Origin of the sequence: Pseudarthrobacter sp. fls2-241-R2A-127, from assembly GCF_030209355.1 — a bacterium.
In the GTDB taxonomy this organism is placed as follows: Bacteria; Actinomycetota; Actinomycetes; order Actinomycetales; family Micrococcaceae; genus Arthrobacter.
The window spans coordinates 57,672-170,107 of record NZ_JARVSF010000019.1 but is presented as its reverse complement, the minus strand read 5'-3'; the positions used below and the strand labels follow the sequence as shown (position 1 = coordinate 170,107).

General features: G+C 66.2%; 101 protein-coding genes, 1 tRNA gene and 2 riboswitches (1 of these 104 only partly in view). Of the genes, 34 read left to right on the top strand and 68 right to left on the bottom strand.

Going from position 1 to position 112,436, the window contains the following annotated elements:
- Positions 1 to 317 precede the first annotated feature (317 nt).
- Together QRN53_RS14415 and QRN53_RS14410 are read left to right on the top strand one after the other, a co-directional pair.
- Positions 318 to 1,043, top strand: a complete 726-nt coding sequence (locus QRN53_RS14415) for a GntR family transcriptional regulator (protein ID WP_285244516.1) — start codon at positions 318 to 320, stop codon at positions 1,041 to 1,043.
- A gap of 176 nt (positions 1,044 to 1,219) precedes the next feature.
- A complete protein-coding gene (locus QRN53_RS14410; RefSeq protein ID WP_285244515.1) occupies positions 1,220 to 4,840 on the top strand; it encodes a TM0106 family RecB-like putative nuclease in 3,621 nt (1,206 codons plus the stop codon).
- Positions 4,841 to 4,879: 39 nt separating this feature from the next.
- On the opposite strand, the gene QRN53_RS14405 is transcribed toward QRN53_RS14410, so the two are convergent.
- The 3 genes from QRN53_RS14405 to QRN53_RS14395 all read right to left on the bottom strand — a co-directional run bounded on the left by QRN53_RS14405 (position 4,880) and on the right by QRN53_RS14395 (position 7,546).
- Positions 4,880 to 5,194, bottom strand: a complete 315-nt coding sequence (locus QRN53_RS14405; RefSeq protein WP_285244514.1) for an acylphosphatase — start codon at positions 5,192 to 5,194, stop codon at positions 4,880 to 4,882.
- Between the two features lie 104 nt (positions 5,195 to 5,298).
- The gene (locus QRN53_RS14400) at positions 5,299 to 6,231 is read right to left on the bottom strand and encodes a pullulanase X25 domain-containing protein (RefSeq protein ID WP_285244513.1); all 933 of its coding nucleotides are present in this window, start codon (positions 6,229 to 6,231) and stop codon (positions 5,299 to 5,301) included.
- Between the two features lie 262 nt (positions 6,232 to 6,493).
- Positions 6,494 to 7,546 (bottom strand): adenosine deaminase, encoded by a 1,053-nt coding sequence (locus QRN53_RS14395; RefSeq protein ID WP_285244512.1) that lies wholly within the window; start codon positions 7,544 to 7,546, stop codon positions 6,494 to 6,496.
- 48 nt (positions 7,547 to 7,594) lie between these two features.
- Here QRN53_RS14395 and uvrA point away from each other — a divergent pair, with 48 nt between their 5' ends.
- A complete protein-coding gene (uvrA, locus tag QRN53_RS14390; RefSeq protein ID WP_285244511.1) occupies positions 7,595 to 10,171 on the top strand; it encodes an excinuclease ABC subunit UvrA in 2,577 nt (858 codons plus the stop codon).
- Positions 10,172 to 10,339: 168 nt separating this feature from the next.
- Entirely contained in the window at positions 10,340 to 10,963 is a 624-nt protein-coding gene (locus QRN53_RS14385) for a LysM peptidoglycan-binding domain-containing protein (protein WP_285244510.1), read from the top strand.
- A 163-nt stretch (positions 10,964 to 11,126) separates the two neighbouring features.
- On the opposite strand, the gene QRN53_RS14380 is transcribed toward QRN53_RS14385, so the two are convergent.
- A complete protein-coding gene (locus QRN53_RS14380) occupies positions 11,127 to 11,714 on the bottom strand; it encodes a hypothetical protein (RefSeq protein WP_285244509.1) in 588 nt (195 codons plus the stop codon).
- Positions 11,715 to 11,895: 181 nt separating this feature from the next.
- On the opposite strand from QRN53_RS14380, the gene QRN53_RS14375 reads away from it, so the two are divergent.
- The 5 genes from QRN53_RS14375 to QRN53_RS14355 all read left to right on the top strand — a co-directional run bounded on the left by QRN53_RS14375 (position 11,896) and on the right by QRN53_RS14355 (position 15,808).
- Complete coding sequence (locus QRN53_RS14375) at positions 11,896 to 12,810, top strand: MSMEG_6728 family protein (RefSeq protein ID WP_285244508.1); 915 nt, start codon at positions 11,896 to 11,898, stop codon at positions 12,808 to 12,810.
- A 2-nt stretch (positions 12,811 to 12,812) separates the two neighbouring features.
- Positions 12,813 to 13,670 carry an SDR family oxidoreductase gene (locus QRN53_RS14370; RefSeq protein WP_285244507.1) on the top strand — a complete coding sequence of 286 codons (858 nt, stop codon included), beginning with the start codon at positions 12,813 to 12,815 and terminating at the stop codon, positions 13,668 to 13,670.
- Positions 13,671 to 13,738: 68 nt separating this feature from the next.
- On the top strand, positions 13,739 to 14,134 hold the full coding sequence (locus QRN53_RS14365; RefSeq protein WP_285244506.1) for a DUF1622 domain-containing protein: 396 nt from the start codon (positions 13,739 to 13,741) through the stop codon (positions 14,132 to 14,134).
- Between the two features lie 31 nt (positions 14,135 to 14,165).
- Complete coding sequence (locus QRN53_RS14360) at positions 14,166 to 14,945, top strand: isocitrate lyase/PEP mutase family protein (RefSeq protein WP_285244505.1); 780 nt, start codon at positions 14,166 to 14,168, stop codon at positions 14,943 to 14,945.
- Between the two features lie 47 nt (positions 14,946 to 14,992).
- Positions 14,993 to 15,808, top strand: coding sequence for a YqjF family protein (locus QRN53_RS14355; RefSeq protein ID WP_285244504.1), 816 nt, complete (start codon positions 14,993 to 14,995; stop codon positions 15,806 to 15,808).
- A 24-nt stretch (positions 15,809 to 15,832) separates the two neighbouring features.
- Here the strand turns inward: QRN53_RS14355 and QRN53_RS14350 are convergent, their stop codons facing one another.
- A complete protein-coding gene (locus QRN53_RS14350) occupies positions 15,833 to 18,295 on the bottom strand; it encodes a Tex family protein (RefSeq protein ID WP_285244503.1) in 2,463 nt (820 codons plus the stop codon).
- Positions 18,296 to 18,423: 128 nt separating this feature from the next.
- Between QRN53_RS14350 and QRN53_RS14345 the strand changes: the two genes are divergently transcribed.
- Positions 18,424 to 18,741, top strand: coding sequence for a hypothetical protein (locus QRN53_RS14345; protein WP_285244522.1), 318 nt, complete (start codon positions 18,424 to 18,426; stop codon positions 18,739 to 18,741).
- Between the two features lie 230 nt (positions 18,742 to 18,971).
- Here QRN53_RS14345 and QRN53_RS14340 read toward each other — a convergent pair whose 3' ends face one another.
- The 4 genes from QRN53_RS14340 to QRN53_RS14325 all read right to left on the bottom strand — a co-directional run bounded on the left by QRN53_RS14340 (position 18,972) and on the right by QRN53_RS14325 (position 23,684).
- Entirely contained in the window at positions 18,972 to 20,042 is a 1,071-nt protein-coding gene (locus QRN53_RS14340) for an alkene reductase (RefSeq protein ID WP_285244502.1), read from the bottom strand.
- Between the two features lie 117 nt (positions 20,043 to 20,159).
- The gene (locus QRN53_RS14335) at positions 20,160 to 20,897 is read right to left on the bottom strand and encodes a hypothetical protein (RefSeq protein WP_285244501.1); all 738 of its coding nucleotides are present in this window, start codon (positions 20,895 to 20,897) and stop codon (positions 20,160 to 20,162) included.
- Positions 20,898 to 21,082: 185 nt separating this feature from the next.
- Positions 21,083 to 21,751, bottom strand: a complete 669-nt coding sequence (locus QRN53_RS14330) for a DUF6318 family protein (RefSeq protein ID WP_285244500.1) — start codon at positions 21,749 to 21,751, stop codon at positions 21,083 to 21,085.
- Between the two features lie 205 nt (positions 21,752 to 21,956).
- Entirely contained in the window at positions 21,957 to 23,684 is a 1,728-nt protein-coding gene (locus tag QRN53_RS14325) for a purine-cytosine permease family protein (RefSeq protein WP_285244499.1), read from the bottom strand.
- 212 nt (positions 23,685 to 23,896) lie between these two features.
- Between QRN53_RS14325 and bioB the strand changes: the two genes are divergently transcribed.
- From bioB to QRN53_RS14305, 4 genes are read left to right on the top strand one after another with little or no spacing between them, the layout of a single operon-like run.
- A complete protein-coding gene (gene bioB, locus QRN53_RS14320) occupies positions 23,897 to 24,916 on the top strand; it encodes a biotin synthase BioB (RefSeq protein ID WP_285244498.1) in 1,020 nt (339 codons plus the stop codon).
- Positions 24,913 to 25,188, top strand: a complete 276-nt coding sequence (gene bsaP / locus QRN53_RS14315; RefSeq protein ID WP_285244497.1) for a biotin synthase auxiliary protein BsaP — start codon at positions 24,913 to 24,915, stop codon at positions 25,186 to 25,188. The genes bioB and bsaP overlap by 4 nt, the downstream gene beginning before the upstream one ends.
- Before the next feature lie 51 nt (positions 25,189 to 25,239).
- Complete coding sequence (locus QRN53_RS14310) at positions 25,240 to 25,674, top strand: pyridoxamine 5'-phosphate oxidase family protein (RefSeq protein ID WP_285244496.1); 435 nt, start codon at positions 25,240 to 25,242, stop codon at positions 25,672 to 25,674.
- Positions 25,675 to 25,693: 19 nt separating this feature from the next.
- Positions 25,694 to 26,152 (top strand): very short patch repair endonuclease, encoded by a 459-nt coding sequence (locus QRN53_RS14305; RefSeq protein ID WP_285244495.1) that lies wholly within the window; start codon positions 25,694 to 25,696, stop codon positions 26,150 to 26,152.
- 126 nt (positions 26,153 to 26,278) lie between these two features.
- On the opposite strand, the gene QRN53_RS14300 is transcribed toward QRN53_RS14305, so the two are convergent.
- A complete protein-coding gene (locus QRN53_RS14300) occupies positions 26,279 to 27,499 on the bottom strand; it encodes a glycosyl hydrolase (RefSeq protein WP_285244494.1) in 1,221 nt (406 codons plus the stop codon).
- 222 nt (positions 27,500 to 27,721) lie between these two features.
- Between QRN53_RS14300 and QRN53_RS14295 the strand changes: the two genes are divergently transcribed.
- On the top strand, positions 27,722 to 28,132 hold the full coding sequence (locus tag QRN53_RS14295) for an Hpt domain-containing protein (protein ID WP_285244493.1): 411 nt from the start codon (positions 27,722 to 27,724) through the stop codon (positions 28,130 to 28,132).
- On the opposite strand, the gene QRN53_RS14290 is transcribed toward QRN53_RS14295, so the two are convergent.
- Entirely contained in the window at positions 28,105 to 28,869 is a 765-nt protein-coding gene (locus QRN53_RS14290; protein WP_285244492.1) for a response regulator transcription factor, read from the bottom strand. The two genes, QRN53_RS14295 and QRN53_RS14290, sit on opposite strands and share 28 nt — an antisense overlap.
- Positions 28,870 to 28,963: 94 nt before the next feature.
- Between QRN53_RS14290 and QRN53_RS14285 the strand changes: the two genes are divergently transcribed.
- Entirely contained in the window at positions 28,964 to 30,619 is a 1,656-nt protein-coding gene (locus QRN53_RS14285) for a sensor histidine kinase (protein WP_285244491.1), read from the top strand.
- 27 nt (positions 30,620 to 30,646) lie between these two features.
- Here QRN53_RS14285 and QRN53_RS14280 read toward each other — a convergent pair whose 3' ends face one another.
- The 11 genes from QRN53_RS14280 to QRN53_RS14230 all read right to left on the bottom strand — a co-directional run bounded on the left by QRN53_RS14280 (position 30,647) and on the right by QRN53_RS14230 (position 45,394).
- On the bottom strand, positions 30,647 to 31,897 hold the full coding sequence (locus QRN53_RS14280) for a 5-methylcytosine restriction system specificity protein McrC (RefSeq protein ID WP_285244490.1): 1,251 nt from the start codon (positions 31,895 to 31,897) through the stop codon (positions 30,647 to 30,649).
- Positions 31,884 to 34,115, bottom strand: coding sequence for an McrB family protein (locus QRN53_RS14275; RefSeq protein ID WP_285244489.1), 2,232 nt, complete (start codon positions 34,113 to 34,115; stop codon positions 31,884 to 31,886). The genes QRN53_RS14280 and QRN53_RS14275 overlap by 14 nt, the downstream gene beginning before the upstream one ends.
- A 69-nt stretch (positions 34,116 to 34,184) precedes the next feature.
- Positions 34,185 to 34,442: a PLD nuclease N-terminal domain-containing protein gene (locus QRN53_RS14270; RefSeq protein ID WP_285244488.1), complete on the bottom strand. Its 258-nt coding sequence runs from the start codon at positions 34,440 to 34,442 to the stop codon at positions 34,185 to 34,187.
- A gap of 65 nt (positions 34,443 to 34,507) precedes the next feature.
- Positions 34,508 to 34,924 carry an acyl-CoA thioesterase gene (locus QRN53_RS14265; protein WP_285244487.1) on the bottom strand — a complete coding sequence of 139 codons (417 nt, stop codon included), beginning with the start codon at positions 34,922 to 34,924 and terminating at the stop codon, positions 34,508 to 34,510.
- A gap of 38 nt (positions 34,925 to 34,962) precedes the next feature.
- Complete coding sequence (locus QRN53_RS14260; protein ID WP_285244521.1) at positions 34,963 to 36,894, bottom strand: ABC transporter ATP-binding protein; 1,932 nt, start codon at positions 36,892 to 36,894, stop codon at positions 34,963 to 34,965.
- Positions 36,895 to 37,040: 146 nt separating this feature from the next.
- On the bottom strand, positions 37,041 to 38,774 hold the full coding sequence (locus QRN53_RS14255) for an ABC transporter ATP-binding protein (protein ID WP_285244486.1): 1,734 nt from the start codon (positions 38,772 to 38,774) through the stop codon (positions 37,041 to 37,043).
- Positions 38,775 to 38,953: 179 nt separating this feature from the next.
- Entirely contained in the window at positions 38,954 to 41,164 is a 2,211-nt protein-coding gene (locus tag QRN53_RS14250) for an MDR family MFS transporter (protein WP_285244485.1), read from the bottom strand.
- A complete protein-coding gene (locus tag QRN53_RS14245) occupies positions 41,165 to 41,647 on the bottom strand; it encodes a MarR family winged helix-turn-helix transcriptional regulator (RefSeq protein WP_285244484.1) in 483 nt (160 codons plus the stop codon).
- A gap of 156 nt (positions 41,648 to 41,803) precedes the next feature.
- Positions 41,804 to 43,504 carry a thiamine pyrophosphate-binding protein gene (locus QRN53_RS14240; protein WP_285244483.1) on the bottom strand — a complete coding sequence of 567 codons (1,701 nt, stop codon included), beginning with the start codon at positions 43,502 to 43,504 and terminating at the stop codon, positions 41,804 to 41,806.
- 4 nt (positions 43,505 to 43,508) lie between these two features.
- Positions 43,509 to 44,573, bottom strand: a complete 1,065-nt coding sequence (gene speB / locus QRN53_RS14235) for an agmatinase (protein WP_285244520.1) — start codon at positions 44,571 to 44,573, stop codon at positions 43,509 to 43,511.
- A 245-nt stretch (positions 44,574 to 44,818) separates the two neighbouring features.
- Positions 44,819 to 45,394, bottom strand: coding sequence for a helix-turn-helix domain-containing protein (locus QRN53_RS14230; RefSeq protein ID WP_285244482.1), 576 nt, complete (start codon positions 45,392 to 45,394; stop codon positions 44,819 to 44,821).
- 262 nt (positions 45,395 to 45,656) lie between these two features.
- On the opposite strand from QRN53_RS14230, the gene QRN53_RS14225 reads away from it, so the two are divergent.
- On the top strand, positions 45,657 to 47,183 hold the full coding sequence (locus QRN53_RS14225; protein ID WP_285244481.1) for a sodium:solute symporter family protein: 1,527 nt from the start codon (positions 45,657 to 45,659) through the stop codon (positions 47,181 to 47,183).
- A 92-nt stretch (positions 47,184 to 47,275) separates the two neighbouring features.
- On the opposite strand, the gene QRN53_RS14220 is transcribed toward QRN53_RS14225, so the two are convergent.
- Positions 47,276 to 47,503 (bottom strand): hypothetical protein, encoded by a 228-nt coding sequence (locus QRN53_RS14220; RefSeq protein ID WP_285244480.1) that lies wholly within the window; start codon positions 47,501 to 47,503, stop codon positions 47,276 to 47,278.
- 266 nt (positions 47,504 to 47,769) lie between these two features.
- Here QRN53_RS14220 and QRN53_RS14215 point away from each other — a divergent pair, with 266 nt between their 5' ends.
- On the top strand, positions 47,770 to 48,912 hold the full coding sequence (locus QRN53_RS14215; protein ID WP_285244479.1) for a VIT1/CCC1 transporter family protein: 1,143 nt from the start codon (positions 47,770 to 47,772) through the stop codon (positions 48,910 to 48,912).
- Here the strand turns inward: QRN53_RS14215 and QRN53_RS14210 are convergent.
- Both QRN53_RS14210 and QRN53_RS14205 read right to left on the bottom strand, forming a co-directional pair.
- A complete protein-coding gene (locus tag QRN53_RS14210) occupies positions 48,909 to 50,075 on the bottom strand; it encodes an LOG family protein (RefSeq protein WP_285244478.1) in 1,167 nt (388 codons plus the stop codon). The genes QRN53_RS14215 and QRN53_RS14210 overlap by 4 nt on opposite strands.
- Positions 50,076 to 50,195: 120 nt before the next feature.
- Entirely contained in the window at positions 50,196 to 51,614 is a 1,419-nt protein-coding gene (locus QRN53_RS14205) for a sugar porter family MFS transporter (RefSeq protein WP_285244477.1), read from the bottom strand.
- Positions 51,615 to 51,911: 297 nt separating this feature from the next.
- On the opposite strand from QRN53_RS14205, the gene QRN53_RS14200 reads away from it, so the two are divergent.
- The 3 genes from QRN53_RS14200 to QRN53_RS14190 all read left to right on the top strand — a co-directional run bounded on the left by QRN53_RS14200 (position 51,912) and on the right by QRN53_RS14190 (position 54,634).
- On the top strand, positions 51,912 to 52,652 hold the full coding sequence (locus QRN53_RS14200) for a GntR family transcriptional regulator (RefSeq protein WP_285244476.1): 741 nt from the start codon (positions 51,912 to 51,914) through the stop codon (positions 52,650 to 52,652).
- A 16-nt stretch (positions 52,653 to 52,668) separates the two neighbouring features.
- Entirely contained in the window at positions 52,669 to 53,562 is an 894-nt protein-coding gene (gene iolB, locus QRN53_RS14195) for a 5-deoxy-glucuronate isomerase (protein WP_285244475.1), read from the top strand.
- Between the two features lie 91 nt (positions 53,563 to 53,653).
- The gene (locus QRN53_RS14190) at positions 53,654 to 54,634 is read left to right on the top strand and encodes a LacI family DNA-binding transcriptional regulator (protein ID WP_285244519.1); all 981 of its coding nucleotides are present in this window, start codon (positions 53,654 to 53,656) and stop codon (positions 54,632 to 54,634) included.
- Here QRN53_RS14190 and QRN53_RS14185 read toward each other — a convergent pair.
- Positions 54,631 to 55,845, bottom strand: coding sequence for an MFS transporter (locus QRN53_RS14185; RefSeq protein ID WP_285244474.1), 1,215 nt, complete (start codon positions 55,843 to 55,845; stop codon positions 54,631 to 54,633). The genes QRN53_RS14190 and QRN53_RS14185 overlap by 4 nt on opposite strands.
- A 171-nt stretch (positions 55,846 to 56,016) precedes the next feature.
- On the opposite strand from QRN53_RS14185, the gene QRN53_RS14180 reads away from it, so the two are divergent.
- A complete protein-coding gene (locus QRN53_RS14180) occupies positions 56,017 to 56,466 on the top strand; it encodes a MarR family winged helix-turn-helix transcriptional regulator (RefSeq protein WP_285244473.1) in 450 nt (149 codons plus the stop codon).
- Positions 56,467 to 56,530: 64 nt separating this feature from the next.
- Here the strand turns inward: QRN53_RS14180 and QRN53_RS14175 are convergent, their stop codons facing one another.
- From QRN53_RS14175 to QRN53_RS14135, 9 genes are all read right to left on the bottom strand, one after another.
- A complete protein-coding gene (locus QRN53_RS14175) occupies positions 56,531 to 57,961 on the bottom strand; it encodes a sugar porter family MFS transporter (RefSeq protein ID WP_285244472.1) in 1,431 nt (476 codons plus the stop codon).
- Entirely contained in the window at positions 57,958 to 58,833 is an 876-nt protein-coding gene (locus tag QRN53_RS14170) for a sugar phosphate isomerase/epimerase family protein (protein WP_285244471.1), read from the bottom strand. Before QRN53_RS14170 ends, QRN53_RS14175 begins: the two co-directional genes overlap by 4 nt.
- 75 nt (positions 58,834 to 58,908) lie before the next feature.
- The gene (locus QRN53_RS14165; RefSeq protein ID WP_285244470.1) at positions 58,909 to 59,922 is read right to left on the bottom strand and encodes a Gfo/Idh/MocA family protein; all 1,014 of its coding nucleotides are present in this window, start codon (positions 59,920 to 59,922) and stop codon (positions 58,909 to 58,911) included.
- Between the two features lie 32 nt (positions 59,923 to 59,954).
- A complete protein-coding gene (locus tag QRN53_RS14160; RefSeq protein WP_285244469.1) occupies positions 59,955 to 60,866 on the bottom strand; it encodes a sugar phosphate isomerase/epimerase family protein in 912 nt (303 codons plus the stop codon).
- A 195-nt stretch (positions 60,867 to 61,061) separates the two neighbouring features.
- Complete coding sequence (locus QRN53_RS14155) at positions 61,062 to 62,576, bottom strand: CoA-acylating methylmalonate-semialdehyde dehydrogenase (RefSeq protein WP_285244468.1); 1,515 nt, start codon at positions 62,574 to 62,576, stop codon at positions 61,062 to 61,064.
- 32 nt (positions 62,577 to 62,608) lie between these two features.
- The gene (gene iolD, locus QRN53_RS14150) at positions 62,609 to 64,558 is read right to left on the bottom strand and encodes a 3D-(3,5/4)-trihydroxycyclohexane-1,2-dione acylhydrolase (decyclizing) (protein WP_502934850.1); all 1,950 of its coding nucleotides are present in this window, start codon (positions 64,556 to 64,558) and stop codon (positions 62,609 to 62,611) included.
- Between the two features lie 26 nt (positions 64,559 to 64,584).
- Positions 64,585 to 65,523 carry a Cgl0159 family (beta/alpha)8-fold protein gene (locus QRN53_RS14145; protein WP_285244466.1) on the bottom strand — a complete coding sequence of 313 codons (939 nt, stop codon included), beginning with the start codon at positions 65,521 to 65,523 and terminating at the stop codon, positions 64,585 to 64,587.
- The gene (gene iolC, locus QRN53_RS14140) at positions 65,520 to 66,530 is read right to left on the bottom strand and encodes a 5-dehydro-2-deoxygluconokinase (RefSeq protein ID WP_285244465.1); all 1,011 of its coding nucleotides are present in this window, start codon (positions 66,528 to 66,530) and stop codon (positions 65,520 to 65,522) included. The genes QRN53_RS14145 and iolC overlap by 4 nt, the downstream gene beginning before the upstream one ends.
- A gap of 188 nt (positions 66,531 to 66,718) precedes the next feature.
- Complete coding sequence (locus QRN53_RS14135) at positions 66,719 to 67,123, bottom strand: tautomerase family protein (RefSeq protein WP_285244464.1); 405 nt, start codon at positions 67,121 to 67,123, stop codon at positions 66,719 to 66,721.
- 145 nt (positions 67,124 to 67,268) lie between these two features.
- Between QRN53_RS14135 and QRN53_RS14130 the strand changes: the two genes are divergently transcribed.
- Both QRN53_RS14130 and QRN53_RS14125 read left to right on the top strand, forming a co-directional pair.
- The gene (locus QRN53_RS14130; RefSeq protein WP_285244463.1) at positions 67,269 to 67,628 is read left to right on the top strand and encodes an ArsR/SmtB family transcription factor; all 360 of its coding nucleotides are present in this window, start codon (positions 67,269 to 67,271) and stop codon (positions 67,626 to 67,628) included.
- Positions 67,625 to 68,113, top strand: coding sequence for an SRPBCC family protein (locus QRN53_RS14125; protein WP_285244462.1), 489 nt, complete (start codon positions 67,625 to 67,627; stop codon positions 68,111 to 68,113). The genes QRN53_RS14130 and QRN53_RS14125 overlap by 4 nt, the downstream gene beginning before the upstream one ends.
- On the opposite strand, the gene QRN53_RS14120 is transcribed toward QRN53_RS14125, so the two are convergent.
- From QRN53_RS14120 to QRN53_RS14040, 17 genes are all read right to left on the bottom strand, one after another.
- Positions 68,065 to 68,880 carry a triose-phosphate isomerase family protein gene (locus QRN53_RS14120; protein WP_285244461.1) on the bottom strand — a complete coding sequence of 272 codons (816 nt, stop codon included), beginning with the start codon at positions 68,878 to 68,880 and terminating at the stop codon, positions 68,065 to 68,067. The two genes, QRN53_RS14125 and QRN53_RS14120, sit on opposite strands and share 49 nt — an antisense overlap.
- A gap of 29 nt (positions 68,881 to 68,909) precedes the next feature.
- The gene (locus QRN53_RS14115) at positions 68,910 to 70,256 is read right to left on the bottom strand and encodes an MFS transporter (RefSeq protein WP_285244460.1); all 1,347 of its coding nucleotides are present in this window, start codon (positions 70,254 to 70,256) and stop codon (positions 68,910 to 68,912) included.
- 97 nt (positions 70,257 to 70,353) lie between these two features.
- Positions 70,354 to 71,121, bottom strand: a complete 768-nt coding sequence (locus QRN53_RS14110) for an SDR family NAD(P)-dependent oxidoreductase (protein WP_285244459.1) — start codon at positions 71,119 to 71,121, stop codon at positions 70,354 to 70,356.
- Positions 71,122 to 71,156: 35 nt separating this feature from the next.
- Positions 71,157 to 72,110, bottom strand: coding sequence for a 3-hydroxyacyl-CoA dehydrogenase family protein (locus QRN53_RS14105; RefSeq protein WP_285244458.1), 954 nt, complete (start codon positions 72,108 to 72,110; stop codon positions 71,157 to 71,159).
- Complete coding sequence (locus QRN53_RS14100; RefSeq protein ID WP_285244457.1) at positions 72,107 to 72,601, bottom strand: ribose-5-phosphate isomerase; 495 nt, start codon at positions 72,599 to 72,601, stop codon at positions 72,107 to 72,109. Before QRN53_RS14100 ends, QRN53_RS14105 begins: the two co-directional genes overlap by 4 nt.
- 12 nt (positions 72,602 to 72,613) lie before the next feature.
- Positions 72,614 to 74,335: a dihydroxyacetone kinase family protein gene (locus QRN53_RS14095; protein WP_285244456.1), complete on the bottom strand. Its 1,722-nt coding sequence runs from the start codon at positions 74,333 to 74,335 to the stop codon at positions 72,614 to 72,616.
- Between the two features lie 42 nt (positions 74,336 to 74,377).
- Complete coding sequence (locus tag QRN53_RS14090; RefSeq protein WP_285244455.1) at positions 74,378 to 75,376, bottom strand: sugar phosphate isomerase/epimerase family protein; 999 nt, start codon at positions 75,374 to 75,376, stop codon at positions 74,378 to 74,380.
- A 141-nt stretch (positions 75,377 to 75,517) separates the two neighbouring features.
- Positions 75,518 to 76,207: a GntR family transcriptional regulator gene (locus QRN53_RS14085; protein WP_285244454.1), complete on the bottom strand. Its 690-nt coding sequence runs from the start codon at positions 76,205 to 76,207 to the stop codon at positions 75,518 to 75,520.
- A gap of 121 nt (positions 76,208 to 76,328) precedes the next feature.
- The gene (locus QRN53_RS14080) at positions 76,329 to 77,105 is read right to left on the bottom strand and encodes an SDR family NAD(P)-dependent oxidoreductase (RefSeq protein ID WP_285244453.1); all 777 of its coding nucleotides are present in this window, start codon (positions 77,103 to 77,105) and stop codon (positions 76,329 to 76,331) included.
- On the bottom strand, positions 77,102 to 78,469 hold the full coding sequence (locus QRN53_RS14075) for an MFS transporter (RefSeq protein WP_285244452.1): 1,368 nt from the start codon (positions 78,467 to 78,469) through the stop codon (positions 77,102 to 77,104). Before QRN53_RS14075 ends, QRN53_RS14080 begins: the two co-directional genes overlap by 4 nt.
- A 221-nt stretch (positions 78,470 to 78,690) precedes the next feature.
- The gene (locus QRN53_RS14070; protein ID WP_285244451.1) at positions 78,691 to 79,422 is read right to left on the bottom strand and encodes a FadR/GntR family transcriptional regulator; all 732 of its coding nucleotides are present in this window, start codon (positions 79,420 to 79,422) and stop codon (positions 78,691 to 78,693) included.
- A 184-nt stretch (positions 79,423 to 79,606) separates the two neighbouring features.
- Positions 79,607 to 80,509, bottom strand: a complete 903-nt coding sequence (gene sucD / locus QRN53_RS14065) for a succinate--CoA ligase subunit alpha (RefSeq protein WP_285244450.1) — start codon at positions 80,507 to 80,509, stop codon at positions 79,607 to 79,609.
- A gap of 11 nt (positions 80,510 to 80,520) precedes the next feature.
- The gene (gene sucC / locus QRN53_RS14060; protein WP_285244449.1) at positions 80,521 to 81,690 is read right to left on the bottom strand and encodes an ADP-forming succinate--CoA ligase subunit beta; all 1,170 of its coding nucleotides are present in this window, start codon (positions 81,688 to 81,690) and stop codon (positions 80,521 to 80,523) included.
- Positions 81,691 to 81,913: 223 nt separating this feature from the next.
- On the bottom strand, positions 81,914 to 82,612 hold the full coding sequence (locus QRN53_RS14055; RefSeq protein WP_285244448.1) for a hypothetical protein: 699 nt from the start codon (positions 82,610 to 82,612) through the stop codon (positions 81,914 to 81,916).
- 38 nt (positions 82,613 to 82,650) lie between these two features.
- The gene (locus tag QRN53_RS14050; protein WP_285244447.1) at positions 82,651 to 83,199 is read right to left on the bottom strand and encodes an NAD(P)H-dependent oxidoreductase; all 549 of its coding nucleotides are present in this window, start codon (positions 83,197 to 83,199) and stop codon (positions 82,651 to 82,653) included.
- A gap of 44 nt (positions 83,200 to 83,243) precedes the next feature.
- Complete coding sequence (locus tag QRN53_RS14045; RefSeq protein ID WP_285244446.1) at positions 83,244 to 84,245, bottom strand: alcohol dehydrogenase catalytic domain-containing protein; 1,002 nt, start codon at positions 84,243 to 84,245, stop codon at positions 83,244 to 83,246.
- 14 nt (positions 84,246 to 84,259) lie between these two features.
- Positions 84,260 to 84,937 carry an NADPH-dependent F420 reductase gene (locus QRN53_RS14040; RefSeq protein ID WP_285244445.1) on the bottom strand — a complete coding sequence of 226 codons (678 nt, stop codon included), beginning with the start codon at positions 84,935 to 84,937 and terminating at the stop codon, positions 84,260 to 84,262.
- Positions 84,938 to 85,057: 120 nt separating this feature from the next.
- On the opposite strand from QRN53_RS14040, the gene QRN53_RS14035 reads away from it, so the two are divergent.
- Entirely contained in the window at positions 85,058 to 85,639 is a 582-nt protein-coding gene (locus QRN53_RS14035) for a TetR/AcrR family transcriptional regulator (RefSeq protein WP_285244444.1), read from the top strand.
- 45 nt (positions 85,640 to 85,684) lie between these two features.
- Here QRN53_RS14035 and pcrA read toward each other — a convergent pair whose 3' ends face one another.
- Positions 85,685 to 88,228 (bottom strand): DNA helicase PcrA, encoded by a 2,544-nt coding sequence (gene pcrA, locus QRN53_RS14030; RefSeq protein ID WP_502934849.1) that lies wholly within the window; start codon positions 88,226 to 88,228, stop codon positions 85,685 to 85,687.
- An 83-nt stretch (positions 88,229 to 88,311) separates the two neighbouring features.
- Positions 88,312 to 89,142, bottom strand: coding sequence for an inositol monophosphatase family protein (locus tag QRN53_RS14025; protein ID WP_285244442.1), 831 nt, complete (start codon positions 89,140 to 89,142; stop codon positions 88,312 to 88,314).
- 32 nt (positions 89,143 to 89,174) lie between these two features.
- Between QRN53_RS14025 and QRN53_RS14020 the strand changes: the two genes are divergently transcribed.
- Positions 89,175 to 89,801, top strand: a complete 627-nt coding sequence (locus QRN53_RS14020) for a hypothetical protein (RefSeq protein WP_285244441.1) — start codon at positions 89,175 to 89,177, stop codon at positions 89,799 to 89,801.
- On the opposite strand, the gene QRN53_RS14015 is transcribed toward QRN53_RS14020, so the two are convergent.
- Complete coding sequence (locus tag QRN53_RS14015; RefSeq protein WP_285244440.1) at positions 89,798 to 90,571, bottom strand: DUF998 domain-containing protein; 774 nt, start codon at positions 90,569 to 90,571, stop codon at positions 89,798 to 89,800. The genes QRN53_RS14020 and QRN53_RS14015 overlap by 4 nt on opposite strands.
- 85 nt (positions 90,572 to 90,656) lie before the next feature.
- Between QRN53_RS14015 and QRN53_RS14010 the strand changes: the two genes are divergently transcribed.
- The 3 genes from QRN53_RS14010 to QRN53_RS14000 all read left to right on the top strand — a co-directional run bounded on the left by QRN53_RS14010 (position 90,657) and on the right by QRN53_RS14000 (position 91,620).
- Positions 90,657 to 90,729 (top strand) — tRNA-Arg (locus QRN53_RS14010).
- Position 90,730: 1 nt separating this feature from the next.
- Positions 90,731 to 91,210, top strand: a complete 480-nt coding sequence (locus QRN53_RS14005; RefSeq protein ID WP_285244439.1) for a DUF6314 family protein — start codon at positions 90,731 to 90,733, stop codon at positions 91,208 to 91,210.
- Entirely contained in the window at positions 91,207 to 91,620 is a 414-nt protein-coding gene (locus QRN53_RS14000) for an NUDIX hydrolase (RefSeq protein ID WP_285244438.1), read from the top strand. Before QRN53_RS14005 ends, QRN53_RS14000 begins: the two co-directional genes overlap by 4 nt.
- Positions 91,621 to 91,642: 22 nt before the next feature.
- Here QRN53_RS14000 and QRN53_RS13995 read toward each other — a convergent pair whose 3' ends face one another.
- Positions 91,643 to 93,556: an ABC transporter ATP-binding protein gene (locus QRN53_RS13995; RefSeq protein ID WP_285244437.1), complete on the bottom strand. Its 1,914-nt coding sequence runs from the start codon at positions 93,554 to 93,556 to the stop codon at positions 91,643 to 91,645.
- Positions 93,553 to 95,220 carry an ABC-F family ATP-binding cassette domain-containing protein gene (locus QRN53_RS13990; protein ID WP_285244436.1) on the bottom strand — a complete coding sequence of 556 codons (1,668 nt, stop codon included), beginning with the start codon at positions 95,218 to 95,220 and terminating at the stop codon, positions 93,553 to 93,555. The genes QRN53_RS13995 and QRN53_RS13990 overlap by 4 nt, the downstream gene beginning before the upstream one ends.
- Positions 95,221 to 95,473: 253 nt before the next feature.
- On the opposite strand from QRN53_RS13990, the gene QRN53_RS13985 reads away from it, so the two are divergent.
- Both QRN53_RS13985 and QRN53_RS13980 read left to right on the top strand, forming a co-directional pair.
- A complete protein-coding gene (locus QRN53_RS13985) occupies positions 95,474 to 96,205 on the top strand; it encodes a hypothetical protein (RefSeq protein WP_285244435.1) in 732 nt (243 codons plus the stop codon).
- Entirely contained in the window at positions 96,202 to 96,936 is a 735-nt protein-coding gene (locus QRN53_RS13980; protein ID WP_285244434.1) for a hypothetical protein, read from the top strand. The genes QRN53_RS13985 and QRN53_RS13980 overlap by 4 nt, the downstream gene beginning before the upstream one ends.
- 210 nt (positions 96,937 to 97,146) lie before the next feature.
- Here QRN53_RS13980 and QRN53_RS13975 read toward each other — a convergent pair whose 3' ends face one another.
- The 9 genes from QRN53_RS13975 to QRN53_RS13935 form a co-directional block, all read right to left on the bottom strand.
- A complete protein-coding gene (locus QRN53_RS13975) occupies positions 97,147 to 100,179 on the bottom strand; it encodes an alpha-mannosidase (RefSeq protein WP_285244433.1) in 3,033 nt (1,010 codons plus the stop codon).
- 105 nt (positions 100,180 to 100,284) lie between these two features.
- Positions 100,285 to 101,163 (bottom strand): formate dehydrogenase accessory sulfurtransferase FdhD, encoded by an 879-nt coding sequence (gene fdhD, locus QRN53_RS13970; protein WP_285244432.1) that lies wholly within the window; start codon positions 101,161 to 101,163, stop codon positions 100,285 to 100,287.
- A gap of 50 nt (positions 101,164 to 101,213) precedes the next feature.
- On the bottom strand, positions 101,214 to 102,674 hold the full coding sequence (locus QRN53_RS13965; RefSeq protein WP_285244431.1) for a molybdopterin molybdotransferase MoeA: 1,461 nt from the start codon (positions 102,672 to 102,674) through the stop codon (positions 101,214 to 101,216).
- On the bottom strand, positions 102,671 to 103,669 hold the full coding sequence (locus QRN53_RS13960; RefSeq protein WP_285244430.1) for an NTP transferase domain-containing protein: 999 nt from the start codon (positions 103,667 to 103,669) through the stop codon (positions 102,671 to 102,673). The genes QRN53_RS13965 and QRN53_RS13960 overlap by 4 nt, the downstream gene beginning before the upstream one ends.
- Before the next feature lie 42 nt (positions 103,670 to 103,711).
- Positions 103,712 to 104,212, bottom strand: coding sequence for an HNH endonuclease (locus tag QRN53_RS13955; RefSeq protein WP_056331149.1), 501 nt, complete (start codon positions 104,210 to 104,212; stop codon positions 103,712 to 103,714).
- 265 nt (positions 104,213 to 104,477) lie between these two features.
- Complete coding sequence (locus QRN53_RS13950) at positions 104,478 to 105,245, bottom strand: NlpC/P60 family protein (protein WP_285244429.1); 768 nt, start codon at positions 105,243 to 105,245, stop codon at positions 104,478 to 104,480.
- Between the two features lie 161 nt (positions 105,246 to 105,406).
- A complete protein-coding gene (locus QRN53_RS13945; RefSeq protein ID WP_285244518.1) occupies positions 105,407 to 106,084 on the bottom strand; it encodes a C40 family peptidase in 678 nt (225 codons plus the stop codon).
- A 70-nt stretch (positions 106,085 to 106,154) separates the two neighbouring features.
- Positions 106,155 to 106,336, bottom strand: a riboswitch (cyclic di-AMP (ydaO/yuaA leader).
- A gap of 128 nt (positions 106,337 to 106,464) precedes the next feature.
- Positions 106,465 to 107,286, bottom strand: a complete 822-nt coding sequence (locus QRN53_RS13940) for a M23 family metallopeptidase (protein ID WP_285244517.1) — start codon at positions 107,284 to 107,286, stop codon at positions 106,465 to 106,467.
- A gap of 12 nt (positions 107,287 to 107,298) precedes the next feature.
- Positions 107,299 to 107,529, bottom strand: a riboswitch (cyclic di-AMP (ydaO/yuaA leader).
- Between the two features lie 118 nt (positions 107,530 to 107,647).
- The gene (locus tag QRN53_RS13935) at positions 107,648 to 108,349 is read right to left on the bottom strand and encodes an iron-dependent transcriptional repressor DtxR (protein WP_285244428.1); all 702 of its coding nucleotides are present in this window, start codon (positions 108,347 to 108,349) and stop codon (positions 107,648 to 107,650) included.
- A 272-nt stretch (positions 108,350 to 108,621) separates the two neighbouring features.
- Here QRN53_RS13935 and serC point away from each other — a divergent pair, with 272 nt between their 5' ends.
- Positions 108,622 to 109,752, top strand: coding sequence for a phosphoserine transaminase (gene serC / locus QRN53_RS13930; RefSeq protein WP_285244427.1), 1,131 nt, complete (start codon positions 108,622 to 108,624; stop codon positions 109,750 to 109,752).
- Positions 109,753 to 109,826: 74 nt separating this feature from the next.
- On the opposite strand, the gene QRN53_RS13925 is transcribed toward serC, so the two are convergent.
- Both QRN53_RS13925 and QRN53_RS13920 read right to left on the bottom strand, forming a co-directional pair.
- Positions 109,827 to 110,330: a DUF3027 domain-containing protein gene (locus QRN53_RS13925; RefSeq protein ID WP_285244426.1), complete on the bottom strand. Its 504-nt coding sequence runs from the start codon at positions 110,328 to 110,330 to the stop codon at positions 109,827 to 109,829.
- A 6-nt stretch (positions 110,331 to 110,336) separates the two neighbouring features.
- The gene (locus QRN53_RS13920; protein ID WP_018762148.1) at positions 110,337 to 110,720 is read right to left on the bottom strand and encodes a cold-shock protein; all 384 of its coding nucleotides are present in this window, start codon (positions 110,718 to 110,720) and stop codon (positions 110,337 to 110,339) included.
- A 223-nt stretch (positions 110,721 to 110,943) separates the two neighbouring features.
- Between QRN53_RS13920 and QRN53_RS13915 the strand changes: the two genes are divergently transcribed.
- Entirely contained in the window at positions 110,944 to 111,177 is a 234-nt protein-coding gene (locus QRN53_RS13915; RefSeq protein ID WP_285244425.1) for a hypothetical protein, read from the top strand.
- Positions 111,178 to 111,187: 10 nt separating this feature from the next.
- A protein-coding gene (locus tag QRN53_RS13910) for a helicase-associated domain-containing protein (protein ID WP_285244424.1) crosses the window boundary here: on the top strand, positions 111,188 to 112,436 show its 5' portion. Its footprint extends 1,229 nt past the window's final position; the window shows 1,249 of its 2,478 coding nt (coding positions 1–1,249); the start codon lies at positions 111,188 to 111,190; the stop codon falls past the right edge of the window.

The window sequence follows — 112,436 nt, the reverse complement described above, 5'->3', positions numbered from 1 at the left end:
GCACTCAAAGGCGCCTCACCCGCCAGCCGTGTCACCAACCAACCGGGTTAGTACACCTAGCCAGCCCGAGACCGCAACTTTGGCGAGGTCTCGGGTGTTGCGGCGCTCGGCAGTGCTGGTTGTGGGAGGCGCAATGCTCTCGGTCATCAGTTGCTCCTTTGCAGGTGATGCTGTGGATGGGGATGAAGCGTTACCGGGGTCTAAAGGGTGCCGTATCGGGCTCCGCTGAGTGCGGACATCAATGACCGGCAGCGGGACGATTTCTACTACCATACAAGCACTACCATTCTAGTGTGTCAACAGATTAGACTGGTGGCATGCCAACGGACAAAAGAGGGATTCCGCCCCGCCTCTCGGTGCGGGACCAAACCCTCGAAACGCTTCGCCGCCGGATCATTTCGCTGCAGCTCCCGCCCGGCGAACCGCTGTCCGAGAACGAGTTGGCGCAGGAACTGGGCGTCAGCCGGACCCCTGTGCGCGAAAGCCTGATCCTGCTGCGCGAAGAAGGGCTGGTCCAGGTCTATCCGCAAATCGGCTCGTTCGTATCGCTGGTGGATCTGGGACGCGTGTCTGAAGCGCAGTTCGTCCGTGAAGCCATCGAATGCGCCTCCCTTCGCGACCTCGCCGTAGACAGCGCCGGCATCGGGGGGCTTCGCCGGATCCTGCGGGAACAGTCCGAGGCCAACGGGCGCGGCGACGTGGAGGAATTCTTCCGCCTGGACGAGGACTTCCACCGCGAACTCCTGCGGCTTGCCGGGCACGAGTCCGCCTGGGCCGCGGTCAACTCGGCGAAAGCCCACCTGGACCGGGCCCGCCGGATGAGCCTGCTGGACACCCGCCCGGTGTCCACCCTGATCGAACAACATACAGCCGTGGTGGACGCCCTTGAAGCCAACGACCTGTCGGACGCGGACGCCAGCCTGCGCCTGCACCTGAGGGCGGTCTTCGAGGACGTCCAGCGCATCCAGGAGGCCACCCCGGAGCTGTTCTCCGACGGAACCGCGCTGCGTCCGTCCCGCCGGAGCGTTGCCCGGCTCACGTAGAAACAATCGGCGCCCGGACAACAACGTGCGCCCCATTTCCGTGGAACGCCAGCCATGCGTCTTGCCGGACATGGCCTTGCAGCGGGGGCGCCCCCTTTTTTGTCGGTCCCCCTTGCTAGGTTTGATTCCAGGCCAAGGGAACCGTCCCGGGGCCTGCGAACAGTTGGGGAGGCCCCGTGTTTCTGCTCGACGCCGCCGGCATGGAGGCCGGAGCTCCACCGGATCTCGTCTTTTCAGCCAGCGACCTGGTGGCTGCCAGCGAATGCGAGTACCGCACGCTCCGTGTGCTGGACGAAAAACTCGGCCGAGCAGCCAAAGCCGAATTCCCTGCTGACGACATGCAGCAGCGTGCAGGCCTGTTGGGCGACCAGCATGAGCAGACCGTCCTCGCAAGCCTGGTAGCCAGGTATGGCCTGTGGGATGCCAGCCGTGGTGCGGGTGTCTACTCCCTGGAGCGGGGACCGAACCTGCGCGGAGAGCTGCAGGCAAAGCACGCGGAAACAGAGCTTGCCCTCCGCTCGGGCGCAGACGTGGTGTTCCAGGCAACTTTCTTCGACGGCGAGTTCCTGGGCTATGCCGACTTCCTGGTCAACGAGGCCGCAGGCACGGGAAACCCGGGCCGCTACGAAGTCTGGGACACCAAACTGGCCCGGCACGCAAAAGTCGGGGCGTTGCTGCAGCTTGCCGCATACGGGGACCAACTGCTGGGGATGGGGTTGGAACCTTCACCCGTGGTCACCCTGGTGCTCGGCACCAGGGTGGGCGCGGACTGGCTCCGAAGCAGCCACTCCCTGCCGGACCTGCTTCCGGTCTTCCGCGAACGGCGCCGGCGTTTCCGGTACCTGACGGCCGGCCACCGCGCCGCAGACGCCCCCGTGCAGTGGCAACAGCCCGGCGTCGTGCACTGCGGCCGCTGCGACTACTGCGCCGAGCAGGTGACCCGCCACCGGGACCTCCTGATGGTCGCCGGGATGTCCACCGTCCAACGGCGCAAACTCCAGGCCGCCAATGTGACCACCATTGACCAGCTCGCGGCCATGCCCGCCCCGGACGCCCAAGGCTCAGTGGCCCGCCTCCGCGCACAAGCCAGGATGCAGCTGGGCCTGGACCAAACCGCAGGGTCACGGACGTTCACGAAGGACGGGCAGCCCCACACGGTCTCCTATACCGTCCTGGCGGACAACGCGATCGGTTCGCTACCCGCCCCGAGCGCCGGAGACATCTTCTTCGACTTCGAAGGCGATCCGCTCTGGCAGGATCCAGCCACCGGCGCCTGGGGCATCGAATACCTCTTCGGCGTCATCGAGGCCCCGGTACCGGGTACTGCCGGGGATCCCGTGTTCCGGCCCTTCTGGGCACACTCCCGGTCCGGGGAACGCCGCGCGTTCCTCGATTTCCTGGATTACGTCGAGCAACGCCGGGCCGTGTACCCGGACATGCACGTGTATCACTACGCCGCGTACGAAAAAACTGCCCTGCGGAACCTGTCCCTGGTGCACCAGGCCGGTGAGGACACGGTGGATCACTGGCTCCGGCAGGGGCTGCTTGTGGACCTGTACGCCACTGTCAAGCATTCGCTCCGGATCTCCGAGGCCTCGTATTCCATCAAGAAGCTGGAACCGTTGTACATGGGAGACAACCTGCGCTCCGGGGACGTCAAGGACGCCGGCGCCTCAGTGGTGGCGTATGCCGCCTACTGTGCCGCCAGGGATACCGGCCGCACAGGTGAAGCCGATGCCATCCTGGCTTCCATTTCGGACTACAACCGGTACGACTGCCTTTCCACCCTCCGGCTCCGGGACTGGCTGCTGGAGATCGCGCCGCAGGCAACCAAGGACACAGGATCCGCCGGAAGGCCGGCGCAGGCCGGCAGGACCGCGCCGGAGGACCCCGTGGAAGTACCGGACGAAACTCCCGAGGAAGTGAGGCTGCGCCAGTATTTGGCGGGCCTTCCCGATGACCGGCCCTGGAGCAATGATGAGCGCGCCGTCGCCATGGTTGCAGCGGCCACCGGGTACCACCGGCGCGAGCGCAAACAGTTCTGGTGGCAGCACTTCGACCGCGTCGAAGCGCCCGTGGAGACCTGGGCGGACCAGCGGAACGTGTTCGTGGTGTCATCGGCGGAGGTCGTGTCGGACTGGGCCCTGGCCAAACCACGGGAACGGATGCGCACCCGGGTCGTGCAGCTCCGCGGAACCATGACGGAGGGCTCCGATTTCCGTGTCGATTCCAGCTGGTGCCGGCTGTATGACGCGCCGGGACCGGAGGGCATGGCTGCCCCGAATGCAGCACCACAGGCCCGGGCCTACGCCTTCAAGACCCGCATCCACCACCTCGCGGCGGCTCCGGACAACCCCGAGCACACCATCATCACCATCTCGGAGCGGGAATCCGGGAAAGTCTCCGCCTACCCGCACCTCCCGATCGCGTTGACCGAGGATACGCCCATACCGACAGACAACATCGAGGCCGCCATCGCGGAACTTGCCAGGACCGTCGGTTCCACAGTGCCGCGACTGCCCGCACAGCCGGGCCTGGACATCCTGCGCAAGGTACCGCCGCGATTCCGCAGCATCAGCGCCCCCGCCGGGGTCCGGCACCTGCAGGACGGCACAGCCGACTACGCAGCAGCCATTGCCGCATCCCTGCGGGACCTTGACGCCTCGTACCTGGCCGTCCAGGGGCCCCCGGGGACAGGCAAGACCCACATCGGCGCGCACGTGATCGGCGAGTTGGTGCGGGAGGGGTGGAAAGTTGGGGTGGTTGCGCAGTCGCACAACGTGGTGGAAAACCTGCTCTGCCGGGCTATCGAGGCCGGCGGCGTGGACCCTTCCGTTGTGGCCAAGAAGCTCGCCGCGCCCCACACTGTCCCCTGGGCTGCAACGGACGATCGTGATGTGGGACGCCTGCTGGCCGCACCGGGCGGCTGCCTGGTGGGCGGCACCGCCTGGACCATGACCGGCAAGGAAGTCCCGGCCGGATCCCTGGACCTGCTGGTGATCGACGAGGCCGGGCAGTTCTCGCTGGCCAACACGCTTGCGGTGTCCCGCGCCGCGGACCGGCTGCTCTTGTTGGGCGATCCGCAGCAGCTCCCCCAGGTCACCCAAGGGGCGCATCCGGAACCGGTGGACGAGTCAGCCCTGGGCTGGCTCGCCGCGGGGCACGCAACCCTTCCCAAGAGCCTGGGCTATTTCCTGGCCGATACCTGGCGGATGCACCCGGAGCTGTGCAGGGCGGTCTCGAACCTCAGCTACGACGGCAAGCTGCAGTCCGCACCGGCCGCGGGCCTGCGCGGACTGGACGGGCTCCCGCCCGGGGTGGAGACGGTGTTCGTCAACCACAGCGGGAACGCCACAGCGTCCAAGGCGGAAGCTGAGGAGGTGGTGCGCCAGGCACGCCGCCACCTCGGCCTGAAGTGGACGTGCGCGCCGGATGCGGGATCCCGTCCGCTGGAGCAGCAGGACCTGATGGTGGTGGCCGCCTATAACGCGCAGGTTCACCTGGTCCGGAAGGCGTTGGCGGAAGCCGGGCTGCCGGAGGTGAGGGTGGGCACCGTAGACAAGTTCCAGGGCCAGGAAGCGCCGGTGGTGTTCGTCTCCATGGCCTGTTCGGCGGTGGCGGAAGCTCCTCGCGGGGCGGAATTCCTGCTGAACCGCAACCGCATCAACGTGGCAGTGTCGCGCGGGCAGTGGCGGGCCGTCATCATCCGCTCCCCCGAACTCACTAGCTACATGCCGCACAAACCGGCGGCGTTGGAGGAACTCGGCGCATTCATCGGCCTCAGCCCGCGGGAATAGGCGCGGTGGGTTTGCGGGCGCAAAGCTGGGACGGTGCGGTCAGTACGCGCGGAAGCCGCGGAAGTGCCCCCCGGCGGGGGATGTTGCCGCGTCCACCCTTTCCACCCGTCCGGGGGTGCTGCCGGAGTTGAGCCATTCCAGGAGCTGGCGGACCTTGGGCTCGGGGCCTTCGGCGAGGACTGACACCGAACCGTCGTCGAGATTGGTCACCTCGCCGGACAAGCCCAGTTCCTCCGCTTTGGCCATGGTCCAATACCGGAAGCCCACACCCTGGACCACGCCGAACACCCGGGCGTCCAGCCGCACGGCGTCCTGCGCCGAACCGTCCTTCGGTGCACCTGCGTGCCTGCCCATGGTGTTCCTCCTCGCGGCCGGCCAGCTCCTCCCGGCCGGGGCACGCAACGCACCGCAAAACACGGTGTGGTGCCGCAGCGTGCCGGGGCGGGAGGAGATACCGGCTAGTTGATGGTGATGTCGCGGGTGGCGTGGTTGTAGCGGATGGTCACGGTGCCGCCGGCGTGGTGCAGTTCGTGGTTGGGGCCGTCGAACGCGCCGAAGGCACCGTAATTTTCCGCCCAGGAGCGGTTCAGTGCGATCTTGAAGGTGTAGTAACCGGCAGGAAGCTCGGCACTCTTCTTCCAAAGCTGGTCCAGGAAGTCGAACTCCATCTGCGCTTCGTCGTACTGCGGTGCCCAGTTCTCCGGTGCGCCCAGGATGGTGTTGAAGTCGCCGGCCAGGGCCACGGCCTCCGGCTGCGGGTGGGTTTCGACGTCCGGACCCTCGAACGGCTCGGTTGCGGGCACGGCGGTCTCAGCCTTGGCCTTCGCCGGGGCCTTCTTCCGGACAGCCTTCACCACAGGTTCCACCACGTCTTCAATGGCCTTGGCGGCCTTCCCCACGGCGGCGGCAGCCTTCTTGGCCGGCGCCTTCCGGGCAGGAGCCTTCTTCGCTGCCGGGGCGTCGTCCTTGGCCGGAACTTCCAGGACGGAAGCAGCTGCGGAGACAGGGCGGACAAAGCCTTCGGGAGCGGTGGGGACCGGGGTGCCGGCAGGAACGGGCGTGCCGGCGTCGAGCGCTGACGCGAAGGTGACCGCGTCCGGGAAGGCAACCGTGGCGCGCATCCCGTCCTCGGTAATGGTCCAGCCGGTGCGGCCCTTGACCAGCCAGCCGGCCTTGACCAGTTTGGCGGTGGCCGAGGTAAGCGTCTTGTGGCCGCGGGGAATTCCGCCGCTGAGGAGTTCAGCCTCGTGATCGTTGAACGGCACGCGGGCGGTTGCTTCAGCCAAAACCTGGCCAGCATTCAGTGCATCGCCGGACCACACGCCTTCGGTCAGGACATCCAGGACGGTCTTGAGACGAAGATAGGTGTTTTCTGCGGTGGACTTGGCCATGATTCCCCTTATATAAAAGCGATCGGTCTTAGGCATCTTGCCAACTGCCTATTAAATCGCGCGACTTTAATTGGTTAACTCTGCGTGTCGTGACCGACTATGAAGCGGATTGGGCCGCAACTGAGGCGGAGGTCTCGGGTAAGGGCCGGCTGCATAACCCCCAAGCGCTGACATGGGTGCTGCCTTGCACTCCCCAGACACGCCTGCGGCTCCCAGTTTACCGGCCCGGGAGCCGCGCTGTTGCCCCTGGCACAGTGGCTGCTCAGGCGGTGGCTTCCCGGCCGTTCAATTCCTCCAGCAGCTCAGCTTTCCGCTCCTCCGAGGCGAAGGAGGAGTGGATGGAGTTGGCGGCCAGGCGGGCCCTGTCGAAGTCGGACAGCTCGAACACCGCGGTCAACTGCGCGAAGTTGTCATCCACGTAGCCGCCAAAGTAGGCAGGATCGTCCGAATTGACCGAGACGTTCAGGCCCGCGGCCAGCATGGCGGGCAGGGGGTGGTCCGCCAGGGTATCCACTGCACGCAACCGGACGTTGGACAGTGGGCAGACGGTCAGCGGAACCCGGGCGTCGACCAGGCGCTCTACCAGGTCGGGGTCATCCATGCACCGGATGCCGTGGTCGATGCGCTCCACCCCCAGGAGGTCCAGGGCCTCGAGGATGTACGACGCCGGGCCCTCCTCCCCCGCGTGCGCCGTCAGCCGGAGGCCGGCCTCGCGGGCCTTCGCATAGAGCCGCTCGAACTTCGAAGGCGGGTTTCCCACCTCGGCCGAGTCCAGGCCGATGGCTCCGATGGGAGCGTCCATGGCCAGCAGCCGGTCCAGCACTTCCAGGGCCGAGTCTTCCGGAAGGTCGCGCAGGAAGGCGGCGATGAGGATGGTGGAGATGCCGTACTCCTCGCGCGAGGTGGCCAGGACCGAGGCCACGCCGTTGACGCATGCTTCCAGCGGGATCCCGCGGGACAGGTGGGCCTGCGGGTCCATCATGATTTCCGCGTGCCGGACGCCGGCGGCGGCGGCGCGCTCAAGGTAGGCACGGGTCATGTCCGCGAAGTCCTGCTCGGTTTGCAGCACGGCCATGTTGGCGTAGTAGAGGTCCAGGAAGGACTGCAGGTCGGTGAACTCGTACTTTTCCCGGAGTTCTTCCAGCCCGGAGTAGGGAAGGGCGATGCCGTTGCGCTCGGCCAAGGCAAAGATGAGCTCGGGCTGAAGCGTACCTTCGATGTGCAGGTGCAGTTCGGCCACCGGGAGGGGGTTGGCGGGGACCGCGGGTTCCGTTTCGGATTCGGGCATGGTGCTGCCGCCGGCGTAGGTTTCCATCCGGACAGGATAATGCCCGGCGGCGGAATCACCACTAGAGTCAAACCAATGCAGAACGCCAAGCACACTGATGACCTGCAGGACCCGGCTTCCACCCCCGCCGCCGACGGTTTTGTCCGGGTCAGGGGAGCCCGCGAAAACAACCTCCGGAATGTGGACGTGGATGTCCCGCGTGATGCGATCGTGGCGTTCACCGGCGTTTCCGGCTCGGGCAAGTCGTCCCTTGCGTTCGGGACGATCTACGCCGAGGCGCAGCGGCGCTACTTCGAATCCGTCGCCCCGTATGCCCGCCGCCTCATCCAGCAGGGCCACAACCCCAAGGTGGAGCTGATCAGTGGGCTGCCGCCCGCCGTCGCGCTCCAGCAGCGCCGTGGCGCACCCAGCAGCCGGTCAACGGTGGGGACCGTCACCACTCTCTCCAACTCCATGCGGATGCTCTTCTCGCGTGCCGGCACCTACCCCGCGGGCAGCACCCAGCTCGACTCGGATGCCTTCTCCCCCAACACGGCGGCCGGCGCCTGCCGGGAATGCCACGGCCTGGGCGTGGCACATACAGTCACCGAATCCTCACTGGTCCCGGACCCGTCACTGAGCATCCGCGATGGTGCCATCGCCGCATGGCCCGGCGCCTGGCAGGGAAAGAACCTGCGGGACATCCTCACCCACCTGGGGTACGACGTCGACACCCCCTGGCGGAAGCTGCCGAAGAAGCACCGGGACTGGATCCTCTTCACCGAGGAACAACCGGTGGTGGAGGTCACCCCGCAGCGCGACCGCGTGGCCAAACCGTACAAGGGCCGGTTCTGGAGCGCCAGAAGCTACGTCCTCCACACGCTGGCCGATTCGCAAAGCGCCTCCATGCGTGAACGCGTGCTTGCGTACATGGAGTCCGGGCCGTGCCCCCGGTGCAAAGGTACCGGGCTGACGCCCCAGGCGCTGGCGGTCACGTTCGCAGGCCGGACCATTGCGGAACTCAACCGGCTTCCACTCGTGGAACTCGCGGACGCGGTCCGTCCCACGGCCGGGCTGGACCACGCCGGAACCGCTTCCCGCACGCAGCTTTCAGGCGAGTCCAACGAAGTTGCGGTGGCCATCACCCGGGACCTGCTCCAACGGATTACAGTCCTCCTGGACCTCGGACTCGGCTATTTGGCGCTCGGCCGCGCCACCCCCACCCTGTCCCCCGGCGAGATGCAGCGGCTCCGAATCGCCACCCAGCTGCGGTCCGGCCTGTTCGGAGTGGTCTATGTGCTCGATGAGCCCTCCGCCGGGCTTCATCCGGCCGATGCCGAGCCCCTCCTGGAGGTCCTGGAGCAGCTGAAATCGTCCGGCAACTCGGTGTTCGTAGTGGAGCACAACATGGACGTTGTCCGCCACGCGGACTGGCTGGTGGATGTGGGGCCCCGGGCAGGGGAAGGCGGCGGCGAGGTGCTCTACAGCGGCCCGGTGAACGGCCTCGCCGGGGTTGAGGAATCGGTCACCAGGCCGTACCTGTTCGACGACGGCATGCAGCCCGGGCGCGGGCGCGCCGGTACCAGCGGCGTCAGGGATGCCGCCGAGTGGCTGGAGTTGCGCGGCATCGCCCTGCACAACCTGCGCAACCTGGACGTCCGTTTTCCCTTGGGTGTCCTGACGGCGGTCACCGGCGTTTCGGGCTCCGGAAAATCCACCCTGGTGGGAAGCGTGCTCGGCGGCCTGGTGGGATCAGGCCTCAATGCCCACGCGGCGCAGGACGAACCGGCAGAAGCCCCTGCCGCGGCGACCGTGGCCGGCCACCACCGGATCGACCGCCTGGTGACGGTGGACCAGAAACCCATCGGCCGGACGCCGCGGTCCAACCTGGCCACCTACACGGGGCTCTTCGACGCCGTCCGCAAGGAATTTGCCGCCACGGAGCAAGCCAAGGCCCGCGGTTTCGGCGCCGGCCGGTTCTCCTTCAATGTTGCCGGCGGACGCTGTGAGACCTGCCAGGGCGAAGGGTTCGTGGCAGTGGAGCTGCTCTTCCTTCCCGGCAGCTATGGCCCTTGTCCGGAGTGCGGCGGGTCCCGGTACAACCCTGAAACCCTTGAGGTGGAATACCGCGGCCTGAACGTGTCCCAGGTCCTGGCCCTGACAGTGGACTCAGCGTCTGAATTCCTTGCAGACGTGCCCGCGGCGGCCAGGAGCCTCACGAGCCTGCGCGACGTTGGCCTGGGCTACCTGCGCCTGGGACAACCCGCCACGGAGCTTTCAGGCGGCGAGGCACAACGGATCAAGCTCGCCACGGAGCTGCAGCGGGCACAGCGCGGCCACACCCTCTACCTGCTGGATGAACCCACCACCGGCCTGCACCCTGCGGACGTCCAGCTGCTGATGGCGCAGCTCCATGGCCTGGTGGACGCCGGAAACACCGTGGTGGTGGTCGAACACGATATGGCCGTTGTGGCCGGTGCCGACTGGGTCATTGACCTGGGCCCGTCAGGAGGGGACAAAGGCGGCACCATCATGGCCGCCGGGACACCCGCCATGGTCGCCACGGCCGCCGACAGCCGGACCGCTCCGTACCTGGCAGCCGCCCTGGGTCAGGAAACCGGCCGCCAACACGAGCGCAAGCCCCGATTTGATAACACCCAGGCGATGTCCTAGCGTGAAATACATGCCCGTTCGGCGGGCTTTTTGATTGCCCGGTGCTGCCTCCACCAGAACTGCCCAGCGGCAGCCACCGACGTTGACCTCTATTTGTCAGGGGTGGGCAGTAGCGCGACGATCTCCGGGGACGGAACCAGCGCCGGTGGCCCTCGGGAGCATCACATCATGAACAACACCAAATTCCGTACTGCCGCACGCCGTGGAGTCACCCTTGCCGCCGTCTCAGCGGCAGGGCTGGCCCTTTCCGCTACCGCCGCCAACGCGGCAACACCCACCTCCACCTGGGACTCACTGGCCCAGTGCGAGAGCGGCGGCAACTGGTCCACCAACACCGGCAACGGCTTCTCCGGCGGCCTGCAGTTCACCTCCAGCACCTGGTCTGCCTATGGCGGAACCGGGTCCCCCGAGAACGCCAGCCGCGAACAGCAGATCGCTGTCGCCGAACGGGTCCAGGCTTCCCAGGGCTGGGGCGCTTGGCCTTCGTGCGCGTCGCAGCTGGGCCTCAGCGGCGGGGGCGGGGCGCCGGTACAGAGCGCACCCGTCCAGAGCGCCCCGGTCAAGCAGGCCACCCAGGTCCAGAACGCCCCTGTCCAGCAGGCACCGCGTCATGCGACGTCCGTTCCGCTGAGCGGTGAAACCTACACCCTGCAGGCCGGCGACACCCTGAGCATCGTTGCCCAGAAGCTGGGGATCCAGGGCGGCTGGCAGCACCTCGCGGACGCCAACCTGGACACCATTTCCGATCCGAACCTGGTGTTCGAAGGACAGGTTATCCAGCTCCCCGCGTAACAGCAGCGGCCGTGGCCGCACCGCCTCCCAAGGCGCCACAGACAGGTCGGCGATAGACAAATTCCGTTGACCAAAAGACGACGCCGGCACGCCCCCACAAGGGATGTGCCGGCGTCGTACTTTTAAGCCAGTGCCCGCTGCCGCGGCGCGCGGGGCCGGACGGTCAGGCGGTCGGGAGTTCGCGGACGATCCGTACTTTCCAGGCGGACTCGTCGCTGGTATCCAGCAGCGCGACTGTGCCGTGGGCAAGGTTCAGGGCCACCCGCTTGACGGCGAGCAGCTCCAGGTAAAGGTGCTCGTTCATGCGGCTGGGGGTGTCGATCATGTACTTCACGGCGTCGCGCACCTTGCGGTAGTTGGCGCTGCGTTCGCGGTGCATGTGAAGTTCCAGCGCTGAGCGCTGCTTGAGCCGGGGCTCATGCCGGTTCAGCAGTGTCACTGCGCTGTGCACTGCGACGACGAGGGTGAGCGAGACACCGTAGATCCACCAGCCGCTCGAGAGCAGGAACAGGGGCAGGTTTCCGATGGCGACCAGCGCGATCACCACGCGCAGGGCGGCAATCCGGCGGACGGTCCGTGCGACGGCGGCCATGCCGTCGCGGAAACGGTGCTGGTCCTTCCGGGCGTCTGCGGGATCGATGGTGAACTCGTCGAGGACCAGGATGCCCTGGGCTTCGGGGCCGAGCAGCTGGCCGTAACGGGGCAGCGCCGGGCGGGCGTCGGCTGTGGACTTTTCAGGCATAGATGTCATGAGTGAGCTTCCAAAACGCTGGGGTGGTTGCCGAGATCTTAGTGGTTTAACCTGGGAGCCGTATGCATGCGTCCACTATTTGGACAGATAGCGCGGTGTGGAACGCGTCCAGGGCCATCGACCGGGTGTGGCCGCCGGCACAGCAATTGGCACTTCCGCCGGCTGCCGTCAGACTGAATGGATGCAAACTTTCCTCCCGTACCCTGACTTCCGCCAAAGCGCCGCAGCCCTGGACACCGCGCGGCTGGGCAAGCAGCGGGTTGAAGCGCTGCAAACCCTTCGAGCCCTGGTGATCCCCGAATACGGCTGGCAGACCCACCCGGCGATCAGGATGTGGATGGGCCACGTGCCAGCCCTGACCATGTATGGGCTCGCGATGGTGGACGAGTGGATTGAGCGGGGCCACCCGGATAACACCCGGGCCAACATTGCCGAGTTCGCCCCGCAGGCAGCCCATCCGGACTACGCCGCCAAAATCATCATGCCGCCGTGGCTCGGGGACCCCGACTTCCACCTGAGCCACCGGTCCAAGCTGGTGCACAAGGAACCAAAGTTCTACACCCCTGTTTTCCCCGATGCCATTCAGGGAATGGACTATGTCTGGCCCGAGCCAAGGCACGAGTTCCTGCCGCAGGAGCCGGAAGGGGACCTCTTGTGGATCCTCCGAGACCCCCATGACGACGTCGACCCGCAATCGCTCACCACTGTGGCACTTCCGCCGGTCAACCGGAACGCTTCAGCAGCGATGCCTGCCGGGGATGACGGTTATACCCCGGTCTATGTCGAGGACGGGTCCCGGCGCCCGTCCCGCGCGGCGAAGAAGGCGCCGCCAAAGCCCCAGGTGAAGAAGCCCACCCGCAAACGGCAGGCGCAGGAGGATGCATTCCGCACCCTGCCGGGCAAGACCCCCGTTGCTGTCCCGTTGGAACACGGGGCGCAGTTCGCCCTGGGCCAGGTGGTGGGCCGGCCCATCACGCTCGATGACGGCCGCTTTGGCAGGACCTTCGAGGTGCTGGAGATCATCGACCGTTCGGCCTTCGCCTACCCCGCCATGCTGCAGGATCCGCGGGTGTTCTTCCCCGTCGAGGCCCCGTAGCCGTGACGGTTCTGTTGGCCGGGTGCGGTGACCTGGGCACCGAGGCGGGCCTCCGGTTCGCAGCCCTTGACCACCGGGTCGTAGGGTGGCGGCGGTCGCCCGAAAAGTTGCCGGCAGCCATCGAAGGCGCCGCGGCGGACCTGCGGTCCCCCAACCTGCCGGTGATCCCGGCGGACACCACCGCCGTCGTCATAGCCGTAGCAGCAGATAACTCCTCAGAAGAGGCATACCGTGCTGCGTATGTACGCGGAGTGGCACATGTGCTGGATGCGCTGGAACGGGACGGCGTAACCCCGGAACGTGTCCTCTTTGTCTCTTCCACGGCCGTATACGGTGACGCGGCGGGCGGCTGGGTGGATGAGGCTACGGACCCGAACCCCGGTGGTTTCTCCGGGAAGGTGATGCTCGAGGCCGAAGATCTCCTGCACAGCCGGCTTTCCGGGACAAGCGCCACAACGGCCCTGAGGCTGGGCGGCATTTACGGGCCTGGCCGGACCAGGCTGATCGACCAGGTGCGGAGCGGCTCCGCCGTCATACCTGAGGACGTCCGCTACACCAACAGGATCCATCGGGATGATGCCGCTGCGGCGATCGTGCACCTGGCCACCATGGCGGATGCCCCTGCTCCGGTTTACGTCGGCGTGGATGACGAGCCGGCCGATCTTGGTGCCGTCCTGCGCTTCCTGGCATCCGAACTTGGACTCCCGCAACCCCAGGCAGGCGATGCAGGTCCCGCCCGTGGCGGCAACAAGCGCTGCCGGAACGACCTGCTGCGAAGCACCGGGTTCAATTTCACGTTTCCCACCTTCAGGGAAGGGTACAGGGACGTCATCGCAGGGAACGGCAGCCGCCATCCCTAGCCGGGATCCTCGTACCCCGTTCGGTTCCGCGTCGGGCGGCAGATGCCTGGCCCAAAGTAAGGCAGGGAATGGAATTCAGGCAGATCATTGAAGCCACCGGGCAGCTGGTCGACTTCGCAGGGGTCGCGGTCATGGTCATTGGGGCGTTGGTGTCACTCCCGCTGGCCATCCGGGGCTACCAGCCCCGGCAGCTCCCGGCCGGCGCGGAAAGATTGAGCTTCTACCGCTCGTACCGGCAGTCGCTGGGCCGCTCGATCCTCCTGGGCCTTGAATTGCTGGTCGCTGCGGACATCATCCGCACTGTTGCCGTCACACCGACGTTCGAAAGCGTCGGGGTGCTGGCGGTCATCGTGCTGATCAGGACGTTCCTCAGTTTCTCCCTGGAGCTGGAGATCACGGGGCGCTGGCCGTGGCAGAAGGACCCGGCGGCAGCCCGCTCCGGCGCGCACGCCCCTGCCGGGTAAGGCGCCTTGCAGCGTCCGTTAGGCTTCAGCCATGACTGAAACCCTCCGCGCCAAAGCGTCCGAACTGCTCCGCCTCCACCAGGCTCCTGAGATCCTCCAAGTGGTCAACGTGTGGGATGCCATCACCGCCAAAGTCATGGCGGATGTCCCGGGCACCACGGCGCTCGCCACGGCAAGCCACTCCATCGCCGCCTCGCTGGGCTATGAAGACGGTGAGAACATTCCCGTCGACGAGATGATCGCCTTTGTCGGCCGTATCGCCGCCGCCACGGACCTGCCTGTCAGTGCCGACCTTGAATCCGGCTACGGCAACCCCGGGGAGACTACCCGCAAGGCCATTGCCGCAGGCATCGTGGGGGCAAATATCGAGGACCAGATGAGGCCGCTCGCCGACGCGGTCAACCAAATGTCGGCAGTGGTCCACGCCGCGTCGACGGAGGGGATCGAGTTCGTCCTCAACGCCCGGACCGACGCCTTCCTCAAGGGCAAGGACCGCGACCCCGGCGAGGTGCTGGCGGATGCCATCGCCCGCGGCAAGGCATTCCTTGACGTGGGAGCCACTACTGTCTTTGTGCCCGGCCTGCTGGATGAGCCCACGGTCACCGCGTTGGTCGAAGGCATTGGCTGGAACAAGGTCTCTGTCATCAACATCCCCGGCTCCCTTCCCCCTGCCAAGCTGCAGGAACTGGGCGTCGCCCGCATCTCGTACGGTCCGTGGACACAGCGCGTGGCCCTGACCGCTCTGGCTGACACCGCGGCCGCGTTGCTCGCCGGCGGACAGCTTCCCGAGGATACCCGTCCCTTGAACTAGCAGCGCCGGGCGTCCGCGGCCGGCACCAGCGAAGGAGTCGATTGACCTTGACCGGTAGTGCAAGTGCGGCAGCAGTGTGGCCACGGCCCCCGGAACTTCCCGGGCCGGTGCTCTCCGACCAACGGTGGCTGGACGCCGTCTTCCTTCATTGGCGCATCCCGGAGTCGGTGGCAGCCGCATTCATGCCTGAGGGAATCCAGCCGGACGTGTTCGATGACAGTTCCTGGGTGGGCTTGATCGGCTTTCGCATGGAGCAGGCGGCGCTTGGGCGCGGCCCCGGCGTTCCCTACCTGGGCAGCTTCAACGAGGTGAACGTCCGGCTCTACTCCCGTGAGCCGGACGGGACGCGCGGAGTGGTGTTCCTGAGCCTGGACGCCAACCGGCTTCCGGTGGTTCTTGCAACCCGGGCGGCAGGAATCCCCTACGTATGGTCGCGAATCCGGCAGCGGCCGCCCTTTCCGGTCAGCGGGGGCAGAACGCAGCGCGCCTCCGGCGGGACCGGGACTGGGGCTGCCGGCTCCACGGACGAATTTCCTGTCGGCTATGCCGTGCGCCGGCGTGGCAGCACGGCGGCACGCAGCGACTTTACGGTGCTCCCCAAGCTGCGGGAGACCGCCACTGATCCCCTGTCCGTCTTCCTCACCGCCAGGTTCGGCATGCACGGCCGCTTTCTGGGAAAGACGGCCTATGTGCCGAACACCCACCAGGCCTGGCCGCTTTTCCACGCGGAGGTCCAACAGCTGAGCGATGGATTGATCGACGCTGCCGGGATCACTGTTGACGGGCCGCCTGATTCAGTGCTGTATTCGCCGGGTGTCCGGACCAGGTTCGGACAGCCACGCATAGCCGGCGCTCCCGGATAGCGTGATCTCCGGGCTCGCCGAGCTCTACTTGGCCAGGCCGGCCTTACGGAGCGCCTCGGCCATTGCCGTATCGCTCCCGGGCTGTGGTTTGGGGGCCGACCGGACGCCTCGGGAGGCATCGGACGGTTGTTTTGGCTGTTGCCCGCCGGGGCGGCCGCCGCGTTCAGGCTTTCCGCCATGGCCGGGTTTTCCGCCGCGGTCGGGTTTCCCGCCGCGCTCCGTCGTTCCGGCGCCTGGGCCGCGCCGCCCCGAACCTGCCCCGCCGCCGGCCGGTTCGTCGTCGAGCCTTAAGGTAAGCGAAATCCGCTTCCGTTCCGGATCGGCTTCCAGGACCTTGACCCGGACAACCTGGCCGGACTTGACAACCTCACGGGGATCGGACACGAAGCGGTTGGCCAGGGCCGAGACGTGCACCAGTCCGTCCTGGTGCACTCCCACGTCCACGAACGCCCCGAACGCCGCAACGTTGGTGACCGTTCCTTCCAGGACCATCCCGGGCTTGAGGTCCGAGATCTTCTCGATCCCGTCCGCGAAAGTGGCTGCGGCAAAGGCGGGACGCGGGTCCCGGCCGGGTTTGTCCAGCTCGGCAAGGATGTCCTTGACCGTGGGAAGGCCGACGGAATCGTCAACGAAATTCCGCGGGTCCAATGAAGACGCAGGACCCGACCCGGCGGCGACCAGGATCTTCCTCGCCACGGCGTACGATTCCGGGTGCACGCTCGAGGCATCGAGCGGCTCCGCTCCCCCGGTGATCCGCAGGAAGCCGGCACACTGTTCGAACGCCTTGGCGCCCAGCCGAGGGACTTTCTTCAAGTCAGTCCGCTTCGAGAAAGGTCCATGTTCGTTGCGGTACGCCACGATGTTTTCACTGAGCAAAGGCCCGACGCCGGCCACCCGGCTCAGCAGGGCGGGTGAGGCTGTGTTGACGTCCACGCCTACGGCGTTCACGCAGTCCTCCACCACGGCGTCCAGGCTCCGGTCCAGCTTGGATGCTGTTACGTCATGCTGGTACTGGCCAACGCCGATGGATTTGGGGTCGATCTTGACGAGCTCGGCGAGCGGGTCCTGCAGGCGCCGGGCGATGGAGACGGCTCCGCGGAGCGAAACGTCCATCCCCGGAAGTTCGGCTGCGGCGAGCGCCGAGGCGGAGTAGACCGATGCGCCTGCTTCGGAAACCACGAGTTTTTGCGGCTTCCGGTCCACTTCGGGCAGCAGTTTGATCAGGTCGGCGGCGAGTTTGTCCGTCTCCCGGGACGCCGTCCCGTTGCCTATGGCCACGAGTTCGACGGCGTGCTGCCGCGCCAACCGGACCAGGGTGGCCAGGGCATCGTCCCATTTCCGTGCTGGTGCATGCGGGTACACCGTGTCTGTGGCCACCACCTTGCCGGTACCGTCCACCACGGCAACTTTCACGCCGGTCCGCAGCCCCGGATCGAGTCCCAGCGTGGGACGGTTTCCCGCCGGGGCGGCCAGCAGGACGTCCCTGAGGTTGGCGGCAAACACCCGGACTGCTTCGTCCTCGGCTGCCGTGAACAACCTGGCGCGCAGGTCTGAGGTGAGGCGTGCAAGCACCCGGGTGCGCCAGGCCGCCTGTGCAGTCTGCATCAGCCACACGTCGGCGGGACGGCCGCGGTCGGCGACTCCGAGGAATCTGGCCACCGCGGACTCGTAGCGGGCGCGGGCGGCGGTGAGGGCGGCGTCGTCCGACGGATCGGCTTCGGCAAGGTCCAACTCCAGGATGCCGTCCTTCTCGCCGCGGAACAGCGCCAGCACCCGGTGCGAGGGCATGCGGTCGGGCGACTGGGCGAACTCGAAGTAGTCCGCGAACTTCTGGCCTTCAGCTTCCTTGCCCTTTTTGACGCGGGACACCATCCGGCCCTGGGTCCACAGGCGGTCCCGGAGGGTCGCGGCGAGGTCGGGATCCTGGGCCAGCCGCTCCACCAGGATGGCCCTTGCGCCGGCGAGCGCGGCGGGGGCATCGCCAATGGAGTGCTCAGTGTTGAGGTACTTTGCGGCCTCCCGTTCCGGATGCAGGTCCGGGCGCTTCAGCAGGGTGTCGGCGAGTGGTTCCAACCCGGCTTCCCGGGCAATTTGGGCCTTGGTACGGCGCTTGGACTTGAACGGCAGGTAGATGTCTTCAAGCCTGGACTTGGTGTCCGCAGCGAGGATCGCCTTGCGGAGTTCGGGCGTCAACTGGCCTTGCGCCTCCACCGCTTCGAGCACGGTACGACGCCGGTCGGCGAGTTCGCGGAGGTAGCGGAGGCGTTCGTCGAGGTCGCGGAGTTGGGTGTCGTCCAGCGTCCCCGTGGCTTCCTTGCGGTACCTGGCGATAAAGGGAACTGTGGACCCGGCGTCGAGCAGCCCCACCGCCGCCTTCACCTGCCAGGCCTTGACCCCCAGTTCATCGGCGATCTGGCCGAAGATGGGATCTTCGGCCGACGCGCCGGAGGGGGTGGAAGCGGGGGAAGGCACAGGCTGTTGGGTCACCAGAACATCTTGCCCTAACGGCCCGCGTGGCTCCACCGCGGCCGGCGTTGGCGGGCAGCTGGCGGAGAAGTCGAGTATTCCGCTCAGCCCCGCAAAGTGCTGTAGTGGACTTGCAGTCACTGGTACCCATGCTCGAGGAAGAGGCCACCATGCGGGAACTGCTTGTCGTGTTTCAAGAGGGGTTCGACGAGGCCAACATCACCGTGACGGTTAACGGCAAAGTTGTGCGCAGGGACCTTGATGTTTCCACCAATCCGCTGCTCGGCATCGCCTCGGAAGTTTCTGTGGAGCTTCCCGCGAAGGGCGCACAGGTGGGAGTGGAGGTCACCAACCGCGGCCTCAAGGCCATCACGAAGGTCAGCGGCAGGCCCAAGAGTGTGCTCGTTTCCATCGAGGACGGCAGGCTGCGGATGAGGGAGGGCACGGGCCGCGAGGCGGTGTTGTGAGCCCGGTTTCGACCCATAAAAGGACTCTGGTAAGAGTCCATTCGTTGGAGTATCATCTGATCACCGCCGGCTTCCGATGGAGTCCGGCGGGCCACATAAATTCTCAGCCGGAGGCCGTCGGATGGCCTTACGGCACTGCTGCCCGGGACCAGCACCCCTGACAGCCAACGACGGCGGCACCCACCATGGGTGCCGCCGTCGTCGTTATGTTCGGGGTAGCGGGGAAATGCCTAGCCCTGGTACGCCGGGTAATCCGTGTAGCCAATGGCGCCTTCTGCGTAGAAGGTGGACGGGTCCGGCTCGTTTAGCGGGAGGCTTTCCTTCCAGCGCCGGGCGAGGTCCGGGTTGGCGATCGCGGGGCGGCCCACCACAACGGCGTCCGCGTGGCCCTCGGCCACCAGGGTCACAGCTTCTTCCTTGGTGGTGATCACGCCGAAGCCGCTGTTGACCAGGAACGGGCCGCCGAAGCGTTCGCGGAGGTCCTGGACCAGTTCGCCGGTGGGATCGTGGTGCAGGATGCTCAGGTATGCCAGGTTGAGCGGCGCAATGCTGTCCACGAGGACCTCATAGGTGGCACGGACATCAGCTGCGTCTGTTTCGGAGATGCCCTGGACGTTGTGCTCGGGGGAAATGCGCAGGCCCACCCGGTTGGCGCCGAGGGCAGCCACCACGGCGTTGACGGTTTCGATGACGAAGCGGGCACGGTTCTCGGGCGATCCGCCGTAGCTGTCAGTGCGGACGTTGGAGTTGGGGGCGAGGAACTCGTGCAGGAGGTAGCCGTTGGCCGAGTGCAGTTCCACGCCGTCGAACCCTGCCTCGATGGCGTTCAGCGAGGCGTTGACGAATTCCTGGATGACCATGGGGAGTTCATCGGTGGTGAGGGCGTGCGGCACCGGGTAGGGCTTCTTGCCTTCGGGCGTGCGGACCACACCGTCGATGGCTACGGCGCTGGGGGCAACGATTTCCAGGCCCCCAGCGACGTCCGAATGGGAAACCCGGCCGCTGTGCATGATCTGGGCGAACATGTGGCCGCCCTCGGCGTGCACCGCGTCGGTAACCTTCTTCCAGCCGGCAACCTGCTCCTCGGTGACGATTCCCGGCTGGCCGGGGTATGCCTGGCCGGCGGGAGCGGGGTAGGTGCCCTCGCTGACGATGAGGCCAAGGGATGCGCGCTGGCGGTAGTGTTCGGCCAGGAGCGGGCCCGGGATGCCTTTTTCGCCCGCACGGAGGCGGGTCAGGGGCGCCATGACCAGGCGGTTGGGAAGTTCGAGCTCGCCGAGGGTGAGGGGGGAAAACAGCATGCGCAGTTCCTTTCGAAGGCTGGAGACGTACTGTCTATGCCAACTGTGAGGCGCGTGCAACTATTCCTGATGGAACGGGTATCACATTGGCGCCGGCGTCTTATTCCGCAGCGGGGTTCAGCGCGGTGCCCCGCCGCCCGGGCAGCCTTGGCCCTGAGGGTTGGCATTGCAGTCGTCGGCGTAGTTGCGGGTAAGCGAGCGCCAGACGCTGATCCCCTGCGGTGGAGCGCTGAATTGGCCTTGTCCCGGGATAGGCAGCGGTGGCCCGGAATTCACCGAGTACGTGCCTTGGAACGACGTTGTCAGTACCACCTGGAAGTCGCCGGTCGCGGCGTAGGCATGGCTGGTGCGGGTCTTCTCTCCCCAGCGGTCCTGCGGAAGGGGACCTCCCATTGACGGCTGGGGGCCGAAAACAGTCCCGTCACCGTAGTTCCAGGTGTACTGGACGGGTGTTGCCACGACGTGGACCTGCTGGCCGAACATGGTGATGTCGAACTGCTGCTCAGCAGCCTCCGCGTAGAAGTTGGTTTCGGCGCCGCGCAGGGTGTTGGGGCTCGGCTGAGCCACGACGCTCCCGGCATTCACGGGCAGGTTCTGAAACTGCCGCTGAATGTCCGCGGCGATCCGGGGCAGGAGGTCCTCGGGTTTGGCGTCGTACAGGCAGGTGGGACCCGAATGGTGCGCCCAGACCGCACCAGGTACACCTCGGGGCCGCGACAGCCACATAACGGGAATGCCCTTGGCACCGTCCTCCCGGTCCTTGCAGTCGAGCTGGCGGCCAAGGCACGGGGTGTCGAAGTCGCCGCCGCCGAGGTGGCACTGCAACTCGTACTTGTACTCGTTGGGGTCAGTCACAACCGCGCCTGGCTCTGCGCGCACTAACTTTCCAGTGTCAGCGTCCTTTGTCCACTGATCAGCTCCAACAGTCAGCCCTCTGTCCTCATAACCAACCGAGACTTCTGCAAAGGCGACTGCAGGTGTGAGGAGGACGATGATGAGAGCCGCACACAGAATTTTGAGTCCGGAGGCTTTCATGTGTTTTACCGAATCAAGCCGAGGTCAGTCATTTTCCAGCCCGATGCACCAAAGGTGACTCCTGCTCGGCTACCGGTGTTGGTAGCAGGTGTCGGTTTCTGGAGCAGAGTTCCGTCCGCGTTTCTAATTTCAATTGTTGATTGGATTACTTGAACCACTGCGTAGGGCTCGGTTCCGGGTTCAACCGTTGCAGTAACAGCGGGGGTCTCGATCTTGCCCCCTGATATCCAGCGCCCCCCGCTCCAAGCTTCGGATATGCCATCCTTCAACCCGTTGCAGAATACGCATCCTGGACCACTGATTTGAATAAAAGCTTCCGTATTTCCTGTTTCGTAGGCAAAACTCAGGTTCTCGTACCAGAAGCGCACAAAGGCTTCCGCGCCTTCCTTCGTCTCCGTCTTCGCGACTTCCGGGAGCACAGGGACCGGAACGTTCTGGGCGGGGCCGGATGCGTCGGCCGGCTTGTAGACGGCGCTCGGCGTTGGGGTTTGGGTGGCGGGGGCGCTTGGCGTGGCGCTCTCTGATGCCGCCGGGGATGCTGTGCCTGGATCTGCGGGTGACGAGCCCGCGCAGCCGGCCAGCAGGAGTGAGCCCGCGACCAGAAGAGCTCCCGCGCTGGACCGCTGCGGTCGGGACCAAAAAGCGCGCGACGTAAATAGGTTCTGTAGTGTCATGGGCCGCTATTCCCCCAGTAGTTTCAAGACGGCTTGCTCCGAACAGTGACTTAAGGGTAGCCCAGGTCACAATGTGGCGCTAAGACTTATCCACAGGCCACCGCGAACGGTTTTACCACCGGCCCGCCCCGCAAAAAAGTCATAAAGGAAGCCGGCGCCCAAGGGCACCGGCTTCCTTCTGGAGAATCTCGGTAAAGAAGTCTCGCTATTTCGTGGCGGGCAGGACCAATTCCCCTGTCTTGTCGGTGGACAAGGCGAGCGACGACACGTACTGCGGGCCGCCGTCGGGCGCGTCCTGTGCTGAGCGCACCATGTCCGGCCGCTCGAATTCCATCCCGGTCACGTGGCAAAGGAGCTTGGCGTCGCTGGGATTGCCGTCGGCGTCGAACATGGGCAGGTCGATCCCGTCGTCCGTACGCCGCAGGTAATACCGTCCGCGGGTCAGAGTCGCCAGGACCGGCGGAAGGATCAACGCCAGGCCCACCGCGAAGATGGGCGAGTACGGCTGGATGGCCGTACCAAACGCACCAAAAAACACTGCAATGGAAACACCGGCTGAGGCCAGCATGGAGACGAATCCCACCGGGTTCACGGCGTACAGCATGCCGCGGCGGAACTCCGGCACCTTGGGCGAGATCTTGAGCAGGTACTTGTTGATGGCGATGTCGGACGCAACCGTGACCACCCAGGCCATGGCGCAGTTGGCGTAGCACCCGAGGATGGTGTTCAGGAAATCGAACATGTTCGCTTCCATCAGCACCAGGGCGATCAGGAGGTTCACCACCACGAACACCATCCGGCCCGGGTAAGTCTTGGAGATCCGGGTGAAGGAGTTGGTCCAGGCCAGCGAGCCGGAGTAGGCGTTGGTGACGTTGATCTTGATCTGGGAGATGACCACCAGCACTACCGCCAGGGTCATGGCCAGCCAGGCCGGCATCATCTCCTGGTACACGCCCAGGAACTGGTGAACCGGCTCGTTGGCGGTGGCTGAGGCGGCGGGATCGAGCGTCGCTATGAGATAGATGGCGATGAACATGCCCACGGTCTGCTTGATGGCACCGAAGATCACCCAACCCGGGCCGGCCAGGATGACAGCCCGCCACCAGGCGCCCCGGTTGGCGTCCGTACGCGGCGGCATGAACCGGAGGTAGTCGATCTGCTCCGCGATCTGCGCCATCAGGGACAGGCACACCCCGGCCGCCAGCATGACGGACGCCAGGTTGGGGCCGCCGTCACCGGTTGCACCCGTGTAGGCGAAGAAACTGTCGATGCTTTCCGGGTGGGAGACCAGCAGGTACCCCACCGGCACCACCATCAGCAGCAGCCAGAGCGGGGTGGTCCACACCTGCAGCTTGGCAAGGGTGTTCATCCCGTAAATCACCAGCGGAATGATGATGAGCGTGGACGCCGCGTAGCCCATCCACTGCGGAATACCGAGCCCCAGCTCCAGGCCCTGGGCCATGATGGAGCCTTCCAGCGCGAAGAAAATGAAGGTGAACGTCGCAAAGATGACGTTGGTGACCACGGACCCGTAGTACCCGAAACCGGAGCCCCGGGTGATCAGGTCCAGGTCGACGTTGTAGCGGGCAGCGTAGTACGCCAACGGGAATCCGGTGGCGAAGATGACCACTGCAGCCACCACAATCCCCAGGATGGCGTTGACGGTGCCGTACGAAATACCGATATTGGCGCCGATCGAGAAGTCGGCAAGGTACGCGATACCGCCCAGCGCGCTGGTGGCCACCACCCCGGCGCTCCACTTGCGGTAGGACCGCGGCGCGAACCGCAGCGTGTAGTCTTCCAGGCTTTCCTTGGTGGCATTGAGGGCGGCAGTGTTGCCCGCCGTCGTGGTTGCCGGAGGATGTCCGACGACGGCGGGCCCAGTGGGTGCCGCCGGTTCCAGCAGTTGCTGGGTATCCAGGTCCTGGCTCATATACCTGTCACTTTCGATGGGAGGGGTACGTCTCGAAGCGAGGCTATCCAGCCCAAACGACAGGGCGGTCACAATACTGTTTCCACGGCGTTAAGTATTGACCGAAGGTGTCAACAAAGTCGGTGTTCCGGTTTTGTGGGCTGTCAACAAAAATCGTTGCCGCGCATCGAACTAGCGTCGGAAAGGACATGACGGCGAGCCGAAGGACGGCAATGACGAATTCCCCTCCCCTGCAGGACCACTCCATCCTGGAAACGGCCAGGCGGCAGGTCCTGGAGCAGGGCACCGGCCTCGCCCGGGAACAACTGCTGGACGTCCTCCGCCTTCCTGACGAGGCACTCCCGGCACTCCTGGAACTGGCCCACCAGGTCAGGCTGCGGCATTGCGGCGAGGAGGTGGAAGTGGAAGGCATCATCTCCATCAAAACCGGCGGCTGCCCCGAGGACTGCCACTTCTGCAGCCAGTCAGGGCTGTTCGATTCCCCGGTCCGCGGCGTATGGCTGGACATCGCGGAACTGGTCAAGGCCGCCAAGGAAACCGCAGCCACGGGCGCAACGGAGTTCTGCATCGTGGCTGCCGTCCGCGGTCCCGACATCAAACTCATGAACCAGGTCAAGTTCGCCATCGACCGCATCAAGCAGGAGGTGGACATCAATATCGCCTGCTCCCTGGGCATGCTGACCCGGAGGCAGGTGGACCAGCTGGCCGGCTGGGGCGTCCACCGGTACAACCATAACCTGGAAACCGCCCGCAGCTTCTTCCCCCAGGTGGTCACCACCCACACCTACGAGGAGCGGCTGGAAACCTGCGCCATGGTCAAGGACGCCGGCATGGAACTGTGCTGCGGGGCGTTGATCGGCATGGGCGAAACCGTGGAGCAGCGTGCCGAACTCGCCGCGCAACTGGCCGCGCTGGAACCACACGAGGTTCCGCTGAACTTCCTCAACCCCCGGCCGGGCACACCACTGCAGGAACAGCAGGTCATGGACGGGAAGGACGCCCTGCGCGCGATTGCGGCGTTCCGGCTCGCCATGCCCGCCACCGTGCTGCGCTACGCCGGCGGGCGCGAACTCACACTCGGTGATCTCGGCACCCGCGACGGCCTGCTGGGCGGCATCAACGCCGTCATCGTCGGCAACTACCTGACCACCCTGGGCCGCCCGGCCACCGCCGACCTCAACCTCCTGGTGGACCTGAACATGCCCATCAAGGAATTGCAGGAAACCTTATGAACACCGAGGACCTGCTGCCCCCGCCTGAGACGCCGTACTGCGAGCTCTGCGGACTTCCGCTGCAGCCCCTTTCCCTTCACGGGGACGCGCCCAAGCAGGAGAAGGACGACGGCGGCGACGCACCGCCGTCGTTCCATCACGCCAGGTGCGCGGACCTTCTCCAATTGGAGCCGCCGCGCTTCTGCGCGTCGTGCGGCCGCAGGCTCAGGGTCCAGGTTTCCCCGCTGGGCTGGTGGGCCAGCTGCTCCCGGCACGGACTCCATGCTTCGTAAAGGGGACTCCGGACTCTGGTGCGTTTCCACCCGGACGAGAACAATGGCGGCATGATGTTTGAACATGCGGACGGCAATCCCGTCCTGGAACTCGACGACGAGCAGTCCTGGCGGCTTCTAGCGGCCACGCAACATGGCCGGCTGGTGGTCTCTGTTGCGGGCGAACCCGACATTTTTCCGGTGAATTACGTGACGTCGAACCGTAAAGTCTATCTCCGCACGGCGCCCGGGAACAAATTGGCGCAATTGACCATCAACGCCCGGGTCCTTTTTGAGACCGACGGCATCCTGTCCGCCGAAGCCTGGTCCGTGGTGCTGCGGGGCACGGCGCGGGTGCTGAGCAACTCGGACGAGCTGGCCGCCATTGAAGAGCTCGGCCTGAAGACCTGGGTTCCCACGCTCAAGGACTTCTACGTGGAAATCACCCCCACCTCGGTCAGCGGCAGGCACTTCGAGTTCGGCGAACAGCCTGAACGGGAGATCTAGGCACTCCTAGACTGGAAGAATGCCGGGCACCTCCAGCGCAGCCGAACCCACCGCGGACAAGCTCTCCCCAGAGCGGCGCAGCTGGAACATGTCCAGGATCCGGGGCAAGGACACCAAACCGGAGTTGCTGGTGCGCCGGCTCCTGCACGCCAGGGGCTACAGGTACCGCCTGCACGGCACATCCGGCGGCACCAAGCTGCCGGGCAACCCGGACCTGGTCTTCGCCGGACGCCATAAAGTGATCTTCGTCCACGGCTGCTTCTGGCATTTCCATGACTGCCGGGTGGGTCAACATGCGCCCAAGGCCAATGCGGACTTCTGGGAGGCAAAACGCACCCGCACCCGTGAACGCGATGCCGATCAACTGCGCCAACTGGAAAACGCCGGCTGGAAGGTGCTTACCGTCTGGGAATGCGAAATGAAGGACCGCTCAGCCTTGGAAACCCACCTGCGCAGCTTCCTCGACCCCAGCCCATAGCCACGGAATCTTGAGCCAATCTTTAGATCTTTCCGCCATTGTCCTTGACCCAGCCAGGGCACGATGGACGGGTTGCAGCGATCCGGCCGCAACCCGCCCAACGAATCGAAGAAGTATTCCTGTCCCCTAGCTCCGCCGCGCCAACAGCGCTGACTTGAACGCGGCGGCCGACGACGCACTGCTGTTGATGCGCCAGTCGGTTTCCTTCTGCATATCGAACCAGACAAAGCCCATGACGTCAGCCTGAGCGGCCAGGTAGGACACCAGGTCCGTGTTCCATGTCGCCTTGGAACCGCCCAGTTCGCTGGCCGCTGTCTCGGCAATCAGGACCGGCTTACCGGGGGCCAGTGCCCGCAGCTGGGAGATGCCCGGGGCAAAGAGGTCCACGGGTGAGACCCAGCTGCTCCACGTCTGGGAGGTGCCCCAGTTGTAGCCGTCCAAGGCCACGATGTCGACGTAGCCGGGGCCCGGGTACAACCCTGCCAGGGCCGTGGAACCCGTGTAGGGCACGTTGGGCGACCACACCCACTGGACGTTGACGGCACCCGTGGCGGCGACGACGTCGTGCACGTGCCGCCAGGCAGCCACGTAGTCGCCTGCTTGGTTCCCATTGACGCCCTCCGCCCAGGGGTACCAGTTGCCGTTCATTTCATGGGCGAAACGCAACATGACGGGTTTGCCCCACGCAGCGATCGCCTGCCCCCACTGGGTGATGGTGCTGTCGAAGTCGCCGGCAGCCACCCGGTCCAGAGCGTAAGCAGGCTGGTTCACGCCACCGCCCCATGCCCAGGGTTCCCACGTGACCAGCGGGGTGGCACCCCGTGAGCGGGCGGCGTCCATCTCGGCCACCGGCGGCGATTGCAGGAAATCCTTGTAGATCATCAGGATGGAAGGAACCTCCCCGGCAACGGTGGTGACCTCATCCAGTTCGGTACTGGCCAGAGGGCCCCCGGGATTGGCAACACCGAAGCGCAGGGCCGCGCTGCTGACGGTCGGGGCTGGGGCCGGTGCCGCCTGAACCACGAACATCGCCGACGCCTTCACGGATGACGTCTTGGCGGTGACGGTAATGCTTCCGGTGGACGCCGCAGGAATGGTGATGCCGGTGCTGAAGGTCCCGGTGGCGGTGGTCTGGAAGGAGAAGGTCGCCGAACCCACAATCACGGTGCCCGTGGTGGAGGTTCTGAACCCGCTGCCGGCAACAGTGACGGCGGATCCGGCCGGACCGGACGTCGGGTTGAGCGTGATTTGAGGCGTGGTGGCCGCGCTGGCCGGCTGGATCACGGACAACGCCAATCCGGAGGCCACCAACAAAGCCAGGACAAAGGTCTTCAGTGAACGAAACACGGCAATCTATCCCCAGATTTGAAGGCGGCCAGGCCGCTGATGTGGTAGCGCGGAAAGCACTGGCTTGATGATAGGGCCAAAAACCGCAATCTCATCAAGAAACCCGCAATAAATTTTCCAACCACGGATGCGGTACGGGAACAGACCTAACCTGAACAAATACCGGTTCCCACGCTTAACCGCCTGGTTCCAGAGTCCGCAATTTCAGCCGAAAGGAGTGTCATGAGCACGTCAGATGAGGCACCCAGACCGCTGGTGGACCCATCGGTCCTGGACCGGCTGCGGGAAGAGCTCGAGGAGGAAGAGGGCTACGGCCGGGTCTTCGTGGCGAACTTCATCGACTACCTCCCGGAGCGGCTGGACAAGCTGCGGCTCGCCCTGACCACCGGCGATCTGGAGGGATCCATGGACGCGGTCCTCAGCCTGAAGACCGCCAGCCAAATGGTTGGCGCTGAACGCCTGGCAGGAATGGCCCAGGACCTCGAAGCCGAAATCCGGGCCGACGCGCGGCACGCCGACATGTCGGTTGCGTTACCGCGTCTGGCGGCGACGTTCCTGCGGCCCATCACCCAGTGCAGCAGGCAGACCATCCACCGGTTGCAGGCTCAGTGTTGTCCGGGCGCCAGCCGGTAGCCAACGCCGCGGACGGTCTGCAGCCACCGCGGCCGCTGCGGCGAGTCGCCCAGCTTTTTGCGCAGGTTTCCCATGTGGACTTCCACCGAACGTTCGTCAGCCTCGCTGATGTAGCTTCCGACGTCGTAATCCTCGTCCCGGAGCCTGCGCACAAGGTCGGACTTGGTCCGCACCGTCCGGCCGGCCTCAAGGAGCGCGTACAGCAGCTCGAATTCGGTGCGGGTCAGGTTCATTTCCCTGCCGTCAACGGTCACGGTACGGGATGCGTAACTCAGCTCAAGGCCGTTGTGGCTGAAGTTTCCGCGCTCCGGGTGGGCGGCGCCGTCTGCCGACGGGTCCTCCAGGACCTCTCCGGGCTCGGGGACGGACCGTGGGCGCCGCATCATGGCCGCGACCCGGGCACGAAGCTCCCGGGGCCGGAACGGCTTGGTGAGGTAGTCGTCCGCACCTGATTCGAGCCCGATCAACGTATCCAGTTCCTCGGTACGCGCCGTCAGCATCACGATATAGGCGTCCGAAAACTCCCGAATCTGCCGCGAAACTTCAAAGCCGTCAATGTCCGGCAGGCCCAAATCCAGCGTAATAACGTCAGGATTCAGGCTCTTGGCCATCAGGACGCCCTCAGCGCCGCCACTGGCGACGGTAACGTCAAATCCAGCCTGGGTCAGCACAGTGCGAACCAGTTCCCGAATGTCATGGTCATCTTCGATGACCAGACCCACACGTGCCTCACTCATAGAGCCCCCTCAGTGCCAACGTCAGAAGTATAGCTGGCTGCGGATATCCTGCTGGTATGGTCTCGAACACCCCGACATCTGCGTCGACCGAACAATGAGCAACCCCACGGCCTGGTCATCGGGCCGGCTGCGGTTCTTCAAGCGGCCCTTCCATGAATACCGGCTCACGGACCGGGTGGCCCTGAGCCAGATGCCGTTGTTCGTGACCACGCTCCTCACGGCCTTCCTGGTGTGGGCTTTCTTCCCGGACACCATGGGCAATCCCCTGTTCGTTACGTTCCTCATCTCCCAGCTGGCCCTGATGGCGCTCTGCTACACCGTCCCGTGGGACCGGTTGCCCTACACCAGTTTCCTGGCCATCCCGGTGCTGGACTTCATCTCCATCAGCGCAGGCCGCGAGGGCGGCCAGGAAAGCCTTACCGGCATCAGCCTGCTGGCCGTGTTCCCGGTCATCTGGCTCTGCGCTTCCGGGTACTACCCCAAGGCGGCCCTGTGGTTCTCTTTCCTGGGTCCGCTGGCCATCATCTGGGTGCCGCTGCTCCTGAAGGGCAACTCCACCCCGCAGGACTTCGCCCGGTCCCTCCTGCTGCCCGTCATGATGCTGGGGATCGGCGTATCCGTGAGCGTGCTGACCCTGAGCATGATGCGCCAGCAGAAGCAGCTGGAGGACAAAGATGAGCAGCTCCGGGCCAGCCTGCGCACCAGTAAGCGCCAGGAGTCGCTGCTGAACACCGTCCTGGATACCGTGCACCTGGGTGTGCTGGCGGTGGACGCCGACGGCCACGACGTGCTGATGAACCTGAAGCAGCGGGCCAACCACGAGCTGGCCCGGCCAAAGAACATTGCGGACCCCAACGAGTCCCAGCTCCTGGTCTTCGGCCCGGACCGGAAGACCCTGATCCCGGTGGAGGACCGTCCGGTCCGCCGCGCCGTCCTGGGCGAAACCTTCACCGACTACCTGGTGTGGCTGGGTGAAGGAAGCGAACAACGTGCCCTCGTGACCACGGCGCGCGCCATGAAGGACGCCGACGGCCGCTTCGCCGGCTCCGTGATCGTCTTCAGCGACGTCACGGACCTGGTGAACGCCCTCGCCGCCAAGGACGACTTCGTCTCCAGCGTCTCGCACGAGTTCCGCACTCCGCTGACGTCCATCCTGGGGTACGTCGAAATCCTGCTCGCCGACGAACCGGACCAGTCGCAGCGCGAGATGCTGGAGATCATCCACCGCAATTCCGAGCGGCTCCTGACCCTTGTCTCGGACCTGCTGTCCAGCCGGAACGGCCAGCTGATCGTCACGCCCCACACCGTGGACGTGGCTGAGCTGGTGCAAAGCAGTGTGTCCTCGGCGATGCCGCGGGCTGCCGCGGCCGGCGTGGAACTGCGAGCCGAAACTCCGCCGCAGCTCGAGGCCCACGTGGACAGCGCACGGATCTCCCAGGTGCTGGACAACCTGGTGTCCAACGCCATCAAGTACTCCCCCGACGGCGGCGAGGTAGTGGTCTCGCTCGCGCAGGAGGACGGACACCTGGCCTGCCGGGTGTCGGACACGGGTATGGGCATGAGCCCGGAAGATGCGTCGGAGGTCTTCGCCAAATTCTTCCGCACCAGCAACGTCCGGCGCACCGCCATTCCCGGGGTGGGGCTTGGCCTGCCCATCAGCAAGGCGATCGTGGAGGCCCACGGCGGGAGCATCGACGTCGACAGCACGCTTGGCAAGGGGACGACATTTACGTTCCGGGTGCCCGTCTAGTCCCCAACCGCACCTCACCCGCAAAGCTCAGCCAGGGAACGCTGCGGGCGTGGTCCCGGCCCGGACGACTTCGCCCCAGGACAGCCGCGCAAGCTCCTGGATCGAGCCCAGGATGTCCGACGGCGGCCGGCTGAGGTCCAGCGGAAACTCCACAATGTCGATGTCCGTGTTGAGGATGCGGCGGAGTTTCATCTCGCCTTTGCCGGCGTAGACCAGCCACGCGGTGGGCACGGCGAGCGCGGTGCAGTGAGCCAGCATTTGGTAGTGGTCGGCAGTCAAGGATGCGCCGGCATCCGACGCCGCCCGGTACTTGGCGTTGTAGGCCACCACCGGGCGTCCACCCAGCATGTGGACGGCGTCCGGGCGGACGGACAAACGGTCAGAATCGCGCACGGCCTCGCTGAGGAGGGCGTTGTAGCGCAGCCGCAGCTCCCCCGGGTAGGCGGCCATCGCGGAGCGCAGCGCGGTACCCACGAAGTCTTCGAACACCTGGGCCATGTCCACCACGAACGACGCTGTCCGGTGACTGCCCTCGCCGGCCTCCGCGGATGCATTGCGCAGGATCAGCTCAGCCAGGCGCAGCACGGCGTGGTAGCGCAGGTTCATCCGGGTGGGTGTCCACGGGGGCACCGGGCTGCCGGCCGGAAGGCGGGCAACGGCGTCGAGCTTTCCCTTCAGCTGGCGCAGCCTGCCAAGCACTTCCGGCCGCACGCCCGGTACCTGTCCCATCCGTTCCAGGGCCGCGCGGAGAATCCTGTTTTCGGCGATGTCCTCGGTGAACTCGTCGTAGGAGACCTCCAGGGGGACCAGCATGCCGGGGCGGCGGGAAATCTGGTCCGATATCCGGATCCGGCCCTTGACGGTCCTCAAGGATTCTTCAACGGTGAGGTAGCCCTGCAGGACGCCGCGGCCCAGCGCGCGCTCGGCCAATTGCGCCAAGGATTCCGCCAGCGCGCTCCACAATTCCCGTTCCTCGTCGGCGGCCACCGCATCCTGGCGGAAGCCCTGCTCCCCCGCGTAGCTGAGCAGGAACAGGAGCCTGCCCAGTCCCAGCCGGTCCTTGGGCCGGACGTCGAGCTGCACCGTTGAGGTCCGCACGGAACCCACCTTGCCTACCGGCTCGATCCGGTACAACCCCATGCCCATGGGCGACGCCTTGGCCAGGCCGCTGGCGTTCAGGAAGGCAGCGCTTGGCGCGTCCAGCCGTTCCACCATGCCGCCGGACAGCTCGTCCAGGACCAGGTGCCGCACGGACACCCGGGGGTCAGCGCGCTGCAATGCGTCCCAGCAGCTGGTCCAGCCCGAACCGCTCCTCCAGCTGAGCCCTGGTCAGCTGGCCGTGGTAGTGCTCCTCCAGCAGCGGAATCAGCTCGTATTTCCAGATCCGGCGCAGCCCGGCCGGAGTCTGGGCCGCCGGTTTCATGAAGTAGGACGGCCCGATCATCAGGTCCCGGTCCCACTCGTCAATGGCGCCATTGAGCGCATCCAGCAACAGCGCCGGGGTGGTATCCAACTGCCGGGCCTGCAGGAACCGGAGCAGGGATCCCTTCACCGGTTCCGTCTGCGGATGCAGCTCGATGAAGGAAAAACGGCGCCGGATGGCGGCGTCCATCATGGCGATGGACCGGTCCGCGGTGTTCATGGTGCCGATGATGTACAGGTTGTCCGGCAGCGTAAAGGGTTCGTTGGGGCTGTACTGCAGGTAGATCCGGTCATCGCGGTATTCCAGCAGGAAGTACAGCTCGCCGAACACCTTGGCCAGGTTGGCGCGGTTCATCTCGTCGATGATCAGGAAGTACGGCTTCTTCTCGTTGCCGGGTTTGGCGGCTTCTTCCGCCAGCCGGCGCAGGGGTCCGGCCACGAGTTTGAACGACACCTGGCCGTCGTCCGTTTTGTCCGGCCGGTAGCCCTCGAAGAAATCCTCGTAGGCATAGGACGGGTGGAACTGGACCAGTTTGACCCGTTCGTCCGTGGTGTCATCCGCCAGCTCCGCGGCGAGGTGCTTGGCCAGGTAGGTCTTGCCCGTGCCGGGGGGACCATAGAGGACCAGCTGGCGGTTTTCTTCCAGCAGCTCCGCGATCTCCTGGAGCGGTTCCAGTTCCATGTGCAGGGACGCGGCGAACTCGGGCGTCAGCGGGCGGAAGCCTTCCTGGACAGGAGGGACGACGGCGGCGCCGTCCGTGTCGGCGTCGGGCTCGGTTTCCGCCTCCGCGGGCAGCAGTGCCTGCAGCGCCTGCACCACCCTGGTGGCGTCCACCACGATGCCGGGGGTGCTGAGCTGGCGCTGGACGTGGCGGGGAAGGCTGGTGGTGGTGTGGCCGTCGTCGAACCAGCGCACCTTGCGCCGCAGCCGGCGGTTGTCGTCGTTGTACTCCGGCTCCCCCAGCACACCGCCCAGCCGCACCGTGCCGGCGTGCTGATAGAGCACCAGGTCGCCGGGCTTCATGACGGTGAGGAAAGCCAGGGCAGCGGTCTTGGTGTCCTCGCGCTCCACGTAGCCAAGGTGCTTGTAGTCCTCGTCCACGGCGTGTTGGACCACGCCGGCGCTGACACCAGGCTCCAGCGGACGGAGATGTTCGACGTCGAGGGTCACCTTCTCCTCGGCGTGCCAGGCTGTGAGCAGCTCCGGGTGGTCGCCGTGGGTCCGGAGCAACCAGGCCCGCCGTCCGGGATCGCCGACTTTGCGCCACTGGCTGACCAGCTGCCGGGAGTACCAGTCGATGCGCTGGCCCGCCTGCTCGTCGAGGTGCAAGCGGATGCGGTGGATGTCCGCGGTGATGTCCTCTTCGGTGTCACCGTTGGCACCGCCCACGAGGGAGGCGAACGCGTCACGGATTTCCTGACGTTCCACATCCGCCACCACGGGCTCGAAGTAGCCGGGCCACGCCAGGAATTCGATGCTGCGGCGGATGGCGGGCTGGTCATCGGGGGTGGAAGCTGCGAGGCGGTGGAATTGCAGCGGATCCTTGATGGCGGCCTGCACCACGGCGGCAGGCCGCTGCGCGACGTTCCGGACGAACCGGCAAAGCCACTTGAGGTGGTCCCAGATGGTCCAGTTGAATTCTGCGGTCCGGTCGCGGATCACGCCGTGGTCCGTCATGCCCGCGTAGAGCTCTTCGGGAAGCTCCAGCGGCGGCTCCAGCCAGCCCGCGGCCTCGGCCACGCGGGCGCGCTTGACCTTGAGGGACTTTACTTCGTGGGCCAGCGGAAGGGACTGCAGGAAGAGCAGTTCCACCGCCAGTTGCTTGGCTCCACGGGTGGCGCCGTCCAGGTTCTCGCGCAGGTTGGTCATCATCGGGGCCTTGGCGTCCGGGATGCCCCGTTCCAGGCGGTCCAGAAGTTCCGAGGCAGCCGCGACAGACCACGTCCGGGTGCGCCCGTCCAGCGGCGACGCCTTTCCCTGCAGACCCGGGCCCAGTACGAACCACGCTGCGTCCTCTATCTCCTTGGAGATGCCGAGGGCGCGGGTCATGGCAACAGTGGCGGTGGGGGTCATGCCCTCAAATTTACAGGGTCAAGCTGGGCGGCCGCTCCATGCAGCGTGGCTGCTGCCCCGCATACCGGGCTAGGACCCGGTGGCGGACCGCTTCCGGCCAAAAACGAAATACCCCATGGGCCCGACGAAATTGACGAAGGACGCAGCCCGCCACGCGGCCTTCGGCCCGTTGATAAGCTCGGCGGGCCGGCGGGAGATATCCCGCTGGGCGGCAATGAGCAGGGACACCTGCACGATCGCCGTCAGGATGGTGCCGGCCTTGCCGGAAGGCGACATTTCCTTCCAGGTCTTCTTCTTCCGCGCGGCACGGTTCTTGTTACTGGCCATCGGGTTTCCTTCCGCTGTTCGTTGTAGGTCAAGTCCAGTAGGTCCGCGCCGCCTTGTACAGGGGCTTAGTGCCTGTAGGGGGCCATCCGGTCCTTTTGTTCCTGGGTGAGTCTCAGTACCCGGCCGGAGGCTTCATCAACGAACGCCAGGTGGCTGCTGGCTTTCACGCAGTCCTCCCTGCTGACGGGGTCCTGGAGCACGTAGTGGATGTCAAAGCTGGCGCCCTTGAGGGCGCCGATCCATACCTGCACCACCGCCGGGACGTTTCGGTACTCCAGTGTCCTGACATAGCGGATCTTGTGCTCCACCACCAGGGCCAGGGTTCCGGCGGGCAGGTCGTTGAAAAGGGACACGTGCGGCTCGATGCCCGGCAGGCCGGTGCCGTGGGGCGGTCCGAACGCCGCGATCCTCGCCTCCTCCAGCATTCGCACGATCTGGACGTTGTTGACGTGGCCGTAGGCGTCCATGTCACCCCACCGCATGGGCACCAGGACTTCGATCCGGCCGCCCCCGTGCGCGCTCAGCTGTGCACCGCCGTCGAATCGTCCACCGGCATTTCGCCTGCGTCCGCACCGGCAAACTGGGACATGTACAGGCGGTGGTACGCGCCACCGGCTGCCAACAGGACCTGATGGTTGCCCTGCTCCACGATTCGTCCGTTCTCCATGACCAGGATGGTATCCGCATCGCGGATGGTGGAGAGCCGGTGCGCGATCACGAAGCTGGTGCGGTCGCTGCGCAGCGCCGCCATGGCCTTCTGCACCAGCAGTTCCGTGCGGGTGTCCACGGAGCTGGTGGCCTCATCCAGGATCAGCAACGAAGGATTGGCCACGAAGGCGCGGGCGATGGTGATCAGTTGCTTTTCGCCGGCGCTGACGTTGTTGCCCTCTTCATCAATCACGGTCTCGTAGCCCTCGGGGAGCGCACGGACGAAGCGGTCCACGAAGGTGGCCTTCGCTGCCGCCATGACCTGCTCTTCGGAGGCTTCGAGGTTGCCGTACCGGATGTTGTCGTAGATGGTGCCGCCAAACAGCCAGGCGTCCTGGAGCACCATGCCCACCTTGGAGCGCAGCTCCGAGCGGCTGAGATGGGTTACGTCCACGCCGTCGAGCATGATGGAGCCCGAGTTGAGCTCGTAGAAGCGCATCACCAGGTTCACCAGGGTGGTCTTGCCTGCTCCCGTGGGACCCACAATAGCGACGGTATTTCCAGGCTCGGCGGTGAAGGACAGGTCCTCGATCAGCGGCTTGTCGGGGGTGTAACTGAAGGTGACGTTCTTGAAGTCCACGTGCCCGTCGGTCTTGGCGGGCAGATGCTCGGTGGCGGTTTCCGCTTCCTCTTCGCTGGCGTCCAGGAATTCGAAGACGCGCTCGGAGGACGCCACGCCCGACTGGAGCATGTTGGCCATGCCGGCCATTTGCCCCAGCGGCTGGGTGAACTCCCGGGAGTACTGGATGAAGGCGGTCGCATCGCCCAGGGACATGGCACCGGAGGCCACCCGCAAGCCGCCCACCACGGCGATGCCCACGTAACTGAGGTAGGACACGAACTGCATGACCGGGAAGATGATCCCGGAAACGAACTGCGCCCCGAAGCTGGCCTTGTAGAGTGCCTCGTTGCGTTCCTCGAACCGCTCCAGCATGTCCGCGTCCCGGCCAAACACCCGGACGAGGTCGTGCCCGGAGAAGGATTCCTCGATCTGGCCGTTCAGGGTGCCGGTGTTCTTCCACTGTGCCGCAAAGAGTTTCTGGCTTCGGACCCCGATCATGCCCGCGGCCACGCCGGACAGCGGGAGCGCGATCAGGGCGATCAGGGCCAGCTGCCAGGACACGATGAACATCATGATCACGATGCCCACCACGGTCAGCACCGAGTTGACCAGTTGGGCAAAGGCCTGCTGGAGTGCCTGCTGGATGTTGTCGACGTCGTTGGTTACCCGGGACAGGACGTCCCCGCGTTGCCTTGTGTCGAAGTAGTTCAGCGGAAGGCGGTTCAGTTTGCCCTCGGTATCGTCGCGCAGCCGCCGGATGACCTTCATGACAATGCGGTTCAGCACGTACCCCTGCAGCCACATGAAGATGTTGGCCACGAAGTACATGACCAGGACCACGGCGATCAGCGTGGTGAGCTTGTCGAAGTTGATGCCGGTGCCGGGCACCAGTTCCATCCGGGAGACCATGTCCGCGAAGTTGTCCTGGCCCTGCTGGCGCAGGCCGGCGACGAACTGCTCCTTGCTGGCCCCTGCGGGCAGCTGCTTGCCCACCACCCCGGCGAAGATGACGTCCATGGCCTGGCCCAGGATCTTGGGGGCGATGACGTTGAGGACCACGGAGACCACCACCAGGCCCACCACGGCGTAGATGCCAGCCGCCTCGGGCTTCAGCAGCCCCATGAGCCGTTTGGCCGAGGGCCAGAAGTGTTCGGCCTTCTTGGCGGGCATGGCACCGAACATGCCGCCGTCCGCTTCGGTGGGCGTGAACTCCTCCTCGACAAAGTCCTCTTCCCCGGGCTGCGGGGCAGGCAGTGACCCGGCGTTGGCCGCGGACTGCGCGGCCGGCAGGGTTTCGTCCACCGGACCCGAGTCCTTCTTGCATGCGCTCATGCCACTTCCTCCACGCTCAGCTGCGATTCGACGATTTCCTGGTACGTCGGCGAGGTTTCCAGGAGTTCCTCATGGGTGCCCCGGTCCACGATCCGGCCGTTGTCCAACACCAGGATTTGATCGGCGTCGGTAATGGTGGAGATCCGCTGGGCCACGATGATGACGGTGGCGTCCGAGGTGGTGCCCTTGAGGGCGGCCCGGAGCCGGGCGTCCGTGGCCACGTCCAGGGCAGAGAAGGAGTCGTCGAAGAGGTAGACCCGCGGTTTTGTCACCAGCGCACGGGCAATGCAGAGGCGTTGGCGCTGGCCGCCGGATACGTTGGTTCCGCCTTGCGCGATCCGCGCATCCAACCCGTTCTTCTTCTCCCGGACAAAGGATTCTCCCTGGGCGACGCGGAGTGCTTCCCACAGCTCCTGGTCCGTGGCTTCGGCCTTGCCGAACCGGAGGTTGTGCTCGATGGTGCCCGAGAAAAGGTAGGGACGCTGCGGCACCAGGGCTACGCGTTTGGTGATCTCGGCACGGTCCATGCGGTCCACCGGTACGCCGTCCAGCAGCACCTGGCCGTCCACAGGGTCATACAGCCTCGGGAGCAGGCACAGGAGGGAGGTCTTGCCGGCACCCGTGGAACCGATGATGGCGACGGTCTGCCCGGGCCTGGCCGTGAAGCTGACGTTGCTGAGCACCGGGGACTCGGCTCCCGGGTAGGCGAAGGTGACGTTGCGGTACTCCACCACGCCGGCCAGGGTGGCCGGGGCCTGGGGGCTGCGGGGATCGTGGATGGAGGGTTCCACCCCGAGCACTTCGCCGATGCGGTCCGCGCAGACGGAGGCACGCGGGATCATCATGGCCATGAAGGTGCCCATCATGACGGCCATCAGGATCTGCAGCAGGTACTGCAGGAACGCCGTCAGCGATCCAACCTGCATGGCCCCGGCGTCCACCCGCTGGCCGCCAAACCAGAGCACGGCGGCGGTGGACAGGTGGAGGATCATGCTGATGGCCGGGAACATCAGGACGAAGAGTGCCCCGATCCGAAGCGACACGTCTGTGAGTTCCTTGTTGGCGCCGCCGAAACGCTCCGTTTCGAACGGTTCGCGCACGAATGCCCGAACCACCCGGATGCCGATGATTTGCTCGCGCAGCACGGCATTGATCCGGTCGATCTTCCGCTGCATGGTGCGGAACAGCGGCATGAGCCGGACCACGAGGTACCCCACCACCACCGCCAGCAGCGGGACCGACACCCAGACGAGCCAGGACAGGTTGAGGTCCTCGCGCAGCGCCATGATGATGCCCCCAATGCACATGATGGGGGTGGCAACCATGAAGTTCAGCCCCATGAGCAGGAGCATCTGCACCTGTTGGACATCGTTGGTGCCGCGCGTGATCAGGGTGGGGGCTCCGAAGCCGTTGACGTCCTTGGCAGAGAAGCTGGTGACCTTCCGGAACACCGCGCGGCGCAGGTCCCGGCCGACGGCCATGGCTGTGCGGGACCCGAAATACACGCCGGCAATGGCTGCACCGACCTGGGCGAAGGCCACCAGCAGCATCATGGCACCGGTACGCCAAATGAAATCGGTGTCCCCGCGTGCCACCCCCTCATCGATGATCTGCGCATTCAGGCTGGGAAGGTAAAGCGCGGCGATAGTGGATGCGAGTTGGAAAACGACGACAGCCAGGATGTACGGCGAATACGGTTTGGAGTAGCGCCGAATGAGGGTCAGGAGCATGGTTTCACTCTAGCCATCCTCACCGACATTGACGCCGGGCCCGAGCTCTTTTCTGCCCGGGATGTGATTCCCCGAAGCACGTGGAAATGCCGCAGCCCGCATCCGGAGGAATTTCCGGGTGCGGGCTGCGGCATTGGGACCGCGGGCACCGGGCCGGTGCCCGGCCCGAAGGGGACGGCCTACTGTCCCTGCACGGGCTCCGAACCGTCTGCGGAAGACGGCGCGGGGGCGGCGGCACTGTGCTTGCCGTGGCCTGCAAGGTACAGCGCCGCCGCAGCCTGCAGCTTGCGTTCCTTCAGGAGCTTGCGCTGGACCCTGCTGAGCTCTGCGGCCGTGGCTGCCTGCTTGGCTGCAACGTCGCGCTGGGAGCGCAGCTGCTCCTGGACGTCCAGGACCAGGCCGCCCAGTTCAACCTGCTGCCGGGCCAGGAGCTGCTGGGTTTCCTGCAGCTTCCGGAGCGTATCAGCGGCACTGGCCACCGCGTCCGCAGCCTTGTCGACACTGTCGGCGGTCCGGAGGTCCAGCCCCTCGGAGCGGAAACTCCTGGCAAAGACTTCCTCGAAGTCCTCCGTGGCAACCCTGCCGGACGCAGCTGCTGCGGCGGCAGCACCGCCGTCGTACGTCTTGGCCGGGGCAGCTCCGGACACGGCATGCGCCAAACTCCGTGCCGCTGTTCCGGGCCCCGCGGGAACGTCACGGTCCGGCGCTGCGGCCGGCACTACGGGCAGCTGCCCGGTCATGGCGGTCATCCCGGCTTCGCCGGCGGCATTGGCCTGCAGCGTGGACTCGGGGGTGATGTCAACGGTCTTGCGCAGCGGCACCTCCTTGATGAAGATCACGGCGATGAGCGCAACCACGCTCACGATGGCGGAAATCATGAAGATGCCGGCCGTGGCGTCACCGTAAGCAGCGCGCATGACGTCTGCGATCGGCGCGGGCAGGTCCTTCAGGTCCATCGTGGCGCCCCCGCCCCCGGAGGCCTGGATGCCAAGCTTCGAGAGCCCGTCGGTGGCAAGATCCTTGACGTGGTTGCCCAGTACGGCACCCAGCACGGAAACGCCGATGGCACCGCCCACCGAGCGGAAGAAGGCAACGGAGGCGCTGGCGGAGCCGATGTCCTGGGCACGGACGGTGTTCTGGACGGCGAGCACCAGGTTCTGCATCAACATGCCAAGCCCGACGCCGAAGACGGCGGTGAACAGCCCGGTGAGCCAGAGTTCGGTGGTGTGGTCCATGGTTCCGGCGAGCCCCAGACCGGCGATCAGCATCACGGTGCCGCCGATCAGGAAGCGCTTCCACTTGCCATAGCGGCTGATGAGCTGGCCCGATACCACCGAGCCAACCAGGTTGCCGGCGATCATGGGCAGCGTGAGCAGGCCGGCCTCGGTGGGCGTGGCGCCGCGGGCCACCTGGTAGTACTGGCCCAGGAAGGTGGAGGAACCGAACATGGCCACGCCAACGGCAACGGACGCAATGATGGCAAGGGCGGTGGTGCGCTCGGAGATGATCTTGAGCGGGATGATCGGCTGGGACACCTTGGATTCAACCAGGACCAGCAGTGCCAGCAGCAGGACGCCGCCGCCCACCATGACGGCAGACTGCCAGGACCACCAGTCGTAGTAGTCCGGGTTGCCGGCGAACGAAACCCAGATCAGGAGCAGGCTCACGCCGGAGGTCAGCAGGATGGCACCGAGCCAGTCGATCTTGGCGGGGCGCTTGACGTGCGGGATCTTCAGCGTGACCTGGAGCAGGATCAGGGCGACGACGGCGAGCGGCACGCAGACGAAGAACGTCCAGCGCCAGCCCAGCGAGCTGTCAACGATGAAGCCGCCCAGCAGCGGGCCGCCGGCGGTGCCGACTGCCATGACGGCACCCATGTAGCCGGAGTACTTGCCGCGTTCACGCGGCGGGATGATGGAGCCGATGATGGCCTGCGCCAGGGCAGTGAGGCCACCCATGGCGATGCCCTGGATCACGCGCGCGGTGAGCAGGAACGGGATGCTTTCGGAGAAGCCTGCCATGACCGAGCCGGCAACGAAGATCACGATGCTCAGCTGGACCAGGACCTTCTTGTCGAAGAGGTCGGCCAGCTTGCCCCAGATGGGGGTGGTGGCAGCGTTGGCCAGCAGGGCGGCCGTGATGACCCAGGCGAAGTCGGTCTGGGTGCCCTTGAGCTCGGACATGATGGTGGGCAGCGCGTTTGCCACGATGGTGCTGCTGAGGATGGCGGTGAAGAACGCGGCAAGGAGGCCGGTAAGGGCTTCCATGATCTGCCGGTGGTTCATGGGCGCGCCGGGTTCGTGGCGCTTGGATTGCCGCGATTCCTGTCTCGCGGAGCGCTGGCGCTGGCGCTCCTGCTCCTGGTCCGCGGCGGCGGTGACGTTGGCCATTTAGTTGACTCCTGCGTGTTCGTTGATTGTTCCGGCCGCCCTTGCCCGGATGGAATTCTTCAAGAATGCCGTCAGCTTGCTCAGCATCGCGGCGGTTGCAACGGCGTCGTCCTCGTTCCAGTCGGCGAGGTAGCCCTGCAGGGTTTCTGCCCGGTGGCGCACCAGCTCCGCGAGCTTTTCCTTCCCCCTGGGTGAGAGGGCCAGCAGCTGGGCCCTCCCGTCGTCGGGGTCCTGGGTGCGATCCACCAGGCCGGCGTCCGCCAGTTCAGCGATGTGCCGGCTGAGTACCGGAGCGCTGACCCCCAGACGTTCGGCGAGGTGCGCTGCGCGGGTTTCCCCTTCGCCGATGAACTTGAGCACGCCTTGGAGTGCGATGCCCGTGTCCTGACCTTTGACGTTGACCATGCTGACGCAGCGCAGTGCGCGCTGGAGGTCATAGATATGGCTGACGAGGTCGGCTGCGGTGGCCGGTGCGACAGACATGATCCTCCCTAAAGAATTAGTTGCTGCAAGCAACTGTACCAGAAAAAGGTTGCTTAGGGAAACGAAGTTATTGCGTGGATGCCTGTTAAATGGAATCGCTCCCCCGCGCAGCCGTTGCCGGCACGTGAGGGAGCGTTCTTGCAGAGGACTGCGTGGTCAGGGGTTCAGATGGGTGGGCGCGAACATCTTCAGGAGTGTTTGAACCACGACGACGTTGGGGCCGTCCGCGGCGAACGCGGCCTTGAGGGCGTCCCCCACATCCTCCGGGGCCACCAGGGTTGCCGGCACGCCGAAGGATTCGGCGAGCTTCACAAAGTCGGGGCGGGCCAGTTCGGTGGCCGTGGCCTTGCCGAAGGCGCCCACCATGTACTCGCGCAGGATGCCGTAACCGCCGTCGTCCACGATCAGCCAGGTGACCGGGACGTTGTGCTGCTTTGCCGTGGCAAGCTCGGCAATGGAGTACATCGCGGAACCGTCCCCGGACACGGCCAGCACCCTGGCGGCGTTGCCGCTCTTGCCGGTGGTTTCCAGGCCAACCGCACCGCCGATAGCCGCCGGGAAGCCGAAGCCGAGGCCGCCGGCGCCCTGGGCCGAGTGGAACTGGCCCTCGCGGGCGTCCCAGCACGACCAGCCCCAGTAGGCGCTGATGGTCATGTCCCAGAAAGTCTGCATGTCCGCCGGCACCGCCTCACGGATGGCCGCCATGAAGTGCAGTTCCTTGGACAAGTCCTGCGCTTCCAGCCGGGCCTTGACCTTCGCGAGGGTGTCCTTGACCAGGTCCTCGGGCGAGGTTCCGTGCCAGTCCGCCTGTTCGCCGTGCGGCTCCGTCAGGGCCGCGTCGAGCGCCGCCAGCGCCTGGCCGGCGTCGGCACGGATGCCCAGGCCGGGCCGGTTTGATTCCAGGACCCGGGGTTCGGCGTCGATCTGGATGATCCTGCCGCGCGGTTCGAAGGTGAAGTAGTTGGAGGTCACTTCGCCGAGCGAGGAGCCGATGACCACCAGCACGTCGGCATCCTCGAGAAGCTCCGTCATGTACTGGTCCTCGATCCAGGACTGGAGCGAGAGCTCATGGCTCCAGGGAAACGCACCGTTGCCGCCGGGAGTGCAGATGACCGGGGCGCGCATCTTTTCCGCCAGGGACAAGAGTGACTTCTCCGCCTTGCCGCGCCTGGTCCCGCCCCCGGCAATGATCGCGGGGCGCTTCGCCTCCAAAAGCCAGGCCACGGCTTCGCGGACCAGCTCGATGCGCGGCGGGTTGTCAGCGGCTTCGGCGAGCGCATCTTCCACTGGTGGCACCATGATGGGATCAAGAAGGACATTTTGCGGGATTTCCAGCCACACTGGCCCCTGCGGGGAGGAGATGGCTTCGGTCCAGGCATCCTGGATGGCGGAAGGGATGCCGGACGCGTGCTGGATCAGCCGCTGGCTCTTGGTGACGTTCGCGGCCGACGCCTTCTGGTCATCGAGCTGGTGCAGCATTCCCTTACGCCGGGCGCCGAGGCCCTCGAGGGGAATCTGGCTGGCCACCACCACCATGGGCACGCCGGTGGCATACGCCTCCTGAAGCCCGGACAGGGAGGTCAGCGCGCCGGGTCCGGTGGAGAGGAACAGCACGCCGACTTCACCCGTGGCGCGGGAGTAGCCGTCCGCTGCGAAGGCCGAGTTGTTCTCCACCCGCGAGGAGACGAAATGCAGGTTGCCGCGGCCCATGGCGTCGAACAGGCCGAGCGCGTGCTGGCCTGGGATGCCGAACACCGTCTTGGCGCCCAGCGCTTCAAGCGTTTCGACAACGAGATCCCCGCCGTTGCGGGCACCACGCCCTCGGGTGCCGGCAACGGCGGGCACGGGTTCGGTCACGGCGCTACTCCTTGGCGGCGGCAGCGAAACCGGCGGGCCGGTGGATCCCCCGGCCCAGCGCCTGGGCCTCGTAGCCGTTCGCCGCACCGAAGCGGTCCCCGGGAACGGCGTTGTCCGCCAACAGCGTCACCAGCTCGTAGGCGACGTGGCTGGCCGCGACGCCGGTGATCTCGGCATGGTCGTAGGCCGGGGCCACCTCGACGACGTCGGCGCCCACCAGGTTCATGCCGCGGAAGCCGCGGATGATTTCCAGGAGTTCGCGGCTGGTGATGCCGCCGGCCTCCGGTGTACCGGTTCCGGGCGCGTGGGCTGGATCCAGGACGTCAATATCCACGGAGATGTACAGCGGGCGGTTGCCGATCCGGTCCCGCACCTTGGCCACGGTTTCCAACACACCCTGATAGTAGACGTCGGCTGAGGTGACGATGCCGAACCCAAAGCGGTGGTCGTCGTCGAGGTCCTTCTTGCCGTACAACGGGCCGCGGGTGCCGATGTGGCTGATGGCCTCGGTGTCCAGGATGCCTTCTTCCACCGCGCGGCGGAACGGAGTGCCGTGGGTGTATTCGGCACCGAAGTAGGTGTCCCAGGTATCCAGGTGCGCGTCGAAGTGGAGCATGGCGATGGGTCCGCCGGCCCGCTCTGCGGCGGCACGGAGCAACGGCAGGGCGATGGTGTGGTCACCGCCCAGGGTCAGCAGTTTGCTCCCGGCCGCGGTCAGGTCCAACGCATTCTGCTGGATGGTCTCGATGGCCTCGTTGATGTTGAACGGGTTGACTGCCATATCCCCGGCGTCGGCCACCTGGATGTTCTCGAACGGGCTGACGTCCCAGGCCGGGTTGTAGGGGCGCAGCAGCCTGCTGGCCTCGCGGACGTGGTTGGCGCCAAAGCGGGCGCCTGGCCGGTAGGAAACTCCGGAATCGAAGGGGACACCCACCACCGTGACGTCAGCCTGGGCCACCTGGTCCAGGCGGGGCAGCCGGGCGTAGGTGGCGGCGCCGGCGTAGCGCGGGATCCGGGATGAATCGATGGGGCCAAGGTTGCCGTTGGCTTCGATGCGCAGCTCTTCCAATGGAGGCCTCTCCTTCGAGGAGTTGAGGGAATCTGTGACTGCCATCATACACTTGCGTTTCCCTATGCGCACCAAGTGTTTACCAAATGCACAGCCAAACGGCATGCCGGCGTCACGCACAGCACGCTTTGGGCAGGCGGAAGCGACGGGATGCCCGTAGTTGCGGGAGTGCGCGGACGCGGAGCCGGCTAAAGGCTGCCCTGCGTGACAGGGCTCGAGGCGGAATGGCCGCGGGTAGCGAAGAGTTAACGGCTGGCAGCAGGGACCAGGACCCAGAGCACCTCGACAGGCTTGTCCGAGGGATTGATCCAGGTGTGGGGCTCGCGGCCCGGGAAGGTGACCGTGTCGCCGGTAGTGAGGTCGTACTCCTCATTGGTGAGGATCAGCCTGATGGACCCCTTAACCACATGCAGCACATCCACGTCGCAGTCCACGGCGTACAGCTCGGACTCTCCGCGGCCGTGCGGCTCGATGATCGCCTGGATGATCTGGACCCGGCGTTCCGACCGGGCCGTCAGCAGCCGCTCCACGATGCCCTGGCCACCCAGCGAGATCCGCGGGCCGTCATTCCGCTTAGTCAGGTGGGTTTCAGGCGCCGCAAAGAGATCGCCGATGGAGATGGACAGCACCTGGCAGAGCGTCACGAGGGAGGCGACCGACGGCGAGGTCAGGTCCCGTTCCACCCGGCTAAGGAAACCCTTGGTCAGCCCGGTGGCATCGGCCACCTGCTCGATGGTGAGCCGCTGGGACTGCCGTGCGGCGCGGATCCTGGAGCCGATGGCAACAGGGACATTGCTGGGCTCAACTGGCAGTGCCTTCATCTACGAACCTTTCATGGCCGGCAGCCCGGCCGCACTCTCGAGCCATACTAATGGCCGCCGCTTTTGTGACGCGCCCATGCCACACCGGTGCGGGCCGCCCGATCCCGCCCTTGACTGTTGCAGCCGTCACACTCTAGTCTGTGGAAACTCCTGTTGCCTATAGGGCAATAAAAAGGAGCCGTCTCCGTTCGTCCGCGGCGGTTCCGGGCGCCGTCGCCCCCGGTCCCACACCCGGCGCCCAACAGCTCCAAGGAGCCCATCTATGGATGCAAGTGCCATCAACATCGCCATCGTGGTGGTGTACATTCTCGCAATGCTGGCCTTCGGCTGGTGGGGCAAGTCCCGCACCAGAAACAACAGCGACTTCCTGGTGGCCGGACGGCGCCTGGGCCCGTTCCTCTACACGGGAACCATGGCCGCCGTTGTCCTGGGCGGAGCCTCCACGGTGGGCGGCGTCGGTTTGGGCTACAAGTTCGGCATCTCAGGCATGTGGCTGGTGGTGGCCATCGGCGCCGGCGTCCTGCTCCTGAGCCTGCTCTTCGCGGGAACCATCCAGAAGCTGAAGATCTACACCGTGTCCCAGATGCTCACCCTCCGCTACGGGAGCAGGGCTACCGAAGCGTCCGGCATCGTGATGCTCGCCTACACACTGATGCTGTGCGCTACCTCCACCGGCGCCTACGCCACCATCTTCGTGGTGCTGTTCGGCTGGGACCGGGCCCTGGCCATCGCTATCGGCGGCGCGATCGTGCTGGTGTACTCCACCATCGGCGGCATGTGGTCCATCACCCTCGCGGACCAGGTGCAGTTCGTCATCAAGACGGTGGGCATCTTCTTCCTCATGCTCCCGTTCACCCTGAACGCCGCCGGCGGCCTGGACGGCATCCGCAGCCGCGTTGACGCCAGCTTCTTCCAGATGGACGGCATCGGCGTCCAGACGATCATCACCTACTTTGTGGTGTACACCCTGGGCCTGCTGATCGGCCAGGACATATGGCAGCGCGTCTTCACCGCCAAGACGCCCAAGGTGGCCCGCTGGGGCGGTTCGACGGCGGGCCTCTACTGCATCCTCTACGGTGCCGCCGGCGCCATGATCGGCCTGGGCGCACGCGTTGCCCTGCCAAACATCGATGTGAAGGCCCTCGGCAAGGACGTGGTCTACGCGGAGGTTGCCACCAACCTGCTGCCGATCGGCATCGGCGGCCTGGTGCTCGCCGCCGCCGTCGCCGCCATGATGTCTACCGCCTCCGGCGCCCTGATCGCCGCGGCCACGGTGGCCCGCGCCGACGTCGTGCCCTTCGTCGCCGGCTGGTTCGGCAAGACCGTCAACACCGACGACACGGACAACCCGGAGCACGACGTCAAGGCCAACCGCGTCTGGGTCCTGGGCCTGGGCATCATCGCGATCATCATCGCGATCATCACCAAGGACGTGGTCGCCGCGCTCACCATCGCCTACGACATCCTGGTCGGCGGCCTGCTGGTGGCGATCCTGGGCGGCCTGGTCTGGAGGCGCGGCACCGGTATCGCCGCCGCAGCGTCCATGGCCGTGGGGTCGGTCATCACCCTCGGCACCATGATCATCCTCGAGATCAACGCCGAGGTCCCGTTGGACGGCATCTACGCCAACGAACCGATCTACTACGGCCTCATCGCCTCAGCCGTTGTTTACATCGCGGCGTCACTGCTCACCCGGCCCACGGACCCTGGGGTCATGCAGGCCTGGCAGCGGCGCGTGTCCGGGCAGGAGCAGGAAGGGACTCCGGAGGAAGTCCTCGCCGGCCGCTGAGCCTAAGAGTCGCAGGACCCACAAAAAGATAGAGCACGACGACGGCGCCTCCTTTCGCTTTACCGCGAAAGAAGGCGCCGCCGTCGTAAGTCCTACTCCCCTGCGCCGCGGAGTTCGTCGTCATCCAGCGGGACTTCGCGGTCCTCGGCGTCGATGACGATCTGCGGAGCCTGGACCACGGGCTCTTCCTGGTCCAGGAATTCATCCTCCGCGTCCCAGCCGGCGTCGTCCACCGGTGCATCCTCGGCGTAATCGTAGGCGGGGTCCGCTTCTACGGCGTCCAGGTGCGGCATGTCCGGGTGCTGTCCGGTGGTGCTCATGATTCAACCTCCGTGTATTCGCCTGGCGTGCTCTTTCTGGAAGGCGCAGGCCGCGCCACACCTTCATCACAGCACCGGCGGGGCAGAGGGTCAAGGGCCCCGGCGGGAGCGTGTAAGGCCGTGGAATTGAGCCAATGCGGGGTGCGGTTTTACGGTCAACCGAAACTCCCCAGCGAGGTTTGCCAGCCAAAAAACCACGGAAATTCGCAGTACGCTGGCAGGGCAAAGGCGCCGCAACCATGCCCTTTCCAAGCCCAGGAGTACCAGTGTCGCAGCACGCCCAGTCCGAATCCCATGCCGTCCCGGAGGGCGCCCCGACCACGCAAAGCCAGCCCTCGCCGTCGAACATCAAGCGGTGGCGCCAGTACCTGGCCGACGAGCGCGCGGAAGCCGCCGTCTACCGTGACCTGGCGCAGAACCGCGAAGGGGAAGAGCGGGCCATCCTGCTGGCCCTGGCCGAGGCTGAAGGCCGGCACGAGGCGCACTGGCTGGCCCTGCTGGGCGAGCACGCGGGCAAGCCAAAACGGGCGTCCGCCCGGAGCCGGTTCCTGGGCTTCCTGGCCCGGCACTTCGGCTCCGTCTTTGTGCTGGCACTGGCCCAGCGCGCGGAGGGCCGCTCCCCCTACGCCAAGGACCCCAACGCCACCGAGGCCATGGCGGCCGACGAACAGATCCATGAGGAAGTGGTCCGGGGGCTGGCAACCCGTGGCCGCAATCGCCTGGCCGGCACGTTCCGCGCCGCCGTCTTCGGGGCCAACGACGGCCTGGTCAGCAACCTCTCGCTGGTGATGGGCATGGCCGCGTCCGGAGTAGCAAGCAGCGTGGTCCTGCTCAGCGGCATCGCCGGGCTCCTGGCCGGCGCCATGTCCATGGGGGCCGGCGAGTTCATCTCGGTCCGTTCCCAGCGGGAGCTGCTGGCAGCCACGCGCCCCACCCAGGTCACCCTGGCGGTCGCTCCCAAGCTGGACCTCGAACACAATGAACTCCTGCTGGTGTACCTGGCCCGCGGGATGTCTCGGGAGGCTGCCGAACACCGGGTGGCCGAGCGCACGGGCCTGCTGTCCTGCGACTGCGACCCGAGCCTGTCGCTGCAGCCGGAGCTGCCCGAGGAAGCAGACCAGCATGAAGCAGTAGGCACCGCATGGGGCGCCGCGCTCTCCAGCTTCTGTTTCTTTGCCTCCGGCGCCATCGTTCCCATCCTGCCGTTCTTGTTCGGCCTGACGGGAGTCACCGCCCTCGTGGTGGCAGGTGTCCTGGTGGGGATCTCGCTCATGGCCACCGGCGCCGCTGTTGGCCTGCTGTCCGGCACGTCCCCGCTCACCCGCGGCCTGCGCCAGCTCGCCATCGGCCTGGGTGCCGCTGCCATCACGTACCTGCTGGGCCTGCTGTTCGGCACCGCGGTGGGCTAGCCACCACCTGCCCACCCCGTGGAGGTCCTCCGGCGTCGGAGGACCTCCACTGCTTCCTCCACTGTGTCCACCAGGAAGATGTAGTCCGCCATGGTGCGGCCCGCGGCAAGACTGGCCAGCATGGGCCATGCCGGGTACTCCTGCTCCCAGTGCCGGCGCCCCACCAGCACCATCGGAGCCACTTTTTCCCGGGCACCGTAGTAGTTCTCGCAGGCGTCCTGGAAGATCTCCTGGACCGTGCCCGCGGCTCCGGGGAGGAATACGATGCCGCCGTGGCACAGTTGCAGGAGGATGGCTTCGCGGATGGCGTTGGCGAAGTATTTCGCGATGTGCGTGGCGAAGTAGTTGGGCGGCTCATGCCCGTAGAACCAGGTGGGGATCCCCAGGGACGGCGTCCCGCCCGGGTGGCGGTCGACGACGGCGGCGGCCGCGCGTGCCCACGCCGAGACCGAGGGCCGGAACCCGGGGACGGCGGCGAGCGCGGTGAGCTCGCGCTGCACGTCGTCGTCGGACGCCTCGCTCAAGTACGCACCCAGGTTGGCCGCTTCCATGGCGCCTGGCCCACCGCCGGTTGCCACCACATGGCCGTCCCGGGCAAGCAGCCTGCCCAGCCGCACCGCCTGGGCAAAGTCCGCACTCCCGCGCGGGGAAGCATGTCCGCCCATCACGCCGACGATGGACCTGCGGTCCCACGGTGCGGACCGGATGAGTTCATCGAGCGCATCGCCGATGGCGTGGTCGTGCAGGGCGGAGGCCAGGGTCGCATCAACCCGGTGGCGCTGGCCCGGCTGGATGCTCCAGTGGTAGATGCGGGCGTCAGGCAGTTCTTCATAGGGGGACGCAGCCAGCCCGGCGTAGAGCTCCGCCGGGGAATACAGTGTGGCGCGGTAGGGATCGAACGGGATGCCTTCGAGCCGGGGAAAGATCAGCGCGCCCCGGCTGCGGAGGTTGGCCTCCATGCCGTCGTCGAACAGGCAGCCAAGAAACATGGCCCCCTCAACATCGACCCTCTTCAGGGCCGCAGCCCGCCCCCGGAGGTCCAGGGACTGGGCGTGCCAGCCATGCAGGTTGACAGCACCGTCGGCAACCAACCGGTCAAAGCTGGCCAAGTCCTGGACTTCGAGGGTGCGGGGACGGGGGCCCAGGCTTCCGGCGAAATTCACGGCTGCGGCCCTCCGTTCCTGGTCATGGAGCCAGCCTAGGGCACAGCACACGAAAAACAGGGCCAGATCCGGCCCCTCCGGTCTTTCCCGGAAGGGCCCGATCCGGCCCGTGAAAAAATACTAAGCCGAGGCCCTCACCGGCACGTAGCCGTCACGGAAGTGCGCCTCCAGGTCCTCAAGCGAGTGCCCCTTGGTTTCCGGTACGAATTTGATGACGAAGGCCAGGGACGCAAGGTTGACCAGGACGAACAGGCCGAAGGTGCCCGTCGATCCCAGGGCGTTGACCACGATGGGGAAGAGGAACGAAATAGCGGCGTTTACGGTCCACAGCGCAAAGACCGCGATTCCCATGGCGAAGCCGCGGATGGCCAGCGGGAACATTTCCGAGAGCAGGAGCCAGACGCAGGTGCCGATGAAGCACTGGACAAAGGCAACGAACAGCATCATGGCCGCAAGGATGGTGTAGCTGGCCAGGTCCGACTGGGGCAGGAGGAAGACGATTGCCAGGAGCGCCTGGGAACCCACCACGCCCGAGAACCCGATGACCAACATCCTGCGGCGTCCGACGAACCCGAGCAGCCAGATGCCCAGGATGGTCATCAGCACCGAGGTCACGCCGACACCGATGGTAGCCACAAGCGAGGCGCTGACGCCGAGCCCGCTCTTCTCCAGGATGGTGGGGGCGTAGTAGTTGACTGTGTTGATGCCGGTGGCCTGCTGGACGGCGGCCAGGCCAATACCGATCCACAGCAGGCGGCGCATCCAGGGGTTGTTGCGGAGGTCGCGCAGTGCGTGGCCGCGTTCTTCCTTGGCGGTGCGTGCCGCGAGGGCAATTTCCTCGAATTCAGCGGCGGCCTCTTCCGGGCTGCGGCTGAGGTCCAGGACGCGGCGGCTGTCCTCAAGGCGGCCGCGGATGGCGTACCAGCGCGGCGACTCGGGAAGCATCAACATGCCGGCGAGCAGTGCGAGGGCCGGGATCGAGGCGATGCCCAGCATGGTGCGCCAGACCTCATTGTCATGGATCAGGGCATCCAGGAGTGCGTTGATGGCGAAGGCGAGCATCTGGCCGGTCACGATCATGAGTTCATTGATGGTCACCATCCGGCCGCGCAGATGGGCCGGCGCCATTTCCGCCAGGTACAGCGGGCAGGTCACGGCGGCGGCCCCGACCCCCAGCCCCAGCACGATGCGGGCGGCGATCATGAAGGAGACGTTCGGCGCCAGGGCGCAGCCCAGGGCACCCAGCAGGAACAGGAGGGCGCAGACAAGCAGGGAGCCGCGGCGGCCCAGCCGGTCCGCCATGCGTCCACCGGTCAGGGCGCCGACGGCGGCACCCGGGAACAGCAGTGCGCTCACCACCGTGGCTTCCTCGACGGCGGTCATGTTGAGGGAGTCGTTCATGTACAGCAGGGCGCCGGAGATGACGCCGGTGTCATAGCCGAAGAGCAGGCCGCCCAGGGTGGAGATGACCGTGAGCCGGGCCAGGTATCCGCGGCGCCGGGTACCCGTGGCGCCCGTTGGTTGTTTTTGCAACAGCATTGTTGCCTCTCAGATTCTCTCGGGGACCGGCAGGCCGGTCCGGGAATGTGATGCGTGCCACGACAATTAGAGCGCTCTAATTCTTTCGCGTCAATAGAAAGTCCTAATGTCAGAACATTCACTATTGGCGGCGTTTTCCGCTACGCCGGGACGCAGTCCCTTGACCCAGGGAAGTCGCCTGCTACGATCGAGGAAGAAAGTATGTCCTATCAAGCGAACATATATCGGCTTATGGGCCGGCAGCACGTCTGACCGGACCGGACTGCCGGGCAGATACCAACGACGAGGGAACGCACCGTGGCGAACAACCTGGGACTGAGCATCGACCGTTCCTCCCCCGTGCCCCTGTACCACCAAGTGGTCCAAGGGATCGAAGCCGCAATCTACAGCGGAGTGCTCGAACCCGGCAGCCGGCTAGACAACGAAATCGACCTGGCCGCCCAGCTCAACCTCTCCCGGCCAACCATGCGCAAGGCGATGGACGAACTGGTGCGTTCCGGACTGCTGGTGCGCAAGCGTGGTGTAGGAACACAGGTGGTTTCCAGCCAGGTACGCCGTCCGCTGGAGCTCTCAAGCCTCTACGACGACCTCACCAACAACGGGAAGAAGCCCACCACCGAGGTCCTCAGCTTCTCCCACGTGGAGGCAGACGAAGCCACCCTCACCACACTGCAGCTCCCCGCGGGATCCAAGGTCTACCACTTCACCAGGCTGCGGCGGGTGGGCGGCAAACCCCTGGCCCTGATGGAGAACTGGGTGCGCGACGACATCGCCGACATGGATGAGGCCATGCTGGGCGCAGAAGGCCTCTACTCGATCCTCCGCCGCGGCGGAGTGAATTTCCGGCTGGCCAACCAGCGCATCGGCGCCGTCAATGCCAATGACTACCAGGCGTCCATGCTTGACACCGCCGCCGGGTCCGCACTGGTCACCATGGAACGCACGGCCACGGACGATACCGGCCGCCGCGTCGAAACCGGCCACCACGTCTACCGGGCCGATTCCTACAGCTTTGAAATGACCCTCGTACAGCGCTAGCGCAAAGGACCACTCCATGACCAACTGGGTCTATCCCCTGGGCACAGCCACGGACGGCAGCTGGGACATTTCGATCGGCACCTCCGATTCGGCCCTCTCCGTTGAAGGCTGGGCACACACCGGACTGAAGGTCGCCACCTTGCCGGCGGGCGCCGCCGTCGACCTTCCCGCCGCGGACGAGGAACGCATTGTGGTCCCCCTCAACGGGTCCTTCACCGTCACCGTGGACGGGACGGACTACCCCCTGACCGGCCGCACCTCCGTCTTCTCCGGCCCCTCGGACGTGCTCTACTCAGGCACAGGACGCACCGTCAGCATCAGCTCTTCCGACGGCGGCCGGGTCGCCGTCGCCACCGCGCCTGCCCAGGCGTCGTACCCCACCAGGCTGGTGCCCGCCGCTGAAACCCCGGTGGAACTGCGCGGGGCGGGCAACTGTTCGCGCCAGGTCCACAACTTCGGCACGCCGGCAGCGCTTGAGGCCGACCGGTTCATCGTCTGCGAGGTGCTCACCCCGGCCGGCAACTGGTCCTCCTACCCTCCGCACAAGCATGACGAAGAGAAGGACGGGGAGACCTCCCTCGAGGAGATCTACTACTTCGAAACACAGGTAGCGGCCGACGGCGCGGGACCGGCCGAGGCCGATGCCATTGGCTACCAGCGCGTCTACGCCTCGGACGAGCGGCCCATCGATGTCTCCGCCGAGGTCCGCACCGGCGACGTTGTCCTGGTGCCCTACGGCTGGCACGGCCCCGCCATGGCTGCGCCGGGATACGACCTCTACTACCTGAACGTCATGGCCGGTCCCGGCCCCGTGCGGGAGTGGCTGATCAGCGACGACCCGCACCACGGCTGGGTCCGGCAGACCTGGGAGAGCCAGGCCATCGATCCCCGGCTGCCGTTCGGCGCCTGACACTGGCACGGCAGGCAGGCGGGGCCGCGGCGGCCGGCTGGCATAGTGGTGTCTTGTGAGACAGACTTCCCCTTCGCTGCGGTCAGTGACCATGGAGGACGTGGCCCGCGAGGCCGGCGTAAGCCGCGCCCTGGTGTCGCTGGTGATGCGCGATTCACCCAAGGTATCCCCCGCCAAGCGGACGGCCGTGCTGGAAAGCGCCGCCGCCCTGGGCTACTCCCCCAACAGGCTGGCCAGCCGCCTGGCAAGCCACCGTACCAGCACCCTGGGCGTCCTCTTCCTGGACCTGCACAACTCGGTCTTCGCAGACATCTACGACGGCCTCACCCAAGGTTTGGCGGGCAGCGGCAACCAGGTGATGGTCGCCGTCGGCTCCGCTGATCCCGGGACGGAGCTGGAGGCCGTCCGGTCCTTCGTGGACCTGCGCGTGGACGGTGTCCTGCTGGCCGGCTACACGGGCACCTCGGAGGAACTGGCCGGGGCCCTGCGCGGTACGCCCGCCGTCGTCATCACCCGGGAGATGGAGGCCGACGGCGTCGATTCCGTCCTGACGGACGACTTCCGTTCCGGTGCGCTCGCGGTGGAGCACCTGTACCAACTGGGGCACCGGCGGATCGCGCACTTCGATATCTCGGACTGGCTTCCCTATACGGACCGCCGCAATGGGTACCTGCACGCCATGCAGCAGTTTGGGCTGGAGCCGCAGCTGGTCCACAGCGATATGACCGAGCGCGGGGGCCGGGCCGTCATGGAAGGATTCCTGGACTCCGGCACCACCCTGCCCACGGCAATCTTTGCGCATAACGACCTGACCGCCATCGGGATCATGGAAGCCCTGGCGGACCGTGGACTGTCCGCCCCCGGGGATGTGGCGGTGGTTGGCTGCGACAACATCGAGGTTGCCGCTTCCCCCCTGATCGGACTGACTTCCATCGACCAGCATGCCGGAGAGCTCGGCAGGCTGGCGGCGCACACCATGCTGGACCGGCTTGCGGGGACGGCCGGGCCGGGTGTAACCCGCAAACTCGACCCGGCCCTGATGGTGCGCCGCTCCTCGGATCCGGCCGCCTAGCGGCCGGCCAGCTCCGGTTCCGGCTGGGCCTGCGCGGCGTTTCCGGTGCGCTCGGCACGTCCGGCGCGCTTAGCGCGGGCCGCTGCGAAGCCCATGACGGCGACGCCGGCCAGGGTGATGACGGCCCCGGCCCAGATGGGCGACGTGTAGCCGAATCCAGCGGTGATGGTGACCCCGCCCAGCCAGGCACCCAGGGCATTGCCTACGTTGAAGGCACCAATATTGGCACCGGAGGCAAGCGTGGGAGCGCCGGGGGCGTCCTTCATGACCCGCATCTGCAGCCCGGGAACGGTGGCGAAGCCGAAGCCGCCCATCAGGACCAGTGAAACAACGGTGAGCACCGGGTTGGCAGCGGTGAGGGCAAAGGCCACCAGGACCACGGACAGGATGGCAAGCACGACCAGGAGCGTGCGGTCCACGTTCCGGTCGGCGGCCTTGCCGCCCAGCGTGTTGCCGGCGAAGAGGCCAACGCCGAAGACAATGAGCAGCCATGGCACGGTGGAGGCCGCGAAGCCGGACACCTCGGTCAGGGTGTAGGCGATGTAGGTGAACGCGCCGAACATGCCGCCGAAGCCAAGGATGGTCACCACGATGGACAGCCATACCTGCCCGGAGCGGAAGGCGCGCAGCTCGGAGCGCAGGCTCCCCGCCTTGTCGGCCTCACCGGCCTGCCGGGGCACGAGTGCAAGGATGCCGGCGAGCGCCACCACCCCAATAACGGTGATGGCCCAGAACGTGGCGCGCCACCCGGCCGCCTGGCCCAGGAGCGTGCCGAACGGGACCCCCAAGACATTGGCGGCAGTGAGTCCGGTGAACATCAGCGCGATGGCACCGGCCTTCTTGCTGGGCGGCACCATGCCTGCGGCCACCACGGCTCCGATTCCGAAGAAAGCACCATGCGAAAGGGCTGCAATGATCCGGCCCAGCATCATGGGCCAGTAGCCGCCCGCGGTGGCGGAAAGCAGGTTTCCTGCGATGAACAGGACCAGCAGGGCCGCAAGCACCGGCTTGCGCTCGAGCCTCGTCACGGCGGCGGTAAGGCCGAGCGCGCCCACCACCACCGCGAGAGCGTAGCCGGAAATGAACCATCCGGCGGAGGCCTCGCTGACGCCGAAATCTGCTGCCACCTGCGGAAGGAGGCCGGCGATGACAAATTCGGTGAGTCCTATTCCGAAGCCGCCGAGGGCGAGGGCTATCAGGCCAACAGGCATGGGAATGCTCCTTTGAGCTGTAGGTGTGTTTGTCCCCGTCCGGGGAAGGCGCCTAAGATAGTTGCAGGCGCGGTATTTATTGTTGCACATGCAAATATACCGCGCAAGCAACTATTCGGGTTCAGTGAGTGATGGCCGCCCGTTCGGCGCCATCATGGTGAAGGAGCAACCATGGGCATCAAGGACGACGCCGTTGAGGTACGGGCCCAGGGATGGCGCACCTTGGCGGCCCTGCATGGCTTGATCGAAGGTGAGCTGGAACGCTCCCTGCAGGCCGAGTCAAAGCTTTCCGTGGTGGAGTACACCGTGCTGGATGCCCTCAGCCGGCAGGACGGGTGGCACATGCGGATGCAGCAGCTGGCCCGCGCCACGGCGCTCAGCCCCAGCGCCACCACGCGGCTGGTCAACCGCCTGGAGGACCGCGGCCTCCTGACCCGGATCCTGTGCGACGACGACCGCCGCGGCATTTACACCGAGCTGACCTCCAGCGGCATCAGCCTGCTTACAGAGGCCAGGCCCGTGCACGACGCCACCCTGGAGCGCGCGTTGGACCAGGCCCAGGCGGTCCCGGAGCTGGCACCGCTGGTGGACGCACTCCCCCGGCTGCACGCGCCGGCATAAACGGCAACCCCCGGACGGAACGTCGCGGGGGTTGCTGCTTGATGCGCGGGAACGGACCTTTTGGTCAGGTAACCTTGGCTGCGGCGTCCGTGGAGTGGCCGCCGGCAACGTTCTTGAAGTAGTGCTCCAGGTCCTCAAGGCTCTTGTCCTTCGTCTCCGGAACATATTTTGCGGCGAACGCGATGGCGCCGACGCCAAGCACGGCGAACACGAAGAACGTATTGGAGATCCCGATCGCTGCCAGCAGCTGCGGGAAGCCGAAGCCGATCAGGAAGTTCACGATCCACAGCAGGAAGGCCGAGGCCCCCATGCCCAGGCCGCGGATCTTCAGCGGGAAGATTTCCGAGAGCATCAGCCAGGTCACCGGGGAGATGGCTCCCTGCTGGAAGGCCAGGAAGGTCACTGTCAGCGCCAGGATGACGAAACCCCGGGCAGACCCTTCCGGCAGGATCAGCGAGAAGAAACCGATCAGCAGCAGCGCCGTCGTGGTTCCCACCTGGCCCGTGATCAGCATCCGCCGCCGGCCCACCTTGCCCAGCAGCCAGATCCCCACGAACGTAGCCAGGACCGAGATCACGCCGTTGGCGATGTTGGCCGTCAGCGCAGCCTCGCGGCCAAAGCCGGACTGCGACAGGATCTGGGTTCCGTAGTACATGATCGAGTTCACCCCGGTGATCTGCTGGATCACCGCCAGGCCCAGGCCCACGAAGAAGATCCGGCGGAGCCACGGGATGCCCAAGTCCTTCCACGAGCCCATCTTGGACTTGTAGTCCTCCACGGCCATGGCCTTGACTTCTTCAAATTCCCGGCGGGCCTCCTCCTGCGACCTGATCCGCTGCAGCACGCTGAGTGTCTCGCCGAAGCTGCCGATGGACGCCAGCCAGCGCGGGCTCTCCGGCATGAAGTTCATTCCGATCCACAGCGCGATGGCCGGAAGGGTGGCGATCACCAGCATCCAGCGCCAAATGCCGTGGGACTCGCCAAAGGAGTTGCCCAGGTAGGCATTGAAGATGAACGCGAGAAGCTGCCCGGTGACGATCATGAGTTCGTTCTGGGTGACTATCCGGCCGCGCCGGTTGCTCGGCGATACTTCGGCCAGATAAACCGGGACCGTCACCGATGCCCCGCCCACGGCCAGCCCCAGGATGAAGCGGGCGGCGATCATGACTTCAGTGGTCGGCGAGAACGTGCAGCCGAGCGTGCCCAGGAGGAAGATGACCGCCAGCACCATAATCATTTTTCGCCGGCCGTTGCGGTCAGCCAGGCGTCCGCCGAACAGGGCACCGAAGGCGGCGCCGAACAGCAACGACGACGTAACCAGGCCCTCAGTGAGCGGGGTGAGTCCCAAGTCCTCCTGCATATAGGGCAGGGCACCGTTGATTACCCCGGTGTCATAACCAAACAGCAGGCCGCCGAAGGTGGAAATGATGGTGACCGTGCGCAGGGCCCGCTGATGGTTGCCGGGCCGCGCGCCGGTATGCGCAGGCGAACTCATAGGCTGACTTTCTGGACATACTGCTTCATGGTTTCCAACTGGTAGCGGGAAACCTCTTCGGCTTTTTCGTCTTCGGCAAAGACGCTGGAGACCATCACTGTATCCTCCCGGTCCAGGAAGCCGATTTCCTTCAGGCCGCCGAAGAACTCGTCCCAGTTGACGTCGCCGTCGCCGATCTTCAGGTGCTGGTGGACCCGGACCGGGTTGCCCGGCGGGTTGGTGATGTAGCGCAGCCCGTGGGAGGCATGGTGGTTCATGGTGTCGGCCACGTGGACCAGCCGCAGCTTGTCCCCCGCCGCCCGCATGATGTCCAGGGGCGCGTTCTTCATGTGGAAGCTGTGTGAAGCCACATAAACCATGCCCACGTTCTTGGAATTGACGCCGCGGATCATGCGGATGGCAGCCAGGCCTTCCTCAACGAAATCGTCCGGGTGCGGGTCGATGAGCAGGTCGATCCCCTCCCGCTCGATGATCGGCAGCAGTTCCTCCATGGAGCGGTAGAAGGCCCGCTCGGATTCCTCGGCCTTCTCGGGACGGCCACTGAACTCGGTGTTCATGGTGCTGACGCCCAGGTCCACAGTGATCTGGATGGCGCGCTTCCAGTAGCGGACGGCTGCTTCCCGGGCGTCCTCGTCCGGACCAGACCAGCGCAGCACCGGCAGCACGGACGCGATCTCGATTCCGGCGTCCCGGCAGGACTTCTTCAGCTGGGCCACCAGCTCGTCATCCGCTTTGGGGTGGTTGAAGAACGGGATGAAGTCCGCGTGCGGGGTCATCTGCATGTACTTATAGCCGAGGTCCGCCACCACCTTGGGGAACTCCAGCAGGCTGTGCGAGTGGTGGAACGGGGTGGGGTCAAGGGCGATTTTCACGAAAACACTCCATTGTGGGATCAGTCAGGGGACGGAAAAGGGGACGGATGGCGCTCCGCCCCCTTTGCTCTCGTCCTACTTGTAAAGGTCGGGCTTTGCCGCCAGCTTCACGGCGACCTTTTCGCCGTTCTTCTGGGCTTCAACGCCGGCTTCGCAGCAGGCGGCGGTGGCGTACCCGTCCCAGGCGGAAGGGCCGCCGATTTCGCCCTTGAGTGCCGCGTCCACCCACGACTGGATTTCGACGTCGTACGCCGCGCCGAAACGCTCCTCGAACCCCGGGGTGACGTTGCCGCCCCAGCGGCCGGCGCTCCGGGTGTACGGGCCGGCGTCCCCGCCGATGCTGACGATGCCGTCCTCGAAGGAGGCCTGGGTGGCCACTTCGTAGCCAAACTTGGCGTTGACGTAGATTTCGACGTCGGCCAAGACGCCGGACTCGGTCTCAATCAGGACGTGCTGGGGGTCGTGCTGGCCTGAGGGTGCGTTCCTGGTGGCCTTGCCCAACCGGACCTGGACGCTGGTGATTTCCTCGCCTGTGAAGAACCGGATGGCATCGAACTCGTGGACCACCGAGTCGTTGATGAGCATCTCGTTCGTGAAGCCCGCGGGGGTGGTGGGGTTGCGGTGCTGGTGGTGGAGCATCAGCAGTTCACCCAGTTCCTGGTTCCGGATGATCGAGCCCAGCGCCGCGTATTCGGCGTCGAAGCGTCGCATGAACCCCACCTGGATGCGCTGGTGGCCCAGCGCAACCTCCGCTTCGACGATCTTCCAGGAGGATTCGGCGTCGGGGGTGAGCGGCTTTTCGCAGAGGATCGGAATGTCCTTGGCGAGAGCCTTGAGCAGGATGTCCTGGTGCAGGAAGCCGGGGGTGGCGATCAGGACCGCGTTGACGTCGCCGTTGTTCAGTGCCTCTTCAGCATCGACGAGGGCCACGGCGCCCGGGATCCCTTCGATGGCGGCCTGGGCGCGGGCGAGGTCGACGTCCACGACGGCGGCAACTTCGGCTCCGTGGATGCGCGTGTTGAGGCGCTGGATGTGGTCTGCGCCCATGCGGCCTGCGCCGATGACGGCGACGCGGAGGGTTTCAGTCATTGTTCTCTGTCCTTCGTGGTGTCTGGGGCTGGTTAGCTGACGCTGGTGCGGGAGCCGCAGGACAGCAGGTAGTTGCGGGTGCGTTTGGCGATCGGCATGGGAACGTCGAAGGCCACGGGGTACATGTCCTGCTCCACGATGCCGAAGATGGGCCGGTTCAGGGCTTCCACGGCTTCGATGACGGCCCGGAGGTCCGGCAGGCCGTTGGGCGGTTCGGTCATGACGCCGGCGAGGTTTGCTGCAGCCCAGGTCATGTTTTCCTCGTTGACCTTCTTGAGGATCTCAGGGTTGATCTGTTTCAGGTGCAGGTAGCCGATCCGGTCCGGGTAGTTCTTGATCAGTTCCAGGCTGGAGGCGCCGCAGTACTCAGCGTGGCCGGTGTCCAGGCAGAGGTTCAGGTATTTCGGGTCCGTGGCTGCCAGGAGGGTTTCGATGTCCTCTTGGGCCCCCACGTGGGAGTCCGCATGGGAGTGGAACTGCTGCTGCAGGCCGAAGTCCTCCAGCAGGGTCTTGCCCAGCTGGTTGTGGCCGGCAAACAGGTCGCTCCAGGCCTTTTCGGTGAGCGTGCCGCTTTCCACGGCCTCGCCGGTGACGTCGTCGCGCCACATGGCCGGGATGACCACCATGTGTTCTCCGCCCATCGCGGCGGTGAGCTCGGCGACCTTCCGTGCGGGTTCCCAAGCGGTTTCCCACTGGTCCAGGCCACGGTGGAAAGCGGTGAACACTGTGCCGGCGGAGATCTGCAGGTCGCGCTGCTTCAGTTCCTCTGCCAGGCGGGCGGGGTCGGTGGGCAGGTAACCGTACGGGCCCAGTTCGATCCACTTGTACCCTGATTCGGCCACCTCGTCGAGGAAGCGTTCCCAGGGGGTCTGCTTGGGATCGTCCGCGAACCAGACGCCCCAGGAGTCCGGCGCCGTGCCGATGATCAGCTTGTTCTCAGTCATTGTCTTTTCCTTTGCATCGACTGCTCCGTAGTTGTCGTTTTGGACGCTCAAAACGACAACTACGGAGCAATCGACGGGTAGGGCCCACGCCGCCAGGGTTCCCTGGCCGTGGAGCCAAATCGGCGATGGTCCCAGCCTGAGCTTGCGAAGGTTGGGAGCCGATTTGGACTTGCGAGGCGAGGGCGGCGGTGGGGACTAGTTGGACGGGAAGTTGTAGGAGGCGCCGGAGGCGTGGTGGATTTCGGGCCAGCGGGAGGTGACCACCTTGCCGCGGGTGTAAAAGGAGACGCCTTCGGGGCCGTAGATGTGCTTGTCGCCGAAGAGGGATGCCTTCCAGCCGCCGAAGGAGTGGTAGGCCACCGGTACCGGGAGGGGAACGTTGATGCCGATCATGCCCACCGTCACGGAACGCTGGAACTTACGGGCGGCAGCGCCGGAGGAGGTGAAGATGGCGGTGCCGTTGCCGTACGGGTTGGCGTTGATCAGCGTGATGCCCTCTTCCAGGGTGTCCACACGGACCACCACCAGGACCGGTCCGAAGATTTCCTCTTTGTAGGCGGTCATTTCGGTCTTGACGTGGTCCAGGACGGTGGGGCCGACCCAGAAGCCGTTCTCGTGGCCGGGGACCACCAGGTCCCGGCCGTCCACCACCATGGCGGCGCCGGCCGTTTCGGCTTCGGTGACGATCCGGACGATCCGTTCCTTGGAGGCCGGGGTGATGACAGGGCCCATTTCGGCGCCGGGTTCGGTGCCGTTGTTGACCTTCACAGCCAGAGCGCGTTCTTCGACCTTCTTGACCAGCAGGTCCGCGGCGTCTCCGACGGCGACCGCGACGGAGATGGCCATGCAGCGTTCCCCGGCGGAACCGAACGCGGCGGCGGCCAGGTGGTCGGCGGCGTTGTCCAGGTCGGCGTCGGGCAGCACGATGGCGTGGTTCTTCGCCCCGCCCAGGGCCTGGACTCGCTTGCCGTGCTTGGTGGCGGTTTCGTGGACGTACTGGGCGATCGGGGTGGATCCGACGAAGGAGATGCCGTCGACGTCCGGGTGGGTCAGGAGCCCGTCGACGGTTTCCTTGTCGCCGTGCAGGACCTGGAACACGCCGTCCGGCAGTCCGGCTTCCTTCCAGAGCTTGGCCAGCAGCAGCGACGCGGAGGGGTCACGCTCGGAGGGCTTGAGGATGAACGCGTTGCCGGTGGCGATCGCCATCGGCGCCATCCACAGAGGCACCATGACGGGGAAGTTGAATGGGGTGATGCCGGCGACCACGCCCAGGGGTTCGCGGAAGGAGAAGACGTCGATGCCGGTGGAGACCTGGTCCGAGTAATCGCCCTTGAGCAGGGTGGGGATACCGCAGGCGAACTCGACGACCTCGAGGCCGCGGCCGATCTCGCCCTTGGCGTCGGAAAGGACCTTGCCGTGCTCGGCGGTCACCAGGGCGGCGAGGTCATCCACGTGCGCGGCGACCAGCTCGCGGAACTTGAAGAGCACCGCGGTGCGCTTGGCCAGGGAGGTCTCGCCCCAGGTGTCGGCGGCCGTGCGGGCTGCAGCGACGGCGGTATCCAGGTCGGCCCGGTTGGCCAGGCGCAGTTCCCCGGTCACCGCACCCGTGGCCGGGTTGTACACGTTCGTGGTGCGGTCGCCCTCACCGGCGGTCTCCGCGCCGTTGAGAAAGTGGTTGATGACGGTTGCTTCGGTGGTGGTGGCAGTCATGGAACTCTTCCTTGAGTAGTGGAAAATGAGGTTCAGCCGAGCAGTTTGCGCTGGCGTGACTTGTGGTCGACGTAGGTCTGGAAGGCCTGTTTGGTGGAATCCAGTTCGGCGACCTGGGAGACGGGGACGTCCCACCAGGACTCGGAGGACGGTGCATCCAGGAGCGGGTCGGACTCGACGTGGATCAAGATGGGTCCGCTGCCCTCGGGGGCTGCCTTGGCGTCGCGGATGGCCTGCTCGAGTTCGGCGATCACCTTCTCGCCGGGTTCGATCCGGATGACCTTCACGCCCAGGGACTCGGCGTTCAAGGCCAGGTCGATCGGAAGCTTATCGCCGTCGTCGAAGCTGTGCTGCTCCTCGTCCAGGGTCCGGTACTGGGTGCCGAACCGCTGCGAGCCGAGCGATTCGGACAGCGAGCCGATGGAGGCGTAGCCGTGGTTCTGGATCAGGACCACGATCAGCTTGATCCGTTCGGCGACGGCGGTGACCAGTTCGGTAGGCATCATCAGGTAGGAGCCATCCCCCACCATGACGACGACGTCCCGCACCTCCGCGCGGTCCGCGCCCGCCGCCGTCGTACTGGCTGCTTCGGCGATCGCGGCGCGCTTGACGCCCAGGCCGCCGGGGATCTCGTAGCCCATGCAGGAGTAGGCATATTCGACGTGGTAGCCGAACGGGTCCCGGACCCGCCACATCTTGTGCAGGTCACCGGGCAGCGAACCAGCCGCGCAGATGACCACATCACGGGCATCCATGGCCCGGTTGGTGGCCCCGATGATCTCGTTCTGGGCCGGGAGCGGGGTGAAGCGGGTATCGAAGGCGTCGTCCACCGTGGCGTTCCAGCGCTTCTTCTCCGCCTCGATCTTCTGCTCCAGGTCAGCACCGACACGGTACCCGCCGAGGGCTGCGTTGAGCTTGACCAGGGCCTTGCGAGCGTCGGCGACGATCGGCAGGTGCGTGCCGTGCTTGTACGCATCGAGCGGGGCCACGTTGATGTTCACGAACTTCACGTCCGGGTTCTGGAACGCGGTCCGGGACGCGGTGGTGAAGTCCTCGTAGCGGGTGCCGATGCCGATGACCAGGTCCGCCTCAGCAGCGATGGCGTTCGCCGCCGTCGTGCCCGTGGAGCCGACCGCTCCCAGGGAGAACTGGTGGTCCCACGGGAGCACGCCCACACCGGCCTGGGTGTTGCCCACCGGAATGCCGGTCAGCTCAGCGAACTTGGCGAGTTCGTCGTTGGCGTAGGCGTAGAGGACGCCGCCGCCGGCGATGATCAGCGGACGCTTCGCGGCCCGGATCGCTGCAACGGCACGGGCGATGTCCTCGTCGTCGGCGTCGGGGCGGCGGATCCGCCATTCCCGCTCGGCCAGGAACTCGGCCGGGACATCGAAGGCCTCGGCCTGGACGTCCTGCGGCAGCGAAATGGTCACCGCGCCGGTCTCAGCTGGGTCCGTGAGGACACGCAGGCCGTGGTGGAACGCCGAGAACAGCTGCTCCGGCCGGTTCACCCGGTCAAAGAACTTGGACAGCGGCCGGAACGCATCATTGACCGTGATGTCGTACGCGTACGGCTGCTCCAGCTGCTGAAGGACAGGGTCGGCGGCGCGGGTGGCGAACGTGTCAGACGGCAGAAGCAGCACCGGGAGCCGGTTGGTGGTGGCCAGCGCGGCACCGGTCAGGAGGTTCGAGGACCCCGGCCCAATGGAGGTGCTGACCGCGAAGGTCTGGCGGCGGCGGGTATGCCGGGCATACCCGACGGCCTGGTGGACCTGGGCCTGTTCGTTCCGGCCCTGGTAGTACGGCATGAGGGTGGGGTCCAGTTGCTGGTACTGCTTCAGTGCCTGGCCCACGCCGGCAACGTTGCCGTGCCCGAAAATACCGAACGTGCCGGGAATGAGCCGCTCCCGGTACTCCACACCACCCACCGTGTCCACGGTGTACTGCCGGGAGAGATATTCGACGACGGCCTGCGCCACCGTCATCCTGCGCGTTCCTGTTGTGCCCATGGCTAGTTCTCCGGGAGTTCTGTGGTGTGATGCAGCAGCGAGGCTGCCGCGGCAACGGCGCCGGCGACGTCCCCGTCTGCAGGATAGAGAAGGGTCCGGCCAACCGTGAGGCCCTGGACGCCGGGCAGTGCCAGCGCGGCACCCCAGGTGGCGAAGACCTCATCCTGGGTACCGTCCGGGTCACCGCCCAGCAGCACGGTGGGCATGGTGGTGGCGGCCATGACGCGTTCCATCTCCGCCACGACCGGGAGCTTCATCCAGGTGTAGGCGCTGGTGGAACCCAGTCCCTCCGCAATGGCGATGGACTTGATCACGGCGTTGGGAGACAGGTCGTTGCGGACCCGGCCGTTCTCGCGGACCGAGAGGAACGGCTCCACCATGGCAATCAGCTTCCGTTCGGCCAGCGAATCAATCGCGTGGGCCGTCGCCTCCAAGGTGGCAACGGTGTCCGGGTCGCCCAGGCAGATCCGGGTGAGCATCTTCCCGCCATCGGCACCGAGGGCTTCCAGGGCGGCTGCGGTGTGGCCGGTGAAACGGTCATCGATCTCGTTGACCAGCCCGGACAGCCCGCCGCGGTTCATCGAACCGAACACGAGTTTTCCGTCCAGGGCGCCCAGCAGGAGGAGGTCGTCCATGATGTCCGGGGAGGCCAGGACACCGTCGACGGCCGGGTTGGCCAGCGCAATCTGGAGCCGGTCCAGCAGTTGCCGGCGGTCCGCCATCGCCACCGGATCGCTGCCGACAGCCAGGGCGCCGCGGGCCGGGTGGTCCGCGGCGACGATGAAGTTCTGCCGGCCCGCCTTCAGGCCGGGGTGGCGGCGGCGGGACTTCGCGGCACGGGCCACGGCGTCCGGGTCTTCGAGGCGGATGGTGCTCAGGTGCTCGTAGCGGCGGGGATCATCATCTACGGCTTTGGTCGAGGCAAGGGGTGTCAGGGTCACAGTGCTGCTCCTTCGGTGGCAAGCTGGGATGCGCCGGGAACCGGGCGGCCGCGTTCGGCCAGCAGTGAGGTGACCTCATCCGGCGTCGGCATGGCATCGGCGCAGGACAGCCGGGAAGCGACGATGGCGCCGGCGGCGTTGGCGTAGTCCAGGACCTGGGCCAGCGGCCAACCCGAGAGGAGTCCGTGGCAGAAAGCGCCGCCAAAGGAGTCACCGGCCCCAAGGCCGTTGAGGGTTTCCACCGGGACAGGAGCCGATACCACTCGCTCGGTGCGGGTCTTGGCCATGACGCCTTCCGGCCCGAGCTTGACGACGGCGATCTCCACACCGGCTGCCAGCAGGCGGTCCGCCTGCTCATCAGGGGTTCCCTCCCCCACGGCGACGGCGCATTCCTTGTCATTGCCAATGGCAACCGTGACGTGTGGCAGGATCCTGGCCACCTGGGCCCGGGCCTCTTCCTCGGATGCCCAGAACATGGGCCGGTAGTCCAGGTCCAGGATGGTGAACTGGCCCTCCTTCAGGCCGGTGCGGGGACGGGCCTGGTGCGCGGCGATGTGCGCGGACCGGGAAGGTTCCTGGCACAGGCCGGTCACGGTGGACCAGAAGATCCCGGCCTCCCGGATGGCGTCCAGGTCCAGCTCGCCGGCCCGGATTTGGAGGTCCGGCGCCGTGGGGAACCGGCCGTAGAAATAGAGCGGGAACTCATCCGTGGCCGGCTTGATGGCGCAGAACGTCACTGCCGTGGGCCAGTCTTTGACCGACGTGACGAAGGCGTCATCCACGTTGAACTTGTGGAGCTCGCGGTGCAGGTACGCCCCGAACGGGTCGTCCCCGGTCCGGGTGATCACGCCTGTCCGGCGGCCATGGCGGGCGGCGGCGACGGCGACGTTGGACGGGGAACCGCCCAGGTACTTGCCGAAGGAGTTGACGTCCTCCAAGCCAACCCCGATGTCGTTCGGGTAGATATCAACGCTGATGCGCCCGATCGTAAGAAGCTCATGGGTCACGGGAATCGTGGACCTTTCTGGTGTGGAACTCGAATCCTTCGAAGGACGTGAGCTCCGGAACTGGCAGGCCGTGGCGTGGGCCACAGGCACTACTTTGCCCTAGATCTAATGTCCTGTCAAAGGTTTGTACTGACATACTTACAACAGGCGTTAGAACCGCTTCCCGTGACGCCGGAGAGGGCCCGCAACTACTGCTTGGGGACCGCCAGCTCGCCGGTAATGTACTGCGCGCGGCCGAATCCGAACGACCAGTCGCCGGCACCGTTTTCCACATAGCCGATGAAGACATCCTCGCCGGCGACCCCAACTCCGGCCAGCTTCTCGGCGACAGCCGCGAAGAGCTGCTGCTTGGCTTCCTGCGACCTGCCGGCCTGGGTGAAGATCTGGATCATCACCACTCCCCCGGTGCGCTCAAATCCCAGACCCGCATCCTGGGCAATGATCCGGCCCTGCGGGTGTTCGGTAATGATGTGGAAGTAATCCCGCTCCGGAATTCCATACTCGGCAAGGATTGCGTCATGGATCCCGCGGCTCAGCTTCTGCAATTCCTCGGAGGTTCGGCCTTCGTTGACGTCAATGCGGACCAGGGGCATGATCATTCTCCTTCACCAGATTTGTCCTAACATACTAACAAACAAAGAACTGGCAAAACAAACCCTTGCGCCACTCCGACGCGCTGGATATTATTAATCAACCGAAAGGTTTATAAACAAAAAAGTTGATTAAAGAGGATTGACAGTGATCTCCGATGACGCGGCCCTGGACGCGGCCTTCCTGGCCCTGGCCGATCCCGTGCGTCGAAGCATCATCGCCCGGCTCAGCAGGGGCCCGGCAACTGTGAACGAATTGGCTGAACCATTCGAGATCTCCAAGCAGGCGGTTTCGAAGCACATCCAGGTACTCGAGCAGGCTGAACTGGTAACCCGGACCAGGGACGCACAGCGCCGGCCCGTACACCTGAACCCCGCACGACTGGAGGCGCTCACCTCTTGGATCGACCAGCACCGGTTGGTCCGGGAGGAGCAGTTCCGCAGCCTCGATGCCGTGCTTGAAACCAGCGCCGGCCAAGCGGCGCCCAAGGCAAAGGAAGAACAATGAGCAACCCACTGAAGATCACCGCGCCGGAAGGTCTTCCCTACATCGACTTCGAGCGGGAGTTCGATTTTCCGGTGGCGGACGTGTTCCGCGCCCACAAGGACCCCGCACTGATAACCCAATGGTTGGGTCCGCGTGGCATGAAGATGGAGATGGACCATTACGATTTCCGCACCGGCGGGAGTTACCGGTACATCCACACGGGACCGGAGGGCGTACCGTACGAGTTCCGCGGCATCTTCCACACGGTGCGCGAGAACGAGTTTGCGCTGCAGACCTTCGAGTTCGGCGGCTACCCGGATTCGGTCAGCCTGGAGTCCATGACATTTGAGGAGCTCGACGGCGGCCGGTGCCGGCTGCGGGGCCACGCCATGTACCAGAGCATGGAGGCCCGGGACGGCATGCTGCACTCAGGCATGGAGGGCGGCATGTCCGAAGGCTACGAGCGGCTGGAAGAACTGCTGGCCGGTGCGACGGCCCCTGCCTGACGCACCAGCATTGCTTCGTCCAGGACGCGTCCCAGGTTCGCGGCATCGTGGGCGAACCTGCCAAGGAAGAGTCCGTCCGCAGCCGCCAGCTGCGGCAACAAACCGGGGCCGGCGCTGCCGCCGTAGATCAGGGGGCAACGCGCGCCCAGGGCGGCCCGGATCTGAGTGAGGACCGCGTTGACGTGGTCCGGGGCGGCAGGCTCGTTGGCGCCGATGGCCCACACGGGTTCGTAGGCGAGGACCAGGCGATGCAGCAGCTCCGCGTCGCCGTCGGTGGCAGCATGCACCTGCTCCACGCAAAAGGCGGCGGCAGCCCCGGCGTCGAGCCTGTCAGGCTCGCCGATGCACAGCAGCGGCGTGAGGGAATGTTCGACGGCGGCACGCACCTTGCGTGCCACCACGGCGTCGTCCTCGCCAAACAACCGGCGGCGTTCTGCGTGGCCGATCTCAACAAGTGATACCCCGAGTTCGGCCAGCATGCCGGGGCTGACCTCTCCGGTCAGCGGCCCGTCGCCCCAGGCGCAGTTCTGCGCCCCGAGCAGCACGGGCGAGCCCGCCAGGATCCGCGCGGCGGGCTCCAGGACCGGGAAGGACGGAATGGCGAAGACCCGGACCGGGGAATCCTGCGCGGCCAGTCCGGGCCTGTCATCCACGATGGAACGCACCTCCGACAGCCAGCGCAGGCTTTCCCGGTAGCCCAGGTACATCTTGGTGCTGACACCGATGTAGAGGGGACCGCTGCCTGCGCTGCTGCCGGAGGTGTTCATGGTTTTCCTTGCGTGGAGGGTGGGTCTGCTCAGTCGAGCAGGTCGTCGGCCTTGTTCTTGAACCGTTTGGTGGCGAACATCATCGCGGCCGCCACGAAGGGCAGCACGCCCAAGGCGTAGACGCCCATGGATCCTGTGGGCGACTGCGTAGCCTCATTGACGGCGGTGCGGAGGATGGGGGCAACGAAGCCGCCCAGGTTGCCGAGGGAGTTAATCAGGCCGATGCCGGCGGCAGCAGCCGAGCCGGCCAGGAATGCTGTGGGATAGGCCCACACCACGGGACCGACGGCCAGGAAGCTGCAGACCGCCAGGGTTATGAAGATCATGCCCAGGACCGGCTGGTGGTTGGTACCCGCCCAGGCCGAACCGAAGATGCACAAGCCGGTGGAGATGAACAGGATGGTGCCGAACGTGCGGCGCTTGGCCACGGTGTTGGCGGCCTTGCCGATGAAGTAGCAGGAGAAAATGCCGAAGAACCAGGGCACGGCGATCAGCAGGCCGACGGCGAGGCCCACCTTCTGCCCGGTCAGCGAGGACACCTGCTGCGGCAGGAAGAACGTCACGCCGTACACGGCGATCTGCAGGCAGAAGTAGATGATGGTGAAGTACCAGACGCGGCCGTTCCGCATGGCGGCGAGGATGCCGCGCGGGCCGTGCTCGTCCTTGACCGTGTCTTCCAGCGCCATGACTTCCTTCAGCGCGTATTTCTCGTCTTTGCTGAGGAACTTGGCTTTCTCAGGGCCATTGATCAGGAAGAAGAACGCCGCGATCCCCGCCAGGACTGCAAGCAGGCCTTCGACGAAGAACATCACCTGCCAGCCGCGCAGGCCGGGCACCTGGTCACCGATGTTGATGAGCCAGCCCGAGAGCGGGTTACCGATCATCTGGGAGAACGGCTGGGCCAGGTAGAAGATGGCGAACATCTGCACGCGCACCTTGTTCGGGAACCATTCGGCGAGGTACATGATCACGCCCGGGAACAGGCCGGCCTCGGTGACGCCGAGCAGGAAACGCAGGATCACGAACGAGGTCTCGCCCTGGACGAAGGCGAAGCAGGCCGAGACGATGCCCCAGGTGATGGCAATGCGGGCCAGCCAGATCTTGGCGCCGACCTTCTTGAGCAGCAGGTTGCTGGGGATCTCGAAGATGGCGTAGCCAATGAAGAAGATGCCGGCACCGAGGGCGAAGGCCCCGGCGGACACCCCCTTGTCTGCTCCCAGGGCCGCCTCGGCGAAGCCGACGTTGGTGCGGTCAAGGAAAGACACGATGTACAGGATGACCAGCATCGGCATGAGCCGGCGGGCCGCCTTGGAAATCGCGGACTTCAGGACCGGCCGGGCCAGAAGCTCCTTGGATGTTGCGGTGGTTTCGGACACAACACTCTCCTTCGAGTGGTGACGTTGGTGGTGCCCCGCGGGCCGGCGGCCTACGGGATTGGGATGGCGCCCGGCCTTGGGATGCCGGGAGGCGCCGTCAGTGCATGTAGAGCCCGCCGTCGACGTTTAGCGTCTGGCCGGAGATGTAGCCGGCGTCCTCGCCGATGAGGAAGGAGATGGCCGCCGCAATGTCGCGGGTGGTGCCCACCCGGTTCACCACGAGGTCCTTGACGAGTTCGTCCTTGCGTTCCGCGCTAAGGGTGCCACCCATGATGTCCGTGTCGATCGGACCGGGCGAGATCGCATTGACAGTGATGTCGTACTCCCCCAGCTCCCGGGCCGTGGCGCGGGTCAGGCCAATGACGCCGGCCTTCGCCACCGAGTACGGGGTCTTGCTGAACGTGCCGCCGCCCCGCTGGGCGGAGACCGAGGAGATGTTCACGATCCGGCCCAGCCGGTTCTTCACCATCGATTCGGCGGCCCGGCGGGTCGCGTAGTGCACGCCGTTCATGTTGATGTTGACCACGCGGTCCCATTCGGCGCCGTCGAGCTCGAGGTAGGGAACCGGCGAGCTGACGCCCGCGATGTTCGCCAGGGCCACCAGCTGCGGAAGTTCGGCCTCAATCTCGTCGATGGCGGCACGGACGGAAGCCTCGTCTCCGATGTTGGCGCCTGCGCCGTGGGCCTTGATGCCGTGTTTTTCGGCCAATTCCTTGGCCAGGATCTTGCTGGCTGCATCGTCGAGGTCGATCACGCCGATGTTCCAGCCGCGCTCGGCCAGGTATTCAGCGGTGGCACGGCCGATGCCGCGTTCGGACACGGCACCAGTAACAATCACGGTGCGGTCTGCGGGGAAAACTGTCATGGAATGTTCCTTCTGGTTCAGGGAGGGCAGGGCGGCTAGGACAGCGGGGCCGGGCCCAGTTCCTCGATGAGCTTCTGCATGGCGACGTACGCCTTGTTCCGGTAGGCAACCAGGGCGGCGGTGCGCTCAGCCGGGACGTCGAGGAAGCCGGACCCGGTTTTGGTGCCCAGCAGGCCGGCGTCGACCTTGTCCTGCAGGATCTGCGGGGTGGCGAACCGCTCCGGGAAGCCGGTCTGCAGTGACTTGTAGCAGAACGCGTAGACGTCCAGCCCGGCCATGTCGGCGATGGCGAAGGGGCCGAAGAACGGCAGCCGGAAGCCGAAGGTGGTGCGGACCAGCGTGTCCACGTCTTCGGCGCTGGCGATGCCTTCCTCCACCACCTGGGCGGCTTCGTGGAAGAGGGCGTACTGGAGCCGGTTCAGTACGAAGCCGGTGACGTCCTTGACGGTGGCCGTCTCCTTGCCGGTCTCTCCCACGATGGTGCGGGCGGCCTGCACGGTCGCCTCGGAGGTCCCTTCATGCGGGATGACTTCCACGCCGGGGATGAACGGGGCCGGGTTGGAGAAGTGGACGCCGAGGAAGCGCTCCGGGTTTTCAACCACTTCGGCGAGCTTGCCGATGGAGATGGTGGAGGTGTTGGAGCCAATGATGGCGTCCGGGCGCGCGGCGGCGCTGATCCGCCCCAGGGTGGCGTGCTTGATCTCGAGGACTTCCGGCACTGCCTCCTCAATGTACTCGGCGTCAGCAACCGCTTCTTCGATGTCCTTGGCGGCCCAGAGGTTTTCCTTCAGCAAGTCCGTGGCGTTGGCCGGGAAGAGGCCGGCAGCCACAAATTCGTCGGATTCCTTCAGCAGGCGCTCGTAGTTGCCCTGGGCGATTTCGGCGGAGACGTCCGCCAGGGCCACGCGGGCTCCGGCGAGTGCCAGGACCTGGGCGATTCCGCCGCCCATGTAGCCGGAGCCGACGACGGCGATGTTACGGGTGCTCATGTGGTTTCAAGTCCTTCCGACGCGCCCTCATAGGAGCAGATGGCGTCTACTTTGGCCGCGGATGCGGAGTTTTCATCGAAGTGGTAGTTGAGCCATTCGCCCACCAGTTTCTTGGCAAGTTCCAGGCCGATGACGCGCTGGCCCATGGTCAGCACCTGTGCGTTGTTTGACAGCACCGAGCGTTCCACCGAGTAACTGTCGTGCGCGGTAACGGCACGGATCCCCGGTACCTTGTTGGCTGAAATGGCGACGCCCAGCCCGGTTCCGCAGATCAGCAGGGCGCGGTCCGCTTCGCCGGCGGCCACCTTGCGGGCCGCGGCAACTGCCAGGTGGGGGTAGGCGGTGGAGTCGTCGGCGCCGACTCCCACGTCCTCCACCGAGGCAACGCGGGGGTCCGCCTCCAGCAGTTCACGCAGCGCGTTCTTGTATTCCACGCCGGCTTCGTCATTGCCGACGACGATGCGCCAGCCCGGCTGGGATTGCTCAGTCATGAGGGTTCTCCTTTAGTGGCTTTCGATGGTGGCGGCGTAGTCGGCCAGCCTGCGGGCGATGAGGCCGAAGGACACCGCGCCGGGATCCGGGTGGCCCAGGCTCTTCTCTGCCAAAGGACGGGCGCGCCCCTTCTTCGGGCTGAGTCCTGCAGTCGCGTCAGCGGCCTTTGCCGCAGCCTCCGCCGCCGCCCGGAGGCTGGTTGCCAGGCTCCCGCCGTCGTCAATTGCCCGGGTGAAAGTGTCAGCGAACGGGAGCAGCGCGTCCACCATGGTCTTGTCTCCGGCTTCGGCCTTGCCCAGGGTGATGATGGCGTCGCGAAGGGCGTTGACGGCCGCCGCGGCGTCTGCCGCCGTGTAGGAATCCTTGCTGCCCAGGGTCCTGCCGACGGCGGTGACGCCCGCGCCCCAGAGGGCGCCGGAGGTCCCGCCGGCACGTTCGGCCCACTGCTCCCCCGCCGCCGCGAGGAGTTCCTCCAGGCCGGCACCGGCTGCGTGGGACTTTTCAGCGGCAGCAACGGCGGCGTCCACGCCCCTGCGCATGCCGATGCCGTGGTCGCCGTCCCCGGCGATGGCATCGAGCTTGCCGAGCGCTTCTTCGTGTTCGACGACGACGGCGCGCGTCTCTTTCAGGGCGTCCACGGCGGTGGCGGCCAGGGCAGTCGAAGCGGCGGTGGCGTCCAGCGCAGGTGCCGTTCCGGCCTCGGCCATGGACGCCACGGACCGTGCCTTGCGTGGGGCCAGGTTGCCTTTGCGGAAAGCCGGCGTGTCAGCCGGGGCGGACCAGAACTCTTCCAGCTCATCGTCCAGCCAAAACAGCGTCAGGGACAGTCCGGACATGTCCAGGCTGGTCACCAGTTCGCCGCACTCGGGTTCCACGATTTCCAGTCCGGCCCCGGTCAGCAGGGCCTCGATCCTGCCGAACAGCAGGAACAGTTCGTCGTATTTGACCGTGCCGAGGCCGTTGAGGATGGGCACCACGCGGGTGCCTGCCTCTTCCGGCTTGTCCTTCAGCAGGCCCTCCACCAGGAGCTTCGCCAGCTCGCTCGCGGTAGGAAGGGGCTGCTCGGAGATCCCCGGTTCGCCGTGGATGCCGAGCCCTACCGACATCGTGCCGCCAGGGACCGTGAACAGCGGTTCGGCTGCCCCGGGCAGGGTGCAGCCGGCAAAGGCCACGCCGAGCGAGCGGGTGTGGTGGTTGGCCTTGATGGCGAGCCGCTCCACCTGGTCCAGGTCCAGGCCGGCCTCGGCTGCCGCGCCGGCCACTTTGAAGACCGTGAGATCGCCGGCGATGCCTCGGCGTTTGCCGATTTCCGCCAGCGGAGCGCTGGCGATGTCATCGGTGACCAGCACCGTGCGGGTTTCGATGCCTTCGGCGTTCAGCTTGTCCTGGGCCTGGCCAAAGTGGAGGACGTCGCCGGCATAGTTGCCGTAGCTGAGCAGGACTCCCCCGCCGGCCTGGGATGCCTTGGCCACGCGGTACACCTGGCCGGCGGAGGGGGAAGCGAACATATTGCCGCAGGCGCTCCCGGAAGCGAGCCCTGCACCCACCAGGCCTGCGAAGGCCGGGTAGTGGCCGGAACCGCCGCCGATGACCAGGGCCACCTGGCCGGCGGGCGATTCGGTGGAGCGGACAACGCCGCCGTCAACGCGCGCAACATACTGGCGGTTGGCGGCCACGAAGCCGTCGAGGGCGTCGTCTGCGAACTGCGCTGGATCGTCAAATATCTTTGTCATGATTCCTCGTTGAACCGGTGTTCTTGATGGGGATGCTGACGGTCAATGAGCGGGAACTGCTGCCGGCGCCTGCCGGCCCTGGGCCACCAGGCTGGTGCCCAGGGCGTAGCCGTCGCGCTTGGGCAGGACCTGGCGGCGCAGGTAGTCCTGGTTGGCGGCGGTGACGCTCAGTCCGTCGCCACCGTAGTGCTCCGTGCAGATGACGCCCTGGAAGCCGACGGAAATGGCGAACTGGAAGGCCTCGCGGTAGCTGATCAGGCCTGATTCCATGGGGGCCGGCATGGCAACGTACTGGTTCCGTGCCTGGTCCTCATCGCGGATGTAGTTCTTGACGTGCCAGTAGTTGGAGTACGGCAAGGTCTTGTGCACCAGTTCGCGCCAGTCCTCGATGGGACGGTGCAGGCGGATCAGGTTTCCCAGGTCCGGATTCAGCCCAACGTTGGGCAGGTCGATGTCCTGGACCAGCTGGACGGAAGAATCGCCGGTGCCCAGGAACGTGTCTTCATACATTTCCAGGGACACCAAGAGGCCCAGTTCGGCGGCGTGCTTGCCGACTTCCCGGATGCGGGTGACGGCGTTGTTCCACGCGTCCTTGTCCCCCACCGGGTCCTTGTGGCCCTCCACCGTCCAGAACCACAGCTGCTTCTGCTGTTCCGGGGTGATGGCCTGGTGCAGTCCGATGGAGACGACTTCGCAGCCGAGCTGGGCGGCGGCCTCCAGGGTGCGGTGGGTGTAGGCGAGGTTGTCTTCCCAGTTGGCCTCTTCGATCACGCTGCGGCGGATGGCGGAGATGGAGGGCAGGCCCAGGCCGGCAGCGGTGGCGGCAGCCTTCAGTTCGTCCAGGCGTGCGCTGGAAAGATCGCCGGGGCGGACCCAGCTGTCTGTGAGGTCGGCGTTGGTGAAACCGGCATCGGCCACCTCCTCGAAGACCTTCTGCCAGTCGCTGGCGGGGGCGTCCTGGGCGGTGGTTCCGTCCGGCCTCGTTCCGGGGAACTGCAGCAGGGCGGCGGCGATGGGCCAGTTTTCAGCGGTGTACGGCATTGTCACTCCAGATCGGGAATCGCATTTCCTATAGGATCTACGGTACTTGTGACCCCTGTCAAGGGGTTGAGGATAATCTCCCGGATGCGGGAAGGAACGGAAAGCGAGGGCCAGGGCCGGCTGGGCCTTGGCATGGTGCTGCTAGCTGCGCACTTCGCTGTCGTGCTGCGAGCGCTGCTTGACGCCTTCGATATGGTCGATCATTTTTTGGCGGGCGAGTTCGGGGTCGCCGGCTTCGAAGGCCTTCAGGATCTCGGTGTGTTCCGCGATGGCGAAATCGGCGTCGGTCACGCCAAGTCCGCCGAAGAAACGGAAACGCTGGACCTGTCCGCCCAGTGCGTTGTAGGCGGACAGCAGGAATTGGTTCGCGGCTGATTCAGCGATGAGGCGGTGAAACCGTTCATCGGCTTCCCAATAGGCGCGGAACTCGGCGAAGGACGGACCCCGCGGGGCGGCCTTCAGGTCCTCGATGGCCTGCTCCAGCTGCCCGGTCAGTTCCTGGCCTGCGTGCTTGCAGGCCATGAAGGCGTTGGCTGGTTCGATGACCAGCCGCGCGTCCATCAGGTCGGCCAACTCGTCAGGGGTGAACAGCGGTGCCACCCGGTAGCCGCGCAGGGCCATCCTCCGGACCATCCCGGTGGCTTCCAGCCGGGCCAGGGCCTCGCGGACGGGCGTCGGGGAGACGTCCAGTTCCCTGGCCATCCCGTCAATGCTGACGGGAGTGCCGGCCTCCAGCCTGCCGTCCATCAGGGCAACAAGCAGAGCCTCATAGACGTGGTCGGCGAGGACCTGCCTGCTCACGCCACCGGAGGCCTGGTTCTTGGTTGCCATGTAGAAATCCTATAGCCGCTGCAGGGGCGGGACGTTGCGGATGACATGTCCTGGTCACGGTGCCGTGCGACCGCTGGGCCGTACGGCACCGTGCGCCAGGAGCGGCGGGAAAGCAGGGGCGTCAGGAGACCTGCAGGCCGCCGTTGATGTCGTAGGTGGCTGCCGTGATGTAGCCGGCGTCCTCGCCCAGCAGGAACGCGATCAGCGCCGCCACTTCCTCGCGGGTGCCCACCCGGCCCATCATGATCCCCTCGGACATTTGGGCTTTCCGCTCGTCGGTCAGCGTTCCGCCCATGATGTCGGTGTCGATCGGGCCCGGGGCGATGGCATTAACGGTGATGTTGTGCTCACCCACTTCGCGGGCCAAGGCACGGGTGAACCCGAGGATGCCGGCCTTGGAGGCACTGTAGGCCACCTTGGAGTAGGTGCCGCCGCCGCGCTGGGCGGAAATGGAGGAGATGCTGACAATCCTTCCCAGTTCGCGCTCGATCATGCCCTTGAGGACCCGCTGCGACACGACGAACGTGCCGCGCATGTTGATGGCGAAGACCTTGTCCCATTCCGCCACGGTGGTTTCCATGAAGGGAGTGGGGGAACTGATGCCGGCAAGGTTCACCAGTCCGACGATCGGCGGAAGCGACTGCTCGATCTCGGTGATCGCGCGGTCCACGGACGCCTCGTCCGAAACGTCAGCGCCCACGCCGATTGCTTTGACGGCCCGGCTGGAGCCGATCTCGGCCGCTGCCGCCTTGGCGTCTTCGGCATTGATGTCCAGGATGGCGATGGACCAGCCCTGGCTGGCCAGCCGGTCCGCGGTGGCGCGTCCGATGCCCCGGGCGGATGCCGCGCCGGTCAGGACCGCGGTGCGTTCGGTTGGAAATGCGTGCTCTGTAGTCATGACTGCTTCCTAGTGGTGTTCAGCGGCAGGAACGGTGGCTGCGGGCGCAGAGAAGAGACACCTTCAGGCCGGTTGCGTGCGTAGAGGTATGTGGCGACGGCGGTCACCGCGAGGCAGGCAGCCAGGAAGACCAGGCCGGTCTGGCTGCTTCCGGTGGCGTCCTTGAGGATGCCCACGATATAGGGGGCCACGAAGCCGCCCAGGTTGCCGAGCGAGTTGACCATGGCCAGTCCGGCTGCTGCTGCGGCGCCGGTGAGGGCGGCGGACGGCATGGCCAGGAAGGGCGCAATCGCGGAGTAGATGCCCATGGCCGCGAGGGTCAGGAAGACCATGGCGAGTACGGCATTGACGGGGAGCAGGAAGCCGGCGCCCAGGAGGCCGACGGCGGCCAGCACCATGCTCATGCTGGCATGCCAGACGCGGTTGCCGGTCCGGTCGGAGCGCTTGCTCCAGAAGTAGACGAACACGGCGGCGATGGCGTACGGGATGAAGACGATGAATCCCACCTGGGTGGAGTCGAACTTGCCAAGCGCCTTGACGATGGTGGGCAGCCACAGGCCAAGTCCATAGATGCCGCAGACCAGGCCGAAGTACAGCGCCGAATAGGCGATGGTGCGGGGGTCCTTCAAGCCGGCAAGGAAGTTGTGGTTGCCCGCCTTCTGCTTGTCCGCCAGCTCCGCAGCCATGGTGGAGGAGAGCCATTCGCGCTCCTCCGGCTTGAGCCACTTGGCGTGTTCCGGGCGGTCCGTCATGACGAAGGGCGTGATGATGCCCAGGATGATGGCCGGAATGCCTTCGAGGATATAGAGCCACTGCCAGCCGTGCAGGCCGGCGACGCCTTCGAGGTTCAGGAGCATGCCGGACACCGGGGCGCCCAGGGCGTTGGAGATGGGCTGGGCCAGGATGAAGATGCCCAGCACCGTCACGCGCTGCGCTGCCGGGAACCAGAGCGTCAGGTAGAAGAGGATCGCCGGGAAGAAGCCGGCTTCTGCGGCGCCAAGGAGGAAGCGGATGACGTAGAACGTGGTTTCACCGTTCACCAGGAACATGGCAGTGGCGAAGATGCCCCAGGTGATGAGGATTCTGGCGATCCATTTGCGGGCACCATACCGGTACATGCCGCCGTTGCTGGGAATCTCCAGCAACGCATAGCCCAGGAAGAAGATACCTGCGCCCAGGCCATAGGCGGCCTCGGTCAGGCCGATGTCCCCCTGCATGCCGAGTTTGGCGAAACCAACGTTGTTCCGGTCAAGGTAGGCGACGAAATAGAGGAGGACAATCAGGGGCATCAGCCGGCGGCGGACCTTGCGGAGGGTGGTCTCGCCCAGCTGGCCGAGTGCGGGGGCAGTGGCACGGGTGGTCATTTCAGGCCTCCGGTGAATGTGTGAGGGCCCTCAAAGGGGGAATGCGCGCGCATGGAGACTCCTTTGGCCTGCGGCTTTTTTGGGGGGTGATATCAGATGTCTGATGTCTGACTGCGAGTCTAGTCACAGGTGCATGTGGGCGTCAACACAGTCCGCGTCCTGCAAATTGGGCCCGGGACCGCCGGGCGGATGCGCCCGTACACAGGGGCACGGTAATACCCTCAGCCGGCAGTGGTGCCGCTGCGGCTGGCCATGGCGAGGTACTGCTCGTAGTCCTCGAAGGTCTGCGTGATGTGCGCGTCCATCGTGGAGCGCGCCGTGGCAGGATCGCCCGCGGCGATGGCTGCGAGGACCATCTTGTGGTGGTGGATGGCGTGCCGTTGGACATCCGGGAAGGCAGAGGTTTCCCGGCGCATCGCAAACAGCAAAGTAGAGAGCTGGCCCAGGAGGGCGGGGACGAACGGATTGCCGGACGCGCGCAGGACGGTGTCGTGGAAGGCGATGTCGGCCACGGTCAGGGCATCGACGTCCCCGGAAAGATGCGCGGCTTCCATCTTCTCCACGCTGTCCCGCAGGGCAGCGAGGTCACCCGGGCGGTGGCGGGAGGCGGCGAGTTCGGCTGCCCCGGTCTCCACCATACGGCGCACTTCCAGGAGTCGCAGTGCCACCTGGTCCGAGGCCACTCCCCTGGATGCTGCGCGCATGATGGCATCCAGTCCGGTCCAGCGCTCGGGCGGATTGACGAAGGTGCCCAGGCCGCGCCTGACGTAGACAACGTCCTGCGCTTTCAGCACTTTCATGGCTTCCCGTGCCGTCAGCCTGCTGACACCCGATTCCTTGGCGATGTCAGCCTCGGGCGGCAGGGCGTCGTCGGCCTTGATCTGCCCGCTGATGATGTGCTCAAGGACCTTGTCCACGACGGCGTCGACCAGGGTAGGTCGCTTCTCTGCCATCGTTGATCCCCTGCCTGCGCGCCCCACGGCGCCCGATACTCCGCTTCCAACACTACTCGACCCTGTTGGGGCAGGCCGCGCCCGCCGTCGTCGCCATTCGTTAAAAACGAACGCGGGGCCACCCGCAGGCCCGTCCCATGGCGGGAAACGGACCGGGGGTGGCCCCGCGTTGAGTGCAGAACCCTTAGAGGGCTGCGAACACCTCGCGGAGCAGCTTGGCGGTCTCGGACGGCGTCTTGCCGACCTTCACGCCGGCGGCCTCGAGGGCTTCCTTCTTGGCCTGGGCGGTACCGGCAGAGCCGGAGACGATGGCGCCTGCGTGGCCCATGGTCTTGCCTTCGGGGGCGGTGAAGCCGGCCACGTAGCCGACAACCGGCTTGGTGACGTTGGCCTTGATGAAGTCGGCTGCGCGCTCTTCGGCGTCGCCGCCGATTTCGCCGATCATCACGATGGCCTTGGTCTCGGGGTCAGCCTCGAACGCAGCCAGGGCGTCGATGTGGGTGGTACCGATGATGGGGTCACCGCCGATGCCGATGGCGGTGGAGAAGCCCAGATCGCGCAGTTCGTACATCATCTGGTAGGTCAGGGTGCCCGACTTGGAAACCAGGCCGATGGGGCCCTTGCCGGTGATGTTGGCGGGGGTGATGCCCACCAGTGCTTCGCCGGGGGTGATGATGCCGGGGCAGTTCGGGCCGATGATGCGGGTGACCTGGTTGCCGTCAGCGTCCACGGTCGACTGGGCGAGGGCCCAGAATTCGGCGGAGTCCTGCACGGGGACACCTTCGGTGATGACCACGACCAGGCCGATGCCGGCCTCAATGGCTTCGACGACGGCGTTCTTGGTGAACGCCGGCGGAACGAAGACGATGGAGACGTCGGCGCCGGTTTCAGCCATGGCTTCCTTGACGGTGCCGTAGACGTTGATTTCCTTCTCGCCGTGCAGGACCGTGGTGCCGGCCTTCCGGGCGTTGACACCGCCAACAATGTTGGTGCCGGCCTTGAGCATCAGGGCGGTGTGCTTGGTGCCTTCGCCGCCGGTGATGCCCTGGACGATGACCTTGGAGTCTTTGTTCAGATAGATAGACATGGTGCGTCCCTTTACTTCGCTGCGTTGGCGAGCTCGGCGGCCTTGTCGGCGCCCTCGTCCATGGTGGCGGCCAGCGTAACCAGCGGGTGGTTGGCCTCGTTGAGGATGCGGCGGCCTTCTTCGACATTGTTGCCGTCGAGGCGGACTACCAGCGGCTTGTTGGCAGCGTGGCCCAGCTCGGCCAGTGCGCCGACGATGCCCTTGGCGACGGCGTCGCAGGCGGTGATGCCGCCGAAGACGTTGACGAACACGGACTTGACCTGCTCGTCGCCCAGGATGACGTCCAGGCCGGCGGCCATGACCTCGGCCGAGGCTCCACCGCCGATGTCCAGGAAGTTGGCGGGCTTGACGTTGCCGTGGTTTTCGCCGGCGTAGGCCACGACGTCGAGGGTCGACATAACCAGGCCTGCACCGTTGCCGATGATGCCTACTTCGCCGTCGAGCTTGACGTAGTTGAGGTCCTGCGCCTTTGCCTTGGCCTCCAGGGGATCTGCAGCGTCCTTGTCCTCGAGCTGCGCGTGCTTGGCGTGCCGGAAGTCGGCGTTCTCGTCGAGGGAGACCTTGCCGTCCAGGGCGACGATGTCGCCGGCGCCGGTCTTGACGAGGGGGTTGACCTCCACCAGGGTGGCGTCTTCCTTCTTGAAGACGTCCCAGAGCTTGAGGATCACGGCGGCGACTTTGCCGCGCAGTTCCTCGGCGAAGCCTGCGGCTGCGACGATTTCGTCGGCCTTGGCCTGGTCGATGCCCACGGCGGGATCGATGGCGACCTTGGCCAGCGCATCGGGACGTTCGACGGCGAGCTGCTCGATCTCCATGCCGCCTTCAACCGAGCACATGGCCAGGTAGTTGCGGTTGGCGCGGTCCAGCAGGACGGAGAAGTAGAACTCCTCGGCGATGTCTGCACCCTGGGCGATCATCACCTTGTTGACGGTGTGGCCCTTGATGTCCATGCCCAGGATGTTTGTGGCGTGCTCAAACGCCTCATCAGCGGACTTTGCGACCTTGACGCCGCCGGCCTTACCGCGGCCGCCTACCTTGACCTGCGCCTTGACAACGGTAACGCCGCCGATCTTCTCGGCAGCTGCCTTTGCTTCTTCTGGGGTGTACGCCACGATGCCGGCAAGCACGGGTACACCGTGCGCCTCGAACATATCGCGCGCCTGGTATTCAAACAGGTCCACGGTTTAGTGTCCTTCTACGTCGAAGTAGTTTCTGTACAGTCGGACACCATCTGGAAGACGATGACCGGGCTGCGGATTGCACGCACCGGCGGCCTGTTGGAAACGAGCCACGCGGCGTAATGCTCCATGGGGAACTCTAGTCCTTTGGAGCGGCCGGGCCGTCCCAGACTACCCCTTATGTGAGTAAGCACACTATTCTATGGGGCGTAGAAAAACCGCGGATTTACGGGGTTTTTAAAGCATCCGCCGGTGCCGTGGAGGCCGTTGCGCCTGGTCCCGGGATGAGCTCGTAACGTTCGGTGGAAACGAAGAATCCGACGCCGGCGGAGACGTTTCCGCATGCCACGCCACCGTTGTAGGCCGAGCAGCGCAGCCCGTTGCGTTCCAGGTTCTGCCCGTCGGCGAGCACCGGAAGCTGCGCCAAGGGCCCGGATTTGCTCCCCTTCGGCCCGTAGGTGGCCTCCATGGTTGTGACGCCGGAACGGCACTCGCCGTAGCGTGCACTGTCCGGCGCCAGCAGGGCTGTGCCGCCAAGGTAGCCCAGGTGCGTCCCTCCGCAATCGTCTTTGACATCGGCGGATTGGGGCACGGGATAGGCAGCGAGCTCGCAGTGGGCCACGGGCACGATGGGCAGTTTGTTATTGGCCGCGTTGCTGTAACTGTTCTGCTCGTAGGGCAGGTTCAGGTGCTCTCCCCTGGCTGACGTGAGCGAGCAGGCAATGGTCCGGTCCGCGGTTATGAAGGAAAGGACGTCGTCGCCGCTGGAGAACGTCTTCGCATCAGCCAGCGGTGCCTTTTCCAGCTGTTCCATCGGCGGCAGGGGTGGAGGCGGAATATAGGAGGGGTCGCTGGTTGTCACCGAGCATCCGGTGCCGGCCACCAGGAAAAGGGCGGCGAGCAACCCCCATACAGTCCGTCGCATGGCCTCAATTATGCCCCGCCGGGGCGGCCGTGGGCGGTTTAGGCGCCCACGGCCTCCCGCGCCGGGGAAAGCAAGGTCCGGTAGCGCAGGGCATGGCCGGCCAGTTCACCCTCCGTCACCCCGGGCGCCCCGTGCAGGATCAGCGGCTCGGACAGCGCCAGGCCGCACAGCCGCGCGGTCGCCTCCAAGGGCCGCAGCAGCTCGGACATGGTGAACCGGTTGTGGCCGGCCGGGGTGTAGGACGAGCCGGGGCCGCCCGTTGAAATGACCAGGTGCAGGCGCTTGCCATGAAGTGCGTCCCCGCCGGGTCCGTACGCGAATCCACGGGTCAGCACCTGGTCCATCCATTCCTTGAGGATGCCGGGAACCGAGTACCAGTGCCAGGGGAACTGGAACACGATGGTGTCGTGGTCGCGCAGGTACTGCTGTTCCAGCCCGGCATCAAAGCGCCGGTCCGGGGCGAGTGCGGCCAGGTCACGGACGGTGACTCCCTCAAGGTCGCCGATGGCGCCGGCAAGCCTGGCGGTGATCCTGGATCGCTCTATGTCGGGATGGGCGAGGACGACGAGGGTGCGGTGATCCATCATGGAGCGTTGCGTTTCCTTTCGACGCGGGGTCCTGCGGCGGGGACCTAAGGGTTCGTGAGCACGACGCGGAAGCGCGCCCGGCCGGACATCATCCGCTCGAATCCTTCGCGCGCTTGGGAGAGCGGATAGGTCTCGATCATGGGGCGCACGCCGGTCAGCGCAGCAAAGCGAAGAGCGTCCTCCGAGTCCTTTGCCGTGCCCGAGGCGTGGCCTGCCACGGAACGGCTGCCGCCCACCAGGAGGCCGGCGTTGACCGGGACGGGTTCGTGGGGGACGCCGAGGACCACCAGCCGGCCTCGGGCCGAGAGACCTGCGACGCTGGCGGACATGGTGCCGGCGTCCGTGACGGTGGCGAGGATGACCCGGGCGCCACCGAGGTTCTGCAGTTCCGTTGCGACGTCGGCGGCGGTGCTGTCGATGTAATGGTGGGCGCCGAGGTCCCGGGCAAAGGGTTCCTTGCCGGCTCCGCGGGCAATCGCCACGGTTTCGTAGCCCATCCTTGCCGCGAACTGGACGCCCAGGTGGCCAAGGCCGCCCAGCCCCAGGACGGCAACCAGGTCTCCCGGGCGGGCGCCGCTGTGGCGCAGTCCGTTGAACGTGGTGACGCCTGCGCACATCAACGGGGCGGCTTCCTCGAACGACAGCGCGTCGGGGACGGCAGCGAGAGCGTCGGCCGGCGCCACGAGGTACTCGGCGTAACCGCCGTCAGCGGTCAGTCCCGTGATGTGCCCGGCCTGGCAGGAGATGAAGTCCCCGCGGCGGCATGGCTCGCACTGGAAGCATGCCCCGCCGAACCAGCCGACGCCTACGCGCTGCCCGGGGGCCCAGCGGGTCACACCGCCACCCACGCGTTCGACGGTTCCGGCTACTTCGTGTCCCGGGGTGCGGGGGTATGAGGATGCCAGGCCCGCGGCGGGCATGGAATCGCTGTGGCAGATGCCGCTGGCCGCGACCTTGATGAGGACATGGCCGTGGGGAACGTCGGGAAGGTCGAACTCGACGGGTTCGAGGGTGGCACCCGGCGCGGCGATGTGGACAGCTTTCATGGTGTTTCGGCCTTTCAGCGGACGATCTTGAAGTTGAAGGCGGGCGTGCCCAGGGCACCCCAGAGGCGCAGCCAGACGGGCAGCAGCATTTCGGTTCCGCGTGCCGTGGTGATGTCGCCGAGGTCGATGATGTCCTGGTGGCCGAAGTCCTTCAGGAGCCCGGTCACCATCGCCTTGGCTTCGGCGTCGTTGCCGGACACGAAGACCGATCCGGGGTCGGCCAGCATTCCGGGACGGGCCATCAGGTCAGCGTTCAGGGTGTTGAGGGACTTGACCACGCGGGCCGCTGGAAACGCTCGCTGGATGCGCTCAGCCAGCGAGTCGGTGTCTTTCACGAACAGGGTGGGCGGCATGCCGTTGCTGAAGTCGAGCGGGTTGGCGATGTCCAGGAGGACGGCCCCGTCCAGGTGCGCAGCTCCGACCTGTTCCAGCACGTCGATCGAGGCCCCGCCGTTGGTTGCGTTGACGATCAGTTCGGCGCCGTCGGCGGCGTCGGCGAAGCGTGCCACGGTGATGTCCGGGTTGCCCGCTGCCCAGGTGCCGAACGCGGGGTTACCCATGGCGTCGGCGTCGGTGCGCGCCAGTGCGGCTTCGGGGTCGCGGGTGCCGATGGTGACCGAGTGGCCCAGCTCCGCGAGGCGTGCCGCGATGGTGCGGCCGACCATTCCGGTTCCCAGTACTGCTGTCTTCATGGTGTCCTCCTGCTGACGGGTTCCGCACACCTCATGTGACGGATCGTTCACAAGTTTGTGACGGATCGTTCCGTCTGTCAAACTGGGTGAGTCGACATCGGAGCACAGTGGAGGAGAGTTGTGGCGCGCAGGACGGCTGAAGAAAACCGGCGCAACGTTCTGGAGGTGGCCACGCGCTTGTTTTACGCGCACGGCATCCGGGCGGTGGGGATGGACACCGTGGTGAAGGAATGCGGGGTGGGCAACGCAACCGTTTACCGCCAGTTCCCCACCAAGGATGCCTTGGCCACCGCCTACGCCCAGGGCCGGGCAGATGCCTGGTTTGAGCGGATGCGTGCCGCGGCGGCCGCGGAAGAGGACCCGCAGGACAAGCTCCTGGCCGTGTTCGGCGTGCTGGCAGCGGACTGCGCGGGAAGCACCTACCGTGGCTGCCCCATGTTGAACACCAACACCGAGTTCCCCGAGGGCGGGCACCCGGCGCACCTCTCCGCGGTGGCCCACAAACAGCAGGTCCGCGACTGGTTCAGCAGCCTCGCGACCGACGCCCGCGCCGAGGATCCGGACCGGCTCGCGGAAGAACTCCTCATTGTCCTCAACGGCACCTACGCCACCGCCGCGGTCCTGGACGGTGCCGTGTATGGGTCACGTGCGGTGGATATGGCCCGCCGCCTGGTGGCCGAATCCTGTCCGGCACGCAATTAAGGCCGTACCCGCCGCAGTTCGTGGCGGCGGCCGCGCGTCCGTCGTTTAGGCGTCGAGCTTGGTCAAGGGTGCGTAGCGCAGCAGCAGGCGCTTCTCCCCGACGTCGAACTTCACCTTGGCAACGGTCTTGTCGCCGGCTCCTTCGAGGGCCAGGACCGTTCCGTTGCCAAAGCTGGTGTGGTTGACCTTGTCCCCCACGCTGACGGCGACGATTTCTTTCTGCGGCTGCACCCGGGTCTTGGCCAGGAACGCAGGCACGTCGGCGTTGAAGCCGGCGGAAGAATCCGCTGCCGCACCCCGGGACGTGCCGGCGCCCCAGAAGGACCCGCTGTAGCGGCCGGACCCGATGGAACCGCCGCCTGCCCAAGACTGCCGGCTGGTGCCTTCGCGTTTCCACTCCAGGAGCTCGGCGGGAATCTCCTCGAGGAACTGGCTGGCCGGATTGTACTGGCTCTGGCCCCACATGCTGCGGACCTCGGACCGGGTCACGTACAGCCGCTTGCGGGCACGGGTGAGTCCCACATAGGCCAGCCGGCGTTCCTCTGCGAGCTCCTTGGGGTCGGTGGCTGATCGCTGGTGCGGGAAGAGCCCGTGTTCCATGCCGGTCAGGAATACCACCGGGAACTCCAGGCCCTTGGCCGTGTGCAGGGTCATCAGCGTGACCACTCCGAGTCGCTTGGCCTCGGCCACCGCGGCGTCAATGTCCGCGCCGGGGGCGTCCGGGATCTGGTCGGCGTCGGCCACGAGTGACACCTGTTCCAGGAAGGCGCCCAGGCTTCCCTCCGGATTCTCCTGTTCGTACTCGCGCACCACGGCCACGAGTTCTGCCAGGTTTTCCACGCGGGATTCGTCCTGCGGATCGGTGCTGGAGCGCAGGGCCGCGAGGTATCCGGTCTGTTCCAGGACAGCTTCGAGGGCTGCGGCAGCACCGGACCCCACAGCCACCTCGGCGAGGTCGTCCAGCATCTTCACGAAGCCCAGGACGGCGTTGACAGAACGGGTGGCCATGCCCGGAGCCTGGTCCGCGCGGCGGGCGGCCTCCATGAAGGACGTGCGTTCGCGGCTGGCGAGAGCCGCCACCGCGCCCTCGGCACGGTCGCCGATGCCCCGTTTGGGTTCGTTCAGCACCCGGCGGAGGTTGACGTCGTCGTCCGGGTTCACCAGGACGCGCAGGTAGGCCAGGGCGTCTTTGATTTCCTTGCGCTCATAGAAGCGCGTGCCGCCCACCACCTTGTAGGGCAGGCCCACGCGCACCAGGACGTCTTCGATGGAACGGGACTGGGCATTGGTCCGGTAGAAGATGGCGACATCGCCCGGGCGCAGGTTGTCCTCGTCCTGGAGCCGGTCGATCTCCTTGGCGATGAACTGTGCTTCGTCGTGCTCGTTCTCGCCCACGTAGCCGATGATTTTGTGGCCTTCGCCCTCGGCCGTCCAGAGCCGCTTTTCGGGCCGGTTGGGGTTGCGCGAGATAACCGAGTTGGCGGCACTCAGGATGTTTTGGGTGGAGCGGTAATTCTGCTCCAGCTTGATGGTTCGCGCCTCGGGGTAGTCCTTTTCGAATTCCACGATGTTGCGGATGTCAGCACCGCGGAAGGCGTAGATGGACTGGTCCGAGTCGCCCACCACGGTAAGCTCCGACGCGCCGGGGCCCTCGCCCACGATCTCACGGACCAGGGCGTACTGGGCGTGGTTGGTGTCCTGGTACTCGTCCACCAGGACATGGCGGAACCGTCGGCGGTAGGACTCCGCCAAGGCCGGGAAGGCGCGGAACATGTAGACGGTCTCGGCGATGAGGTCGTCGAAGTCCATGGCGTTGGCCTGCCGGAGGCGCTGCGTGTAGCCCTTGTAGACGTCCGCCACCGCGTGCTCGAACGGATCGTTGTAGTTCGCCGCGGAGGCAAAGGAGTCTGCGTCGATCAGTTCGTTCTTCAACGCGGAGATCTTGTGCTGGATGGCCTTGGGCGCAAACTTCTTGGGGTCCAGGTCAAGGGATTTGGAAACCTGGGTAACCAGGCGCAGGGAGTCGGCGGAGTCGTAGATGGAAAAGTTGGATTTCAGTCCGACGTTCGCCGCTTCCTGCCGCAGGATGCGGACGCAGGACGAGTGGAACGTGGAGATCCACATGATCTTGGCCCGCCCGCCAACCAGGGCCTCGATGCGCTCCCGCATTTCGGCGGCCGCTTTGTTGGTGAAGGTGATGGCAAGGATTTCGCCATGGTGGGCGCGGCCGGTGGCGATCAGGTAGGCGATCCGGTTACTGAGCACGCGCGTCTTGCCCGAGCCCGCGCCGGCGACGATCAGCAGGGCTGATCCGCCGTGCTTGACCGCTTCCTCCTGCTGCGGGTTCAGCCCTTCCAGCAATTGGGCAGCATCCGGGCGGCGGCTGCCATGGTGGCCGTCGTCGTGCCGGTTCCCGGCGTTCCGGTTGGACTGTTGCCAGCCGCCTGGACGGTGAAAACTGCCCTCCTGCGGATCCGGCGTTCCGCCCGGCCCTGCCGTGGTGGCAACGCCCTCAGGCTCCGTCCTGGTGCGGGCGGTGGACGCGGGAGTGGCCTTGAACGGTCCGTCAGAGTACGGGTCAAACAACATATCCATGGTGCCTACAAGTCTAGGCGGTGGGACCGACAACGCCTTCCAGGCTGTGGATTACTCCCACGGCGGGGGCGATTGCTTCAGGCCACCGAGCCTGACAGGAGGGCTGCACGCAACTCCCGGACCGCCGTCGTTCCCCCGGCCAGGAACCACTCCAGGCCGTTGACCCGGACCGTGTCCACGGCGCCCCCGGCTGCCCGGACAATTGCCTTGCCCGGCAGCCAGTCCCACTCCGGGCAGCTGTGCTGGAACCAGCACCCCAACTGGCCGTCCGCCACGCGGCCCAGGTCGCAGGAACCCGAGCCCAGCATCCGCAGGGAGGCGGCGGACGTGGCCGCTGCGTGCCACGGCATGGCACACATGGGATCCATCAGCCAGGTGGGGTGGATGTAGGTGGCGGCGCCAAGTTCGGCCACCGGGGTGGTGTTCCTTTTGCCGTCGTCGGCGCCGAAAACGGTCAGCAGATCGCCGTTGAGCGTCGACTGCCGGTCATGGCCGCCAAGCCACAGCTTGTCCTCTTCCGGCTGGAAGATGGCACCGAGAAGCACGTCGGCGGAGTCCTTGAGCGCTATGGCTGAGCACCAGTAGGTGGAGCCGTGCAGGAAGTTGTAGGTGCCGTCCACGGGGTCGATAACCCAAGTGCGGCCGCTGGTTCCCTGGACGGAGGCGCCTTCCTCGCCCAGGATGCCGTCCTCCGGCCGGCAGCGCTGAAGCTGTTCCAGCACGTAAGCCTCCGCGGCGCGGTCCGCCGCGGTCACCACGTCGGAGACGGAGGTCTTTTGTTCAGACTGCAGGCCGGCCATGCGCATGAGGAGCGCCAGCTGCCCGGCTTCACGGACCAGCGCTGAGGCCAGTTCGTAGTCGTCCAATGCGGGGTCAAGAACAGCTGCGCTGTGTCGGCCTGTGGTCATGGGTTCAGTTTATGGGGCGGGATAATGGTGGCATGGCCAAAACCCCTGCCCAGCGGATCAAGAAGCACGGCGCCAACGCGGCGGTGCCGCAACATCACCTGCCACCGGTGGTCAACCCCACCACTGCGCGCACGCCGGAAAAGGCACAGGGAAACAGCAACCTGATCGTCATTGCCGGCGTGGTGGCCAGCCTGTTCCTGTTCTGGTACCTGCACCTGCTGACCCTGACCCAGCTCACGCAGCTCTCCCAGGGGATGGCCATGCCGGATTCCCTGGTGGGCGGCTTCGATGCCGGCTACATTGGCACCTTGCAGGGGCAGATGGACAGCGACGCGCTGGGCCAGCTCAGCTACGTCCACAAGACCGCCGGGACGCTCTTCCCCCTGATCTTCGGGTTTACGTGGCTGCTCCTCATTGGGACCAACGTGGCAGGGAAGACGCTGCGTTGGGCACTCTGGGCGCTGCCCATGCTGTTTGTGGTGGTCCGGTTGTGGGGCAACGTCGCCATCGACGCCATGATGGCATCCAGCGGACCCGATGCCGGCCAGGTGGCGTTGGCATCCGGCCTCACCATTGCGGGCTGGGTGCTTCTGGTGCTGAGCCTCCTGGCCGGGGCCGCGGCGGTGTTCCTCAACAGCCGGAAGCGGAAACAGCGCTAAACGGCCGTGGCCTTTGTGGCGGCCGCTGCAGCCCGCCGCTGCTTCCGGTGCCGGTGCACCCGCTGGGCGATGACCAGCCCCGCAGCGGCCATCCCCACGGTGACCGGATAGCCCATCAGGCGCTCCAACGTGCCGGGCTCGGGAACCTTCATGCGGGTGAGCCCTCCAGTGGCCGTGGCCGCCAGCGACACGCCGCCACACACCAGCAGGAACCACGCCATCCCGGTCTTCCGAAGCCAGAGAATGCCCAGCACCAGCAATGCCAGCCCACCGGAGATGAAATACGTGATGGCGCCGGCGTAGTGCCAGGGTGAGCCCGCATCCTCCGGAACCAGCCCCACCACCACGGTCCCGGCCCCGGCGGCTCCGGTGAGCAGCCGGACGGCGGAGGCTGCAAGCCAGGGCTCCCGGCGCCGCCAGTCCACCCGCGTGCCGGGCCGGGCGGCCACGCGCAGCAGCCCCGAGGTCAGCAGTACCGCCCCCGCCAGCAGCCCCAGGCCCTGGACCACGAACGAGGCATTCATCAGCCAATTCAAGGGCGAGCAGACATCCCGGCCGGAATAGATTCCGCAGTGGAGCGCCCCCAGGTCGCTGATGTACCCGGTCCGCAGGTTGTACGGGCGGGGTCCGGCCCACGCCATGGCCACCGCTGCCTCGGCAGCGAAATACTGCAGCACACTCAACACTGCCCACGCCCCGATGTACTGCCGGGTGGACGCCACGTTGGGGGTGACGGCAGTGGCGGGAGCGGCAGTGGGTGCTGGACTCATGCCTTGAGCGTAGTACGGCCCGGCACCTTGTATGCTTGTAACCGTGTCCGGACGGACCGGCCCCGCCGAATTCCACCGGACATCCGCCCTCGTAGCTCAGTGGATAGAGCACGGCTCTCCTAAAGCCGGTGTCGTTGGTTCGATTCCAATCGAGGGCACTTGAATCCTCCTTCCCCGGAGCCAAGCCTCCGCGCCTACCTCCTGGGCAGCCACCAACCCCACATCACAGGCCGGCGTGGCCGCTGGCGGCTGGAGCGGGACCTGCTGGACAGGTCGGACGGCACCCGGGGAACTTTTTCCGGCGTCGTGATTTTCACCCCTACGGACGACGACGGCCTGGCCCTTCGCGAAGAAGGCACCATGCGCTGGCCTTCTTTTACCGGTCCCGCCTCGCGGGAGTACGTCCTGAACCCCCTGCCGCAGCCCGATGCGCTGGACGTGTTCTTTCCTGACGGCAGGCCGTTCCACCGCATGAGCTTCACCCCTGACACCAGCCAGGACACCCACTGGTGCGACCCCGACACCTACCGTGTCTCCTACACCCGCCAGGGCCCGGACGCTTTCAGCTACAGCTGGGACGTCACCGGCCCCCGCAAGGACCTCCTGCTGATCTCGCGCCTGGAAAGGATTTCCCCGTGAAAGACCGGATCGTGGTCTCTGCCGTCTGCGTGTTTGACGACGCCGGGCGCCTCCTGACAGTACGGAAGCGCGGGACCGGCATGTTTATGCACCCCGGCGGCAAGCCGGAGCCGGGCGAAACCGCTGTGCAGGCAGCCGCGAGGGAACTCGCCGAGGAGGTAGGGATCGTTGTCCGCCCCCAGGATCTGGAACTGATGGGGGTGTGGATCGCCGACGCCGCGAACGAGGCCGCCACCGACATCGAAGCCACCGTCTTCATCGCCCCGGGCACCTGGCAGGCCACTCCCGCAGCTGAGATCGCCGAGATCCGGTGGCTGGATATCAGCAGGCCGGACGCGGCCCTTTCACGGGACCTCGCGCCGCTGCTGACGGACCACATCCTGCCCCTGCTGGCCGCACGGGCCCTCTAGGCAGCGGCCGGGTGTCCAGCCCTTAGAACTCGGGGACAGCTTCCTGCGCCACGGCCGTGGCCTCGGCAAACTGTGTCTGGTAGAGCTCGGCGTAACGGCCGCCGGCTGCCAGCAGTTCGGTGTGGGTTCCGCGTTCGACGATTTGGCCGCCCTCCACCACCAGGATGGCGTCTGCAGCGCGGACGGTGGAGAGCCGGTGCGCAATCACGACGGCGGTACGCCCCTCGAGCGCGGCGCCCAGGGCTGCCTGCACGGCCGCTTCGTTCGTGGAGTCGAGCGCGGCGGTGGCCTCATCGAGGATGACCACCCGGGGCTGGGCGATCAGGAGCCGGGCGATGGTGAGCCGCTGGCGTTCACCGCCGGAGAGCCGGTAGCCGCGCTCCCCCACCACTGTCTCCAGGCCGTCCGGCAAGGACCTGATCATGGTCTCCAGCCGTGCCTGGCGCAGGACGTCCCACATGTCTTCGTCCGTGGCGTCGGGACGGGCCAGCCGCAGGTTGGAGGCGATGGTTTCGTGGAACAGGTGCCCGTCCTGGGTCACCATGCCCAGGGTGTCCCGCAGCGAATCGAACGTAGCGTCCCGGACGTCCAGCCCCGCCCCCGGCGCGGTGCCGCCAAGACGCACGGCGCCGGAGTCGACGTCGTAAAGCCGCGACAGCAGCTGGGCGATGGTGGACTTACCGGCGCCGGAGGAGCCCACCAGGGCCACCGTCTGGCCCGGTTCCACCCGGAAGCTCAACCCGTGCAGCACTTCCTCGCCGCCCCGGGTGTCAAGGGTCGAAACTTCCTCCAGCGATGCCAAGGAGACCTTGTCCGCGGAGGGGTAGGCGAACCGGACGTTGTCGAACTCCACGGACACCGGCCCGGCAGGAACGGGCACGGCGTCCGGCTTCTGCTGGATCAGGGGTTCCAGGTCCAGGATTTCGAAGACGCGTTCAAAGCTGACCAGGGCGCTCATGACTTCCACCCGGGCGTTGGACAGCGCCGTGAGTGGGGCGTAGAGCCGGGTCAGGAGGAGCGCCAGGACCACCACGTCTCCGGGGGCGAGCTGGCCGCCGAGGGCGAGCCAGCCGCCCAGTCCGTAGACCAGTGCCAGTGCCAGCGCGGACACCAGGGTCAGGGCCGTGACGAACGTGAACTGCAGCATGGCCATGCGCACGCCGATGTCGCGGACGCGGCCGGCACGGGCGGCGAACTCGCGGGATTCCTCATCCGGGCGGCCGAACAGCTTTACCAGCGTGGCGCCGGGGGCGGAGAACCGCTCCGTCATCTGGGTGCCCATGGCGGCGTTGTGCGCAGCGGCTTCACGGCGCAGGTCGGCCAGCTTGGAGCCCATGCGCCGGGCGGGAATGAGGAAGATCGGCAGCAGCACCATGGCGAGGACAGTCACGAGCCAGGACTTGTTGAGCATCACGGCCAGGGTCAGGATCAACGCCACGGAGTTGCTCACGACGCCGGACAGGGTACCGGCAAAAGCTGACTGTGCCCCGATGACGTCGTTGTTGAGGCGGCTGACCAGCGCCCCTGTGCGGGTGCGGGTGAAGAAGGCGATGGGCATGCGCTGCACGTGGTCGAACACCCGGGTGCGGAGGTCCACGATGACGCCTTCGCCGATGGTGGAGGACAGCCAGCGGGTCAGCAGCCCCACCCCCGCCTCCCCCACGGCCACGATGGCGATCAGCACCGCCAGCCAGATCACGGTACCGGCATCCGACTTGGCGATGATGGCGTCCACCACCTGGCCGGCAAGCACCGGGGTGGCGACGGCCAGGAAGGCCGCTGCCACGGAGGAGAGCACAAAGGCGATGAGCTTGCCCTTGTGCGGCGCGGCGAAGGCCAGCACCCGCTTCAGGGTTTCCTTGGAGAACGGCTTCGAGCCGCTCTTGGCGGTGCTGATGTTGTAGAGGGAGCTCCAGGCCACGCGGTCCATGCTCATGGTTGTTTCTCCTGGCTTGCAGTGTGGTGGAGTTCCTGGACGGTTCCGTTTTCCAGGTGCCACCGTGAGTCGAGGCGGACATTTTCGAGCAGGCGGCGGTCGTGGGTGACCAGCAACAGCGCACCGTCGTAGCTTTCCAGGGCCTCTTCCAGCTGCTCAATGGCGGGCAGGTCGAGATGGTTGGTGGGTTCGTCCAGTACCAGCAGGTTTACCCCGCGCGCCTGGAGCAACGCCAGGGCGGCCCGGGTCCGCTCCCCCGGGGACAGGGAATCCACGGTCCGGGAGGTATGGTCCGCCTTGAGCCCGAACTTGGCCAGGAGCGTGCGGACGTCGGCGCCGGTCCAGTCAGCCAGCACGGCTTCGACGGCGTCGCCGAGCGCCCGGCTGCCGTCAAGCAGCCCGCGGGCCTGGTCGATTTCGCCGACGGCGACGGAGGCACCCATGGAGGCCTCGCCGTCGTCCGGTTCCTGGGTGCCCAGCAGCAGCCGCAGCAGGGTCGATTTACCGGCGCCGTTGGGCCCGGTGATCCCGATCCGTTCTCCGCCGTTGAGCTGGAGGTTGACCGGCCCCAGGGTGAAGTCACCCTGGCGGGCCACCACGTCGCGCAAGGTGGCCACGACGGCGCTGGAGCGGGGAGCCTGCCCGATGCTGAACTGGAGCTGCCATTCCTTGCGGGGCTCTTCCACGACGTCCAGCCGGGCGATGCGGGACTCCATTTGACGGACCTTCTGGGCCTGCTTCTCCGAAGACTCGGTGCTGGCGGCCCGCCGGATCTTGTCGTTGTCCGGGTTCTTCTTCATGGCATTCCGGACGCCCTGGGAGCTCCACTCCCGCTGGGTCCGTGCGCGGGACACCAGGTCTGCCTTGGTGGCCGCAAAGTCCTCGTACTTCTCGCGGGCGTGCCGGCGCGCCACCGCACGTTCCTCGAGGAAGGCGTCGTAGCCGCCGTCGTAGACGGCCACGCTGTTCTGCGCCAGGTCCAGCTCCACCACCCGCGTCACGCAGCGGGCCAGGAACTCACGGTCGTGGCTTACCAGCACCACGCCGCCGCGGAGCCCCTTGACAAAGTTTTCCAGCGTGGCCAAACCGGCGAGGTCAAGGTCGTTCGTGGGCTCATCGAGCAGCACCACGTCGAAGCGGCTCAGCAGCAGTGCAGCCAGGGCAACCCGGGCGGCCTGGCCGCCGGACAGTCCGGTCATCAGCGCATCGGGACCAGCATCCAGCCCGAGGTCGGCCAGCACAGCGGGGATCCGGTCGTCGAGGTCCGCGGCTCCGGAAGCCATCCAGCGGTCGAACGCCCGGGAGTAGGCATCATCTGCCCCGGGCGCGCCGGAGCCCAGGCCTTCGGCGGTGGTTTCCATCTGCAGGGTCGCTTCGGCGCAGCCGGTCCGGCGGGCAATATACCGGGCCACGGTTTCACCGGAGAGGCGGTCGTGCTCCTGCGGCAGCCAGCCAACGAAGGCGTCTGCCGGGGCAAGGCTGATGGAACCGCCCTGGGGCTGGTCCACGCCGGCGAGCAGGCGCAACAGGGTGGACTTCCCGGCGCCGTTCGCTCCCACGACCCCGACGACGTCGCCCGGGGCTACCGTCAGCGAAAGCCCGGAGAAGAGCTCACGGTGCCCATGGCCGCCGGAGACGTCCTTGGCAACGAGGGTTGCAGTCATTGATTCGTCCTTTCGCCGCTGCCCGGGAAGCCCATATGCGGCCGGCGCAGCAGCGGTTTCGGGGCCGCGGCGCCGCTGGGGCTGCAGGACATAGAAGAACCCGCTGGTCCGGACTTGGGGGGTGTACGGACCAACGGGCTCGACCATCAACTATAGACGAATGTGGGTTGCGGGCAAAATCCGCGGCACGGCTGCGCACCGGCCGGCACGGTAAAGTTATCCACATAATCACCCGTTCTGCAGAGGGCTTTCCATGAGCATTCCCGCCAAGGCGTTTCAGCGCTGGCTGCAAAGCATCGCCCCCGATGCCAGCACTGCGGACGTCTGCCGGGTCTCCGGGATCAAGCGCACCACACTCGCCCAGCAGCTGGTCCGGGGCAAGGTGGCAGTCAACACGGTGGTCAGCATCAGCCGCGCCTACCACGCCAACCCGGTCGCGTCGCTGGCCGGCTTCGACGACTACAGCGTCCTGGCCGGCCCGCCCCACCCTCCCACCAAGTGCGAGCTGGTAAGCCAGATTTCCACGGCCGACCTCCTGCGGGCCCTTTTGGTCCGGTCCGCAATGGACCCGGTCCAGGGAGCTTCCACACCCGTCCTGGGGCCGGCCCCGCACGCCACCTCGGTGAAGAACTGGGTTGATGCGATCGACGACGGCGAGGTCCGGCAGCGGGTCTCGGCCAGCACCGGTGTGGCTCCGCAGAACTATTCAGCCCAGCTGACTGCCAACCGGCTCTCCCCCGAACTCGCCATGGCCACCGCCGTGGCGGCAGGGGTGGGCCCGGTGGGCGGCCTGGTGGCAACGGGGCTTGTCACCGAGGAGGAGGCCGGCTGGCCCGCGGGGGCCCGGCAGGCCGCGCTGGACAGCCTCTCCGACGGAGAACTCACCGTGCTCGCAGGAGACAGGCTGCAGGCCTTGGGTAAAGTGCTGCGCCGGCATGAACAAGACCAGGCACAAACCGAAAAAATATGGGAGAACCTGGGATGATCGAGACCCTCCAGTGGACCACGCTGGCCATTTGCGGCCTCGTTGCGGCAGCGCGCATTCCCAGCGCCCTCCGCGGCGAAAACCGTTCTTTGTTCGGCATCTTTGCGTTGATGACGCTTGCCATCCTGTTGAGCATCCAAGGCCCCTACGTCGTCATCGACCAGGCCATGGGCGGGATCAACCTGGCCAACCTGCTGCTTCGCTTCGTCGTCTTCGGCGCCATCTTCTTCCTGGGCATCCGTGTCTCCCGGGGCTTCGGCGCTGACGGGGCCTACCGGCTGATCACGGGGAGGACCGGGCTCATGGTGCTGCTCACGATCTCGGCCGTGATGGTGGCGTTGTTCCTGCTGATGGACACATCAGGCTCCTCTGCAGGACTGGTGGCCATCTCCGCCAAGGATGGACGCAACTTCGCGCTAGTCGAGTACTACGGCGCGGCAGGCCGGGCCTACCCGGCGTTTGTTGCCCTGGCCCTCGTGCCGCCCATGGTGCGCGCAGTGCAGGAACGCCTGCCCCTCCTGGTGCGGATTGCCGCCGGGTTGCTGGCCCTGGGCGGCGCAGCCGTTGCGCTGACCCTGCTCTTTCCTCTGATCCCGCCGGCCCTGAACGCGATGGAATTCATCATCAATTACTCGGCAGTCCTCTGCTACGTCGTTGGCCTGGCCCTGATCTGGACGGCGAGGGTAGTGAACCGCCAGGCCAGGTCCCGGAAGACATCTACCGAAACGTAACATTTCCAGCTTTCACAAAATCATTAGTGTGTGACACAATCATGAATGTGTGAAGGCGGGCAGGCCAGGCGCTTTTGAACGGGGATAAATTCTCAATCGCCGGGCTGTCCAGTATGCCTTTGCGCACATTGGGGGGATGAGTGGTGGCGGATCGTTGGGGACCGCCCCCACTCAGCCTGTTTAAGGGCCCTTGTGCCCGCCTTGGAACCGCTATTTCCGGGTGAAGCGCAGGGTGACCAGCTGGAACGGCCGGAGGCTGAGCCCGGCCCCGCCCTCGCCGGGAACCACTCCCGGGGCCTCGGCCGCCCGCTCCAGGAGATCTGTGGCCACCACTGCCCGGACGGGGAAGTTGGCAGCGATATGCCCGGCGGAGCGCTGCCCCAGGGACTCGTAGAGCCTTACCACGACATCTCCGGAACCGTCCTGCGCACACTTGACCGCCTCGACCACCAATGCTGGATTGCTGACCGTGAACAGCGGCTCCACCGGCGCCGCGCCGCGCATCAGCCGGGGCGCCAGGTTGGTCCGGTACCCTTCCTCGATGGCCTCGGCGATGCCGGCCCCCGGGCGAATGGACACGGTCAGCTCGTGGCGGCCGCGGTCGGCGTCGGGGTCGGGGAATTTGGGTGCCCGCAGAAGGGACAACCGCACCGTCGTGGTGGTGCCGCCGTCCGCTTCCCTGACCGCCCTGCCTACGTCGTGCCCGTACGTGGACGAGTTGGAAACGGCCACGCCGTAGCCGGGTTCGCCAACGTGGATCCAACGGTGCGCGCAGATTTCGAACTTCGCCGCCTCCCAGGAGGTGTTGGTGTGGGTGGGCCGGAAGACATGGCCGAACTGGGTTTCAGAGGCCGACCTGTCGGCCCTGAGATCCAGGGCAAAGCCCAGCTTGAGCAGCTTCTCGCGCTCCTGCCAGTCCACCGAGGTGCGGATTTCCAGTGACGGGCTGCCGGGCGCAAGGGTGATGCGCTGCGTGAGCGGCGAGGCACCTGCCAGCCGGTCCACGACGACGACGGCGTTCGCCCCGTCAGTGACCAGCCGGACTGATTCCGCGTGCCGCAGCGCAGTGACGTTGCGCCGGTAGAACTCGTCAATGTCCCAGGCATCCCATTCATTGGGCGTATCCCGGTGCAGCTCCAGCAGGTTGCCGCGTTGGCCGGGGGCGATAGCTTCGCGGCCGGTGGCGTGGTCGCGCAGCGAAACCAGCAGTCCGTCGGCGTCCACCACGGCGCGGATGATGCCGTTGTCAAGGATCCAGCAGCCACCGTCCCTGGTGGCCTGCGCGGCTTCCGTCGGGGCCACGGGCGCTGCGGCTGAGAGGGCCGGAACACCCTGCCGCGCATGCGGGGCCGCATTGAGCAGAAACTGCTGTTCGCCTTGGCCCAGCATGGCTGCGGCCGCCTCGCCAATGATCGCTTCAAGGGCGGTTTCGATGGCCTGGTAGTTCCGCTCGGCATCCTGGTGCACCCAGGCTATGGAGCTGCCCGGCAGGATGTCGTGGAACTGCTGCAGCAGCACCAACTGCCAGAGCCGCCGGAGTTCCGCCAACGGGTACTCGTAGCCGCTGCCGGTACGGACCGCAGCAGTGGCGCACCACAGCTCCGCCTCGCGGAGCAGGTGCTCGCTGCGCCGGTTGCCTTTCTTGGTCCGGGCCTGGCTAGTGTACGTGCCGCGGTGCAGCTCCAGGTACATCTCGCCCACCCAGACGGGCAGCCCCTGGTAGTCTTCTTCGGCCTGCCGGAAGAAGCTCTCCGCCGACCCGACCCTCACCTTGGGTGAGCCTTCCAGGTCCCGGGTGCGGGCTGCGGCAGCCAGCATCTCGCGCGTGGGACCGCCGCCGCCGTCGCCGAAGCCAAAGGGCACCAAGGACACGGTGCCGCGTCCGTGGTCCCGGTAGTTGCGCTCGGCGTGGGCCAGGTCGCGGCCGCTGAGGTCCGAGTTATACGTGTCCACCGGCGGGAAATGGGTGAACAGGCGGGTGCCGTCGATGCCTTCCCAGTTGAACGTGTGGTGGGGCATCTTGTTGGTCTGGTTCCAGGAGATCTTTTGCGTGAGGAACCAGCGGCTGCCTGCGGCTTTGACGATCTGGGGAAGCGCCGCGCTGTACCCGAACGAGTCCGGCAGCCACGCCTCGCGGCACTCGATGCCGAACTCGGAGAGGAAGAAGCCCTTGCCCTCCACGAACTGCCGGGCCATGGCTTCGCCGCCGGGCATGTTGGTATCGGATTCCACCCACATGCCGCCGACCGGAACGAACTGCCCGGCGCGCACCTTCTCGCGGATCCGTCCGAACAACTCCGGGTAGTACTCCTTGATCCAAGCCAGCTGCTGGGCAGAGGAACAGGAGAAGACGAAGCCCGGGTCTTCGTCCATCAGGGCCACGACGTTGGAAAACGTCCTGGCGCACTTGCGGATCGTTTCACGGACGGGCCAGAGCCAAGCGGAGTCGATGTGTGCATGGCCGGTGGCCACCAGTTGGTGCGCGGAGGCGTACGCGGGGCGGCGCATGACGTCGGCGAGCGCCTCACGCCCTGCCGCCGCGGTCCCGGCGACGTCGTCCGGGTCCATCACGTCCATCATTCGTTCCAGAGCCCTGAGGATCTCGTGGCGGCGTGGCAGCTCCAATGGCAGCTGTTCCATCAGGCCGGACAGGGTCCAGACGTCCTGCTGGAGTTCCCACACGCACTGGTTCAGTTCCGCGATGGCGATGGTCCCGAGCCGGTACTGCGGGGCTCCCCCGGCTGTTGCCTTGTCGCCCAGCGGAGTGGCTGCGAAAGTCCAGCCCTGTGCCATGTCAGGGTTCGCGGCGGCCTCCACGTAGAAATCCACGGCCATACCGCTGCCCAGGAGCTTCAGCGGGATGTACTGGTTGCGGGGAGAGATCGCCTTGATGATGGACCCGTCTGAACGCCAGGCGATGCCCTCGCACTGGAACCCGGGCGCCTCGGTGGTGAACCCGAGGTCCACCACCACCTCCAAGGTGGTGTCCGGGCCGCTGGCCCATGATTCCGGTACTTCTCCCTGCAGCCGGAGCCATGTGGTGCCCCACGGCCTTCCCCAGGGTGCGCCGTGTTCCTGCGGCTGGAACTGTTGCCGCATCGCCTCCAGCGCGGGGACTGGTTCGCCGGGGACCTCCCAGCTGCTCAGGGCAAGCGGGACCGTCCTGCTGTAGGCGGCTGGGTTGATGCGCTCGCGCACAAACCTTGCCAGGCGGACTTCCGTGATCCTGCGGTCGTCATGCAATATGGGTCCTCTTTAAGCTTGAAACTGGATCATCGTGTCCATTCGATGGATAAATCTACCCGCTGGCTTCCCGGCATCCAACCCCCTCGGCCCGAGCGTTCAACCTTAGGCGCGCGGGACGGCAGCTTCCGGTCGCAGGATCCGGGCTTCGCCAGTGTAGACGTTGAAGCTGGTGCCGCGGCTGAAGCCCGCCACGGTCAGCCCGTTGGCCTCGGCCAGCTCCACGGCAAGGCTCGATGGGGCGCTGACGGCGGCCAGGACGGGAATTCCGGCGAGGGATGCCTTCTGCACCAGTTCGAAGGACGCCCTGCCAGACACCTGCAGGACGGTGCCGGTCAGCGGCAGGAGGCCTTCGCGCAGCGCCCACCCCACCACCTTGTCCACGGCGTTGTGCCGTCCTACGTCCTCGCGCAGGCACAGAAGGCGCGGTTCGCCGTCGTCCCCAATCCTGAAAAGGCCCGCAGCGTGCACTCCGCCGGTATCGTCAAAGAGGCGCTGCGATTTCCGCAGCAGGCCAGGCAGCGACGCGAGGACCTCGGCATCGACTGTCAGCGGGTCCGACTGCGGGCTGAAATGCGAGGACTTCTGGACCGCATCGATGGAGTCCGTTCCGCAGATGCCGCAAGAGCTGGAGGTGTAGACCTTCCGCCCGGTGTCGGGAACGTCGACGCCGGGCCGCAGCTGTGCCTCCACCACGTTGAACGTCTGGACGCCGTCCTCGTCCTCGCCGGCACAGAAGCGCAGCGATACCAGCTGCTCCGGAGCCCAGATGACGCCCTCGGAGACCAGGAATCCGGCCACCAGGTCAAAGTCGTCCCCGGGGGTCCGCATGGTCACCGAGTAGGACAGCTTGCCGATCCGGATTTCCAGCGGCTCCTCCACGGCAAGGACGTCTTCGCGGTGGCGGACCGGGTATTCCAGCGCACCCGGCGATCCGTCCAGTACATACTTGTGCACCTTTCGGCGCTGGGTTACGCGTCCCATGGTCCAGCCTGCCTCGTCATGACTCCATCATGGCACTTTTGCGGCCCGGCTCAGTCCAGCAGCGCGCTCCAGTCCACGGGGCCGCTGGCTGCGGGCTTGGCCTTGGGCTGCCCCGTCCGTCCGGCGGTTCGGGGCTTGGCTTTGGCTGTCGCGTCCACGGGCGCCGGAATGGGCGGGCCCCAGGGCAGGGCGAAGGCCGGTACCAGCTCCCCCAGTTGTACGCCGTGCGGCGGTACCACCAGCACGCCGTCGGCGGCAGCAAGGCCCCGCATCATGCCGGGTCCTGTGTGCTGGGCGGGCGATGCCATGCCATACAACAGCCGGAACGGCATCAGCCGGGTGCGCCCGGGGTCCGGCTCGATCATGGTCCCGCACGGAACTTCCTGCACGGCGGGCATGGCGTCGTGGCCCAGCGCGGCGAGGAGCGGGGCGCCCACGGTGGACAGTGCCATCATGGCCGCGAGCGGGTTGCCCGGGAGGCCCAAGACAAAGCGGCCGTCCGGAAGTTCGGCAAGGACGGCGGGGTGCCCGGGACGCATGGCCACGCCGTCGATGACCAGCCGCCCGCCGAGTTCAGCCACGGCACGCCGGAAGTGGTCGGTTCCGGAGCGCCCGGTTCCTCCGGTGGTGATGACGACGTCGGCAGGCAGGTCCGGCGCGTCCGTCACCTCAGGCACATCATCTTCGAGCGCGGCGAGCCACTCCCCGTAGGAGTCCCCGATCCGCTGCTGACCGCCCGGTATGCCACCCAGCATGGCGATGACGCCCTGCAACTGCGGGCCGAAGGTATCGCGCACCTGGCCGGGATCCGGGGTGCCTTCTTCGACTACCTCCGAACCTGTCAGGACCAGGCGCACCACGGGCTTTCCCTGGACGTGGAGTTCATCATGGCCGGCCAGTGCGGCAAGTGCCAGGTGTGCGGGATTGAGGTCCACCCCGGCTTTGACCAGGACGTCCCCCTCCAGGGCTTCCTCGCCCGCCTTCCGGATGTGTTCGCCGGCGCGGGGTTCCCCGGGGCGCGCCTTTCCACCGGTCGTCAGCAGCGGGAGGCCTTCGTCGTCCGTGGCCAGGACCGCGTTCTCGGTCCTGAGGACCGCCTTGCCGCCGGCCGGGATCAGGCCTCCGGTGACGATGATGCTTGCCTGGTGCGGGGCCAGGCGGTTTCCCGGGTCAACGGGAATCCACGGGCCGCTGCCGTTGACCGCCCAGCCGTCCATGGCTGAGGACGCGTAGTGCGGCATGTCGTGGAATGCCAGGATGTCCTGGTCGAGCCTGCGGCCGAGGGCCAGGCGCAACGGCACCGGCCCTGGCGGGATCGGGGTGGCGGCATCGAACGCAGCCTGCCGGGCTTCTTCCCAGGTGTGCGCCAGGTGGTGGTGCCCGTGGCCTGTTTCAGCCGCGTCCGGCTCCGCGGACTCCGGCCCGGTTTTTGCGGGCCCAGGTATCCCCTGTGGTGCTTCCGGGCCGTTGGCGGGTGGGACCTCCGGCCAGTCGCGGAGTTCTGCAGTCATTCGCCGGGGGTCCCGGCGGCAGCTTCATTGTCGTAGTCGGCAGCCAGGGAGCGGGCCACGGCCATAGCCGCATCCATGGACTCGCTGTCCATCTCCCTGCCGGGCGCGGCCGCCAGGCCGGCGGCGAAGCCTGCGATGAAGGTGGTGAGTGGAGCGGCCGGACGGACGACGGCGTGGGCAGCGACGCCGGCAAGGGACAGCACTGCGTTCACGTCCACCTGGACGTCCTCCAGCTTGTACGCCTGGAGCAGGGCCCTGCACCATTCCTCGAGCGTTTCGTCCTGGCTTTTCACGACTTGCCTCCCACGTTGACTCCGCACGTTTTGGTCAAAGTCTTCACGCTGGCTCCCGGCGGCGATCCCCAGCGCGGCAGCATCATCCCACGTATCCACATCGGCAGTGGACCCGGCAGGGACTGTGACAAGCTGCACGTCCAGATTAGCAAGGAGAGCCCGCACGGAACCGTTGACCAGGGCATTCCGGCCGGCCAACTCGCTACACGATCTTTTTAACTCACTAGTGTCATATATTCCCGCCAGCGGCTGTTCCCTCCCGTCGGCGGAGCGGGCCATGGCACCCCTGTCACCGCCGGCAGCTGCCACCGCTTCCCGCAGCATCGCCACTGCCTGGGTTGCCAGCGGCATGTCGCAGGCAAGAACCAAGGTGAAGGGCGCGCCTCCCCCGTGCTTGGCAAGGGAATCGAGGCCGGCCGAAATGCCGGCTGCGGGACCGGCAAACGCAGGCTCCTCCCGGCAGGACAGTACGCCGGGCGGCAGGGAGTGGGCGGGACCGGACGTTTCGGAGGATGCTTCGCCGCTGCCGGGGGCAACATCACCAACCACCACGGTGTGGCGGGCACCGGAAGCGGCCTGGAGGGTCCATTCCAGGAGGGTTCGTCCCCGGAGGACCAGCGATTGCTTGGGCACGCCGCCCAGCCGTGATGACCGACCGCCCGCCAGGATCAGGGCATCAAAGATCAACGGGTCCGGTTGCACCCACCCAGCCTAGCGAACAGCAACCTGCCCAGCGGACGTTTATCAGGCTGCACGCTCGGGAAGGAGGAACGGGTCCCAGGCGGGGGTTGGCTTCTCCAGCTCCTTGATTTGCCAGATGGTTCCGTGCGGCGGCTCCGGCACGAACCGCAGGGTCCATCCCATCTCGGCCGGGGTGTGGTCACCCTTGACGTTATTGCACCGCAGGCAGGCAGCCACGAGGTTCTCCCAGGAATCGGCCCCACCCCGCGATTTGGGGTGGACATGGTCGATTGTGTGCGCTGCTTTGCCGCAATATGCACACTTATGCCCGTCACGCCGGAGCACGCCACGGCGGCTGACCGCCGTTGAGTGGTTGTACCGGGGGCGGATGTAGCGGTTCAGGAGGATCACGGACGGGCGGCCCAGGACGTCGGTGGGGCCAACCACGGGGTCGTCCCCCTCGGCCACCACACTCGCCTTGCCTGTAAGCACAAGTACCAGCGCCCGGCGGAAGGTGATAACCGCCAGCGGTTCATATCCAGCATTCAGAACGAGAGTGCGCATGCACGTACCTCTTCACGGCCGCACCCGTCAGGGGCACGAGGGCCGGCTGCCCTCGGCATGTCCGGGCTATGGATCGACACCACAAGAGTAAACAGAGAAAAGCAATATGAGGTAATCGGCACACGCGAAAACCGGTTCCCCGCCCCGGCGCCGGGGATTGGATGCAGCGAATGGCAAGAGTTAAACAGGAAAAGACCCCCGCCGCAGAGGCAGGGGTCTTTCCGGGCAAAGCTTCTGCGCCGCCGATGGCAGCTGGCAGTAGTACTTAGCGGACGCGGATGGCAACCGGGCCGGAGCCGACGTTGGCGCTGAACACCACCGTGTCGTTGCCGTTGAAACCGCCGTGGACGGCCATGCCGTTACCGGCGTAGACAGCGATGTGGGCCATTCCTCCACCGCCATCGGCGTAGTACAGCAGGTCGCCGGGCTGGGCCTGGGACATGGGCACGGTGTCACCCAGTGACAGGTAGCCGGCGGGCCAGTCGTGGAAGTGGATGCCCACGGCGGCCAGTGCGTTGGTGACCAGCATGGTGCAGTCCTGGTGTACGCCGAGCTGCGCGTAGGCAGCGGACAGGATGGCAGCGCCCTTTCCGCTGGCGGAAACCTGGGCGGCCGGAGCAGCCGTGGCAGCGGCGGTGGCAACCTTGGCGGTGACCTTGGGGGCGGCGACGGTCTGGGCAACGGGAGCCGGCGCGGCTTCCTGCACGGCGACCTCGGGCACGGGCGCCGGAGCCGGGGTGGTGGTGACGGCGGGCTTCTCGAAGCTGATGGCGATGGTGGAAGCCGCGGAGATCGGAGCGTCTACGGCTGATTCAACTTCCATCGCCGACGCCGGAGCGGAGTCGCGCTTGACGTTGGTGTCGGCGGCGTTTGCTGCGATGCCGCTGGTCAGGACCAGGCCGGAAGCTGCGGCGATTACTGCAGCCTGGCGGCCCATGCCACCGGCGTTGTCGCTGACAGCCTTGGCAATGATTGCGATTGAGTTGGTTTTGGTGACCTCGGCGCGGTGCCGTGCGGTAGCACGAGTCGTCATCAGTTCTCTCTTTCGTTTTCCTCTGGACCGCGGTGGCCTGTCCGAGGGGGTTCGATGCGCCGGCATCTTGGGGGTACGCCGGCGCATCCCGAACGGGGATGTGGTTTCTAGCGAAAAAGCTTTGGGCAAAGAAATAGCCCTTGGACCTTGGAGCCCAAGAACTACTTATTCAGGTGGTAGTACGTGGAAGTACCGGTGGCTGCAGGCGAGTGGAGCATGGTTCCCTGCGAGGGGTTGAGGGCGCTGATCATCATGCCGTTGCCGACGTAGATGCCAACGTGTGCGCCGCCGTTCTGGACCACGAGGTCACCGGGCTGCGGGGTGGAGGTGGGCGTCATGATGCTCCACGCGTTCGTGCGGGGGATGCTGATCCCGGCCTGGGCGTAGACCCACTGGACGAATCCGGAGCAGTCCCAGCCGTTGGGAGTGGTGCCGCCCCACACGTAGGGGTGGCCAATGCCGGTGTAGGCGATCGCAGCGATGCCCGAGGTGGCGGCGGAAGAAACGGCCTCCACCGCCTGCCCGGCCGTGGACGCCTCCTGGCCGGCAGCATTGGCGGTGCGGTCCGCCGGCGCGGTGGACTGGGTGCGTACCGTTTCAACCTTCGGGGCGGCGGTGGTCTTGACCGCCGGGCGCTCAAAGGAAACGGTGGCCGTGGGGGCTGCGGTGACAGCAAGGGCGGTCTGCGACGAACCGGACTCCGTGGAGGCCGAGATACCAGCGGTGGTGTCCGCTGCGTTGGCCGGCAGGCCCATGCTCAGGATGAGGCCCGAAGCGGCCGCCACAACGGCAGCCTGGCGCCCCACGGTCCCGGCGTTGGCGCTCACGGCCTTGGACACGGCGTCCAAGGGGTTGGCGCGAACCGTTTGCGCACGGTGGCGCGCAGAATTATGGCGTGAAGACACGAAGGTAGCCTCTCCCAATGCCTGCGAGGTGAGCTGTCGGATTCGGATGGGAGTCACCCGGCCACTTCGCTTCCTGGGAAGCTCGTGACTTAACCCCAAGGCCTTCCGGACTGCAGAAGGCCAAAATTGGTTCCCCCGCCCCTGCCAGACGATGAAATGCGAACGGACCTTGAGCGGTGGCAGAGTTAGGCAATCCACTCAAGAGCGTCAACTTCGGAAAAGTTGACGCAAGTTAGACGGTACAGCAGTTTTGCTTCAATGTCACATTCAGGTCACGGCAGGTCACTGCGATCTGAGAGTGCGCAATCATACGGTTACAGCCAGCCCATCGGATCGACAACCTCGCCGTTGACCTGCACTTCAAAGTGCAGATGGCAGCCGGTGGATGCGCCGGTGGTCCCGCTCAGCGCCACTACCTCGCCACGGGAGACGGTTTGTCCCACTTTGACGTTGAAGGACGACAGGTGGTTGTAGGTGGTCTCCAGGCCGTTGCCGTGGTCGATCACCACCCGGTTTCCACCGCCGAACTGGTGCCAGCCGGCGAAGGTCACGGTTCCCGTTGCGGCAGCCAGGACGGGCGTCCCGCACTGCGCCACGAAGTCCTGTCCGCGGTGGAAGTCTCCGGTGCCGCCGGTGATGGGGCTGACCCGGTAGCCGAAGGGTGACGCGGTCACGAGGGACGCCAGCGGGGCGGCCAGCGTGCCGGCGGAAGCGGCCCGGGAGACCGATCCGGCCGACTGGGCACTCAGCAGCTGCTTCAGCTTCCCATCGGGGTCTGCCTGCGTCACGACGGCCGAGCGGCTGAAGTCGATCTGGGCCCCCACATCGGCGGAAATCTGGGGCTGAGGGCTTACCGCAGAAACAGCCTGGGGTCCTCCGCCGGTCCCATCTGTCGCCATGACGGGACTGGTGGCGGGCATGGTCACCGTCAGGACCAAACCGGTGGCGGCAAGGGCGATGCCGGCCTTCTGGCCGATGCCGCTGGCCGCAGCAAAGTCGGTGATTTGCCGGAACGGGCCCCGGCGGCGGCGCGCATCCCGCTGCGGGTCGCGGGGGCGCCCGGCGGCGGCGGCTTCGACAACCCGGGGTGCCTCAGGGGGGCCGGCCGCGCGACGGCGGCCCCGGGAGGTCTGCATGGTCAAGAAGGGTTCCTCTCTGGAATAGCCTGCGGAGTTAGCTGTCGGATTCGGGTCAGAGAGATCAAAGACCCGGCCCGTCACGGGCAAACTTCTGCGCAGGGGTATTCCCGGAAGAATCCTTCACTGGAGAGGCTTGCTGCTGACGGACTTCACCCCAAGGCAGTCCCCCGCTGCCGGTTGTGGTTCCCCCGCCTCTGCCAGTAACGACTCGTACACCTGGCCCGCTGGCAGAGCTCGGCTCCGGATCAGGTAACACTTAAGTATCAACGCTGGATCCCACTATAGGGGCTTAAGACCCTTGGTAACAATTCCGTTATCTTTGTCTGGAAACCCTTGGGTGGGGTATGGAAAGCCGGCGTCAGGCCTGGTTCACGGCGACGAAAACGTGCGCGGCTACCTCAGGCGGAAGCTCCAGCGCTCCCTCGATTCCTGCCACCCGTACCGAGATATAGTCACCCACCCGTTCCAGTGACACAGCAGCGCCGGGCCGGATCCCGCCTTCGTCGAGCTGGGTCAGCAGTTCCGGCTCCACCTGGATCGGTTCGGCCAGCCGGCTGATGGTTACTGCGGACGCGGGCCCGTAGGCCTTCATGGCCTCCACCAGGCTGATGGCGCCGTCGCCGAATCCGGCCCCGGACTGCCCGCCCAAGGCAGCAAGGCCCGGGATGGGGTTGCCGTAGGGCGACTCTGTGGGGTGGTCCAGCAACTCGTAAATGCGCCGCTCCACCCGCTCGCTCATGACGTGTTCCCAGCGGCAGGCCTCGTCATGGACGTAGGCCCAGTCCAGGCCAATTACGTCGGCAAGCAGCCGCTCGGCCAACCGGTGCTTGCGCATGACCTCCGTGGCCCGCTTACGGCCCGTATCGGTGAGTTCCAGGTGCCGGTCACCGGAAACGACAACCAAGCCATCGCGCTCCATCCGGCCGATAGTCTGGGAAACGGTAGGCCCCGAGTGGCGCAGGCGTTCGGCGATACGGGCCCGGAGGGCAACGATGTTCTCTTCCTCAAGCTCCAGGATGGTCCTGAGGTACATCTCCGTAGTGTCGATCAGATCCGTCATCCAGCTCAGCTCCTCGAGCGCAGTACCTTGCGTTGTCCCACCGTATCGCCTCTTCCCGCGACCTAGTCCGGGAAGAAGTTTATCCTATTTTGATTTAGTCCGAATAGGCTGCGCCGCAGGCGGCGTCTCATTGGCTGGACATTGGCGCAGCCCGCTCCCGCCACCCCGTGCGCTTCAGGCAGAATTGGTGGAGGTCTGCACTGCAGCCATGGCCGGCTCCCGGCCACCCACCACCCGGACCACAGCTTTCGTCCCTGCCGAATGGAGCACCTGTGAGCGACACCAGCATCACGATTCCCGCCAACCTCCTGCCCCAGGACGGGCGGTTCGGGGCCGGCCCCTCAAAGGTCCGGCAGGAGCAGATTGATGCCTTGTCCGCCGCATCGAAGACCATCCTTGGCACGTCCCACCGGCAGGCCCCCGTAAAGAACCTGGTGGGCTCCGTCCGCGAAGGACTCAGCCAGTTCTTCCGTGCCCCCGAGGGGTACGAAGTAGTCCTCGGCGTCGGCGGCTCCACTGCATTCTGGGACATCGCCAGCTTCGGCCTCGTGTCGAAGAAAGCCCAGCACCTGTCCTTCGGCGAGTTCGGCTCCAAGTTTGCCTCCGCCACCAACAAAGCGCCGTTCCTGGAAGCTTCCTCGATCATCAAGTCCGAGCCGGGTACCTGCCCGGCAGCGCAGGCTGAAGCCGGCGTGGACGTCTATGCCTGGCCGCAGAATGAGACCTCCACGGGCGTCGCCGCCCCGGTCAAGCGGGTGCCGGGAGCGGACCAGGACTCCCTGGTCCTGGTGGACGCGACCTCCGCCGCAGGCGGCCTGGACGTAGACGTTGCCGAAAGCGACGTCTACTACTTCGCCCCGCAGAAGAATTTCGCTTCCGACGGCGGCCTCTGGCTTGGCCTTTTCTCCCCTGCCGCCCTGGAACGTGCTGCCGGCATCAAGGCAAGCGGCCGCTGGATCCCGGACTTCCTGGACCTCCAGACGGCCATCGACAACTCCCGCCTGAACCAGACGTACAACACCCCGTCGCTGTCCACCCTGGTAACCCTGGATGCGCAGGTCCAGTGGCTGAACGCCAACGGCGGCCTGGACTTCGCGTCCGCCCGCACCGCCGATTCCGCCGGCCGCATCTACAGCTGGGCCGAGGCCTCGGAGTTCGCCACCCCGTTCGTGGCCAACCCGGAGGAGCGCTCCAACGTCATCGCCACCATCGACTTTGACGAGTCGGTGGACGCGTCAACGGTGGCGAAGGTCCTGCGCGCCAACGGCATCGTGGACACCGAGCCCTACCGGAAGCTGGGCCGCAACCAACTGCGCATCGCCACCTTCGTGGCCATCGAGCCCAGCGACGTCTCGGCGCTGCTGTCCAGCATCGACTACGTGGTGGGCGAGCTCCGCAAGTAGGCCCGGCACCAACACTAAAGGCGCCGCCCGGATTACCCGGGCGGCGCCTTTAGTGTGTGGCTGGAAGTTCCTGGCTAGTCTTCAGGCTGCGCGTCGTCGTCGGCCGGCCCGTCATCCCCGGTCCCCTGTTCCCCTGCGGGCGGCTCGTCCTGCCGTGCCGGTTCAGGTTCCTGCTGCTGCTCGTCTTCGGGCCGCACGCGTTCGGCCCACGGCACCCACTCCGGAGCGAGGATCGACTCCTCGGACGGCAGCAGGCCCAGCTCATTGACGGTAACCACCTTGGAGCGGGAGTTGCGCGTCAGCACCGCATACCACTGCCAGCCGCCGTACCCGGCCAGCCGGGACTCGAACAAGTGCGTGACCAACCGGTCACCCTCGCTCTTGGCACCCAGGTGCCGCCCGATGGTGCCGGCCGGCGTGATGCCCTCCACCGCGGTCCGGGCAGCATCAACAGCGGCAGCGAGGAACGCGTCCGGCTTACCCGTCCGCCATACCGGCACCCCGGGCTTGCGCTTTGGCGCAGCCTTGGCAGCCTGCTCCTGCGGGGCGATGCCCGGTTGTTCAGCTTGGGGGTTCATCGGCGCCTAGACGTCCAGCTCGTCGGCAACCTTGCGCAGGGCGGCGGCAATTGCCTTGCCCTTGTTGCCGTCCGGGTACTTGCCCTTGGAAAGCGTCCCGGACAGGTTGTCCAGAACGGTCACCAGATCCTGCACCAGTGGCGCGAGGTCCTTGGCGCTGGGACGCTTGGCCTTGGCAATGGACGGGGTCTTGTCCAGCACCCGCAGGCCCAGCGCCTGGGCGCCCTTGCGGCCGTCCGCGACGCCAAACTCCACGCGGGTGCCGGCTTTGAGCTCCGTTACACCCTCGGGCAACGACGACTTCGGCAGGAAGACCTCCTGGCCGTCCTCGCCCGCGAGGAACCCAAAGCCCTTGTCCTTGTCATACCACTTGACCTTGCCGGTAGGCACGTAATCAACCTTCTTCGTTCTGCTGTCATGAGACACGGCCAGATGCCACCGCATCCGCAGTGTTGTGCGGGTTCAAGGTATGGCGCCTGCAAACCGTGTTGGTCTGTATGCTTCAAGGTTATCCTGCCGCATGCCCTAATCACGCTTCCGGCGGCACTGTTCCGCCCCGGGCGCAAGCCCCGGGCTTTAGCGGCACGCCGGACGCCGCTGTAGCGTTACCTCCATGACACCCTTGCGTTTCCGCCGGCCCCTGATGGTGCTCGCAGCCGTTATTGCCCTGCTCTCCCTGGTAGCTGTGGGAACGGTCATGGCGCTTGCCTTCGCGGGGTCCGTCGCTCCCACCTGGGTAACCTACTCAGCTCTGTACGGCCTGCCGGCGGCCTTCATCCTGATGCTGCTGCTGGTCCTCGATGGCGTGGCCGCCCGGCGGCGGGCGGGAAGGCGGGACGCGCGGTAACGTTGGACTGATGTCCCTCATTCGTGCGCTCGGCAAGGACCTGGAGGCACGCAGCGACGACTCGTTGCGGGCGCTGTTCGCCGCGCGGCCGGACCTGATCTCACCCTCCGTTCCGGATTTCGCGGCGCTGGCGGCGCGGGCCAGCTCGCGGGTCAGCGTCCAGCGGGCCCTTGAACGGCTCAACCGGCCCCAGATGCAGGTGCTCGAGACCCTGCATCTGTGCACCAATACCGACACCGGCCACAGCGCGTCCGCGGAAGGCCTGCAAAAACTGATCCGGGGTTCGTCCCTGGCCACCGTCCAGCAAATCCTGGGAACCCTGCAGGAACTTGCCCTGGTGCACCCGGCCGCACCACCACACGGCGCACCGCCCGCAGCGTCCGGAGAATCGTTCTTCCTCCCGGCGGGCGCCCTCAACGACGTGGTGGGAATCTACCCGGCCGGCCTGGGCCGCAGCTACACGGAACTGGTGCGCCTCCAACCGGCGTTCGCCCAGCGGGCAGTGCCGCTGGTCACCGAATTGCATCGCAGCGGCTTCGCCATCCAGGAGGCCACCACCCCGATGGAAGCGGCACTGGCACTCCAGCACTGGACATCATCCCCGGAGTCACTCAAGGACATCCTCGCCGGCGCCCCGGAACGGACGACGGCGCTGCTCGCCAGGTTCCGGAACTGGGCCATGGGTGCCGTCCCCCAGGCGCAACGGAAGGCCTCGGTCCTGACGGAACCGGCCGACGTCGGCCCGGTGGACTGGCTCCTTGCCCGCGGACTGCTGGTCCCGCTGGACGCCGCGCACGTCGAGTTGCCGCACAGTGTGGGGCTGGCGCTCCGCGGCGGTGCCATCATCGACGACTTCACCCTTGCGCCACCGGTTCCGGAGCTTGGCCGGACCACTGCTGCGTTGCGAAGGAACGCTGCCCTGAGCGCGATTTCGGAAACCCTGCGGCTTGTTTCCGAACTGCTGCATGCCGTCCGGGAACAGCCGCTGGCCACCCTGCGCAGCGGCGGGGTGGGAGTGCGGGAAATGCGCCGCCTCTCCGAACAGCTGCGGACCGACCAGGGCGCGGTGGGACGGCTGCTGGAACTGGCCGGGCTGGCCGGCCTGATCCGCCTTGACGTCGATTCCTCGTCCTGGGTGCAGCCGCCCCAGCTGGAGTGGCTTGTCCTGCCCAGGCAGGAACAATGGCTGTGGCTGGTCAACGCCTGGCTTGCCAGTGAGCGCGTCCCCTCAATGGTGGGCCAACCATCCAGCACGTCGC

Bases quoted from the DNA above. Each gene is read 5' to 3' on its own strand.
- QRN53_RS14415 (WP_285244516.1), top strand. From the start codon at position 318: ATGCCAACGGACAAAAGAGGGATTCCGCCCCGCCTCTCGGTGCGGGAC.
- QRN53_RS14405 (WP_285244514.1), bottom strand. From the start codon at position 5,194: ATGGGCAGGCACGCAGGTGCACCGAAGGACGGTTCGGCGCAGGACGCC.
- QRN53_RS14400 (WP_285244513.1), bottom strand. From the start codon at position 6,231: ATGGCCAAGTCCACCGCAGAAAACACCTATCTTCGTCTCAAGACCGTC.
- QRN53_RS14395 (WP_285244512.1), bottom strand. From the start codon at position 7,546: ATGGAAACCTACGCCGGCGGCAGCACCATGCCCGAATCCGAAACGGAA.
- uvrA (WP_285244511.1), top strand. From the start codon at position 7,595: ATGCAGAACGCCAAGCACACTGATGACCTGCAGGACCCGGCTTCCACC.
- QRN53_RS14385 (WP_285244510.1), top strand. From the start codon at position 10,340: ATGAACAACACCAAATTCCGTACTGCCGCACGCCGTGGAGTCACCCTT.
- QRN53_RS14380 (WP_285244509.1), bottom strand. From the start codon at position 11,714: ATGACATCTATGCCTGAAAAGTCCACAGCCGACGCCCGCCCGGCGCTG.
- QRN53_RS14375 (WP_285244508.1), top strand. From the start codon at position 11,896: ATGCAAACTTTCCTCCCGTACCCTGACTTCCGCCAAAGCGCCGCAGCC.
- QRN53_RS14365 (WP_285244506.1), top strand. From the start codon at position 13,739: ATGGAATTCAGGCAGATCATTGAAGCCACCGGGCAGCTGGTCGACTTC.
- QRN53_RS14360 (WP_285244505.1), top strand. From the start codon at position 14,166: ATGACTGAAACCCTCCGCGCCAAAGCGTCCGAACTGCTCCGCCTCCAC.
- QRN53_RS14345 (WP_285244522.1), top strand. From the start codon at position 18,424: ATGCTCGAGGAAGAGGCCACCATGCGGGAACTGCTTGTCGTGTTTCAA.
- QRN53_RS14340 (WP_285244502.1), bottom strand. From the start codon at position 20,042: ATGCTGTTTTCCCCCCTCACCCTCGGCGAGCTCGAACTTCCCAACCGC.
- QRN53_RS14330 (WP_285244500.1), bottom strand. From the start codon at position 21,751: ATGACACTACAGAACCTATTTACGTCGCGCGCTTTTTGGTCCCGACCG.
- QRN53_RS14325 (WP_285244499.1), bottom strand. From the start codon at position 23,684: ATGAGCCAGGACCTGGATACCCAGCAACTGCTGGAACCGGCGGCACCC.
- bioB (WP_285244498.1), top strand. From the start codon at position 23,897: ATGACGAATTCCCCTCCCCTGCAGGACCACTCCATCCTGGAAACGGCC.
- bsaP (WP_285244497.1), top strand. From the start codon at position 24,913: ATGAACACCGAGGACCTGCTGCCCCCGCCTGAGACGCCGTACTGCGAG.
- QRN53_RS14310 (WP_285244496.1), top strand. From the start codon at position 25,240: ATGATGTTTGAACATGCGGACGGCAATCCCGTCCTGGAACTCGACGAC.
- QRN53_RS14305 (WP_285244495.1), top strand. From the start codon at position 25,694: ATGCCGGGCACCTCCAGCGCAGCCGAACCCACCGCGGACAAGCTCTCC.
- QRN53_RS14295 (WP_285244493.1), top strand. From the start codon at position 27,722: ATGAGCACGTCAGATGAGGCACCCAGACCGCTGGTGGACCCATCGGTC.
- QRN53_RS14290 (WP_285244492.1), bottom strand. From the start codon at position 28,869: ATGAGTGAGGCACGTGTGGGTCTGGTCATCGAAGATGACCATGACATT.
- QRN53_RS14285 (WP_285244491.1), top strand. From the start codon at position 28,964: ATGAGCAACCCCACGGCCTGGTCATCGGGCCGGCTGCGGTTCTTCAAG.
- QRN53_RS14275 (WP_285244489.1), bottom strand. From the start codon at position 34,115: ATGACCCCCACCGCCACTGTTGCCATGACCCGCGCCCTCGGCATCTCC.
- QRN53_RS14270 (WP_285244488.1), bottom strand. From the start codon at position 34,442: ATGGCCAGTAACAAGAACCGTGCCGCGCGGAAGAAGAAGACCTGGAAG.
- QRN53_RS14265 (WP_285244487.1), bottom strand. From the start codon at position 34,924: ATGCGGTGGGGTGACATGGACGCCTACGGCCACGTCAACAACGTCCAG.
- QRN53_RS14260 (WP_285244521.1), bottom strand. From the start codon at position 36,894: ATGTTCGGTGCCATGCCCGCCAAGAAGGCCGAACACTTCTGGCCCTCG.
- QRN53_RS14255 (WP_285244486.1), bottom strand. From the start codon at position 38,774: ATGCTCCTGACCCTCATTCGGCGCTACTCCAAACCGTATTCGCCGTAC.
- QRN53_RS14250 (WP_285244485.1), bottom strand. From the start codon at position 41,164: ATGGCCAACGTCACCGCCGCCGCGGACCAGGAGCAGGAGCGCCAGCGC.
- QRN53_RS14245 (WP_285244484.1), bottom strand. From the start codon at position 41,647: ATGTCTGTCGCACCGGCCACCGCAGCCGACCTCGTCAGCCATATCTAT.
- QRN53_RS14230 (WP_285244482.1), bottom strand. From the start codon at position 45,394: ATGAAGGCACTGCCAGTTGAGCCCAGCAATGTCCCTGTTGCCATCGGC.
- QRN53_RS14225 (WP_285244481.1), top strand. From the start codon at position 45,657: ATGGATGCAAGTGCCATCAACATCGCCATCGTGGTGGTGTACATTCTC.
- QRN53_RS14220 (WP_285244480.1), bottom strand. From the start codon at position 47,503: ATGAGCACCACCGGACAGCACCCGGACATGCCGCACCTGGACGCCGTA.
- QRN53_RS14205 (WP_285244477.1), bottom strand. From the start codon at position 51,614: ATGCTGTTGCAAAAACAACCAACGGGCGCCACGGGTACCCGGCGCCGC.
- iolB (WP_285244475.1), top strand. From the start codon at position 52,669: ATGACCAACTGGGTCTATCCCCTGGGCACAGCCACGGACGGCAGCTGG.
- QRN53_RS14190 (WP_285244519.1), top strand. From the start codon at position 53,654: ATGGAGGACGTGGCCCGCGAGGCCGGCGTAAGCCGCGCCCTGGTGTCG.
- QRN53_RS14185 (WP_285244474.1), bottom strand. From the start codon at position 55,845: ATGCCTGTTGGCCTGATAGCCCTCGCCCTCGGCGGCTTCGGAATAGGA.
- QRN53_RS14180 (WP_285244473.1), top strand. From the start codon at position 56,017: ATGGGCATCAAGGACGACGCCGTTGAGGTACGGGCCCAGGGATGGCGC.
- QRN53_RS14175 (WP_285244472.1), bottom strand. From the start codon at position 57,961: ATGAGTTCGCCTGCGCATACCGGCGCGCGGCCCGGCAACCATCAGCGG.
- QRN53_RS14165 (WP_285244470.1), bottom strand. From the start codon at position 59,922: ATGACTGAAACCCTCCGCGTCGCCGTCATCGGCGCAGGCCGCATGGGC.
- QRN53_RS14160 (WP_285244469.1), bottom strand. From the start codon at position 60,866: ATGACTGAGAACAAGCTGATCATCGGCACGGCGCCGGACTCCTGGGGC.
- QRN53_RS14155 (WP_285244468.1), bottom strand. From the start codon at position 62,576: ATGACTGCCACCACCACCGAAGCAACCGTCATCAACCACTTTCTCAAC.
- iolD (WP_502934850.1), bottom strand. From the start codon at position 64,558: ATGACGGTGGCGCAGGCCGTCGTCGAATATCTCTCCCGGCAGTACACC.
- QRN53_RS14135 (WP_285244464.1), bottom strand. From the start codon at position 67,123: ATGCCCCTGGTCCGCATTGACGTCAACGAAGGCCGAACCTCCGAGGAA.
- QRN53_RS14125 (WP_285244462.1), top strand. From the start codon at position 67,625: ATGAGCAACCCACTGAAGATCACCGCGCCGGAAGGTCTTCCCTACATC.
- QRN53_RS14120 (WP_285244461.1), bottom strand. From the start codon at position 68,880: ATGAACACCTCCGGCAGCAGCGCAGGCAGCGGTCCCCTCTACATCGGT.
- QRN53_RS14110 (WP_285244459.1), bottom strand. From the start codon at position 71,121: ATGACAGTTTTCCCCGCAGACCGCACCGTGATTGTTACTGGTGCCGTG.
- QRN53_RS14105 (WP_285244458.1), bottom strand. From the start codon at position 72,110: ATGAGCACCCGTAACATCGCCGTCGTCGGCTCCGGCTACATGGGCGGC.
- QRN53_RS14100 (WP_285244457.1), bottom strand. From the start codon at position 72,601: ATGACTGAGCAATCCCAGCCGGGCTGGCGCATCGTCGTCGGCAATGAC.
- QRN53_RS14095 (WP_285244456.1), bottom strand. From the start codon at position 74,335: ATGACAAAGATATTTGACGATCCAGCGCAGTTCGCAGACGACGCCCTC.
- QRN53_RS14090 (WP_285244455.1), bottom strand. From the start codon at position 75,376: ATGCCGTACACCGCTGAAAACTGGCCCATCGCCGCCGCCCTGCTGCAG.
- QRN53_RS14085 (WP_285244454.1), bottom strand. From the start codon at position 76,207: ATGGCAACCAAGAACCAGGCCTCCGGTGGCGTGAGCAGGCAGGTCCTC.
- QRN53_RS14080 (WP_285244453.1), bottom strand. From the start codon at position 77,105: ATGACTACAGAGCACGCATTTCCAACCGAACGCACCGCGGTCCTGACC.
- QRN53_RS14075 (WP_285244452.1), bottom strand. From the start codon at position 78,469: ATGACCACCCGTGCCACTGCCCCCGCACTCGGCCAGCTGGGCGAGACC.
- QRN53_RS14070 (WP_285244451.1), bottom strand. From the start codon at position 79,422: ATGGCAGAGAAGCGACCTACCCTGGTCGACGCCGTCGTGGACAAGGTC.
- sucD (WP_285244450.1), bottom strand. From the start codon at position 80,509: ATGTCTATCTATCTGAACAAAGACTCCAAGGTCATCGTCCAGGGCATC.
- QRN53_RS14055 (WP_285244448.1), bottom strand. From the start codon at position 82,612: ATGCGACGGACTGTATGGGGGTTGCTCGCCGCCCTTTTCCTGGTGGCC.
- QRN53_RS14050 (WP_285244447.1), bottom strand. From the start codon at position 83,199: ATGATGGATCACCGCACCCTCGTCGTCCTCGCCCATCCCGACATAGAG.
- QRN53_RS14045 (WP_285244446.1), bottom strand. From the start codon at position 84,245: ATGAAAGCTGTCCACATCGCCGCGCCGGGTGCCACCCTCGAACCCGTC.
- QRN53_RS14040 (WP_285244445.1), bottom strand. From the start codon at position 84,937: ATGAAGACAGCAGTACTGGGAACCGGAATGGTCGGCCGCACCATCGCG.
- pcrA (WP_502934849.1), bottom strand. From the start codon at position 88,228: ATGTTGTTTGACCCGTACTCTGACGGACCGTTCAAGGCCACTCCCGCG.
- QRN53_RS14025 (WP_285244442.1), bottom strand. From the start codon at position 89,142: ATGACCACAGGCCGACACAGCGCAGCTGTTCTTGACCCCGCATTGGAC.
- QRN53_RS14020 (WP_285244441.1), top strand. From the start codon at position 89,175: ATGGCCAAAACCCCTGCCCAGCGGATCAAGAAGCACGGCGCCAACGCG.
- QRN53_RS14015 (WP_285244440.1), bottom strand. From the start codon at position 90,571: ATGAGTCCAGCACCCACTGCCGCTCCCGCCACTGCCGTCACCCCCAAC.
- QRN53_RS13995 (WP_285244437.1), bottom strand. From the start codon at position 93,556: ATGAGCATGGACCGCGTGGCCTGGAGCTCCCTCTACAACATCAGCACC.
- QRN53_RS13990 (WP_285244436.1), bottom strand. From the start codon at position 95,220: ATGACTGCAACCCTCGTTGCCAAGGACGTCTCCGGCGGCCATGGGCAC.
- QRN53_RS13985 (WP_285244435.1), top strand. From the start codon at position 95,474: ATGAGCATTCCCGCCAAGGCGTTTCAGCGCTGGCTGCAAAGCATCGCC.
- QRN53_RS13980 (WP_285244434.1), top strand. From the start codon at position 96,202: ATGATCGAGACCCTCCAGTGGACCACGCTGGCCATTTGCGGCCTCGTT.
- fdhD (WP_285244432.1), bottom strand. From the start codon at position 101,163: ATGGGACGCGTAACCCAGCGCCGAAAGGTGCACAAGTATGTACTGGAC.
- QRN53_RS13965 (WP_285244431.1), bottom strand. From the start codon at position 102,674: ATGACTGCAGAACTCCGCGACTGGCCGGAGGTCCCACCCGCCAACGGC.
- QRN53_RS13955 (WP_056331149.1), bottom strand. From the start codon at position 104,212: ATGCGCACTCTCGTTCTGAATGCTGGATATGAACCGCTGGCGGTTATC.
- QRN53_RS13950 (WP_285244429.1), bottom strand. From the start codon at position 105,245: ATGACGACTCGTGCTACCGCACGGCACCGCGCCGAGGTCACCAAAACC.
- QRN53_RS13940 (WP_285244517.1), bottom strand. From the start codon at position 107,286: ATGCAGACCTCCCGGGGCCGCCGTCGCGCGGCCGGCCCCCCTGAGGCA.
- QRN53_RS13935 (WP_285244428.1), bottom strand. From the start codon at position 108,349: ATGACGGATCTGATCGACACTACGGAGATGTACCTCAGGACCATCCTG.
- QRN53_RS13925 (WP_285244426.1), bottom strand. From the start codon at position 110,330: ATGAACCCCCAAGCTGAACAACCGGGCATCGCCCCGCAGGAGCAGGCT.
- QRN53_RS13915 (WP_285244425.1), top strand. From the start codon at position 110,944: ATGACACCCTTGCGTTTCCGCCGGCCCCTGATGGTGCTCGCAGCCGTT.